Consider the following 114,868-nt stretch of genomic DNA (forward strand, 5'->3'; position numbering starts at 1 on the left):
TCTCCTTTCAACCGCAATGAATCACGAACTCAAACCAAGGGGAATCCTGAATCCTTTAAAAGGCGACAGGCTTTAGGTAGCACATGAGTTGTCCGGTTTTATGAGCAGTCCGATGGAGGCGGCGGCGCTGACCAGCGCCAATCCGGCGACGGCGCTAGGCCTTAACGATCGCGGCGCCATCGAACTCGGACTTTTGGCGGATCTGGTGGTAGCCGATCGCCAGCCGGTGGCGCGGGTGCGGGCGACATTCCGCGCCGGCCGCATTATCTACAGCGACGGCACGCTGGGCCGGCGCCGGGATGACAGGGCATAAAGTCCAGCCCTGTCAAGCCAGCCCGAACGTCTCCACGGCGCGCATGATACCGCGCAGTTCGGCGAGGCCTTTCAGGCGGCCGATCAGCGAGTAGCCGGGATTGATCCTTGTCTTGCCGATATCGTCGGCGAGCAGATGGCCATGGTCCGGCCGCATCGGGATTTGCCAGTCGGCGCGGCCTTCTCTGTGGCGGCGCGCCTCTTCCTGCATCAGCGCTAGGATGACATGCGCCATGTCGGTGCCACCCTCGAGATGCTCGGCCTCGTAGAACGAGCCGTCCTTCTCGATGGTGATGTTGCGCAGATGGGCGAAATGGATGCGGTCGGCGAATTCCTTGACCATGGCGACAATGTCGTTGTCGGCGCGCGTGCCGTAGGAGCCGGTGCAGAACGTCAGCCCATTGGCCTGGCTGTCGACAGCACTCAAGATGAAGCGCGCATCCTCGGCGGTCGAAACGACGCGCGGCAGGCCGTAGAGCGAGAAGGGCGGGTCGTCAGGATGGATGCACATGCGCACCCCCTCCTCTTCCGCCACAGGAATGATCTCGCGCAGGAACCAGGCGAGGTTGTCGCGCAGTTCCTTCGGCCCGATCCCGTCATAGTCGGCAAGCGCCTCGCGAAAACTATCGCGGTCATACTTGCGCTCTGTCGCCGGCAGGCCGGCGATGAGGTTGCGCTCGATCTGGTCGATCTTCTCGGGCGCCAATTCCTTGAGCCGCTTCTCCGCCTGCGCAATGCGCGCCGGCGTGTAGCTGTCAGCGCCGTTTTTTCGCTTCAGCACGAACAGATCATAGGCGGCGAAATCGATCGCATCGAAACGCAGGGCATAGCCCGTCGTCGGCAGCCGGTAGGCGAGATCGGTGCGGGTCCAGTCGACCACAGGCATGAAATTATAGCAGATCGTGGCGATGCCGGCCTTGGCCAGCGCGCGGATGCTATCGCGATAGTAGCCGGCATAGCGCTCGCGTTCCGGCGCGCCGATCTTGAAGGAATTGTGGACCGGGATGCTCTCGACGACCGACCAGGTCAGTCCGGCCGCCTCGATGATGCGCTTGCGCTCCAGCACTTCGGCTTCAGGCCACGCCCTGCCGTCGTAGATATGGTGAAGCGCCGAGACCACGCCGGTGGCGCCAGCCTGCTTGACATGATCGAGTGTCACCGGATCGTCAGGTCCATACCAGCGCCAGCATTGTTCCATTTTCGGCTTTCCTTCTGCGAGAGGTTGGCAACTTATTGTTGGACCGCGACGGGAGTCGATAGAAAAGGAAGGAGTTTTTAGAAATGACGGATTTCGAGGGCAAGGTGGCCCTGGTGACCGGGACGACCGGCATTGGCCTGGCGACCGCCAGGCGCCTTGCGGCCGGCGGCGCCGCAATCATCGCCTGCGGCATCGACCGCATCGCCAACGCGGCGATGAAAGCCCAGCTGGAAAGCGCTGGAGCAGCAGTGCTGGTCGTCGACACCGACGTCTCCGTCCCCGACCAGGTGCGCGACGCGGTGGCGGCCGGCGTCACAAGATTCGGCGGCCTCGACGTCATCGTCAATTCGGCCGCGGTGCATCCGTACGGAACCGCGACGACGACCGATTGGGAAACCTGGAACCGGGCAATGACCGTCAATGTCGGCTCGATCTATCTGACGGCGCATTTCGGCATTCCGGAAATGATCAAACGGGGCAGCGGCGCCATCGTCAATGTCGCCTCGGTGCAGGGTTTTGCCTGCCAGCAGAACGTCGCCGCCTACGCCACGACCAAGGGCGCCATCCACACGCTGACGCGCTCGCTGGCGCTCGACTATGCGGCGGCGGGCATTCGCGTCAATTCGGTCAGCCCCGGCTCGATCCGCACGCCGATCCTGGAGAAGGCCGCTCGCGGCGAGAGTGGCAGCGATGCCGATGTCGAAGAGGCCTACAAGCGCTTCGGCGCGGCGCATCCGCTCGGCCGCATCGGCGAACCGGAGGAGGTGGCCGAGCTCATCGCCTTCCTGTGCTCGTCGAAAGCCGGTTTCTGCACCGGCGCCGACTACAGGATTGATGGCGGCCTGACGGCAGGCATTGGCGTGAAGTAAGGCTGTGATGGCGTTCTGCACGCTTGCCGGCAATCGCGAACCTTGTCCGATCGCCCTATAGCTTCCACATCCGCCTGGCATTGCCCGACAGCAATTTCATCCTCTCCTCGGGGCTGGCGCCCGCGATCAGCGCGTGCGTCGCCGCCACCCAGGTCGCGAGCCCTCCGCCAAGCGTGCACACCGGCCAGTCGCTGCCCCAGACGACGCGATCCCACCCGAAAGACTCGATCGTGTGTTCGACATAGGGACGCAAGTTCTCGACACTCCACGAGCTGGGGTCCGCATAGGCCACGACGCCCGAAATCTTGCCAGTGACATTGGGGCGCCGCGCGATCTCGGCCATGTGCTCGCGCCATGGGTGCTCGGCGCGGCCTTTGATATCGGGCACGCCGCAATGGTCGAGAACGAACTGGACGTCCGGCGCGAGATCGGCGAGTGCAATCGCGCGTGGAATCTGATGCGGCATGACCACGAGATCGAAGGTCAGCCCGCTGCCGGAAAGCCGCCTGATGTTATCGCGAAACAGCGCACTGTCCGAAAGCTCGTCCGGCATGACATGCAGCACGCGGCGAAACCCCTTGATGAAGGGATCGGCCTGTTGGCGTTCGAGATAGGCGGCAAAGCCGCCCTCTTCTGGACGACACGCGGCAATCGCGCCGCGCAAAAGACTGCCCGCCTGCTGCGACTGCGCCTTGACATGGCTGGTCTCGGCCTCGATGTCGGCTTGATCGACATCGACCTCCATATGCAATGCCGCCTCGATGCCGGCGCGGCGGGCTTGGGTCGCATACTCCTCATGTGGGAAATCGCGATTGAGCGCCGGTGCGCCGGCAAGCCAGGGATAGCGCAGCGCCGACAGATCGATCAGGTGCAGATGGGTGTCAATGATCATGCTTTCCTCGCGAGTCGATTTCGTATCGTCGCCAGATATTCGAGGCCTGGTTCAATGCCGCTTCGGGATCTCTTTGTCCTCGAGCAGCAACGTCAGCCCCATGGCGACGAAGTAGAGCGCCACCACCCAGATGAACATCACGTTGAACCCGCTGGAGTAATGGTCGAGCACCACTTCGCGGATCGCGCCCGGCAGGCTCGACGCGAGATGCGGGGTCAGCCCGTTCAGGCCCTGCGGCAGCAGGGCGGCGGCATCGGCGGGGAGTTCGGCAGTCTGCCGGTTCAGGGCCCAGATCATCACCGCGCCGTTCAGCGCCAGTCCAAGCGATGCTCCGAGCGTCCGTGCCTGGGTGATCAGCGAGGTCACCGCGCCGATGTCCCGCAGGGGTGCCGCCGCCTGGATCGCCACGATCAGCACCTGGAACTGCAGGCCCATGCTGATGCCGAACACAGCCATCATTGTCGCCAGCACCCAGATCGGCGTGTGCTGGTTGGTGACGACGAAGCCCAGCATCAGGAACCCGCCAATAGCCATTGCGACCACCGGCATCCATTTGTAGCGTCCGGTTGCGGCAATCACGCGACCGGCGACGATTGAGATGACCATCGACGTCAGCGACGCCGGCAGGAACAGGAAGCCGACTTCGGCCGGGCTTAGACCCGTCAGCGTCTGCATGTAGAGCGCGAAATAGAAGAACATGCCCAGCGTCACCGTTCCGGCGACCAGCGACACGCCGGAGACGATGCTGACCGTCGAGTTGCCGAACAGCCGCAACGGCACGATCGGTTCTTCCGCCCGGCGCTCGACCATGATGAACAGGACGATGGCGACCAGTGCGACCAGCGGCAGCACGAAGGTGATGAGGTCCGGCCCGGTGGGGTCGAGCACATGATAGCCCCAATAGACGATGGCCGTCGTGCCGATGGCGAGCAGCGCGCCGCCGAGATAGTCGATGTGGTGCTTTCTCTCGTTGAACCGGCTGCGCATGGCGAAGGCCAGCACCGCCATCACGATGATGCCGATCGGCAGGTTGACCAGGAACACCCAGCGCCAGCCGAACAGACTGGTGATGTAGCCGCCGGCCAAGGGACCGAGCACCGACGACAGCGCGAACACCGCCGAACTGTAGCCCTGGTATTTGGCGCGGTCGCGCGGCCCGAACAACTCGCCGATCATGGCGAAGGCCGAGACCATCAGCCCGCCGCCGCCAATGCCCTGCAGCACGCGCGCGGCGATCAGGCTCTCCATCGACCAAGCCATGCCGCAGACCAGGGACCCTACGAGAAACAGGCCGATTGCCGTCAACACGACATTCTTGCGACCATACATATCGCCGAGCTTGCCGTAGAAAGGCGAGACTGCGGCGGTCGACAGCAGATAGGCGGCACCCACCCAGCCGAACAGATGCAGATTGCCGAGTTCACCGGCAATGGTAGGCAAGGCGGTGACGACGATCTGCATGTCGATTGTGGCCATGAACATGGCGATCAACGCACCGAAATAGACGACCAGTGTCGTCAGATCGGGCCTGGCTTCGGCCTCCACGGGCGCCGCATCTGGCAGCGTCTGGTCGACAGTCATCGGGATCTCCGTAGCTCGGGGCGCGATTTATGTGCCCACGACCGAGAGGTGTCAAATAGGCGATAACGCCATGCCTGGACGCAGTCCGTCCGGTTAACAGGGAGAGCCCCAGTGCCGGAGGCGCCCCTCCTTCTCCCGCGCCCCGGCTCCTGCGGGAGGATGTCGACGTGCGGAAGCCTGACCGGAGGCATTGTACACAGAGAGGTTGAGGTCAGCTCGACGCCGTCTTGCCCACCTTTACCGCCGCTGCCTGCTTCGCGCCCATTCCGAGCAGCAGATTGTCGTCGGAGAGTTCGTCTCCGCGCGCCTGCCGGAACAGGTTGAGCATATCGGGAACGTCAAGGCTCTTGCGCTGGTCGCCGGCAATGTCGAAGACGATGGTCCCTTCATGCAGCATGACCGTGCGCGTGCCATGGTCGAGCGCATCACGCATCGAGTGCGTCACCATCAGCGCCGTCAGTCTCTGCTCCTCGACAATCCTGCGTGTGAGTTCCAGAACGAAGGCCGCGGTGCGCGGGTCGAGTGCGGCGGTGTGTTCGTCCAGCAGCAATATCTTCATGCCCGTCAGCGTCGACATCAGCAAACTGACCGCCTGGCGCTGGCCACCCGACAACAATCCCATCGAATCACCAAGCCGGTTCTCCAAGCCTAGGCCCAGCATCGACAATTTTTCGCGAAACAATGAGCGGCGGGAGGCATCGAGCGCGCGGCCGAAGCTCCGCACGCTGCCGCGCGAAAAAGCGAGCGCCATGTTTTCTTCAATCGACAGCCGCTCGCAGGTGCCGGCCATCGGATCCTGGAACACCCGTGCGATCAGCTTCGCCCGCTTCGGTGCCGACCAGCGGGTGACGTCCGTGCCGTCGACGATGATCGAGCCTCGCTCCGGCCTTGCCGTGCCGCTCAGTACATTGAGCAGCGTCGACTTGCCGGCGCCGTTCGAGCCGATGACGGTGACGAACTCGCCTTCGGGGATGGTGAGGTCCAGGCCGCGCAGCGCGCGATGCTCGAGCGGCGTGCCGCGGCCGAAGGTGACGTGAACGTCGCTGAGGCTGATCATGTCGCGCTCCTTTTCAGGAGACTGCGCATCGGATTGACGACCTTGGGCAGGATGAGCGCCATCGCCACCAGAACCGCGGTGACCAGATTGAGGTCGGAGGACTGCAGGCCGAGCCAGCCGGTGTTCAGCGCAAGCGCAATGGCGATGCGATAGCCGATGGCGCCGAAGACGCAGGAGAAGATCGCAATCACGATCGACTTCGTCCGGAATATCGTTTCGCCCAGGATCACGGCGGCAAGGCCGGCGATCGCCGTGCCGGTGCCGACGGTGACATCGGCAAAGCCGGCGGTCTGCGCAAACAGCGCGCCCGCCAGCGCCACCAGCCCATTGGCCATTGCGACGCCGATATAGGTGTGCATCTCGGAGGGAATGCCTTGCGCCTGCGCCATGCGCGGATTGGCGCCGGTGGCGCGCATTGCCAGGCCGAATTCCGAGGTCAGGAAGCGGGCAAGTAACGCGCCGACAACACTGACGATGATCAGCAGCGCCAGCACCTTGAGCGTCGGCCGTCCTGGCAGTCCGGAAGCCTCGACCAGCGGCCGCAACCACGCAAACAGGTCGATCAGCGTCGGCTGGTTCATCAGTGGAATGTTGGGCCTACCCATGATGCGCAGATTGACCGAAAACAGCGCGGTCATGGTGAGAATGCCGGCGAGCAAGTGCAAGATGCCGAAGCGGATGTTCAGCCAGGCGGTGACGACGCCCGCAAGGCAGCCGGCGACGATCGCCGCAAGCGTGCCGGTGATGGGATTGATGCCGCCCGAGATCATCGCCGCGGCGACGGCAGCACCCAGCGGAAACGAGCCGTCAACCGTCAGGTCGGGAAAGTCGAGGACGCGGAACGAAATGTAGACGCCTAGCGCCACGAGCGCGAAGACAAGCCCGATCTCGACAGCGCCGATCAGGGAAATCAGGTTCATGAACCGCTCCGTTGGTCCTAACAGATCAGGCGAGGCGCTTGCGCGCCACGCCTGATCCTTCTGTGCTGCAGGGCGCTTTGGCGCCCGTGCGGTTGTCCTATTCGATGACCTGCTTGGCGCGGTCGCGCACGCTTTTCGGGATCGTCACGCCCATGGCCTCGGCTGCCTTGGCGTTGACCATCAGGTCGGTGCCGGTGGCGTTGCGCACCGCAATGTCGCCCGGCTTTTCGCCCTTGAGCACGCGCACCACGATCGCGCCCGTCTCGAGGCCGACCTGGTAGTAGTCGAAGCCGACGGACGCGATCGCCCCGCGCTTGACGGTGTCGTTCTCGGCCGAGAACACCGGCAGTTTGTTCTCGGCGCCGACGGCCAGGATCGTCTCCAGCGCCGAGATGATGGTGTTGTCGGTCGGCAGATAGATGACATCGACCTTGCCGACCAGGTTCTGCGCCGCACCCGCGACATCGGCCGACTTGGACGCCGGCGCCTCGACGATCTCAAAACCCTTGGCCTTGCCCAGTTCCTTCAGCGCCGCAAGCAAAGCGATGCTGTTCGATTCCGCCGGATTGAAGGGCACGCCGATCTTGGCGGCGGAAGGCAGGAATTCCCGGATCAGGTCGAGCTGCTGCTCAAGCGGCGAGAAGTCGGAAATGCCGGTGACGTTGCCGCCCGGATGGTCGCGGTCGGTGACGATCTGCGCCGAGACAGGATCGGTGACCGCGGTGAAGACCACGGGGATATCCTGCGTCGCCGACACCACAGCCTGCGCCGATGGAGTAGCGATCGCGACGATGACGTTGGGCTTTTCGCCGGCGAATTTCTGCGCGATCTGCGCGGCGGTCGCCGGCTGTCCCTGCGCCGACTCGAACTCGAAGGTCAGATTGTCGCCTTCCTTGTAGCCGGCATCCTCCAGGGCCTTCTTGACGCCGGCGCGCGCCGCGTCCAGCGACGGATGCTCGACGATCGCGGTAACCGCAACGGTGACCTTGTCGGCCGCGAACGCGCTCGCGCAGCCCAAAATCGCCAGCGCCATGACGCCTCCGGCGAGACTTGAGATGAAACCCTTCAATTCTTCCTCCCACTGCTTCTGCTGGACGTCGCCTGACGTTCAGTTGCCAATCGCGAATCTATCGCTTTCCCGGCCGCAAAGCGACCGGAAGCCTTTCGAAATCCTGCTGTCGATGCCCGGCAGCAGCGCCGCCAGGATCGAACGGCGCCCCCGCCCGTCTGATAGCAGGCAGACCGGCTTGCTTGCTAGTTTGATGCTTTATGCCACTCACTTGGGCAGCCAATTGACCGGCGACCTTCGGATCGCCTCAGGAGAACTGAAGACTGACGGAGGGCCGCCACATTGTGGCGGCCCGGTTGGTCAGCTGTTGCCGGCGGCCCGGCGCCTTCGATACTCAGGCACCGGCAATCCGCCCCAGCCCCAATTTTCCAGCTCGACCTCCTCGATGACAACAAAGGTCGCTTCGAGCGGCTTGTGGAGGACGTCGAGCAGCAATTGGCTGACTCCGGCGATCAGCGCGGCCTTCTCCTCAACGGATCGGCCGGCGTGAGTGGGTTTCCTGCTCCTTGCCGCGACATGTTTCGGCAGAGCGCAAAAAAATGGGCCGGTACAACCGGCCCATTTTCAATCAATCCTCCTCAACGGGTGCCGGGGTCGCATCCGGCAGGTTCCGCTGTCCAACCCGGTCGGCAACGAGCATCGAAAGCATCATCTCGACAAGGCCATTGGCAGCCCCCTTCTCGCCACCGCTAGCGCCGATCTGGATCTGCGGCACGAGCGGTAGCCTGCCATTCTCGATCGCCTCGGCGAAGCGCATGAGAACCTGCGAGTTGAGCTGATAGTCCGGGCCGCCGAAGGCCGCGACCTTCTTCTCGGTGGCCTCGGCCTCCGCCAGACCGATGGCGCGCACCTTCTCGGCATCCGCAAAACCGGTCACCTTGATGCGTTCGGCATCTGCAAGCGCGATAGCCTTGATCATGTCGGCCTCGCCCTGGCCGCCGAGGCGCACCTTCTCGGCCTCTGCCTTGGCAGTGACCTGAATGGTTTCCGCCTCCTGGCGGGTGCGGGCGAGTTGCGCCTTACCCTCGTTCTCACTGATCTCGATGGTAAGTGCCGACGTCGTGATCTTGGCTTGCTGTTCGGCGAGCGCCTCCTTCTCACGCAACGTGCGTTCCTGAATGGCTGCCTTCTCCTGCAATTTATAAGTCTCGACCTTTTCGACTGCGATCTGGCGATCGCGCAGCTGGATCAGGATCTGCTCTATGCTGTTCTGGCCATTGGCAGCACGTGGCGTACCAATCAGCACTTCCTGCAGCTCGAGGCTGTAGGTATTGAATTTTTCGCGCATCTCCTCGCCCGATTTGCGCTGGATGTCGCTACGCTCCTGCAAAAGCTGGATCAGCGTCTTTGTCTGGGCGATATTCTTGAAGTAGGCAGAGACCATCGGATCGAGCGTTTGTTCGACCAGGCGCTTGATGTCACCGAACCGCTGCACCACAAGCGGCGCCTTCATATAGTCGATATGCACGACGACGGAGAGCGGCAGCACAGGCTCGAACGCATCCTTGGTGATCAACGACACTTCAGACAGGTTCTCGTCCAGCCTATGTTCGCCAAACTGCTCCTTCGTCCATTTGAGCACGAAGTTGGTAGTCGGCACCGTGATGATTTTGCCGGCATAGGTATTGAACGCATACTTGCCTGGCAGTAGCGGCGTTGACCAGACGCCGCGTGCGCCGATTTCGACCAACTCTCCGTGACGGTATGCCTGCCCGGATATATCCGTGCCGTGGCGGCCGTTATAGGAGACGACGACACCCACCGTGCCAACGTCGATGATCGTCTTCTCGACCAGTTCGACGGTCGCGAAAATGCGATTGAGGAAGTAGCTGCCGTCGGCCAGCACCTGCAACTGCCGGCCACGGTAGCCACCGGCATTGAGAAACTTCTCCGGGTCCTGAAAATTGTTGTGGAAGTTCGGGTCGTTCGGATCGTTGGCGACGGTCGGTGCGATGATCTCGCCGTCCGGTAGGGCCGGACCGTCATGGATGGTGACGATGCCGATCATGTCATCGGCATTATGGATGACGACCGGCTCAAAGCCGCCCCGCTCCGAGATCATGCTGGACATATTGGAAAAAAGGCTTTGTTCCGAGGCACTCAGATTAACGGAATAGATCGACTGGGTGGTCAGCACGATGAATTGTGCGAGATTTATGGCATACGTGCCTTCACGCAAGATCTTGCGTTGCGGTCCTTTCTGTCCGCCTTTTTCGAGAAAGCCGCGCACATCCTGGAAATCATCGGCGTCGGTGTTGGAAGCAAGTGTCTGCGTCGGAGGCAGCGGCTTGCCGTCACGGGCAAAGACGTAGCCGATCTGACCCTGCGGGATAGTGACAAGATTGGCGCGATGCATCGAATATTGGAACGGCATGAAGAAATGCAGGCCACCGCGCACGACTTCCGGCTGGTAGCCCGCCTCACGGTTGAGCGCGATGAACCCATTGCTGATGGAACCGCGAAAACTCCATAGTTTTTCCAGGATTCCGAGCCTGTCGTTTGGGATGTAGCGGACGACGCCGCTCCACCAGAGCAGGATTGCCAGCACGATGACCAGCACGGCGACCTCGATCGCCGTCCATTCGATCGGGCCGAGATATTGTAGGGCTTCCATCTCTTCTCTCCTGTGGGGCGCGCGGGTTCGTTCACCCGACGGCCAGCCGGTTGGTGTTGCTTGACGAAGCGTGGAGATTGCGCACCGACGCGCTCGACCAACTCAAGGGCGTGTCGAACGTTTGGGCTGCTCATTGTATGGGAAAATGACCGCGCGTCCCGAGTCCCCACCGAGGGGAAGCGTAGCCGTGAAATATCTCACATTGGTGTTGCCTTGATAGACACTACGACAAATGACGTAGATATCGCGCCAACAGTTTTAAAGATAGTCCGCACGAAAATTGTAGGAGTATTTCCGACGCTATTTCGAATAGCGTGGTGGTTGGTTTAATAAATTGGCAAGAGCGCGAAATGGCGCCCCCGACGGGCTGGAACCGTCGGCGACCGATCCGGCGGGCTGCCTTGCGCTAGTCGAAGAAACCGGCGTCCTCTTCCTTGAGATACTTCTTCGCTGCCGCGGCATCCATGTCGAGGCCCAATCCCGGAGCTTCGAGCAGGTCGACCATCGAATCCTTCACGATCTGCTTTGGCAGGCCGATGACGATATCCTCCCACCAGGGGTCGGAGGCGCTGGGATATTCGAAGGCGATGTAGTTGGCCGGTAGCGTGGCGCAGACATTGATCAGTGCGCCGAGGCCCAGCAGGCCGTTCGCCGTGCCGTGCGGCGCCATCATGATCGAGTGCATGTAGGCGTGCTCGGCCACCCATTTGAGCTCGGCGATGCCGCCAATGTCGGCGGGGTCGGGGCCGATGACGCGAACCGCCTGGGTCTCGATCAGTTCCTTGAAGTTGTGACGCAGGTAGATCTGCTCGCCCGTATGGATCGGGGTGGACGTCGATGTCGTGAGTTCGCGGTAGGCCTGCGGATTGACCCATGGAACGTAGTCGCCGGTGAGCATATCCTCCAGCCACATCAGATTGTATTTCTCGACGGCCTGCGCAAAGCGGATCGCATCCGGCAGGAACCAGCCGGGGCCGCAATCCAGCGCCAGCGAAACCTTGTCGCCCAGCACCTCCTTCATGGCGATGACGCAGTCTATCATATGCGCCATGCCGCGCTCGCTGATCTGCCCCTGGTCCATCGCGCCATGGTAGATGGGCGGCTGGCGCACGCCGTAATGGAAGTCGGGCACGCTGGTCTTCATATTGGAGTGGAAGCTGATGCCTTGCTTGACCATGAAGAAGTTTTCCGGCCGCTCCATCATCCATTTGACGTCGGCCGCGTAGTCCTCCGGCCTGTCGCCGGTGCGCTTCTTGCGGATCGAGCCGTTATAGACCCGCACCTGGTCGCGGACCTTGCCGCCGAGCAGCTTGTAGACCGGAACGCCTGCCGCCTTGCCGGCAATATCCCACAGCGCGTGCTCGATGGCGCTGACGGCGGCGCCGTAGGGCTTGAACGAGCCGCGCTGGCGGATCTTCAGCATCACGCGCTCGACATCGGTCGGGTCCTCGCCGATCAGCGCGTCGCGGAAATGCAGCACCCAAGGCTTGAGATAGGGTTTGGTGTACTCGACCTCGCCGAGGCCATAGAGGCCCTCGTCGGTGAGGATGCGCACGATGGGGTGCTTGCCGATGACGGCGCACCGGAGATCGGTAATCTTCATGATGTCCTCTATTTCACCGACGAGAAGGCGGTTGGCGCGAGAAACTGGCTGGAAATATTGGCCAGGATCGGGCCATCGCGCTCGGACTCGTCGCGGACCTTGAGCCATGCCGGATCGGTGGTGAAGGCCTTCCATTTCACTTCGCGCTCGGCAAGGGATTCCCAGGCGACGAAATAGGTCAGTCGATTGCTGCTTTCGCCGATCACCGTGGTGAAGAACCCCGCCTGGCGGATGCCGTGCTTATCCCACAGCGCCAAGGTATGGTCGTTGAAACGCTTGAGCAAAGCCGGCAGCCTGCCCGGCAGGCAGTCATAGATACGCAGTTCGTAGGTCATGGTTTCGTCCGTTTCTCTCTTCGCCTCTCCCTTGGGAGAGGTCGACACGAATGGTCGGTCGTTGGCCCCGCGAGCCTGGGGGAATGAGGCCAGGGGGTCCGGGCTAACTCCAGGTCCGGTCCCAGCTATACTCATTGTCCCAATGCTCGGTGGATTGCCATATCCCCGTGACGCCCTCCTGCAGGTGTTGGCTGATGACCTCATCGACGACGTCGTCGATGCCGAGGCCTGGCTTGTCCGGCACCGTGATGAACCCGTCCTTGACCAGCGGCTTGGGCAGACCGGTGACGATGTCGTCCCACCACTCCACTTCGACGCTGTGATATTCGAGCGCCATGAAGTTTTCCGTGGCCACCGCGACATGCGCCGCGGCCATCGCCGCGATCGGGCTTTCCGCCATGTGAATGGCCATGGCAACGCCATGCTCCTGCGCCGCGTCGCCGATCTTCTTGGTCTCGAGGATGCCGCCTGACGTCAGCAGGTCTGGGTGGATGACCGAGATGCCCGCGTTGAGCAGCGGCTCGAACGCTTGCCTGAGGTAGATGTCCTCGCCTGTGCAGATCGGCACCGACGTAGCCTGCTGCAGCTGCCGATACTGTTCGGTGTACTGCCAAGGGATCACGTCTTCGAGCCAGGCCGGTGCGTATTTCTCGATCCGCCGGGCGAGACGGATGCCATCCTGCAGCGAGATGTGGCCGACATGGTCGATGGCGAGCGGAACCTCGTAGCCGATCACCTCGCGGACTTCGTGGATATATTGATCGAGCAGGTCGATGCCCTTTTCGGTGAAGTGGAGACCGGTGAAGGGATGCGGCACGTTCTGCGCATCATAGGCGGCATTGCGCGCCCGCCGCTCGTCGAGCGTGCGCGCCGGACCACGGGCGGCATGGCTGCGGAAACCGTCGAGCACGCCGGCCGGCGCCACCACCGCGCCCGGTATGTGCGAGATCTGCGCCAGCCCGAGGTCCATCTTGAGGAAGGTGAAACCGAGATCCATCCGCGCCTTGAGCCGCTTGCCGGTCTCGGTGCCGCTGGGCTTGTCCGCATCGGTGTCGCAATAGACCCGCACCTTGTCGCGGAACCGTCCGCCGAGCATCTGGTAGATCGGCACGCCATAGGCCTTGCCGGCGAGGTCCCACAGCGCGATCTCGATTGCCGAGACACCGCCACCTTGCCGCCCATGGCCGCCAAATTGCTTGATGCGCCGGAACAGCCTGTCGACGTCACAGGGATTCTCGCCCAGCAACCGGCTCTTCAGCATCAGCGCATAGGTCGCGCTGGCGCCGTCGCGCACCTCGCCCAGGCCGACAATGCCCTGGTTGGTGTAGATCTTGAGCAAAGCCGAGGTGAACGGCGCGCCGACGATCTCGGCGACGCGCAGGTCGGTGATGCGCAGTTCGCTCGGCCTCGAGTTCGTGTTCACCCGATTGAGCGTCTCGCCGGCTGCGTCCGTCTTTAGCATGATCTATCCTCGTTCTGGTTGGCTGCGCTTGGCGGGCCCGCACGCTGCGCCGGGCGAGAGCATTGCTAGCCCAGCTCAATCTCGTGGGCCTGCAGGTACTCGCGGTTCATCTCAACACCCAGACCGGGTTCCGACGTCAGCTTGAGGTTGCCGTTTGACACGTCGAGGGGTCTGTCGATGAGGTGATCGTATTTGCCAAGGTTCCACTCCGACGTCTCGAGCTTGTAGAAGTTGGGAACGGTCATCATCACCTGGGCTCCCGCGACCACATTGATCGGCCCGGCAGCGTCATGCGGCGACACCGGGATGTAGTAGGCTTCGCACAGAGCGGAAATCTTCTTGAGTTCGGTGATGCCGCCGGTCCAGGTCACGTCCGGCATGATGTAATCGGCGAGCTTGTTCTCGAGCACCGGCACGAAATCCCACTTCGTGTGGCCGCGCTCGCCCCACGAGATAGCGGCACTGACTTTCTCGCGCACCTGTTTGAGGGCGTTAAGGCTCTCGGGCGGACAGGGTTCCTCGAACCAGTCGATCTGGCCGGCTTCCTCGAGGCTCCGGCAGAGGCGAATGGCGGTAGGGACGTCGAAGCGACCATGCGCATCGATGAGGACGTCGATGTCGGGGCCTGCCGTTTGGCGGATCAAAGCTGTGAGTTCGGCCGCTTCGCGCTCGTCCTTGCGGGTCATGCTGCCATCGAGGTAGCCGTCCCGCTGCTCGCGCGATTGCCCATCGGCGGTGCGGCCCTGATGCGGGAAAGGATCGAACTTCAGCCCAGTGTGTCCGGACTCGACGATGTCTCGAATTTCGCGAACCACAGCCTCCTTGCTGGTAAACTTGCGTTGGTCAGGATGGGTATAGAGTGCGACCTCATCGCGTACCGGCCCGCCCAGCAGTTCGTAGATCGGCTTGCCAAGGACTTTGCCGCGGATGTCCCACAGAGCTATGTCGATGGCGCTCACGCATTCGACGGCGGCGCCGCGGCTGCCCATATAGGTGAAGCTGCGGAATATCTTGTGCCACAGATACTCGATACGCGCCGGGTCCTCACCGGTCACGGCGGCACCGATCTGCCGCAGGATCGTGCAGAGAGCGCGGTTGGCGAGCCTTGTGGTGGTGGTGATCTCTCCCCAGCCGCTTACCCCCTCGTTGGTCGTCACTTCGACGAACAGGAACTCTCCCCAGTAAGAAGCACCGGACTTGATCAGCCACGGCCGAACGCTCGTGATTTTCATCTCAACTGCCTTTATGTGAACTGGATCGGGATAGCGGCGTTCCGGACCGGATATTCTATCCCGCCCGAGCGGCGCTGCGCGCGCGCATGTGTTCAAGGACATGCCGGCCGGAGCCTTCGACATGGCGCGCAATGAGTTCGGCTGCCTCGTCGGCATTTCCCGCTTTTACATGGGCGATGAGCTCGCGGTGCTCCCGAAGGATCGCGGCACGCCGGGCGAGCGTGAAATTGAAACGCCGGCTCACAGCCCGCAGCACTTCGCGATGCTTCCACCAAAGCTCGGCGGCATGGCGGTTGTAGTGCCTTTGGTACATCACGGTGTGAAAGGCGGTATCCAACTCGCTGTGCCTGAACGTGTCGGCAAAATTGTTCTCTTCAATCAGGCCTTGGATACGTTCGAGTTCGGCAATGTCCTCGACGGTAGCCATATTCACAAACCATCGCGTCAGTGCTGGCTCGATCAGGACTCCGATCTCGTAGATATCCCGGACAAAATCCTGGTCTATAGGCCGCACGCGCGCCCCACGGTTGGCAACAAAGGTGACAAAGCCCTCGCCCCGCAGCAGCTGCAGAGCCTCGCGCACGGGGTTGGTCGAGGTACCGTGACGCCGGGCGAGATCGGTGACCACAAGCCGTTCGTTGGCGGCGAGCCGCCCCTCGATGATGTCTTCCCTGATCAGTTGATAAAGCGAAGCGCCCTCGCTGGAGGCCCCGATAGGGTCGATCCCTTCGGGTGGCTCTGCTTTGAAATCGCTTGCTTCGGCCAAGGTTGCCCCCAAATCAATACACGCTTTGATCGATATCACGCACGGTTTCCATAAACAATGTACGATTTGGCGCGTTGACAGACAATCCACGATCTGAAAACGTATGAAGCGCTCGAAGGGATACATCGAACGGCACGTTCGGCCACCGACGAGCAGGACCGCTCGCCTCGACGCAGAGCGGCGTGGGAGAGAAACCTGGAGGATACCCTATGACGAGGATTTCACTCGGCGGTGCCGTCCTGCGCGGCACTGTCTCCACTGCTTTGATGGTATCGTTGATGTCCGCATCGGCGCTGGGTGCGGCGCCGGTCGACTTGAGCAAGTGGTCGCCGGAATATGTGCGCTCCATTGCGGGCACGCAGGATTTCGACACGGCCGCCGATTGCGGCAAGGTCACCCCTCTAGACTACAAAGGGCGACTGACTTTCTGGTATCAGGGCGTGTTCGAGGGTGACCCCGACCTCCTACGCCAGTACTACAAGGATTTCTTCGAAACCTTCCGCAAGACCTATCCGAACATCCAGCTGGAAGAACAAGCCCTCACCTACAACGATCTCCTCGACAAGTTCCGCACGGCGCTCCTTGGCAATGCCGCGCCGATGGCGGTTCGCCTTCAGATTCTGGGCGGCACCGAGTTCGCCTCAAAAGGCTATCTGCAGCCGCTCAAGCCCGAGGATGTCGGATATTCGACCGAGGATTTCTGGCCCGGCGCCATGAAGGCCGTTACTTGGGACGGCGTGACTTACGGCATTCCAACCAACAACGAGACAATGGCGTTCATCTGGAACGCCGACATATTCAAGCGTGCCGGCCTCGATCCGGACAAGGCCCCGGCAACCTGGGATGACGTCGTCAAGTATTCCAAGCAGATCCATGACAAGCTCGGCATTGCCGGTTACGGCCTCGTCGCCCGCAAGAATGCCGGCAACACGCCGTACCGCTTCATGCCGCAGCTGTGGGCCTATGGCGGCGGCGTCTTCGACGAAGCCTCGGCAAACCCGACCTACAAGGAGATCGAACTCAACAGCCCGCAAAGCAAGGCGGCGCTGCAGGCATCCTACGACATGTATGTTCGCGACAAATCGGTTCCGGTTTCGGCACTCACCAACCAGCAGGCCGACAACCAGCCCCTGTTCCTGGCCGGCCAGCTTGGCATGATGATCTCGCACCCGTCCGACTATAACGTCATGCTCGATCTGCAGAAGAAGGCGACCGGCACCGACAAGGACAAGGCGCAGACCGTCATCGACAACATGCGCTACGGACTGATTCCGACCGGCCCGGACGGCAAGCGCGCAGTCGTGTTCGGCGGCTCGAACATTCACATCCTCAAGCCCGAATATGTCGAGGGCGGCAAGGTCGACGAGCCGGCCGCGAAGGCAATCATCTGCATGTGGACCAGCCCGGAATGGTCGCTGAAGATGGCCTACGCCGGCTCAAACCCGGGCAACCTCAACGGCTTCAAGACCAAATGGATGAAGGAACGTCTGGACAACATCAAGTTCCTTGATGTCACGACCTCGATGCTGCCATACGGCATCCCGTTCCCGGCGCTGCCGCAGTCCCCCGAGATCATGAACATCATCGTCCCGGACATGCTGCAGAATGCCCTGACCGGGGCGATGACCGTCGATCAAGCAGCGGACGACGCGGCCAAGAGGGTGAAAGAGCTGATGGGCGGCGGACTCTAGGCGAAGCCTGACCTGCGATCCACCGGCTGCACCGAGAGTGCAGCCGGTTCGTTCCGAAGAACAAGGGCACGCCAAAGTGACGATCGTGACCGGCAAGACCGGGGCTCGGCAAGAGTTGCGGCCCGCTCGTTGGAGCCTGCTGCTGCAAAAGATCTGGGAGCATCGCGCAGACTACGCGTATGTGCTGCCTGCGATCGTCGTGATGCTCATCGTCATCGCTTACCCAATCTACTACACGGTCGAGCTGTCGTTCTTTAATACGCCGCCCGGTCTGCAGCTTCGCGACAAGATCTTCATCGGCTTCGACAACTACACGGCCATCCTCACAAGTCAGGTGTTCTGGAAGGTCACGTGGAACACTCTTGTCTGGACATTGGCATCCACTTTCATCTCCTTCGCCCTCGGCTTTGCCGCCGCGCTGGCGCTCCACCGCGACTTTGTCGGCCGTGGTGTGTTGCGCGCTATCCTGATCATTCCCTGGGTGATCAGCGCGGTCGCCGCGTCCTATATCTGGAAGTGGATCTACCATTCGGATTTCGGCATCATCGGCGCAGTGCTGGTCGGCCTCGGATTGACCGACCGGCCGCCGAACTTCATCGACAGCGTCAGCACGGTGTTGCCCTCCCTGATCGTCGTCAATATCTGGCGCGAGTTTCCGTTTGCCATGATCATGATGATGGCCGGCCTGCAGACAGTCCCGGACCAGTTGCTGCGCGCCGCCAAAGTCGACGGGGCCAATGCGTGGCAGCGCTTCTGGCACGTCACCTTCCCGCACCTGAGAGACGTCTCGACGGTGACGATCTTGCTACTCGCAGTGGCCAACTTCAATTCCTTCATCATCCCGTGGATCATGACCGGCGGCGGGCCGTCCAACGCATCACATATCTGGATCACCCATATTTATGAGCTCGCCTTCGGCCGGCAGCGCTGGGGGGTGGCTTCGGCCTATTCGGTGCTCCTGTTCCTGTTCATGATGACACTGGGTTACTTCTACGTCCGCGCGCTGAGCGGCAACGAGCGCAAAGAGGCGAACTCATGAGCACGATTGCCGAGACTGCTTCTCGAAGCCGGTCCTGTCGCCGTGGGGGCGTCGACGGATGGCGGTGGGCCGGACGCATCTTCCTCGTGTTCATGCTGCTCTACACAGCGTTGCCGATGGTCTGGATGCTGATCACTTCCATCAAATCCGGGTTCGCGGCGATGCAATTCCCGCCGCAATGGTGGCCCGACGAACCCACCCTCGCCAGCTACCAGAAGCTGCTCGATCCGCAGAACAGTGTCGGCCAGGACTTCCTCCGCTTCTTCTGGAACAGCCTTTTCGTGTCGACCGCCACGACAATCCTTTCGGTGATCGTGGCTGTCCCTGCAGCCTACGCGTTTTCGCGCTTCCGTTTCCCCGGCCGGAACTTCCTGTTCTTCACCGTGCTGCTGCGCAACATGTTCCCGGCGGTGATCTTTCTGGTGCCGCTCTTCATCCTGATGCGCATGCTCGGGCTGGTGAACACGCATGGATCGCTCATCCTCACCTACCTCACATTCGGTTTGCCGCTGGCGATCTGGCTGCTCAAGGGCTTCTACGACAACATTCCGGTGCAGCTCGAACAGGCAGCGCGCATCGATGGGGCAACCCGGTTCCAGGCCTTTATCCTGATCGTGATGCCGCTCTCGACACCGGGGATCATCGCAACGGCGATCTATTCCTTTATCGGCGCGTGGAACGAGTACATCTACGCCTATACCTTCCTGTCGAAGAACGAGCAGTTGACGCTGCCGGTCGGTATCCAGCGCTTCTTCTCGGAAAACACGACGGACTTTCCCGGCCTGATGGCCGCCAGCTTCATGATGAGCGTGCCCGTCGTGGTGCTGTTCCTCGTCCTGCAACGATACTTCGTACGCGCCCTTACAGAAGGCGCGGTCAAGCACTAGGGAGCTGCCGATGGCCCACGTGGTCCTCAAAGATCTGATCAAGACCTATGGCAGCTTCAAAGCCGTCAACAATGTCTCGCTGACGGTCAATGACGGCGAATTCGTTGCGCTCGTCGGCCCCTCAGGCTGCGGCAAAACGACGACGCTCAATCTCATCGCCGGGCTGATCCCGATAACGTCGGGCGATATCTTCATCGGCGACCGGGTGGTCAACGGCCTCGACCCCAAGGACCGGGACATCGCAATGGTGTTCCAGAACTACGCGCTCTATCCGCAAAAGTCGGTCTATATGAACCTCGCCTTCCCGCTGCAAATGCGCAAGCTGCCCAGGGACGAGATCGACAAGAAGGTCAGGGAAGCGGCGAAGGTGCTCGACATGACGCAGTTGCTCGAGCGCAAGCCACGCGAACTCTCGGGCGGGCAACAACAGCGCGTGGCCCTGGGTCGCGCCCTGGTTCGAGATCCGGCGGTATTCCTGATGGACGAACCGCTCTCCAATCTCGACGCAAAGCTGCGCGTGCAGATGCGGTCCGAAATCAAGCGGTTCCACCAGGACCTCAAGGCAACGATTGTCTATGTGACGCACGACCAGCTCGAGGCCGTGACGATGGCCGACAGGATGGCTGTGATGAACGGCGGCTTCCTGCAGCAATACGATTCGCCGGCGCAAGTTTTCGCCCATCCCGCCAACATGTTCGTCGCGAGCTTCGTCGGCAGCCCGGCGATGAGTCTTATCCCGCTAGAGGTATCGACCGCAAACGGCGGCACCGTTCTGACGAGCGCCGAAGGCTGGAGCCTCCCGCTGTCGCAACTCAACGCGCGCAAGGTTCTGGGAGCAACCACGAGGAAGATCGTGCTCGGCGCGCGACATTCGACGATCAAGCTGCACAAGAGCGCTGCCCCCGGCGCCATTCCGGCCAAGGCCTATACGGTGGAACCAACCGGAGACGTCACCTTCGTGCAGGCGTTCCTCTCCGGCGCGATCGTCAACATCAGCGTGTCTCCCAACATCGCCGTCACACCCGACGAGCACATCTGGCTCGAGTTCGATCAGGAACGCATCCATCTGTTCGACGGCGAAACGGAGATGGCCCTCCAGGCCGATTGAGACAGGGGGATGCGTGGGGGAATGCGTGTGAATGACCACGAAGCTTAAGATCACGGCGATCAAGCCTTATCCGGTGTGGGTGGGAACGCGCAACCAGATGCTCGTCAAGGTCGAGACCGACCAGGGCATATGCGGCTGGGGCGAGAGCGGCTTGAGCGGTCGCGAAAAGGCCGTGGCCGGCGCGCTCGAGCACTATCGCGAATTTCTCATCGGCCGCGACCCGATGCAGATCGGGCGGATCTGGCAGGAGGTCTATCGCAGCCAGTACTTCGAAGGCGGACGCGTTCTGCAGGCGGCAATTTCCGCCATCGACATTGCCCTTCACGACATCAAGGGCAAGGCGCTGGGGGTGCCGGTCTACCAGCTGCTCGGCGGCAAACAGCGCGACCGCATCCCCACCTTCGCCTCGACCGGAGATGAGGCCGAGGGCGATGTTGCCGTCGAGCGAGCCCGGGAACTGTGCTCACAGGGGTGGCAGGCGATCCGCTTCTTCCCCGCCGGGCAAAGCAGCAAGGACATCTTCGAGCCACGCGAGTCGATCGGCGCTACCGCGAGGATGCTGAACAAGGCACGCGAGGCGCTGGGCGACGAGGTGGTCCTTGGTATCGACTATCATCATCGGCTGTCGGTGGCCGAGGCGGCGAGCTTCTGCAACAAGCTCGGCCGTGGCGTGCTCGATTTTCTTGAGGAGCCGATACGCGACGAGACACCGGAGGCTTACGAATCGCTGCGCACGATGACCGACATCCCGTTCGCCATCGGCGAGGAATTTGCCAGCAAATGGCAGTTCCTGCCCTACATCGAGCGCGGCATCCACCAGTTCAACCGGCTCGATGTCTGCAATGTCGGCGGGCTCACCGAGGCGATGAAGGTGGCTGGCTGGAGCGAGGCGCACTATGTCGACCTGATGCCGCACAATCCCCTTGGCCCGGTGTGCACGGCCGCGACCATCCATCTCGCCGCGGCGGTGCCGAATTTCGCCTGGCTCGAGACCAGGGCGCCGGAAAGGAAGCTGGGCTTCGACAATTCCGAGTTCTTTCCCGTGCAACCACGGCTGGACGGCCCCGATTATCCGGTCAGCGATTTGCCGGGACTGGGCGTCGAGATCAACGAGGCGGCGATCCAGGCGCAGAGCTTCCGCTTCTGGGAAGCGCCGCACCTCAGGCGTCGCGACGGGTCTGTCACGAACTGGTAGTTTCCTTTCAACCGGAGTCCACAATGACGCATACCCCCGACATCACGCGGCCGCCAAAAGACCTGATCGACGCGCTAAGGGAGATCGGCGCCGCGACGGTTGCCGGCACGCTTGGCCACATGGGCTTCCGCAATCCGCACATGGTCGGTCCGGTGGCGCAGAACCACGGCAAGTCGATCGTCGGGCCGGCGCTGACGCTGCAATTCCTGCCGCAGCGGCCCGACCTCTTCAATGAGGGAGAATATGCCGATCCGGAGACGCAGTTGCACCGCCACGTGCTCTATCATGCCCAGGAGGGCGACGTGGTCGTGGTCGACGCGCGCGGCGACATGAGCTCCGGCGTCTTCGGCGATATGATGTCGACTTATTTCAAGGGCAGAGGCGGCGCGGGCATCGTCATCGACGGGTGCATGCGCGACCGGCCCAATGTCGAGAAGCTCGATCTGCCTTTGTGGCTGCGCGGCTGGACGCCCAACTACCATGTGCAAACCAGCATCTACCCCAATGCCGTCAACGTGCCGATTGCCTGTGGCGGTGTCACGGTGATCCCCGGCGACATCATCGTCGCCGACGATGATGGCGCCGTGGTTGTTCCCGTCTCGATGGCGTCCAAGGTGATCGAAGAGGCAAAGAAGCATCACGACTGGGAAGAGTTCTCGCGTGAGAAGCTGATGCAGGGCGCCCCGCTGCAGCGTTACTATCCGCTGCATGACGACGCCCGTGGCGAATATGAGGAATGGCGCAAAGCCAATCGATAAGAATTGCAGGCGACCCTGTTAGCCCAGGAGTGCACTATCTGTGAACAGACGATTCAAGAAGAGCGCTATCCCCAGGCGAGGCAGGAGGTCCGACACGGAAGTCGAAGGACAGGACCCGTGTCACAGCGGTGTCGACCTCGCACCGGTAACTCAGATGGTACCATGTGGTCGCAGTGCGGAACGCGACATCCGGGGCGTCGACAACATTGCCGGCCTTCAGCGGAAGACTTGGTATCAATTCCGGAAAATAGGAGGCGCCCAACAGATGCTGGTCCAATGCGCTGGCGCAAAGTTTCGCGCCCCTTTGATCGCGAGGCACGCCGGACATCGCGGTGGTCGCGAGCGCATCGCCAGTAGCACCTTGTGAATAAAGCTTGCGGACACCCGGAAGGCCTGCGTAAGCCCGGGCAGCGGCAGCGTCCGTGGAGCCTGGCCTCTCGGCCCCTCCGCTTTCAAGTTTTGCGACCTTTGCGGGGCTGGGCTTCGGCGCGTTTTCAGGCCTGGCCTTCGGCGCCTGGGCCGAAGCGGGGAGCTCGATCTCACCGTCGTCGCCAGGGGCACCCAGCGGCGTTGCTGCCGCTGCAGCCTGTTTGTCGGCGTCAGGTGCCGCGGCCTCCTGCTTGTCTGCTGCCGGCTTCTCGTCAATCTTGGTCTGCTCCGTCGGCCCTCCGGCGTCGGGCGCTAAGACGGGTTTACTCTCTGCATCCTTTGGCGCGGCAGTTGGCCTTGGCTCGCCGTCCTTGGCTGGCGACGCCGCGTTGTCTTGAGCGCTGCTCCCATCCAGGGATTTCCTGGGGCCGGTATCCTTGTCTCCGAACTGGAAAACCGGCTTCAGGACATCGACCGGCGGCATCTTCCTTGGCGCAGGCTTTTCAACCTTCTGCTCGGGCGGCTTTTTCGCCTCGGATTGCGGCGGAGGCGGCGTGGGAGCAGGTTTCGGTTTTGGCGGATCGGGCGGCACGAGCGCGACATTGACCGGCTGCTCCTCCTGCGGCTGCTCGGCAGGAATGGGCAGGCCGTAGACCAGGAGCACAGTGATGAGCGCGTGCAGGATCAGCGATGCGGGCAAGGCCCACAGGAAAGTCCGACGCCGCTCGGATGTCTCCGTCTTCATTCCTCACGATGTGGAGCGAAACTGCGGTGGCATCAAGCGTGGTTGCTGGATTGACGCATTTTAGCCGCAGCCCGGTGGTGAGGACGGAACGATCAACGCCTGCGGCCAACGCAGCGAAGTGCTTGCGCGTTTTTCGATCTGTTACAGTCACATCGTGCGAAATCGGCGAGCATCCGCTGAACTTTCGCTCGCAGAACGGAACGCCGCGACGGCTTTGCGTTCGAAGAGTTCGAATTCGTTACCTCGGACGGCGAACGGGTGCGCGGCTTCTTCACCCGCCCTGCTTGCGCCTGACGTCGTCGACTTCGCCATGGACGGTCGCCGTGTCATGTCGGGGCCCGGCGTCACCGGCCGCCCAGGTACCGACCCCGATGCGCGGCACCGAGCGCCCATCCGAAAGCTCCATCACCCGCCTCTATTGTGCTAGCGACGCAGGGTGGCGTGGCGGGCATGCTCGCGGATGTCTTCGCGGGAAATGCCGGCATCTTCCAGCGTGCGCTCCGGAACCCGCCTCAAGCTTGCAAGCGTCTGGCGATAGGCAAGCCAACGAGCGAAACGGCGTCGAAGGTCATAAAGCATGATCGTCTCCCTTGGTGCGCGGAACGCTCCGCGTCTGGGTTACTCGAATGCGCAAAGCGTACCCTCCTAGGCTCATTCGCCGTCGAAAGGATTGTGCTGGCTTTGGGCCGATTGAAGCGATTGTCATTGTATTCCACGCAGGAATTGTTCAACGCTTCCAATGGCTACATACTTGCGCGTGATGCCTCTTCGCGCTACAGCCAAGGTCGCAAGGAGTTTTTCATTTCTGAAAAATGGATATCGACTGGGACGATCTGAGGTTGTTTCTGGACGTTGCGCGGCTGGGTGGCTTGAGCGCGGCGACGACAACCACGCGCCTCAGCGCGGCCACCCTTGGACGGCGCGTCACCGCGCTCGAAAAGCAGATCGGCGAGCCGCTCTTCGTTCGTCAGCAGACCGGCTACCGGCTGACAGCGGTCGGCGAGGACCTGCTGCGGCGCGCCGAAGACGTCGAGGCGGCAATGCGATCGCTGACCCGCTGGCGCGAAGGAAACCTGCCCGACCGCATTGTCCGCGTCTCGGCCGGGCCATGGACCTCAGCCTTCATATCCGCCCATATCGGCGATCTCTGGACGGTCGATGACGGCATAAGGCTGGAACTCGTCACCACCACCGACCGTGTCGACATCGGTCGCCGTGCCGCCGACATCGGCATCCGCAGCGAGCGCCCGACCGAGCGTTGGCTGGCGGGCCGTCAGAGCGGCAAGGTCACCCACGCCATTTACTCTGGACGTCACCTGATCAACGGCGTCGCCGCCGGCTTGTTCGTCGGCGTCACCGGTGAAGGCGCAAACATAGCCTCGGCGCGCTGGCTGCAAGCCCATCACGGCGACCGCATCGCCGTACGTGGTAACGACAGCCATTCGGTACGCGAACTGGTGGCCGCCGGCGCCGGCCTTTCGATCTTCCCGTGCTTCGTCGGTGACAGCGATCCGCGACTGGTTCGCGTCGCCCAGCCGCTGCCCGAACTCGAAACCGACCAATGGGTCGTCACCCATCATGATGAACGTCACTCCCCGCCGGTACGAAAGGTCGCCGAGCGAATCGCCACCTTGATGCGGGCGCACCAGCCGCTGTTTCGCGGCGAGACGCCTATACGGTAGGCCTCATCGTGTCCCCAACGCGCAGTCGACCGCGGCCAGCGCGGCTTCGAATGCCGGCGCGAAGGTGTCGAATCGCACTCCGGGTAAGCGCATATGGTACGTGCGCCACATCTTGTCTTGCCGCAAAGTTCACCCTCTGATTCCCTGCGCCAAGGCTGTAGAAGCTGATTCTTGCTCCTGGCGTGTTCAAACGGCGCGTTCCGGGATGAATCTTTTGTCGATCAATTCCAAGGAGACAAGACGATGAGCACAGCGGCAAGGCCCGTCATCTCTGAAATGCGGCCGAAGATAACCGTTGTCGGCGTCGGCGGTGGTGGCGGCAACGCGGTCAACAACATGATTGCGGAAAATCTGCAGGGGGCGGAATTCATCGTCGCCAACACCGATGCCCAAGCTCTCACCATGTCGAAGGCATCGCGGCTGATCCAGTTGGGATCCCATGTCACGGAAGGCCTGGGCGCCGGGTCCCTGCCCGCGGTCGGCCGTGCGGCCGCCGAGGAATCGATCGACGAGATCAGGGACCACCTTGCGGGAACCCATATGTGCTTCGTGACCGCCGGCATGGGAGGCGGAACTGGAACCGGTGCCGCGCCCGTCATAGCGCACGCTGCGCGCACAGCCGGTATCCTGACCGTGGCGGTCGTCACCAAGCCATTCACCTTCGAAGGAAAACGCCGCATGCAGGCGGCCGAAGAGGGCATCGACCGGCTTCGCGAATGCGCCGATACCGTGATCGTTATTCCCAACCAGAACCTGTTCAGGATCGCCGACGCCAAGACGACTTTCGCGGACGCCTTCGCCATGGCCGATCGCGTCCTTTATTCCGGCGTGGGCTGCATCACCGACCTCATCGTCAAGGAGGGGCTGATCAATCTCGACTTCGCCGATGTGAAATCGGTGATGCGCGACATGGGCCGCGCGATGATGGGTACCGGGGAAGCCACGGGTGAAGACCGCGCCAAGAAGGCCGCCGAAGCGGCTATCGCGAACCCGCTTCTCGACGAAGCCTCGATGATCGGCGCCAAGGGCGTCCTGGTCTCGATCTCGGGTGGCATGGACATGACGCTGTTCGAAGTCGATGAGGCCGCCACCCGCATCCGCGAGGAGGTCGATGCCGACGCCGACATCATCGTCGGCGCGATATTCGACCGGGCACTTGCCGGAAAATTCAGGGTCTCAGTCGTCGCGACAGGATTGCGGCCGGGACTTGAGATGCCACAGTAAGCAAGGTCCGGTTCCTGACCCAACGGCGTTACCGAGGCAAAAGCCGCTGCGCCGAGGCCTATCAGGGGCGAAGGCTGCTGCTCGGACGCGCAAGATGACGTCCTTCATTCCACGCTTCGCTGGTCGGAAAACCCGAACGGGCACGAGGCGTGCTATTCGCTCCGGCGGTGAGCCTGACAACGTCGCTGTCGGCCACCCGGATCAGGTTCCCTCGGTGGATCTCGAACATAAGCTGTCCATCAAAGGAATCCTGAATCCTCTAAATCACGACTGGCCTAGCCAGGTGGCGGGGCAGCCACAGGGTGGACATTTCAGCCCACATGGAAAATGATCATGTTGCCATGCACAACAGGGCTCTGATTTCGACGAGAAGCCTGAGCGTGCAAGCGGATCAACCGACCTCCGGGTCCAGCGAGCGGGGACGCAAATGGACAATGGGCAATTGCATCGCGACGGGGGCGAGCGACCCCGTCGATCGGCCGGCTGGCTTGCCCGCGCCGCCGTGTCGGCGGCATTCCTGCTCGCTATGGCTTTCAGCAGCATTGCGTTTGCGCAGGACCAGCAGCTTCCCGTCGTGACGGCCGCCAAGCCGGTGGTTCGTGAAATCGTCGAAGACGACGAGTTCGTCGGGCGCTTCGAAGCCGTCGACCAGGTCGCCATCCGTTCGCGCGTCAGCGGCTATCTGGACAAGGTCAGCTTCCAGGACGGCGCACTGGTCAACAAGGGTGACCTGCTCTTCACCATCGACCAGCGTCCGTACCAGGCGGCTTATGATGCCGCCAAATCGCAAGTGGACGTCGCCAAGTCACTGCTCGAATTCTCCAAGATGCAGCTGGATCGCGCCGACGAACTCGCCAAGACCGGCAATATCTCAACCGCGACGGTCGACGACCGCCGGCGGGAATACCTTTCGGCGCAGGCGCAGATGCAGGGCGCGACGGCTGCGCTGACGACGGCCAGCCTGAACATGGAATTCACCGAGATCAAGGCGCCCTTGTCCGGCCGCATCGACCGCCGGCTGGTGTCGGTCGGCAACCTGGTGCAGCCGGATTCCACCTTGCTGACGACCATCGTTACGCGCGATCCGATCGACTTCTATTTCGACGTCGATGAGCGCCTGTATTTCAGCTACGCCCGCGACGCGAAGGAGCGCGGCGGCAGCATGCAGGAAGGCGCCGGCGGGCTCGAGGTGGTGGTTCGCGTCGCCGACCGCGCGGAGGCGGTATTCAAAGGCAAGCTCGATTTTGCCGAGAACCGGATCGACAACGCGACCGGTACCATGCGGGTGCGTGCAACGTTTCCCAACGCCGACGGCGTTCTCCAGCCAGGCATGTTCGGGCGCATCAACGTGCCGGGGTCGCTGCCGCATAGCGGCGTGCTGGTGCCCGACGAGGCGATCGGCGCCGATCAGGATCGCCGCATCGTGTTCCTGGTGGATGAGGCCGGGATGGTGTCGGCGAAGCCCGTGCGCACCGGCCCGCTTCTCGACGGCTACCGGGTGATCCGCCAGGGCCTGACCGGCGACGAGACGATCATCGTCAACGGGCTCATGCACGCCAGGCCCGGCACCAAGGTGAAGGTCGAAATGGTGACGTTGCCGCCCAAGGTCGAGACCGCCGGGTTGCAGCAATGAGGTTCGCACATTTCTTCGTCGACCGTCCGATCTTCGCATCGGTCGTTTCGATCGTCCTGCTGATCCTCGGCGGGATTGCTTATACCCAGCTGCCGGTCGCGCAATATCCCGAGATCGCGCCGCCGACCATCGTCGTTCGCGCGCAGTATCCGGGCGCCGACGCCGAGACGGTCGCAGCGACGGTGGCAACGCCGATCGAGCAGGAGATCAACGGCGTCGAGGGCATGCTCTACATGTCGTCCTATTCGTCGGGCGACGGTGCGATGGCGCTGACCATCACCTTCAAGCTGGGCACCGATCTCGACCAGGCGCAGGTGCTGGTGCAGAACCGCGTATCGGTCGCCGAGCCGCGCCTGCCCGAAGAAGTCCGCCGCCTCGGCATCACCACTACCAAGAGCTCGCCCGACCTGATGATGGTCGTGCACATGCTGTCGCCCGACAATACCTACGACCAGCTCTACGTTTCGAACTACGCCCGCTCGCGGGTGCGCGACATACTGCTCAGGTTGGACGGCGTCGGCGACCTCATCATCTTCGGCGAACGCGAATATTCGCTGCGCATCTGGCTCGATCCGGAAAAACTGTCTGCCCTGGGGATGACCTCTGGCGATGTGGTGCAGGCGCTGCGCGACCAGAACGTCCAGGTGTCGGGCGGCTCGATCGGCGCGCCGCCGACCAACACCGGCGCGGCGTTCCAGTACACGGTCACCACGCAGGGCCGCTTCAAAGACGCGCGCGACTTCCGATACGTGATCGTCAAATCGACCGAGGACGGCCGCCTGATCCAGCTGCAGGACGTGGCGCGCATCGAGCTCGGCGCCAAGGATTACGTCACCAACTCCTATCTCAACGGCAAACCGGCGGTGGCGCTCGCCATCTTCCAGCGGCCGGGCACCAACGCGCTCGCCGCGGCCGCGGAGATCCAGGACAAGATGAAGGAGCTTTCCCGCGACTTCCCGAAGGGGTTGAGCTACGACATCGTCTACAATCCGACTGAGTTCGTCGCCGAGTCGATCCAGGAGGTCTACAAGACGATCCTCGAGGCGATGGTGCTGGTCATCATCGTCATCATCGTCTTCCTGCAATCGTGGCGCATGGCGATCGTGCCGATCGTGGCGATCCCCGTGTCGCTGATCGGCACGCTGGCAGTGCTTTACGCCGCCGGCTTCTCGCTCAACATGCTGACGCTGTTCGGCCTCGTTCTGGCGATCGGCATCGTCGTCGACGATGCGATCGTCGTGGTCGAAAACGTCGAGCGCAATATCGCCAGAGGGCTGGCGCCCAATCCGGCGTCGCACCTGACCATGGACGAAGTCGGAACGGCCGTCATCGCGATCTCGCTGGTGCTGATAGCCGTATTCGTACCGACAGCCTTCATCCCCGGCATTTCCGGGCAGTTCTACCTGCAGTTTGCGATCACCATCGCGGTGTCGACAGCGATCTCGGCTTTCAATTCGCTGACGCTTTCGCCCGCGCTGGCCGCACTGCTGTTCAAGCCGCACCACACTGCTGCGGCGCCGCCGCGCTTTTTCCTGGCGCGGTTCGGACAGGCGCTCGCCGACGGCTTCAATCGCGGCTTCGACAGGCTCGCCCATTGGTATTCGAGCATCGTCCGCGTGCTGGTCGGCTCACGAATAGCGATCGCCGCCATGCTGGCCGTTTTCGCGGCCCTCATCTACGCCACGGTCTACATGGTGCAGACGGTGCCGCGCGGTTTCATTCCGTCGCTCGACCAGGGCTATGCGATCGTCGTCGTCCAGTTGCCGGACGGCGCCTCGCTGTCGAGGACCGATGCGGTCATCCAGCAGGCGTCGCAGATCATCCAGAAAACGCCAGGCGTCGACTACGCGGTCGCCTTCGCCGGCTTCTCCGGCGCGACCTTCACCAACGCCAGCAACGCGGGCGTGATCTTCGCCAGATTCAAGCCGTTTGACGAGCGACTGAAAGAAGGCCAGTCGGCGACCCAGGTCATCGGCAATCTGTTCGGCAGCCTGCAAAGCATCAAGGAAGCCTTCATTATCGCACTGCCGCCGCCGCCGATCCGCGGTGTCGGCAATGCCGGCGGCTTCAAGCTGCAGATCCAGGAGCGCAACAGCGCCGACATGCGGCAGATCCTGGCGCTTGCCTACGAAATCGCCGGCAAGGCCAACAAGACGCCGGGGCTGACGGGCGTGTTCACCACCTTCTCCGCGTCGAGCCCGCAATTCTTCCTGGCGATCGATCGCGACAAGGCGCGCATCCTGAACGTGCCGATCCCCAACATCTTCGAGACGCTGTCGATCAATTTGGGCACCGCCTACGTCAACGACTTCAACGCCTTCGGGCGCGTCTACCAGGTGCGGGCGCAGGCCGATCAGACGTTCCGGCTCGATCGGGCCGACATCTTGAAACTGAAGGTGCGCTCGGCGACCGGCGCGCTGGTTCCGCTCGGCACGTTGATCGAGATCCGCGACGTCACCGGCCCGGCACTGGTCCAGCGCTACAACATGTACGTCTCGGTGCCGCTGCAGGGCAACGCCGCGCCCGGCGTTTCCACGGGCGACGCGCTGGCATTGATGGAAAGGATCACGGCAAAGACGCTGCCGGCCGGTACCTCCTATGAATGGACCGAGCTCGCCTATCAGGAGCGCAACACCGGCAATGCCGCTGTCTATATCTTCGCACTGTCGGTGCTGTTCGTGTTCCTGGCACTGGCGGCGCAATATGAAAGCTGGGTGCTGCCATTCGCCATTGTGCTGGTGGTGCCGCTGGGCGTGCTCGCGGCGTTGCTCGGCGTGTCGTTCCGAGGGCTGGACAACAACATCCTCGTGCAGATCGGCCTCATCGTGCTGATCGGACTTGCCGCCAAGAACGCCATCCTGATCGTTGAATTCGCGCGGCAGGCGCAGGAACGCGGCCTGTCGGTCGCCGAGGCTGCCGTCGAAGCCTGCCGGCTCAGGCTGCGACCGATCCTGATGACCGCCTTCGCGTTCATCCTCGGCGTCGTGCCGCTGATGATCGCAACGGGCCCGGGCGCAGAAATGCGCCAGTCGCTCGGCACTGCGGTGTTCTCCGGCATGCTCGGCGTCACCTTCGTCGGCCTGTTCCTGACGCCGGTGTTCTATGTCACGCTCAGATCGCTGTTTTCACGGCGCAAGCCGCGTGCCGAGGCCGAGCCTTCCGGTCTGGCAGAGGCGCCATCGGAGACGGCCGCCGAATAGGGTTACGAATTCGCTGCGTCGGGCGCGGCGCGGCAACGGCTACGATCTGTGCGACCTCGGCGTCGGGGTGCGGCGGAGACCTTGCTCGCCTGCCCTGGTCTGCCTGCTGTGAGCCGCCAATGTCGCTGCCCCGTTGCGGGCTGTCCATAGGCGACGCGAGCGGTGGCGTCTCTGCCGTGTCGGCTCGGATAGGCGATCTGGAAGAGCGCCACATCCAAGAGCCGGCCGCATCTACTCCGCGGCCTGAAACCGATTGACCTGGATGATCGCCCTGATCTCGGCCCGACAGGAGCCGCAATTGGTGCCGGCCTTCAGGGCGCCGCCGATGGCATCGACGGTCGCGCAGCCGGCCGTCACTGCCGCCACGATCTGGTTGGCCCCGACGCCGAAACAGGAACAGACGATCGCACCGGCATCTGGCCGTTCGGCTCCAGCGCGGCCGGCGACGATGCGGAAGCGTTCGCGCTGGCTGGCGTGCACCTCCTCAAGCTGTTGCGCTGCCCAGCCGCGTGATACCGCGACCGGGCCGGGCGCAACGAACAGGGCCCCGGCGAGGTGCTTGTCATCGAAGGCGGCGATACGGTGCTGGCCCGCGTCGCGGTCGTGATAGGCGAGCATTTCGGTTTCCGGCGGCGCGCCGAACAGGGACTGGGCAAAGCCTGTCCAGTTTATCTCCGCCTCGGCGAAAGCGAGTTCGATGCGCCAGCCACCCCTGCAGCGGGCTGCTGCCCAGTAGTCGGCGTCGATCATCTCGGGACGTCGCCGCGTCACGGCGAAGCCAAAAGCTTTTGCGGTGAATTTCTCAAGCCGAACCGCGACGTGTTTCAAGGCGGGCTGACCGGAAACAGGGTCGGTGAGCGACGCGGTCAACGAGTCGAGCCGGCCCTTGGCGGCGAACTGGTCGGTCCAATGCATCGGTGCAAACAGACTGCCACGGCGCTGGCGGGACGTGATCATTGCGCGCACGAGCACCTCGCCGCGCGGGCTGGAGATACGCACGATGTCGGCGTCGCCGATGCCGTAGCGCTGCGCATCCGCCGGGTGAATCTCGACGAAGGGCTCCGCGATGTGCTGGGACAGACGCGGGCTTTTGCCGGTCCGCGTCATGGTGTGCCAGTGGTCGCGGACCCGGCCGGTGTTGAGGATGAGCGGATAGTCCGGATTGGTGCGGCTTTCCGTGGCGGCCCGAATGGCGACGAACCGCGCCTTGCGGTCGGCTGTGTAGAAATTGCCGTCGGCGAAGAAACGGGTGATGGACGGACCAGGTGCGGTCTTCTGGGAGCTCGACGCTGGCCACTGGAAAGGCGCCAGCGCGTGATAGTCTTCTTCATCGACACCTGAATAGGCACCGATATCGAAATCGCGCTCGCCGTTATTCTCGAAGCCCGACAGCGCGGCGTGTTCGGCGAAGATTTTCGCCAGCGACGAATAGGAAAATGCTTCGCCAAAACCGATCCGCTTGCCAACCTCGGCGACAATCCACCAGTCGGGTCGCGCCTCGCCGGGTGCTGGCAGAAAGGAGCGCTGGCGCGAGATCCGGCGCTCTGAATTGGTGACGGTGCCGTCCTTCTCGCCCCAAGCTGTCGCCGGCAGCCGGACATGGGCGTGGCGGATCGTGTCCGTCTTTGCCAGCACGTCCGACACCACGACGAACGGGCAGGCTTTGATCGCGGCTTCGACGGCATCGGCATCCGGCATCGAATCGACCGGGTTGGTGGCCATGATCCACAGCGCCTTGATGCGGCCGTCAGCCACCGCCTTGAACATATCGACCGCCTTCAGGCCGGGCTTTTCGGCGATGTCAGGCGAATTCCAGAAACGCTGCACGCGCTCACGATGCTCGGGGTTCTCGATCTCCATGTGAGCGGCGAGCATGTTGGCCAAGCCGCCGACTTCACGACCGCCCATGGCGTTGGGCTGGCCGGTCACCGAAAACGGCCCTGCCCCGGGTTTGCCGATCCGGCCAGTGGCGAGATGGCAGTTGATGATGGCATTGACCTTGTCGGTGCCCGACGAAGACTGATTGACGCCCTGGCTGTAGACGGTGACGGTCCTCGCGGTTGCGGTGAACAGGCTGTAGAAACGGACGATCTCATCCTCGCTGAGGTCGGTTGCGGCTGCGACACCGGCAAGGTCGAGTTTCGAGGCGGCAAAAAGGGCCTGGCCGAAACCCGCGGTGTGCGCAGAGATGTAGCCGCGGTCGACCGCGTTGTGCTGGCCGAGATAAGCGAGCAGCCCCGTGAACAAAGCAACGTCGCCATCCGGCGCGATCGCCAGATGCATGTCGGCGATGTCAGCGGTCATGGTACGCCGCGGGTCGACCAGCACGACCTTCATGTCGGGCCGCTTTTCCCGCACTGCTGCGATGCGCTGGTAGAGAACGGGATGGCACCAGGCGAGGTTGGAGCCGACCAGCACGATCAAGTCGGCGAGCTCGAGATCCTCATAGGTGCCTGGCACGGTGTCGGAGCCGAAGGCGCGTCGGTGGCCGGCCACCGACGAGGCCATGCAGAGGCGGGAATTAGTGTCAATGTTGGCCGAACCGACAAACCCTTTCATCAGCTTGTTGGCGACATAGTAATCTTCGGTCAGCAATTGTCCGGAAACATAGAAGGCGACCGAGTCCGGACCGTGCTCGGCGATGGTCCGCGAAAAGGTCGCGGCGACGCGGTCGAGCGCTTCGTCCCAGCCGGCGCGGCGCCCGTCGATTTCGGGGTGGAGCAGCCTGCCGTCGAGGTCGATGGTTTCGGCCAGGGCCGAGCCCTTGGAGCAAAGCCGGCCGAAATTGGCAGGATGGTCGGGATCGCCGCGGACCGACACTTGCCCGTCCGCGGCGACCTTCGCCAGCACGCCGCAACCCACCCCGCAATAGGGGCAGGTGGTCCTCACCTCGCGCGCTGCGTCGATTTCCATGTTTCAGGCCGCGCGGCTGGCCAGCGCTTCCAGCGCGATGAACAGACGCTCGCCGTCGATTTTCACCGGGATGGTGCGCACCGCGCCTTCGTCGGCGCCGAGCGCCTTGCCGGTTTCGAGCGAAATCACCCAATTGTGCAAGGGACAGGTCACCGCCGTGCCATGGACAATGCCTTGGCTCAGCGGTCCGCCTCTGTGCGGGCAGTGGTCGTCGATTGCATAGACCTGATCGTCCTGGGTGCGGAACACGGCAACCTTGCCTTCCGGCGTGGCGACGCAGCGCGCCCCACGGCGCGGAATGTCCGAGAGCGAGCCAATCGATATCCAGTTCATCTCCATCACTCCGCCGCCTGCGCAAACCCGACCGAAGCCATCGGCCTGAACTCGTGCTTGTCCTTGCCGGAGACGCGCTCCGACCACGGGTCGACCTGGGCGAATTTCTGGCTGAAGATGAAGCGGTCGTAGTAGGCCTTGCGCTTGTCGCCGTCGTCCATGATCTGGCGCTTGATCTCCGGGATGCCGATTCGCTTGGCCCATTTGTAGATGCGTTCGAGATAGCGGCCCTGCTCGCGATACATCTGCGTCAGCGCCACGATATGTTCGAGCGCTTCGTCTTCTGTCTTCACAAGGCCGAGCACCTCGGTGCCCTTGATGTCGAGGCCGGCGGCACCGGCGAAATGGATCTCATAGCCACTATCGACGCAGATCACGCCAACATCCTTGCAGGTTGCCTCGGCGCAATTCCGGGGACAGCCCGATACCGCCATCTTGACCTTGGCCGGCGTCCACGAGCCCCACATGAACTTTTCGATGCGGATGCCGAGGCCCGTCGAATCCTGCGTGCCGAAACGGCACCAGTCCGAACCGACGCACGTCTTCACTGTGCGCAGGCCCTTGGCGTAGGCATGACCTGAAACGAAGCCGGCCTGGCCGAGATCGGCCCACACCGCCGGCAGGTCTTCCTTGCGGATACCGAGCATATCGATGCGCTGGCCGCCGGTGACCTTGACCATCGGTATCTCGAACTTGTCGACGACGTCGGCGATGGCGCGGAGTTCCGCGGCGTTTGTCACGCCGCCCCACATGCGCGGCACCACCGAATAGGTGCCGTCCTTCTGGATGTTGGCGTGAACGCGCTCGTTGATGAAACGCGACTGATAGTCGTCGGCGTAGTCATCCGGCCAGTCGCAGACGAGGTAGTAATTGAGCGCCGGCCGGCATTTGGCGCAGCCGCAGGAGGTCTGCCACTCCAGCTCCTGCATGACGGCCGGAATGGTCTTGAGGTGCTTTGCCTTGATCAGCCTGCGCACCTCGTCATGGCCAAGCGTGGTGCAGGAGCACATGGGCTGCACGGCTGCTGGGTTGTAAGTGTCGCCGATGGTCAGCACCATCAGCTTCTCGACCAGGCCGGTGCAGGAGCCGCAAGAGGCGGACGCCTTGGTGTGGGCACGCACATCGTCGAGCGAGGTCAGGCCCTTGGCCGTAATCGCTGTGGTGATCTTGCTTTTACAAACGCCGTTGCAGCCGCAGATTTCCGCATCATCCGGCAAGGCTGCAACGGCCGCCATAGGGTCCAGGGGGGCGCCCCCCTGGTATGACTGGCCGAAGATAAGCGTGTCGCGCATCTCCGAAATGTCGGTCTGCTTCTTCTTGAGGTCGTTGAACCACGCGCCGTCGGCGGTCTCGCCATAGAGCACGGTGCCGATGATGCGGTCGTCCTTCAGCACCAGCCGCTTGTAGACGCCGGCCGAAGCATCACGCAGCACGATCTCCTGGCGGTCGTCACCATCGGCGAAGTCACCGAGCGAGAACAACTCGATGCCGGTGACCTTGAGCTTGGTCGGCGTGTCCGAATGGACGAAGGCAGCCGCCCCGTCGCCGGCAAGCTGGGAGGCGGCGACGCGCGCCATCTCATAGAGCGGAGCCACCAGCCCGTAGACCATGCCGTTGACCTCGGCGCATTCGCCGATGGCGTAGATGTCGGGGTCGTTGCTGCGCATGCCGGCATCGACGACGATGCCGCGGTTGATGGCAATGCCCGCCTCCTTGGCGATCGCCGCATTCGGCCGGATGCCGACAGCCATCACCACCAGCGTTGCCGGGATGATGGTGCCGTCGGCGAGCTCGACCTGTTCGACCTTGCCGTTGCCTGTGATCGCTTGCGTGTTGGCCTTGGTGATGACCTTGATGCCACGCTCTTCGACCGCGCGCTGCAGGAGATAGCCGGCGGCGGGATCGAGCTGGCGCTCCATCAGCGTCGGCATGACATGCAGCACGGTGACGTCCATGCCCTGCGCGTTGAGGCCGGCCGCGGCCTCCAGCCCGAGCAGGCCGCCGCCGATGACCACGGCCTTCGCCCGCGACTGGGCGGCAAGCATCATGGCGCGGACGTCGTCCAGATCGCGATAGGTCAGCACGCCGGGCAGATTGTGGCCCGGCACGGGGATGATGAACGGCACCGAGCCGGTGGCGATGACCAGCTTGTCGTAAGGCTCGGTCACGCCATGATCGGAGGTGACGGTCTTTGCCTGCCGGTCGATGGCGACAATCTTGTGGCCCTTGTAGAGGGTGATGCCGTGCTTGATGTACCAGCCGTCACCATGGATGATGATCTCCTCATAGGCCTTTTCGCCCGACAGAACCGGCGACAGCATGATGCGGTCATAGTTCACGCGCGGCTCGGCGTTGAAGATGGTGACCTGGTAGCGGTCCGGTGCCTTTTCCAGCAGATGCTCCAGCATGCGCCCGGGGGCCATGCCGTTGCCGATGATGACGAGTTTCTCGGTCATATTGTTGATCCGCTCCGGTCTCACTCAGCCGCGTAGGAAAGGCTTGAAGCTTCGGCAGATGCCGCGCGCTCCATCCGCCGGACGGACACATGCATCCAGGCAAAGCCTGTGACGACGATGACGAAGAGCAGCATGAAGCAGCTCGACCACACGCCGGTGAAGTCGTTGAGGGCGCCGAAGGCGATCGGCAGGATGAAGCCGCCGAGCCCGCCGATCATGCCGACAACGCCGCCGACCGCGCCGACACTCTGCGGATAGTAGGCCGGGATGTGCTTGTAGACGGCGGCCTTGCCGAGGCTCATGAAAAAGCCGAGGACGCAGGCGACGGCGATGAAGGCGAGCGGGCCGATCTCGAAATGGAAGGCGATCGGCCCGCTAATGCCGCGCACGACATAGTCTGCCGAGGGGAGAGACAGAACGAAAGTCGCGACGGCACTGACCGCGAAGGTCCAGTAGAGCACGGTGCGGGCGCCGATCCGGTCGGACAGCACGCCGCCATAGGCGCGGAATATGCTCGCGGGAATTGAATAGGCCGCGCCGATCATGCCGGCGGTCGCAAGCCCGAAGCCGTAGACGCCGATCAGATAGCGCGGCAGCCACAGCGACAGCGCCACGAACGCACCGAAGGCGAAGAAATAGTAGAAGGCGAAGCGCCAGACCTGCAGGTTCTTGAGCGGCGCGAATTCCTGCCAGAAGCTCCTAGCGGGTGCTGCCTTGCCTGCGCGGCGCTCGCGGATGACCGGATCGTCACCGGTGGTGAACCAGAAGATGGCGGCCATGACGACGAGTGCCGCCGCCCAGATCAGCGCCACCGACTGCCAGCCCCAGGAGAGAAGCACGAACGGCGCCAGGAACTTGGTGACCGCGGCGCCGACATTGCCGACACCGAAAATGCCGAGCGCCGTTCCCTGCTTGCCGGCGGGGAAGAAGCGCGAGACATAGGCGACGCCGACGGCGAAGGAACCACCGGCAAGCCCGACGCCGAGCGCGGCGACCAGCATCTGCCCGTAGGTGTGCGCAAAAGCCAGCAGGAAGGTCGCGACCGCGGCCGCAAGCATGGTGGCGGTATAGACCAGCCGTCCGCCGAAGCGGTCGGTCCAGACGCCGAGCACCATGCGCACGAGCGAGCCGGTGAGGATGGGCGTGCCGACGAGCAGGCCGAACTCGGTCTCGTTCAGCCCAAGCTCCTGCTTTATGCGCACGCCGATGATTGAAAAGATCGTCCACACCGCGAAGCAGACGGTGAAGGCGATCGTGGACATCACAAGCGCCTGCCGGGGAGCACTGTCCTGGCTGGGCGCGGCTGGGAGATTTGCGGTCATCTTGGGCTCCGGTTTGCGGCGTGGGAGGCGCCGCCTTGTCTGTTCGTTCGCGATTGTCAGCGGCGCGGCATCGGTGAGCTGGTTGAAACCGAGCTCTGCACGGTCACTTCGGGACCGTTGCCGTCAGTCTTGGCGCCGACGGGAAAGAGAAGGAGCGCGGCGGTGAACAGCGCCGCGGTCAACGCGCTGCTGGCAAGAAAATCGCGGCGGGTGAAATCCTTGAGGGTCGTGGCCGTCCCGATCCGTATTGTCATCGTCGTCTCCGCTTGGCACCGCTTGGGATCGATGCCGTCGATTGCGTGAAAACAAAAAAGCCGCCGGCCAGGCCTCTCGCGTCCGTCCATCCGGGAGCGCGTGTTGACCTGAGCGGCAGCTTTGCCTGTGGCGCCCGTCATTGGACGCCGTATCTCGTGGCCCTTGCGGACCTATATTTTGATAAGCAGGAAGCGTGCCAATTCGACAAAGCTCCAGATTATCAAATGAAATCAACGTGAAGCCGCTGCCGGTCTGCTTTGACCAAGCCTGGCAGCGGGTCAAAGACTAGTCAGAATGACTTGCAGAGCAGCATAAAATTTGTGCAATGCGGAAGATCGCCCGTCGTCGATGCAGGTTGCCCATTGATGGTGATGACGAGTTTTCAGTCATGGTCCTACGCCGCGGTTTCGACGAAGCGGTGGCGTTCGTAGAGGAACTTCAGCACCGCCTCGCGGCAGCGCAGAAAGGTGCGGTCCGAAGAGAGTTCGATGCGCCGGCGCGGCCGGGCCAGCGGCACGTGAAGCACTTCGCCGATGGTCGCGGCCGGACCGTTGGTCATCATGACGATGCGGTCGGAGAGCAGCACCGCCTCATCGACATCATGGGTGATCATGATGGTCGTCGACCCCAATCTGGAATGGATGTCCATCACGGCGTCCTGCAGATGGGCGCGCGTCAGTGCGTCGAGCGCGCCGAAGGGCTCGTCGAGCAGCAGAATCTTCGGCTCCATGGCCAGCGCCCGGGCAATGCCGACGCGTTGCTTCATGCCACCCGATATTTCCGCCGGCCGCTTGTCCCTGGCATGCGCCATCTGGACGAGATCGAGATTGCGCATGATCCAGTCATGCCTTTCGGCCCTGTTCTTCGAACGTCCGAGGACTTTCGATACCGCCAGGTTGATGTTTTCGTACACGGTGAGCCACGGCAACAGGCTGTGGTTCTGGAACACCACGGCGCGTTCGGGTCCGGGGCTGTCGACTTCCTTGTCTTCGAGCAGCACGGCGCCGGCGGAAACCTTGGTCAGTCCGGCGATCAGGTTGAGCAAGGTCGACTTGCCGCAGCCGGAATGACCGATGATCGAGACGAACTCGCCTTTGTCGATGGTCAGCCTGATGTCCTTCAGCACCTCGCTGACCTGGCCGCCACGGGCAAAGGATTTGTCGATATGGTCGAGCTTCAGATAGGCTTTCATCGCCCTCTCCTCACTTTGCCGGTGTGCCGCGGGTGACGAAGGCGCCGACTGCCGCGACCAGACGGTCGAGGCAGAAGCCGGTGACGCCGATATAGGCGAGCGCGACGATGATGTCGGGCAGCCGCGACGAGTTCCAGGCATCCCAGATGAAGAAGCCGATGCCGACGCCGCCGGTCAGCATTTCGGCGGCGACGATGGCGAGCCAGGACAGGCCGATGCCGATCCTCAAGCCGGTGAAGATGTAAGGTGCAGCAGCCGGCACCATGATCTTGACGAAGAATTCGAGCTGGTTGAGCCGCAGGATGCGCGAGACGTTGCGGTAGTCCTCGGGAATGTTGCGCACGCCGACGGCGGTGTTGATGATGATCGGCCAGATCGAGGTGATGAAGATGACGAAGATCGCCGACGGGCTGGAATCGCGGAACGCGGCCAGTGACAGCGGCAGCCAGGCGAGCGGCGGCACGGTACGCAGGATCTGGAACACCGGATCGAGACCGCGCATCGCCCAGATCGACTGGCCGACCAATGCTCCAAGCGCGACGCCGACGACCGCCGCCAGGCCAAAGCCGATGGCGACGCGCTGCAGCGAGATCAGCACCCGCCACGCCAGCCCGATATCTTGCGGACCGTTGTTGAAGAACGGATGGGCGATCAGGTCATAGGCCTCGTTCCAGACCTGGCTCGGCGGCGGCAGGCTGGCGGTGGGCGACGAGCAGGCGATCTGCCAGACGACCAACATCAGGGCGATGACGATCGCTGGCGGCACCAGCGCACGGGCCAGTTTGCCGGCGATCACGATCGGATCAATGCGGCGCCGCGCCTTGGCGGTGAAGGCGATGACCTCCGCCGGCTTCGCGGGGAACGCCTTCACCGTTGTGTCCTCGATAGTCTGAATCGACATCTCTGGGAAAAACTCCTTGGGGCACTGGCGCCGACGATTAGGCGGATGCCTTGATCTTCAGGCTGTCGAGATAGGCCGACGGGTTGGCCGGATCGAAAATCTTGCCGTCGAAGAAGGTCTCGACGCCGCGTGATGGAGACGCCGGAATATCGGCCGCCGCAACGCCGAGATCCTTCGCCGCCTCGCGCCAAATATCCTCGCGGTTGACCTGATCGACCAGCGCCTTGATGTCGGTCGTCGCAGCGAATTTTCCCCAGCGGATGTTCTCGGCGAGGAACCAGCTGTCGTGGCTCTTGAAGGGATAGGAGACGCCGCCGTTCCAGAACTTCATGTAGAGATCGGTGCCGGTGGCGACACGGCCGTTGCCGTAGTTGATGTCGCCCTTGAGGCGGCCGATGATGTCGGCGACAGGCACATTCATCCATTGCCGCTTGCCGATGATGGCGGCCATCTCGTCCTTGTTCTCCATGGCCTCGCACCATTGCTGCGCTTCCATGACGGCCATCAGGATCGCCTTGGTGGCGTTCGGGTGCTTGTCGATGAATTCGGCGCGCAGGCCGAGCGCCTTTTCGGGATGGCCCTTCCACAGTTCGCCGGTGGTGGCGGCAGTGAAACCGACACCCTGATGGACGAGCTGTTCGTTCCACGGCTCGCCGACGCAGAACACGTCCATATTGCCGACCTTCATGTTGGCGACCATCTGCGGCGGCGGCACGACGATGGTCGAAACATCCTTGTCGGGATCGATGCCGCCGGCGGCCAGCCAGTAGCGCAGCCAGAGATCATGGGTGCCGCCGGGGAAAGTCATGGCGGCCTTGACCTCCTTGCCGGCTGCCTTCTTGGCGGCGAAGGCGTCCTTCAGCTTCGAAGCATCGAGGCCGACGCCGGTGGCGGCGTATTCCTGCGCCACCGAAATGCCCTGGCAGTCGTAATTGAGCCGCGCCACGATCGCCATGGGCATCGGCTGGTTGTTCTGCGTCACCTTGCCGGTGTGCATCAGGTAAGGCAGCGGCGTCAGGATGTGGGCGCCGTCGATGCCGTTGGCTTCACCGCCGAGCATCAGATTGTCACGCGTCGCGCCCCAGGAGGCCTGCTTCAGCACCTCGACATCGGGCATGCCGTATTTGGCGAACAGCCCCTTCTCCTTGGCGATCATCAGCGGTGCCGCATCGGTCAGCGCGATGAAGCCGAGCTTGGCGCCGGTGACTTCCGGCGTAGTGGTGGCGGCATAGGCGCCGGACGGGAAGAGCTTGCGGGCTGCCACGACCAGACCGGCCGTCATCGCACTGCTGACGAGAAAATCTCGACGCGTCACATCCGTGAGCGATGTGCCGGTTCCGATCCATTTCTTCACCATTTTCTTCATCGTCTTCTCCCGGTTGGACGCGACCTGCGCCGTCGATTGCTGGCCAAAACAAAAAAGCTGCCGACCAGGCCTCGCGCGTCCGTACATCCGGGATCGCGTCGTGACCTGAGCGGCAGCTTTGCCTGTGGCGCCCGCCATTGGACGCCTGTTCCGTTGCCCGCGAGGGCCTGATTATTTCAAAGCAGGAACCGTGCCAGTTCTGAACAAGCGACAAAACGTCAATAAAATCAGCAATCCAGGGCGATTCCCATCATGCCTGCTCATAGGGCTGGGAGGCCACAGATTGTTCATTAGAGCAATCGCACGCACAATTTTTGTGCAATGCACAAGAATGGCGTGAAAATGATCAGGTCCGGAGCAGGCCCGATTTCTGGCTCGCAATGTAGGCGTCGATCTTATCGGGATCGAAGATCTGGCCGTCGAAGAAGCCGTCCGGGCCGAGCACAAGGCTGGCACCCGCTGAACCGACAGGGGTCGCCGCCTTCAGCGCGCCCTCGACCTTGGCGTTGGCGCCGGGCAGCGCCACGCCGAGCGGCTTCAGCGCCGCGCGGTAAAGGTCGGGGCGATAGCAATCCCTGGCGATGGCGAGGTTTCGCGGCGTGTGCGCGATGTCGCCCCAGCGCACCATCTGCGTGTAGAACCACAGTGCATGGCTCTTCCAGGGAAAGTTCGCCGCCTTGTCGAAAGGCACGAAGAAATCCTCGACCGTCCGCTCCGCGCCGCCGCCAAGGTGGAGATGTCCGGTGAGGACAGGCATCTGGATCGCGGGCGGCTGGCCGAGGAAGCGGGGTTCCGCCATCAACGCGGCCAGATCGCTCCGGTTTCCCGCGTCCTGACACCATCGGGCGGAATGATGCAGCGCTCTCAGAAGCGCCGCCAGCGCCTGCGGATTTTCCTCGGCCCAGGCCTTGCGGGCACCGATCACCTTCTCCGGGCTGTTCTTCCACAGCAGCGGCTTGACGGTGACTATATGGCCGGTGCCGGCAGCCACTGCGGCGCTGTTCCAGGGTTCGCCGACGCAGTAGCCGTCGATGCGCCCGGCGGCCAGCGCGTCGGCCATGAAGGGCGGCGGCACGATGACGATCTCGATCTCGCGCTCTGGATCGATACCGCAGGCAGCAAGCCAGTAGCGCAGTTCGTAATTGTGGCCGGAGTGCGGGTGGACGACGGCGAAACGCAGCAGCTCTCGGCCCGTTGCCGCCCGATCGCGGATAAATGCGCCAAGTGCTGCCCCGGCTCGCGCCGGGTCGAGATCCGCCTCGGCGCCATGTGCTGCCATGCCGCCCCAGACGGCGTTGGAGACGGTGACGCAGTTTCCGCCCAGGCCCAATGAGAACGGCACGACGGTGTCGGATGCGAGCGGCGTCAGGCCAAGACTGCAGGCGAGCGGCATTGGCCCAAGCATATGGGCAACGTCGAAATGGCCAATGGCGATGCGGTCGCGGATGTTGGCCCAGGATGTCTCGCGCTGCAGCTTGAGTTCAACCCCTTCGCGGGCGGCAAAACCCAACTCGCGGGCAGCGACCAACACGGCGCTGTCGAAAAGCGGCATGAACCCGGCGGTGATCTGGTGCACAGCAGTCATGCTCATTCGTCCCCCATCGGCCCCAGCAGCCCGGCGGCAGTCACCAGGCTCTGGGCGATGTCGCTGATCTTGCGGTTCTGGTTCATCGCCGTCTTGCGCAGCAGCGTGTAAGCGGCCTCTTCGCTCAGGCCGCGCGACTTCATCAATATGCCCTTGGCGCGGTCGATCACCTTGCGGTTCTCGAGCTCACCGCGAACCTCTTCCAGTTCGCGCGCCATGCGCGAGAAGGCGTTGAAGCGGCTGACTGCCATGTCGAGGATCGGCTTGACGCGCTCCTGCCTGAGACCGTCGACGACATAGGCCGACACGCCGGCGTCGACCGCTGCCTCGATCGAGGCCTTGTCGGAGCGGTCGACGAACATGGCGATCGGCCGCCTCACCGCGCGCGACAGCTGGAACATGCTTTCCAGCATGTCGCGATTCGGATTTTCGAGATCGATGACGATGACGTCCGGCTCGATCTCGGCGATGCGACGTGCGATGCCGATCACGTCATGAATGATAGTGACCCGCTCATGCCCGGCCTCACGCAAGCCTGCCTCGATGATCGAGGCACGGATGCGATTTTCGTCGATCACCAGGACGGCGAGTGGGGAACGGACCATGGCTTCAATATCTCGAAGCGATGGGATTGTGCAATGCGGGATCATCGACCGGTCAAAGGCGGATCCCCTGGTGCGTCGAGCTTGCCGCTATACGATCGATCCGATTTATCTGAGGAAGGGCACCGACAAGTTTGAACTTTTCAAAAATGGCAGAGAAAATTGCGGGCCAGATGCTTTCCGGCTTCGCAACGAAGATAATCAGAAGTTCAACCTACCTCGGTCGGGGCCCCCGGCCCCTCTTGCCTTCGCAAAGTGTGTTGACGAAGTTCAAACGGGAACGCGATCTGACAAAAAGCGGCGCCAGCCGCCGAATGACGAGATGTCAGAAGCGCCTAGCAAGCCCACGGATTCCACCAGAAAGCCTTTGGCGGTGCTGCCGTCGTCAAGCTCTATACTGCCAATGCCCAGCGGCGGCGGGATGGCGGCCACAAAGTGGCCGAAAGCGTCGGCAGGGAGCCGCCAGACCTCCACCTCGATCGCAGTGCCGCCGTTGCCGACACGGACCAGCCCCGGCTTGGGCGTGGCTTGGCCCGCGAGCTCATAAAGCTTGTATGAAGAGGCCGTCCTCATCGCCCGGCAGAACCGGGCACCAGCCTCCCTGAGCTGGCCATTGAGCGGCATTCCCGAGAGGTGAGCGCCGACCACCACCAATTCGATCGTGCCGTCTTCGGCCGATGCGCCGGCAGCCTGCGCGCTCGGCTGCCGCCAGCCAGTCGCGCCGAGGGTGAGGCCGCTCGCGGCATGGAGATCGCGCGCGACGGACGCCACAAGGCCGTCCAGTCCTGCGGCCGCAAGCAGCGTCACGCTCATCGGCAGGCCGTCATCGCGCGTGGCGGTCGGTACGGCAATGCCGCACATATCGAGCAGGTTGACGAAATTGGTGTAGGTGCCGAGCCGGCTGTTGGTCTCGACCGGATCGGCGAGCACGCCGGCAGTGGTGTAATGCGTCGGCGCGGTCGGCACGCAGAACAGGTCGACCGAGGCGATGACCGGGGCGAGCTTCGTCTTGTAGGCCTGCAAGGCATAGAGGCCGCGAAAGGCGTCCGCCGCCGACAGACTTCTGGCGCCGCCAATGATCTTGCGCGTCACCGGATGCATGGCGGCTTCGTTGGCTTCCATGAAATCGCGGATCGCCGCATAACGTTCGGCCACCCAGGCGCCCTCATAGAGGAGGTTGGCGGTGGCGTAGAAATCGCCGAACGGGATTTCGACCAGCCGGCAGCCGAGCCGCGACAGCATGGCAAGCGAGGCCTCGAAGCCATCCTGCATCGCCGCATCGCCGAAGAATTTCAGGTCGGCTTTTGCCGGGATGCCGACGTTCAGCACCGGCGGGCGGGCGGCGAGCGGCTGGACGGCGATGTCGCGCGAATAGGCATCGGCCGCATCGCGCGCGGCTGCGACAGAGAACACCCGATAGGCGTCGTCGACGGTCAGCGCGAACACCGAGACGCAGTCGAGCGTGCGGCAGGCCGGCACGACGCCGGCCGTCGACAGCGCGCCGACGGTCGGCTTCAGCCCGACGATGTTGTTGAGGCCGGCCGGGATGCGGCCGGAGCCGGCCGTGTCGGTGCCGAGCGCGAAGGAGACGATGCCGCGCGCCGTCGCCACCGCCGACCCCGAGGAGGAGCCGCCCGGCACCAGCTCCGCGTCGATGGCGTTGCGCGGGATCGGCCAGGGCGTGCGGACGCCGACAAGGCCGGTGGCGAACTGGTCGAGATTGGTCTTGCCGACGACCAGCGCGCCGGCTGCCCTCAGCCGCGCCACGACAGTGGCATCCTTGTCAGGTGTATAGGCATATTCGGCGCAAGCGGCCGTCGTCGGCATGCCGGCGACGTCGATGTTGTCCTTGACGGCGAAAGGGATGCCCCACAGCGGTTTTCCCAGCGGGTCGAACGGGCCGAGCGCTTCGGCCGCCGCAAGCAGATCCGCCCTCGCGGCGAGATGGATGAAGATGCCCGGATCGTCAGCCGTCTCTATGCGGGCATGGATCGTCGCGATCACATCGCCAACGCTGACGCCGTCCCGATAGGCCGCGTGCAGGCTCGCTATGTCGAAGTGGACATCACTCATTTCGTTTCCCCCAGAATGATCACCGGCAGGTCCCACTGGATCAGCACGACGCAGCCGTCCTTCGTCCAAACCGAATGCTCGGTCCCGACCGGGTTGAGGATCACGCTGCTGGCCGGATAGTCACCGTTCTCATCGCTCTGGGTGCCTTCCAGCACGACGATGGTCTCCAGCCCGACATGGCGGTGGCGCGGCACGCCGGCGCCAGGCCGGTATTTGAGGATCGCGACCGACGGCTCGACCGGTCCGCCCTTGAGCAGCCAGTGCACCCCGATGCCGTCGCGGAAGGGCTCGAACGCCAGATCGCGCCAGCCGCAGTCGAGCAGGCCGGCAAACGCGAGATTAGGCATTCGCGATTCCCTCCAGCACCTGGTCTGTCGTTGCCGTCCAGCCGACGATGGCGCCTTGCGCCCTGATCATGGCCAAGGCCGCTGCCTTGAATTCGGGAAAGTAGCTTTCCGTCGCGTCTTCGGCGACCAGGCATTCATAGCCACGGTCGTTGGCCTCGCGCATCGTCGTCTGCACGCAAACTTCGGTCGTCACGCCGGCAAAGACGAGTTGGCGGGCGCCGATCCACTTGAGTTCGTTGCCGAGGCTGGTCGCATAGAAGGCGCCCTTCCCGGGCTTCTTGATGACGATCTCGCCGGGCAAGGGCGCAAGCTCGTCGAGGATCGCGGTGCCGGGTTCGCCCGCGATCAGTAGACGTCCCATCGGGCCCATATCGCCGATGCGGATCGACGGATTGCCGCGGTCGCGCTTGGCCGGCGGCAGGTCCGAAAGGTCGGGCCTATGGCACTCCATGGTGTGGATCACCGGCAGGCCGGCGGCGCGAAAGCCTTCCATCAGCCGCTTCACTGTCGGCACGATCGCGGTCACGCGACCGACATCGTTGCCGAGACTGGCGCCGAAGCCGCCGGGCTCGGCGAAGTCTCGCTGCATGTCGATGACCATCAGCGCTATGGTCTGCGGCTTGAAGGTGAAGGAAAACGGCAGCGCATCGATTTCCGCCATCAGTGATGTCCCGCCATGTGTTCGCCGATGGTCTGCACGCTGGCCTGCGCAATCGGAGTCTCGTAGACCAGTGCGCCGTCCGACATGACGAAGATGCGGTCGGACAGTTCGAGCAGTTCGTCGAGGTCTTCCGACATCAGGAGCACGGCGGCACCCGCATTGCGCGCCTTCATGATGCGGGCGCGGATTTCGGCCACCGCCGAGAAGTCGAGGCCGAAGCACGGGTTGGAGACGATCAGCAGATCGACTTCGCCGGTCAGTTCCCTCGCGAGCACGGCACGCTGCACATTGCCGCCCGACAGCGAAGCGATGGGCGAGGCAAGCGAGGCGGTCTTGACCTTGAACTGCTCGACCAGCCTGGCGCTGAATGCCCTGATGGCGCCGGCGCTGATCCAGCTCACCGGTTTGCCGTTGCTGTCGATGTCGAAGGTGCGGAAAGAAATGTTCTCAGCCACCGTCATCTTCGGCGCGCAGGCATTTTTCAGCGGCTCTTCCGGGATGAGGCGGACGTTGAGCGCACGCGCCTCGGCGCGCGTCGCCGCATAGGCGGTACCGCGCACCATGACTTCGCCGGCATCGCGGGGGCGCTGCCCGGCCAGCACTTCGAGGAATTCCTTCTGGCCGTTGCCGGAAATGCCGGCGATGCCGACGATCTCGCCGGAGCGCACGCCGAGATCATCGATCCGGATCGACTTCAGCCCGGTGCGGTCCGGCGCCTTCAGCGCCTTGACCTTGAGCACGATCTCGGCGTCCGGCTTCGGCTCGGCGCGGCTGTCGAGCGCGGCGATCGGCTGGTCGCCGATCATCATTGCCGCCATGGCTTTGCGGTCGAGGTCGACGACGCGGCCGGTACCGGTCAGCCTGCCCTTGCGCAGCACGCTGACGTCGTCGGCGAACGCCGTCACCTCGTGGAACTTGTGCGAGATCATCAGCACGGTCAGGTCGCCGGCTTTTGTCATGTCGCGCACCAGGCCAAGGACCTCCTGCGCCTCGCCGGGGGTGAGCACCGAGGTCGGCTCGTCCAGCACCAGGAAGGAGCGGCCGAGATAGAGCTGCTTGATGATCTCGAGCTTCTGCTTCTCGCCGGCAGCGAGCTCGGCCACCTTGACGTCGAGCGGCAGCTTGAACGGCATGCGATCCATGAAAACGGCAAGGTCGCCGCGCTCCTTGCGCCAGTCGATCACGCCGGGAACCTTCTCACGCGAAATGACCAGGTTTTCGGCGCCGGTCAGCGACGGGACAAGCGTAAAATGCTGGTAGACCATGCCGAGGCCGAGCGCCGAGGCGTCCCTGGGGCTGGCGATCGCCACCTCTCGGCCGTCGACCAGAATGTCGCCGGCGGTCGGGTGATAGAAACCCATCATGCATTTGACCAGCGTCGACTTGCCGGCGCCGTTTTCGCCGAGCAGTGCGTGGAACGATCCGGCCGGCACCTTGATCGAGACGTCGCCCAGCGCCGTGAAGGCGCCGAAACGCATGGTCATGCCGATGGTCTCGACGCCGACGGCCTTGCCGGTGATCGCGCTCATCCTGGTTTCCTCACGGCAGCTGGGCGACGAGGGACGCCGCGTTCGACACCGCGCCGAACACGCCGCCCTGCATCTTGATCATCTTGATCGCGGCGAGATGATTGCCGTAGTCGGTCGCGCCGCAGCAATCCTCCAGCATGACGCATTCGAAGCCGCGGTCGTTGGCCTCGCGCATGGTGGTGTGGACGCAGACATCGGTGGTGATGCCGGTGAGCACGATGTTTTCGATGCCGCGCTGGTTGAGGATCAGCTCCAGGTCGGTGGCGCAGAACGAGCCCTTGCCCGGCTTGTCGATGATCGGCTCGCCATCGATCGGGTTGAGGTCGGGAATGATGTCCCAGCCCGGCTCGCCGCGCACCAGGATGCGCCCGCAAGGGCCGGGGTCGCCAATGCCGGCATTGATGCGGCGCGAGCGCCAGCGCTTGTTGGCGGGCAGGTCGGCGAGATCGGGCCGGTGGCCCTCACGGGTGTGGATGATGGTGTAGCCTTTCGCGCGCATGGCCGACAGCACCGACTTGATCGGCTCGATCGGCGCGCGCACCAGCGACAGGTCGTAGCCCATATGGTCGACATAGCCGCCCGGTCCGCAGAAATCGGTCTGCATGTCGATGATGATCAACGCCGTGTTGTCGGGGCGAAGTTCGCCATTGTAGGGCCATGGATACGGGTCGGCGTCGATATAGCGCTGGGTGATTTCGGCTCTGGCGTTCATGGCAAAAACTCCAGTTATTTGGTGCCAGTTATTTGGTGATCGACAATTCGCCCGGCGCGCCGGCAAGCGAACGGGTCGGCGACGAGGTGGCGATCATGATGATCAAGGTGAGGATGTAGGGGGCGGCGTAGAACAGGTAGTAGCCTTGCGTGACGCCGACCGACTGCAGCGCCGGTCCGAGCGCTCCGGCGCCGCCGAACAGAAGGGCGGCGGCAAAGCAGCCGAGCGGGTTCCAGCGCGCGAAAATGACCAGTGCCACCGCCATCAGCCCCTGGCCAGACGAGATGCGCTCAGTCCAGCTGCCGGGATAGTAGAGCGACAGATAGGCGCCGCCGATACCGGCCAGCGCGCCGCCGACACCGGTGGCGACGAGGCGCACCGTGTTCGGGTTGAGGCCCATGGCGCGTGCGGCGTCGGAACTGTCGCCGACGACGCGCACGATGAGGCCGGCGCGAGTGTTGCGGAAGGCCCACCACAGGACGAGCGAAAGTGCCGCCCCGATCAGGAACAGGACGTTGACGTCGAGCGCCGCCTGCACCTGCGGAACGTCGGACCATGCGCCGAACGGAATGGCCGGAAGGTTGGGCGCCTTCGGCTTGATGAACGGCTTGCCGAAGAAGAAGGCGAGCCCCGAGCCGAACAGCATCAGCGCGATGCCGATTGCGATGTCATTGACCTTCGGGAATTTGCAGATCCAGCCATGGAACAGGCCGAAGCAAAGGCCGGCGACCGCGGCGGCCAGCAGGCCGAGCCACGGCGAGTCGGTCATCACCGCGACCGCATAGGCGGTCATGGCGCCGAAGACGAGCGTGCCTTCGAGGCCAAGGTTGATGCGACCGGAGCGCTCGGTGATGGCCTCGCCCAGCGAGACGAAAATGAAGGGCGTCGACACGCGGATGGCACCGCCGAGGATGGCGAGCGGTACGCCCCAGAGACCGATCTCGGTTGCGTCCATCAGGAGGCCCTCTGCCACAGGTCGGGATTGAAGGCCTTGAAGCGGCCGTACAAGGTCTCGCTGAACAGGATGACGATAAACAGCATGCCTTGCAGCACCAGCACGGTGGCGTCGGGCAGGTCCATGCGGCGCTGGATCAGCCCTCCGGACGCGTCGATGCCGCCAAGCAGGATGGCGACCGGGATGATGGCCAGCGGGTTGTGGCGAGCGAGGAAGGCGACGAGGATGCCGGTGTAGCCATAGCCGGCGGCGAGCGAGCCGTTGGCGCTGCCTTGCACGGCCGCGACTTCCAGCATGCCGGCAAGGCCGGCAAAGCCGCCGGCAAGCGCGGTAAAGCCGACGATGAGCGGTCCGACGGCCAGCCCCTGCACCTGCGCTGCCCTGACATTGCCGCCGGCGATGCGGGCGGCAAAGCCCCAGCGGGTCTTTTCGATCAGCACCCAGGAGAGCACGCAGGCGACAATGCCGACGGCAAGCCCCCAATGCACCTCCATGCCCGGAATGTTGCCGATGCGGTAGATGTCGGCAAGCGGCTGGGTCGAGGGCTTGTTGAGCGAGGCCGGGTCGCGCAGCGGCCCTTCCACGAGCTGGTTCATCAGCGCGATGGCGATGTAGGCCATCAGCAGGCTGGAGATGGTTTCGTTGACGGCCCGGTAGTGGCGGAGCGCGCCGACGGCACCTATCCAGATGCCGCCGGCGGCCATGCCCGCCACGCCCATGGCAAGAATGACGATTGATGATGGCGCGCCGCCCAGCGCCACGCCGATGGCAGCGGCGGCGACGCCGCCGAGAACGATGGCGCCCTCGCCGCCGATGACGACCAGGCCGAGCCGCGCCGGCAGCGCCACGCAGAGCGCCGCAAGCAGCAGGGGCGCCCCCCGCGACAGTGAGTTCTGGATCGAGAACCACGAGCCGAAGCCGCCGCGCCACATGGTTTCATAGAGCTGGACCGGCGATTTGCCGACCAGCGCAATGAACAGGCTGAACAGGACCATCCCGACGACCAGCGCCGCGAGCGGGATGACGAAAGCTTCCGCCCGCCTGGCGACCCATTCGAGCGCCGCCGGATACCCCCTGGCGCCGAGCATCGCCGGCGCTTCCGCACTGTTGGTCGTATCCGTCATGGTGCCCGTCTCCGCCAGCTTCAGGCGGTCGAGCCGACGACGCCCTCGACGAGATAGTCCATGCTTTCGAGCTCGATGGCGGTCTCCGCGAAGGCCTGGCCTTCCGTCGCCACGACGGCGCCCTTGTTGCTCTTCAGCGGACCCTTGATGACGGCGAAGCCGCCCTTCATCATTTCGGCCAACGTCGCGTCGAACTGCTTGCGGGCCGGCTCGCTGACGGCCGGGCCGAGCGGGCTCATCTTGACGAAGCCGTCGGCCAAGCCGCCGCGGGTGAAGTTGGGCAGCGGCGTGCCGGCGACGAGGTCGTCGACAAACATCTTGTAGACCTTGGCCCAGTTCCATTCGGCACCGGTCAGGTACTTTTCCGGCGCCAGCGGGCTCTGGTTGGCGTGATAGCCGCAGACGAAGGCGCCGCGGCCGGCCGCCGTCTCGACCACCACTTTCGGGCTGTCGACATGGCAAGTGATGACGTCGGCGCCCTGGTCGACCAGCGCATTGGTGGCTTCCGCCTCCTTGACCGCCAGCGACCACTCGCCGGTGAAGATCACCTGGCAAGTGATGGTCGGATCGACCGAGCGCGCGCCAAGCAGGAAGGAGTTGATGTTGAGCAGCACCTGCGGGATCGGCTTGGCGGCGACGAAGCCGAGCTTTTTGCTCTTCGAGGTGTGGCCGGCGACGACGCCGTTGAGATACTGGCCCATGCCGATATAGCCGAAATAGGAACCGGCATTCATCGGGTGCTTGGCCTTGTCCCACATGCCGCCGCAATGGCGGAACTGCACGTCGGGGAATTTCGCGCACATGGCCAGCATGTGCGGATCGAAATAGCCGAAGGAGGTCGGGAAGATCAGCGAGGCGCCATCGAGATTGATCATCGATTCCATCGTCTTCTGGACGTCGACCGTCTCGGGAACGTTTTCCTCCTCGACGACGGAGATGCCTTCGATGCCCTTCAGCGACGCCGCCCCCTCGGCATGCGCCTGGTTGTAGCCATAGTCGTCCTTCGGGCCGACATAGATGAAGCCGACGGTGGCGGCGGCGGCGAAGGCACGGCTGATGGGAAAGGATGCCGAGGCCAGGCCGAGTGCGGCTCCCGCGGCGGAGGTCTTGAGCAGTTGGCGGCGGTTAAGGATGAATCTGTCGGTCATAGTGAATGCTCCCCTTTAGGACCCTTTTCCGGGTCGGTTAACATGCCGTCAAGAAAGTGCATGCAATCACCGTGCCAGTTTTCGAATAGAAATTTATCCAATAAAATCAGTTGTCGTATCGAAGGTCCGTGCTCACAGCAGAGGCAATTGCATGCACTTTTTGCCTTGAAAATAGCCAGTTTGACATGCAGATTAAAATAGAGGCATAGAGGGCATATCGAGTCGAAGGACCAGCGAGTCGGCCGGCTCCGCGAGAAGACGGGACGGAGGAAACTTGTCGGGGAAGCGCAGCTTGATCAGGTCGGGCACGACCGTGGATCAGATGGTGCGGGCGATCGGCGACCGGATCGTCACCGGCTACCTGCGCCCCGGCGAAAAGCTGGACGAGACCTCGCTCGCCGCCCGCTTCGACGTATCACGCACGCCGGTCAGGGAGGCGCTCGGCCAGCTCAGCGCCATGGGCCTGGTCGAGAGGCGGCCCAACAGGGGCGCCATCGTCGCCGTCGTGACGCAAGAGCATCTCGCCTCGATGTTCGAGAGCATGGCCGAACTGGAAGCGATCTGCGCGCGCTTCTCGGCCGAGCGCATGACCAGCAGCGAGCGCCGCGGGCTCGAGATCGAGCACCAGGCTTCGGCGCGGATGGTGCAGCTGGGTGCCGAGGAGGACTACGAATATTTCAACACCGAGTTTCACACCCGGCTCTATCGCGGCGCCCACAATACGCATATTCACGATCTCACCGTGATGACCCGCAGCCGGTTGGCACCCTTCCGCCGCGCGCAGTTCATGCTGCCCGGACGGCTGGCCAAATCCTGGCAGGAACACGACCTAATTGTCACCGCAATCATGCGCGGAGACAGCGTGGCTGCGGGCAAAGCCGCCAGGGACCATGTCTCTATCGTCAGCGAGGCGAGCGCGGTGTTCGCGACTGATGATCGCAAGCCAATTCGGCGGGACGTGGCCTGAAAATTTCCGGACAGCCCGAAGCCCGCAGACGATGTCGCTTCCAGGCAGTGCACGTATTAAAATTATTGATTTTATCGGCTTTTTCGTGGGCCACAATCAGAAGTCCTCCCATCTCGTTCCGTCTGGCTTCCGCGACCGAGTTCGTCCAGTCGAATTTCACTGGCATATGAGCGCCCAAGAGAAGTCAGGGACTGCGCCCAGAAACGGACAGCTTTTGATCAGCGCCGGCCAGTGGCGAAAAATCGGATATGGCCAGCACCCCAGCTATCCTGGCAAAGCCGACAAATGCCTGTCGCGCCTGTTCGGTTGTCATTTGCTTGGCGATTGCGGCGTTGCAACTCCTCACCGCGCAGCTGTATATCGGTCCTCGACGGCCCTTCGGCCAATGATTCAAGAATACCAGCGCCTCCCGGACCGAGTTGATGTCGTGTATCGCGTCACTGGTCTTAACCTGCACCGGGGCACGGAAAGCCAGACTGGTCATTTGTTACCTCCTGAATTGCAAGGGTTGATTCAGCATCACATGAAGCGGCTCTTTCGTTTGGTGTCAGACGCGATTTGATAATCCTCGCTGCCTGCAAGGCCAGGGCTCGACGAACCCTGGCCTCATTCGCGAACGTCATTTGCTGCCGTTGATTGCAATGCGTTTGGCGTTTGCCTGCGCCTTTTTGGTCTTCGGCAGTATCACCGTGAGCACACCGTTCTTGAACGTGGCCGCCACCTTGTCGTCTTCAACCTCACGGCCGAGACTGAAGCGCCGCTCAAAGCGCCCATAATAGCGCTCGCTGAATTGGCGGTCCTTGTCCTCGGTCTCTGCTTTCTTCTCGCCGCGAAGCGTCAGAACACCATCATCCAGCATGACCTCGACGTCGTTTTCATCGAGGCCCGGGATTTCGGCCGTCACCCGGATTTCCGTATCGGTTTCCGAGAACTCCACGCTTGGCCAAGTGCCGTTGAGAGGGGCCATGCGGCCCAGGACCGAAGGCGTGTCAAAACCGCGGAACACCTCGTCGAAAAGCCGGTTGACATTGCGATGCAACGACAGGAACGGATCTATATCGTCACTGCGATAAATGTTCGGTGCCTGGCTGCCGCCACGACTCCAGGGAATCAAGTCACGTACGCTCATTTGTCTTTCTCCTTTCCGTTGTATGGGCCGCACCCGACCCCACCCACGACAGGACGGGGTGTCTGCTGCAGGCCGACCGCCAAAGATCAGGCCGCCGCGCTTTCAATGCGCTTGGAGGCCGCCTTCTTGTCCGTCTCGATGTTGATCGCTATGCGGCGCGGCTTCATCTCCTCGGGAATTTCCTTCTTGAGGTCGATGATCAGCAGACCGTTTTCGAGCTTTGCCCCGACTATGGTCACATGATCGGCGAGCTCGAAGCGGCGCGCGAACGACCTCAGCGCCAGGCCATGATGGAGGTACTGAACTCCGTCGTTCTCTGTCTTGGCGCCCTCGATCACGAGCATATTTGGCTCATGCGTGATCGTAAGCTCGTCTTCACCGAAACCGGCGACCGCGAGGACAATGCGATAGGTGTCTTCGCCGAGCTTGGCGATATCGTATGGCGGCCAGCTATCCACGTTCTGCGGGGGGCTGGCGTTTTCGAGCAGGTTGAAGATGCGGTCAAAGCCGATGCTCGACCGATAGAAGGGGGAAAAGTCCAGGTTCGTTCTCATAGCTACATCCTCCTTGGAGCAACATAGATACGAGGGAACGCCAAGAAGCCCGGCGCTCCCTGACACATCGGCCCCTTGCGCGGCGACCGACAAAGATGAGTTGGGAATCGATTTCGGCCGTGTCAAGAGCGACCGCTAAAGCAGTTTCGCGACCGCCTTCGGATGGCAGGGTGGCAAGCTCTCCAGCGAATGCCCCATCTACTTCGCAGGTATTTCGAACGGAGGAAAAGGATGACTATGACACGCCAAGACGTCGTCTCGGTCCTCGGTTTCATAGACGACGTGACGATTGCGGAGATCACGCGTCCGGTGCCTCGCTCGAGGAATTGAGAAGGCTGGGCCTAGGCCTTCGGTGATGAGGCGCTAATGAGCCAGGGACGACCATTGCCGGGGACACGGGTTGCAGCGCAAGGGAACCGGGACGAAGCGTGAAGATGCCGGCAGGTCCTGCCATTCAGGCAGACGAGTCGTGCGATCCGGTTGGAAAGTTGTCCGTGCTGGAGGCATCTATGTGAACACACAACGACAAGAGGCTCGGCTTCCCGCTCCCCTTGCCCCGGTGACGTGCCGCTTTGATGCTGCGGCGGTAGATTGCCGCCGCAGTACTAGCCCTGACTATCTAAAGATGGTCTATTTTGCTGATCTTCGGCCCTGTCATCCACTGCGGCGCCGCGGGCAGATCCTCGATGACGGCGACCCTGCGTGCCCAGGTCATAAAGGCCCTGTTCGCCGCCTCGACAGACTTCCGGCCATCGTACGCGGAGTAGCATGCATCCGACGCCGCAGCGTGGAGGAGGCCGCGCCTTTCAACCGGCCATTCTTCCAGAAACTCTATCGCATCCATGACACAGCCGATCTTTTGGACAACACGGCCCTCATCTCTTACGAAAACCGGTTGTTTGAACGTCGCGCTTTCCATAGTGACCTCCCTTCAAACCTTGGGGCAACTGCATCTTGCCTCCCCGTGCGCTGCTCCCGGCAAACGATGTCGGCTACTTGGCGAACGCCACGGAAAACGGCGGAAACCGGATTTTCAAAGAGCATCGTTTCCATGCGATCGTTCGGCTCCTGCTAACCCGACATCCGGCAAGCCGCGCTGGACACATAAAAAGATTGGAAACGCCACTTTCCAGTTCAAGGGGAGCGGATCCGGCTATTGAATTGTGAAGATGCCGTCTACGGCCTGCCATTCGGAAGGCCGGATAAGGCTGTGATGGGCGACTCGCACGGAATGCAGCGCGCCTTCAAGTTCGCGCTCCCAGTAATCCAGAAACCCCTTGAGGGTCGGGAATTCCGGTGCCAGGTCGTATTCCTGCCAAACGTAGAGCTGCAAAAGGCTCGGATGATCGGGAAGGTGGTAGTGAATTTCCGCAGTTGTGAGACCGTAGCCCTCCATCTGCAGCCGGAATTCCCTGCTGACCATGCGTCTCTCCTATCGCGCGCGTTCAGGCATCAATTCTTTGCGGGCGTTCTCGGCCCGCCGTTCCTCGACGTCACAGCCTGCCTCGGCGCGACTATCATCCAGTCGGCGAAGTGCATCCATGACGGCGTCAAATGTCACCGGGTTCGCAGCACCCGGTGGCTTTCGCAGCGCAGGCATGGAGTCGACGGCGCAAGCATCAGAAGCCCATGAGGCAAGAATGGCGCGCTTCTCCTGAGTGTCGAGCGTGCGGTCGCCCACCACCTCATCGGGGTGGCTAAAGTGCCGCGCCGGAAACAGCAGGCGGTCAAGCGAAGGATCAGTAGTTTCAGGGGCGATCGAGGGTATGTTTTTTGGGAAGGTTCGTTCCATCGACAGTCTCCGCTTCCTGACAATCTCCTTGGCATTATTGGTGTTGCAGTGACCCTTTTCGGGGTCTCCAACCGCAAAAAAATTTCGTGGAGTTCGGGTCGAATTTCAAGACCTGAAAATCGCGCGCCCCGCAAAAATAGCTGCATGAATTCATGTGGCTAGCACTCCGGAATGCCGAGTGCCAAAATTTTTTCAGCGACCTCTTGAAACGCAGAAAATGCAAAACTAGTTCGATATGCGCGCGATGCCTGAAAAAGGGTCGCGGCGCCCCGCACTGGCCCGATATTGCCGGTCCGGTGTGGAGGACTCAAAAATCTGTTTGTCCTGAAGGAGAACGATATGACGTTCCGTCCATTGCATGACCGTATCCTGGTCCGCCGCATCGAAGCCGAGGAGAAGACGGCCGGCGGCATCATCATCCCCGACACCGCCAAGGAGAAACCGCAGGAGGGCGAGGTGATTGCCGTCGGCCCAGGCGCCCGCGACGAGAGTGGCAAGCTCACGCCGCTCGACGTCAAGATCGGCGACCGCATCCTGTTCGGCAAGTGGTCCGGCACGGAGATCAAGCTCAACGGCGAAGATCTGCTCATCATGAAGGAAAGCGATGTGATGGGCGTGGTCGAGCAGACCGCGACGGTCAAGAAAGCCGCCTGAGCGAGGCTCTGGTCCAATCGCAATCCAGTCAATGAAGCTACCTACTGAAGGAGTGATCCAATGGCTGCCAAGGAAGTGAAATTCCATTCCGACGCTCGTGAGCGCATGCTGCGCGGCGTCAACATCCTCGCCGACGCGGTGAAGGTGACGCTCGGCCCCAAGGGTCGCAACGTCGTCATCGACAAGTCGTTCGGCGCCCCGCGCATCACCAAGGACGGCGTGACCGTCGCCAAGGAGATCGAGCTCGAGGACAAGTTCGAGAACATGGGCGCGCAGATGGTGCGCGAGGTCGCCTCGAAGACCAGCGACATCGCGGGTGATGGCACTACCACCGCTACGGTGCTCGCCCAGGCGATCGTCCGCGAAGGCGCCAAGGCGGTCGCGTCGGGGATGAACCCGATGGACCTGAAGCGCGGCATCGACAAGGCCGTAGAAGCCGTCGTGGCTGAGCTGAAGACCAATGCCCGCAAGGTGACCAAAAATGACGAGATCGCCCAGGTTGGCACCATCTCGGCCAATGGCGACGCCGAGATCGGCCGCTTCCTGGCCGAAGCGATGCAGAAGGTCGGCAACGAAGGCGTCATCACGGTCGAAGAAGCCAAGACCGCCGACACCGAGCTGGAAGTCGTCGAAGGCATGCAGTTCGACCGCGGCTACCTCAGTCCCTACTTCATCACCAACCAGGACAAGATGCGCGTCGAGCTTGAAGAGCCCTATGTGCTGATCCACGAGAAGAAGCTGTCCAATCTGCAGGCGCTGCTTCCGGTGCTGGAAGCTGTCATGCAGTCGTCCAAACCGCTGCTGATCATCGCCGAGGATGTAGAGGGCGAAGCGTTGGCGACGCTGGTCGTCAACAAGCTGCGCGGTGGCCTTAAGGTCGCCGCGGTCAAGGCGCCCGGCTTCGGCGACCGCCGCAAGGCAATGCTGGAGGATATTGCCATCCTCACCGGCGGCACCGCAATCTCGGAAGATCTCGGTATCAAGCTCGAAAACGTCACGCTCAACATGCTCGGCCGCGCCAAGAAAGTGGTGATCGAGAAGGAGAATACCACCATCGTCGACGGTGCCGGCTCGAAGAGCGAGATCCAGGGCCGCGTCAGTCAGATCAAGGCGCAAATCGAGGAGACTACGTCCGACTACGACAAGGAAAAGCTGCAGGAGCGGCTGGCCAAGCTCGCAGGCGGTGTCGCCGTCATCCGCGTCGGCGGCTCGACCGAGGTCGAAGTCAAGGAGCGCAAGGACCGTGTCGACGATGCCATGCATGCGACGCGGGCTGCGGTCGAGGAAGGCGTGTTGCCAGGTGGCGGCGTGGCGCTTCTGCGTGCGGCCCAAGCACTGGACAGCGTGCAGGCCGAAAATGAAGACCAGAAGCACGGTATCGAGATCGTGCGCCGCGCGATCGAAGCGCCTGTGCGCCAGATCGCCGAGAACGCCGGCGCGGAAGGCTCGATCATCGTCGGCAAGCTACGCGAGAAGCCGGAATTCGGCTGGGGCTGGAACGCACAGACCAACGCGTTCGGCGACCTCTACAACGAGGGCGTCATCGATCCGGTAAAGGTGGTGCGGACCGCGCTCCAGGATGCGGCATCGGTTGCCGGCCTGCTGGTAACGACGGAAGCGATGGTTGCCGAGAAGCCGCGCCGTGGGAAAAGCTTCCGATCGATTGAGCTAACCACGTGAACGGAGGAAAACATGGAACACAATCAATTTCAGCATCCCGTGAGGGTGCTCGTCGGTCTTGGGTTTCCGACCGACATTCAAAGCGTAAAGAAGCCTTCGTCCTGCTGGATGAATGGCCGCCATCGAAGCGAAACCCTGCTCATGGCGTCGCGCTGAATGCCTGTCGGGCAGCCCCTCGCCGGCGAGGTGGATGCCGAAACCGCTCGCAGCACTTTTGTTGCCTTCGCCCGCCGCATGGATTTGCTTGTGCCGACCGCAGCGGACATCGTCGCGGCCAAGGCAGTCGGCACCTTCGGATTAGCTGCGGGAGGCCATTTCAACAAATCGATGTAATCGATCTGTCGGAACGGAGGAAACCATGAGGGATATTCGATTTCCCGAACCAGTGAGACTGCGCGTGAGACCCTCAAGGGAGCGGGTGGTTGCCAGCAGTTGGGAAGCACTTGAGTGCCTTCATGACCAATGGTCAGAATGGGCGAGAGGACCAAGCTATCGAGCTGCCTGCCGCACTTGCCGCGACTCCCTGGACGGATGGCGGGCTCCACAACAAGCAAGAAGGGCATTCTTGAAAGCGGCCCGTCGTGCAGGTTTGGTCCAGTCCTCATAGTTGCGGGTCCAGTCGGGCACATAGGCCGATGGCGTCACCAGCGTCACCTTCGCCCCCTGGCGCGCCAGCCGAGCGCGCGGGCGGCTTCCAGCCCGGCGGGGCCGGCACCGACGATCAGCACGCTGTCGCCCTTGGCGTGCATCCGCTCGGAATGCCACCCCTTGCGCCTCTCCGCCATGAATGTCGGGTTCTGCGCAGCGCGAGATCGACATGGTCATGTCGCCGGTGATGCAGATGTTGCAGCCGATGCGTTCGCGAATGTCCTCGATCCGCCCCTCCTGCACTTTCTTCGGCAGGAAGGGATCAGCAATCGACGGCCGCGCGCAGCCGATGAAATCCAGCGTACCGGACTTGATCATCTTCACCATCACGTCTGGCGAGGTAAAAATCATCAGCAAGCGGACGTTCCGCTGGCAAGAAGAATTTCGCCTTGGTGGCGGACAAAAAAATAGCGACGGCGTGCAGATCCTGGCCGTGCCAGAGAGAGCCGACATGTGAAAACATCAATTGCCGGGGTGAAAATCTCGATCGCGCCCGGTATCATCTATGAAAATACCCAAATCGGGAGGACGCCGGTGCAAACCAAGAAGATCATCAATGACGGCAACCGCGCCGTCGACGAGATGCTGGAAGGCATCCTGGCAGCGCATCCCCGCCATCTCAAAAGCGTGGACGGCAGCCCACGTTCGATCATCGCCCGCGACGGACCGCGCCAAGGTAAGATAGGCCTCGTCATTGGTGGCGGCTCGGGCCACGAGCCGAGTTTTCTCGGCTTTGTCGGCAAGGGGCTGGCAGACGCGGCGGCCATCGGCAACGTCTTCGCCTCGCCGCCGCCCGACCCGATCCTTGAATGCGCAAAGGCAGCAGATGGCGGCGCCGGTGTGCTGTTCATGTACGGCAACTATGCCGGCGACGTAATGAATTTCGACATGGCGGCCGAGATGGCTGGTATGGACGATATTGAGGTGCGCACGGTGCTGAGCACCGACGACGTCGCGTCCGCGCCCGTTGGCGACAGGCACAAGAGGCGGGGTGTCGCCGGCAATTTCTTCATCTTCAAGGCGGCAGGTGCCGCCTGCGACCGCATGTTGTCCTTCGATGAATGCGAGCGCATCGCTCGGAAAGCCAACGACCAAACATTCACCATGGGTGTGGCGTTGGCGCCTTGTTCGTTGCCGCAAACCCGCCGGCCGAATTTTGAGATCGGACCCGACGAGATGGAGATCGGCATGGGCATCCATGGCGAACCCGGCATCGCACGCGGAAAACTTAAAACGGCCGACGAGATCACCGACGAGATGCTGGACAGGATTCTCGCCGAGATGGCGCCGACACTCGGCGAGAAGGTCGCCGTGCTGGTCAATTCGCTTGGTTCGACGCCGCTGATGGAACTCTACATCATGAACCGGCGCGTGAAGCAGAGGCTTGACGATATCGGTGTCTCCATTCACGCAAGCTGGGTCGGCAATTACTGCACCTCGCTCGAAATGGCTGGCGCTTCGATCACGCTGCACCACCTCGACAGCGAGTTGCAGACGATGCTCGACCACCCTTGCGACTGCGCCATGTTTCGCGCCGGCTAAAACCTGTCAGAGCAGCAAGGGGACAAAGACATGACAACGGTCGACACTGCCCACCTTGCCGCAATGTTCGCTGCCATTGCGGACGCCATGTCAGCAGACAGGGACCGGCTGTGCGCGCTTGACGGCGTGATTGGCGACGCCGACCACGGCATTGCGATGGAGCTTGGATTTTCCGCGGCACGCGACGCGGTTGCCGCATTGGACGCCGGGACCACCGAACCGACCACTTTGCTGAACACGGCGGCGAGGTCGTTCCTGAATGCCGTCGGCGCATCGTCCGGTCCGCTCTATGCCACCGCGTTCATGCGCGGCGCGGCAGCCGTGAAAGGCAAGACGACGCTCGCTGAGGCGGACATGGTCGCCATGTTTCAGGCCATGGCCAAAGGCATCCAGGATCGCGGCAAGGCCGAACCTGGCGAGAAGACGATGATGGATGCATGGGCGCCGGCTGCGACGGCGGCGGGCGAGGCGCTGGCCGCCGGCACGGGCCTGGCCGGCAGCCTGGCAGCCGCGGCCGAGGCGGCAAAGGCGGGCGCGGAGGCGACCAAGGCGATGATCGCCACCAAGGGACGGGCCGCCCGCCTCGGCGAACGCTCGCTTGGCCACATGGATCCGGGAGCGGCGTCTGCCGTAACCGTGATCGAGGCGATGCGGATCGCCTTGACCGGCTAGACCATCTCCATTTCGGAAAGATCATATTCAAGCAATAGGATAGAGGCTTGACTTGACTCTATCCGGCAAGGCCCTTCCTCAGCGCTTCGCGTCGAGCTTGTCGATGGCATCCACGTTTCCAGCAGAGGGACCGTTTGGATCGAATTCGGAGGCCAGCCACGCATCGGCGATAGATTTTGCCAGTTCGGGACCGATAACGCGCGCACCCATGGTGATGATCTGGGCGTTGTTGGATTTCGCAGCGCGCTCCGCCGAATAGGTGTCGTGGGTTAGCGCGGCGCGGATTCCGGGCACCTTGTTGGCCGAGATGCTGACCCCGATGCCGGTGCCGCAAAACAGTATGGCGCGGTCGTAATTGCCGTCGACAATTTCGTGGCCAACTGCGGCAGCGATATCGGCGTAGTAGCCGGCCCGGCTGAGATCAACGATCTGCAGCTCGGGCTTGGTAGCGAGATGCTTGGCGATGACGTCGAGCAGCGGCTTGCCAGCGCTGTCGGCTCCAAGTGCGATCTTCATGACGATGAGCTCCTTTGCTTCGTGGTCAGCGCTCGATGGCGGCCGACGCGTTTTTCAGAATGTCGATATAGCCTTCCGCTTGCCATGCCGAGCGGCCGATGAAAAGGCCATCGACATGCGGCTGGCCGATCAGTTCGGCGGCATTGCCGGGATTGACGCTGCCGCCGTAGAGCACAAGCGGGGCGTCCGGCAAACGGCTTGCCGCCACCTGTTTGATCAGCGCTTGCTGCTTGTCGGCATAGTCGGCGCTGGCTGGAATGCCTTTCTCGCCGATCGCCCAGACCGGCTCATAGGCAAAGAGGATCTCCGCCGACAGTTCATTGTGCGCGAGGCCTTGCAGCGCGCCAAGCACCTGCGCGGTCAGGATTTCATCGGCGCGGCCGCCCTCGCGCTCGGCCAACGTCTCGCCGACACAAATCAACGGCACCAAGCCGTGCCTGACTGCCGCCGCTGTTTTCAATCCCACCGTCGCATCGGTTTCGCCGAAATGCTCGCGGCGCTCGCTATGGCCGAGTTCGATCAGGTCGAGCCCGCAATCCCTGAGCATCACTGGCGAAATCTCGCCGGTCCACGCCCCGGCATCGTCCCAATGCATGTTCTGCGCGCCGACCTTGATGCGGGTGTCGGCAAGCGCTGCCTTCACCTGCCGCACGGCGGTGAACGGCGGAATGACGAAAGGCTGTATCGCCGGATCAAAGTCCGGCACGAAGGCCGCCAGCGCCTCGGCGAATTGCAGCGCCTCTGCCAGCGTCTTGTTCATCTTCCAGCTCGTGCCGACCCAATATGGGGTCATTCTTTTCTCCTTCGATCCGAAATTCGGATGATGCGTGTCTCCGGGCCCGCGTGCCGCCTCCGACCCAGCGCTGTCCACTCAGGCGCGAGGCTTGAGACTGTCGCGACCGCTTTCGATATAGGGCGCCCAGAAATCCACCGACTCGCGGATCATTGCAATAACCTGATGATCGACTGGTTCCCTCTCCCGGAACGAAAGTTCAAGGCAAATCTCATTGTCGGTCCCGCCACCAGCCCGCACCGTGTCGAGCAGCTTCTGTGGGAGGATTCGGCCATCCTTGTTGTAGGCCGCCGTAAACGGCCAGTGGCCGCCCTTGTTCATGGAGGATTGCTTGATGTGGATGATCGGCGACTGCAATGGAAAGGCTTTCGCCCACGCATAGGGATCGGTGTCGTCAGGGTTGGATGAGGTCACGTCACCATGGTCGATGTCGACCATCATCTGCATCGGTATCGGCAGCTTGGCCGCATCGATGGCGCTCTGCAATTCGACGCTGCTTTCGATCGTGTGGCCAAACTCCCGCCCGACCGACATCGGTTCCCAGAACAAATAGGTGAGGCCCGCTGCTTTGGCGTGCTCGGCCACCTCTCGCCAGCATTCGAGCGCGATGTCAACAAGTGCCGCGCGCCGCTGCGAATCGTCAAAATCCTTGTAGGTGAATATGGCGAACTGCGTGCCCATGCCCGAAGCGCCGAGTTCGGCGGAGATGTCGGCAAAGGTCTTGAACCAGTCGACATAGTAGCGGCGCACATCTGCGTCCGGATGGCCGAAATGGTTGAGCCTGCCATAAGGCCCGGTCATCCCTGAGGTGACGCGCACGCCGGTCCGCGCCAGTGCGCTGTTGAACAGGCGCAGGAATTTGGCGATCGTTGCCGCCGGCCAGCCCGGATTGACGAATTCATGCGTCAGCTGCACGTCGCGGATGCCGATGCCATAGGCAATGGCGTCGATCAAATCGTCGGGATCAGCGAAACGATTGACCAGCGGGTTGGTGTTGAGGGAAAGCGTGAAGGCCATCAGTTTGCCGCCGCCATGATGTTAGCGCACCAGTCTTCAAATGTTTTCCGCTCGGCCGCATTGATGTGCAACCCGTGCTTGGTGCGGCGTTCGAGAACATCGGCAGCAGTCATCGCCCATTCGGTCTCGAACAGGAAGGCAGCTTCGCGCTCAAAGAAATCCGGGCCGAAACGACGGCCGAGATCGGCTTCGTTTTTCACCCCTTTCAGCAAAGCGCGCGTGCGCGTGCCGTAGCTTCGCGCATAGTGCTTCACCAGCGACGGGCTAAGCGAGGAAAACTCGGCGTGCAGATCGCTCAAAAACTGCTCGAAATCCGCGTTGGGCAGGTCGCCCCCCGGCAAGGGAATTTTGGCGGTCCAGGCTTTCTTCATCGTCGGGAAGAATGGCTGGATTTTTTCCAGCGCATGTTCGGACAACTTGCGGAAGGTGGTGATCTTGCCGCCGAACACCGAAAGCAGCGGCGCGCTGCCATTCGGGGCGTCGAGTTCGAAGATGTAGTCGCGTGTCACCGCGCTTGGGTTGTCGGCATTGTCGTCATAGAGCGGTCGCACACCTGAGAAACTGTAGACCACGTCCTGCGCAGTCAGCTGGCGCTTGAAGTAGCGATTGACCACCTTGATCAGATAATCGACTTCGCTGGCCTCGGCGGCCACTTCCTCGGGCTTGCCTTCATAGGGAATGTCGGTGGTGCCGATCAGCGCCAGATCGTTCTCATACGGGTTGACGAAAATCACCCGCTTGTCGCTGTTCTGGATGAGGTAGGCCTGCCGTCCTTCCCAGAATTTGGGCACGACGATATGGCTGCCTTTTACCAGGCGAACGTTGCGGGTGGAATTCTGCCCGGCGACGCGGCTCACAATGTCGTTGACCCACGGTCCGGCGGCGTTGACCAGCCCCTTTGCGCGGACCTTCGTCACAGCACCGGTGCGACCGTCCTGCATGTCGATCGACCACAGCCCGGCTTCGCGCCTGGCAGCAATACAGGCCGTGCGGGTGAACACTTTTGCGCCGCGCTGACTGGCGTCAAGCGCATTGAGCAGCACCAGCCTGGCGTCATCGACCCAGCAGTCGGAATATTCGAAGCCGAGCTTGAATTCGTCCTTGATCGGCGCCCCTTCCGGTGCCGTTCTTAGGTTCAGCGTCCTCGTTCCCGGCAGCCGCTTGCGGCCGCCAAGATGGTCGTAGAGAAACAGCCCGAGCCGGACAAGCCATGCCGGCCTGTCCTCGGGGCTGTGCGGCAGCACGAAGCGCATCGGCCATATGATGTGCGGCGCCGCCTCAAGCAGCACCTCGCGTTCGATCAGCGCTTCGCGCACCAACCGGAACTCGTAATATTCGAGATAGCGCAGGCCGCCATGCACCAGCTTGCCGGAACGCGAACTGGTGCCTTGCGCCAGATCATCCTTCTCGCACAGGATGACCGACAGCCCTCGACCGGCCGCATCGCGCGCTATCCCGGCGCCGTTGACGCCGCCGCCAATTACAAAGAGATCGACAACATCTGACGTATCACTCAAGACTTTGCTCCTGTGCGGTGCGCCATGCCTTTCCACACCGGCCGCAGCGCCTGGCGCGCCGCGACGAAGGATGGAAACAGCGCATCGTAGGTTTGGGAAAGCGCCTCGTCATAGGTGTCGCATTCGCCCAGAAGTGGTGTCACCCATTCGGCGCAGCAATCATCCATGGAGCGATAAACGCCAAGCCCGACCGCGGCCATCATCGCCGCACCCGCAGCACCGGCTTCCTGGCGGCTGCTCGTCCTGACTTGCGCGCGGGTCACTGCGGCGATGATGCGGCGCAGCGAAGGGCTGCGCGCCGCGCCGCCCGACAGGCGGATTTCGCCCGGCACCGCGCCCATTGCCTGGTAGCAATCGCGCGCCGCGAAGGCCAATCCCTCAAGAACCGCGCGCGCCAGATCGCCAAAACCGTGCTTGACCGAAAGGCCGATGAAGCCTGCCCGCGCATCGGGATCGACAAACGGTCCGCGTTCACCGGCGAGGGAGATATAGGGCTGATAGACCAGCGATCCCGGCTCCGATCCTTCGACCCAGGCATCGAGTGCTTTCAGCAATTCGTCGCGCGAAGGCTTGGCGCCGCTGGCAGTCAGCACGTCGCGCGCCAGGCCAAGCAGCCAGTCTATGTTGAGCGTCGCCGCCATGTTGGATTGCAGTTGCGCATAGGCGCCGGGAACCGGCATGGCGATCGTATAGCCGGACGCATTGTCGTTGAGCACGACATCGTCGGCGGTGCGCGCCAGGCGCGTGTGAATGCCGGTAGAGCCGATGACCGTGCAGCCGACATTGCCGCTTGGATCGTAGAGGCCGGCTCCGAGCGCGGTGCTGACCATATCCACGTAACCCAGCACCACCGGCGTGCCTTCGAGCAGGCCGGTCTCTTCGGCTGCCGACGCAGAAAGTGGATGATGGTCGGTCGTGCCTTCGAGCATTGGCGGCAACAGGCGGCGATGTGTCGTCAGATCGAGAATGTCGAGCACCGCGTCGGAATAGCTGCGCGAGCGGAAATCGCCGAAAGTGAATGTGCCTTCCGACGGATCGGTGGCGCGCTCGCCGGTCATTTTGAAATAGAGCCAGTCCTTGCAATGTAAGGCGGTGGCGGCCCGCTCCAGGATTTCCGGGCTGTTCCTTTTCAGCCAGCTGAGCTGAGCGCCCTGCTGGCAGGCGTTGAGCCCGGTGCCGGTGATCTCGAACCGCGTGCGATCTCGGGCATCGCAGCGCATCTCGTCCACCAGATGGCCGGCGCGGGCATCGAGCCAGAGCCAGGCGCGCCCGACCGGCATGCCGTCGCCATCGATCAGCCAGGTACCGTCGCCCTGCCCGGTGATCGCCACCGCCGCGGTTCGCCGCGCGAGATCGGGAAGCTTCGGCGCCAGTTCGCGAACCGTCTCAACCATGTCGCGCCAGGTTTGATCGAGATCCTGCTCGGCGCCGCCGCCTTCCAGCGTGACGAAGCTGTTGGTTACCGACGCCATGGCAAGCTGCCGCCCCGAAAGATCGAAAGCGACCGATTTGATCACGGAGGTTCCCGCGTCGATCCCGATCAGCAGGTCTTTCATGCGGCAAGTTCCGGATTGTTATGAAGGCAATTCAAAGGAGCAGTCTTTGTTGTCTGGAAGCCGTAGAAGAGGCAGGGAGTGTCCGCAAGGACACCCCCTGTGCACGATTTATTCCGAAAGCACGAAGGGTGCGGTGTACTTGTCCACATTGTCCTTGGTGATGAGAAGGCAATCGAACAGCTGCTTCTCGCTGGTGGCGCCGGTGGCGCCCGTCTTGATGAACGAGTCGGCCTGCTGCACGGCCTTCGCCGAGAAGATGGCCACCGGCTGAAGCACGGTGTACTGCAGTTCGCCGGACTTGATGGCCGCAACCGCATCCGGGGAGCCATCAAAGCCGCCGACCTTGATGCCGGCGAGCTTGCCGGCCTCCTTCAGCGCCGCAACCGCACCAAGCGCCATTTCGTCATTGCCGCTGATCACGGCGATGATGTCGGGATTGGCCTGCAGCATGCTCTGCATCTTGTCGTGGCCCTGGGTGCGATCCCAGTTGGCGACCTGCGAAGCAGCCTTTTCGAGATCCGGATACTGGCTCAGCACGGTCGCGTAGCCGTTCGAGCGCGTGGCAGCGTTGTTGTCCGACGGGGCGCCGAGCAGTTCGACATACTTGCCCTTTTCACCGACCGCCTGCACCCACTGCTGGGCACCAAGAGCCGCACCCTGCGCGTTGTTGGAGACGAGCTGTCCCTTGGCGAGGCCTTCCTGGTTGATCTCGGCATTGACGAGGAAAACCGGGATGTTGGCGGCAATCGCCTTCTTCACCGCGCCGACCGAACCATCGGCATTGGCCGGGTCGAGGATGATCGCCACCGACTTGTTGGTGATGGCGGTGTCGATCAGATTGCTTTCCGTGTTGGTGTCACCCTTGTGGGCAGCGACATTGGCCGTATAGCCGAGCTTTTCGGCCTCAGCCTTGGCGACATTGCCCTCGGTCAGCCAGTAGGGGTTGGCCGGATCGTTGACGATGATCGAGATCAGGCCCGCGGCCGATGCGGCTGCGCTAAACCCAACCACCATTGCGGCAGCAAGCAAACTTCTAAGCACGATTTTCATGTACATTCCTCCAATGATTTACGCGGTGTTGCTGCCGGTCACCCGGCAGTCTTCCCTTGGGCAGGATTGGCCGGTTCGGCCTTCCCCCGTTTCTGAGAAGTCGGTTGGCCGCCCGTGGAAGCTGAGAGCTTGCTACGGCGGCGATACTGAACGGCATTGAGGAGCACGGCGAGCACGATGACGGCGCCGGTGAACACTGTCTGCCAGTAGGATGAGATGCCGATGATCACCAGACCGTCGGACAGGAAGCCGATGACGAAGGCCCCGAGCAAGGTGCCGCGGATGTTGCCGCGCCCGCCGGTCAGCGCCGCGCCGCCGATGACGACGGCAGCGATGGCCGTCAATTCGTAGGTGGTGCCCGCGGTCGGCCCGGCCGAGGTCAGCTGCGAGGACAGGATCAGGCCGGCAATGGCGGCGCAGATGCCTGAAAGCACATAGACCGAAATCTGCACCGTCTTGACCGGAACGCCGGAGAGTTCGGCGGCGCGCTCATTGCCGCCCGAGGCGTAGAGCCAGCGGCCGAAAGCGGTGCGGTTCAAGACGATGCTGCCGATCAGCGCGATGACCACCAGCACCACCACGCCGGTCGGCACGCCGAACAGGCGGTTAAAGCCGAGCGCGTCGAAGCCGGTGTTGCCCAGCTCCGGCTTGCCGCCGAGATTGTTGTAGGTCAGGCCACTGGTCATCAGCAGCGCCAGGCCGCGCGCCATGTACATGACGCCGAGCGTGGCGACGAAGGCCGGAACCTTGAACCGCGCGATCAGCACGCCGTTGACCAGACCGACAACGGCGCCCAGCATGCAGGCCAGCACCGCCACCACCCAGACCGGAGGGTAGAGAACGACGCCCAGCCAGGTCAGCGTCACGCCCTGCATCAAAAATCCGGCAACGACGCCGGCAAGCCCAAGCGTCGAGCCCACCGACAGGTCGATGCCGCCATTGAGGATGACCAGCAGCATGCCGACGGCGAGAATCCCGAAGATGGCGACATGCGAGGCCATGGTCAGGAAGTTCGCCACCGAGAGGTAGTAGGGCGACAGGATCGAGAAGACGACGATGATGACGATCAGGGCAAAGAAAGCCCGACCCTCGAGCAGCAGCTTGGCCACGTCGAAGCCCTCGCCGCCCGTGCTGGGGCTGGACTGTTTGCTGGCCTGGCTGACATCGGTCATGGTCGGGGCTCCGAAATTCTGGGATCAGGCGACCACGGCTTCGCCGGAGGCGGCCATGATCTGCTCTTTGGTGGCGTTCGCGCCGAACTTGGCTGAAATCTTGCCGCGCCGCATGACGACGATGCGGTGGGCGATGCTGAGGCACTCATTGACCTCCGAGGTTGAGAAGACGACCGCCAGGCCTTGCGCAGCGCGCTCGCTGAGCAGACGGAAGACTTCGGCCTTGGCGCCGACATCGATGCCGCGGCTCGGCTCGTCGAGAAGGATGACCTTGGGGTTGGTCGTCAGCATCTTGCCGATGACGACCTTCTGCTGATTGCCGCCCGACAGCGATCCGATCATGGCGTTGCCGCCGGCGGTCTTGATGGTCACCTTGCGAATCGAGTCGTCGATCAGTGCGCGTTCCCTGGGCCGGGAGAGGAACAAGCCTTTGGCGAACGCCTCGATGCTGGCAAGCGACAGATTGCGGCCGACGGTCATGGTCTGGACCAGGCCGTCGCGCTGGCGGTCCTCGGGCACCAGCACCAGGCCTCTGGCGATGCGCTGGGCAATGGTCAGCCCCGTGACGTCCTCGCCTTCCAGCAGCGCCCGCCCGCCCGCCATCGGCACGCGTCCGGCAACAGCTTCCAGCAATTCCGTGCGCCCGGCACCCATCAGCCCATAGATGCAGACGATCTCGCCTGCCCTGACGTCCAGCGACAGGTGATCGACGACCGAGTAGCCTGAACCCGAAGTGTCGGTGACGCTGACATCCTCGATCGAAAGCGCGACCTCGCCAAACGCATGGCCGGTCGGCGGCGAGCCGAGGTCAAAATTCTCGCCCACCATGTTGCGGACGATCCATTCGAGGTCGATGTCCTTGGCTTCGGCCGTTGCGGTGATCGCTCCGTCGCGCAGCACGACGGCGTAGTCGGTGATCTGCAGCGCCTCTTCGAGGTGATGCGATATGTAGACGATCGAGACGCCGCGGCTGGTCAGGTCGCGGATCACCTTGAACAGCACCTCCACCTCTGTCGCACTGAGTGCGGAGGTCGGCTCGTCCATGATCAGGATGCGGGAATCGACCGACAATGCGCGTGCGATCTCGACGATCTGCTGCTGCCCAAGCCGCAGATCCTCGACCAGGGTCATCGGATCGATGTCTTCTTCAAGGTCGGCCATCAGCGCCCGCGCCTGGCGCGACTCCTCGGCGAAGTCGAGGCCGGTTCTGGTGCGCAGTTCGCGGCCCATGAAGATGTTGTCGCGAACGCTCAGATTCGGTGCCAGGCTGAGCTCCTGGTGGATGATCGAAATGCCGCGATCGCGTGCATCGGAGGACGAGGAAAAGCTGACGAGATTGCCGTCGAGCACGATGTCGCCGGATGTCGGCGTCACCACGCCGGACAGGATCTTCATCAGCGTCGACTTGCCGGCGCCATTCTCTCCAAACAGGGTGGTGACCTTGCCGCGATGGATGTCGAAGTTGACGCCTTTGAGCGCGTGAACGCCTCCATACGACATGACGACATTGCGCGCCGAAAGCACGGCGTCGCCAGTCGCGGGTTCTGTGCCGGAAGCCGTTGTCATTTGACGTCCAGCCTCACCGGCGTGACCAGCCAGCTCTTCGGATTGACCAGCTTGAAAGCGCCGACCACCGCTATGGTCTTGCCGGTCAAGGCGCTGGTATCGACTTTCGCCAGCACCTCTTTCTTCATCTCGTTGTTCAGCGCCGAGCCGGCATCCTGATATTCAATCTGGTTGGTGAACTGGCCGAAGGTGATCTTGCCGGTCGCGTCGCGAAGCTCGGTTCCGTTGATCGCCGGCCCTGTCTGCACGCGGACCGTCAGCGTGTCCGGCAAACCGTCGACGGCGACCTTGTAGATGCCCGACTTTCCCTCGCCGACGACGCCGGTGAACTTGACCGAGATGACCGGCCCGACACCCGCGGGCACGCCGTATTCTTTCTCGGCCGTCGCCCTGTCCTTGGCGATTGCCGTCGCCACCGTCACCGCATCGGCGGCACGGGTCTCGACATCGGCCTGCACCTTGGGAAATTCCGACTTGCCGTAGTCGGCTGCGGAGAACACGGCGTTGCGAACATCGCCGGCGGAGCCGATCTTGACGATTTTGGTATCGAGCGCCATAGCGCCGAGCAGAACCAGGACTGCGGCGCCGGCAAGTGCGCGGCGCAGGCCGGGCGAAGTCTGCCGGGGCGATGCGGTGGCAGCCTTGGCGCTCATGATACAACCACCAGCGAAGCGGATTTTCCGTTGTTACGCATTCGACGATCCTCCGTTCACGCGGCGTTTCGTTGCACCGGACGCACTCTCAAGCCGGCTCTGTTCGATCAGTGCCCTGGCGGTGCATTCGTCGGTGATCAGGCCGCTCAGATAACGGCTTTCGAGCACCGCCTTGATGGCCCGTACTTTCACCTTGCCGCCGGCCACCGCGACGATCCTGCGGCCCTTCAGCTGGTCGCGGGGCAGCGCCAGGATTCTTTCCGACAACGCTGTTTCGACCGGGCGGCCCTTGTCGTCGAAGAAATGCGCAAGCAATTCGCCGACGCCGCCGTCACGTTTGACATCGTCGATTTCGGACGGCTCGATCATGCCTGTGGCGACCAGCGACGCTTCCCGCTCGGCCGTGCCTATTCCGACGAACATGAGGTCGGACCGGCCGGCGAGAGCGAAGACATCGCTGATGCCGCGCTGGCCAAGCAGCACCTCACGGTCCTCGGCGGTGTTGGCGACGAAAGGCACTGGCATCACATAGGCCTGCGCGCCGGTCCGCTCGGCCAACCGATGCATGACGTCGTGCGGATTGGCTGCGAATTTTCGCGTCACCCCGCCAAGCAGCGAGACGAAACGGATATGGGCGGCGGCGGTGCGCGTCAGATATTCGACGCTTGCGGCAAGGGTGCGGCCATGGCCGACGCCGATCAGCATGTCCTCGCCACGATCCATCTCGCGCTTCAGGAATTGCGCCCCGGCGATGCCCAGCCCCCTGAGCGGCAGGTCTTCCTGATCCAGATCCGGAACCACCTCGCAATAATCGAGCCCGTATGCGGCGGTCAGGCGATGCTCCAACTCCACACATTCGGCAACGTCGCCGTCGATGAAGACCCTGACCAGGCCTTCCTGGTTGGCCTTGGTGATGAGCCGGTGCGCCTTGAGGCTGGTCAGGCCAAGCCGCTTGGCCACCTGAGCCTGGGTGAGACCTCCGGCATAGTGAAGCCAGGCCGCGCGCGTGGCGAGGCTGGACTCATGATCGCGGTTAGCGGTTCCGCCGGATTTCAAGCCATCTCCTCCCCAGGGTGATAATATTATCTTTGTATGCAAAAATTTTCACACCTTTGCATCGCTGTCAATCCTCCGCAGATGGTTGCCCCAGCCGACGGATCGGGAGCCGAGGCAGCATATTAGGAGGTCAACATATCAGGCGATCATACGGCGGCGTTAAGTTAACGTCAATTTGCGTTATATCGTGTTCAACCACAACATGGACCCTTGAGCGCCGGCAGCCGAAACAACGAATAAGCGTTTGTTTTTGTTTCAATGTTCGGTGACGATGAAAATCCCAATCTGGATGTAAGACAGGAATTTTGGTGCACAAGGCGCAACAAGGGCAAACCGATCGGATTGCCCTAGAATACTACCGGCGTCGGCGACGGCGCGATCAGTCCAGCCGCATCAGGTTCCTGCCCTCGAGCTCGACAACAGCGGCTTCGACTTCCCGCGCGAGGCGCTCAGTGCTCCACGCCAACGCCCGCCCGGCGATCGCGGCAATCTCCTCCAGGTCGCGGCGCGTCAGCGAACCGCCTATCGCCAAAGTGCTGCGGCGCATGACGACATCGGCCAAATGTTCGACGAATTCGTTGCGCGCGATGTAGTCGATTTCAGCCTTGCCATAGCCGACCGAGTCCGGCAGGCGACCCTCATCATTCGACCTGTGCCTGGCGATCTGCGCGGCTCTGGTCCCGTAGCGCGACAGCAATTGATCAAGGCGCTCTTGCTCGACGCCCGTTGCCTGCTGCGCCTCAGCCAGCCAGTCCGCGCGCGCCGCGGCATTGACCGGAAAATCCCTCCCACCCCCGATCGGCATCGACTGAGTGGACACCTTGCGGCTGCGCTGCAAGCGCCCGAGCACGGTGTCAGCGACTTCCTCGGCAAAGCCGCGGAACGTCGTCCATTTGCCGCCGACCAGCGAAATGACTGCAAAGGGCCTGTTGCCGTCCGGCTCGGCGACCGGCGCCGAATGATCGCGGCTGATCAGTCCGGGCGTCGCGGCTTCAGACGTCGGCAGGGGTCGGATGCCGCTATAGGCATAGACGATCTGGTCGCGCTCGAACGCCATGCCCGGCAGCAGCGTTCGCACGCTGTCGAGCAGATACTCGACTTCTTCGGGTTCGCAGCGCACCGCGTCCGGATTGTCGGCCTTGATGTCGGTCGAGCCGACCAGCGCCAGGCCGAGATAGTCGTAGACCAGGCAGATGCGGCCGTCATCGGCCTCGAAATAGAGCATGCGCCCTGCGAGGCTTTTGACCAGTTCGTCATGCTTTAACAGGATATGCGAGCCCTTGGTGCCGCCGATCATCTTCGACGACGCGCCAAGCAACGCATTGACGTCATCGATCCACGGACCGGCGGCGTTCACCACCAGCTTCGGCCGCACCGAAAAAGCGATGCCGTTTTCCGGCTGGAAGGTGAGCACGCCATTGGCTGAGGCCGCCAGTGTCGTGTAGTTGGCACTGGCAGACGCCGCGTGGGCCTGCAAGCCGTCGAGGATCAGTTCCAGCACCAGCCGTTCCGGGTGGCTTACCTTGGCGTCGTAGTAGGTTCCGGTGGCGACGATCGCCGGATTGAGCGCCGGCAGCTCGCGAAGTGTCTGCCGCCGTCCGACCATGCGGTGGCGCGGCATGACCTGGTTTCGCGAACCGTAGAAATCGTAGATCATCAAGCCGATCTTGATCAGTATGGCGCCGCGGCTGCGCGGCGCGCTGGTCGAGCCGAACAGCGTTCGCAACGCCGCCAGCATGCCCTTGCTCCACGAGAAGATCGGGATGACGGTCGGCAGCGGGCTGACATAGTGCGGCGCGTTTTGCAAAAGCAGATTGCGTTCGAGCGTCGACTGCGCCACCAGCCCGAACTCGCCGGTCTCGAGATATTTCAGGCCACCGTGGATGAGCCTCGACGGCGCGGCACTGGTGCCCGAGCCGAAATCCGCCTTGTCGACGATCAGGCAGCTGACACCTTGCGCGCACAGATCGCGAAACAGCCCTGCTCCGTTGACGCCGGCGCCAAGAATGACGACGTCGACCTCGCCGATCCCGGCCATCGCGACGAGGCGTCCGGCGCGATTTTTCGCCCCTGCTCCTTCGGCTGGGCTCATGGCGCTTTCGTCTTGACGATGCGCAGCTTCACCCCGGCCCGTTCGAGGCTCTGCATCTGCGCGTCGCCCAGGCCCTCGGTCACCAGCACGGCGTCGAAACTGGTCAGATCGTCGAAGACATGCAACGCGATCCGGTCGAATTTTGCGTGGTCGACCAAAAGGATGCGCTTGACCGATGCAGCCATCATCGCCTGCTTGACCCGCACGACATTCGGATCCTGGATGAAAGCAGTGGTTCCGGTGACGGCCGAAGCCGAACAGATCAGCACATTGGCGCGCAACTGCGCCACGGCGTTCTCGCAGACGATGCCGATATAGGCATTGTAGGTGCCGTGATACTGGCCGCCGAGACAGATGAAGTCGAGGTCGTCGACATTGATCAGCAGCGCAGCCGTCGACACGCTGTTGGTGACAACCGTTAGCGGCTTGACGTCGAGCAGCAGCGTCGCGACCGCGTTTGCCGTCGATGAATCGTCGAGCATCACCACCTGGCCGGCCTCGACATAATCCAGTGCTGCCCGCGCAAGCGCATCCTTCTCGGCTCGATTGACGGTCACCCGGTAGCGGAAGGCGCTCTCATAGAGACCCGAGGGCTGGACCGTCACCGCGCCATGCAGCTTGCGCAGCACGCCCTGCTGCGCCAGCCGGTCGATATGCCGGTGGATGGTCATGCGCGACACGCCGAAATGCTCGACCAGATCGTCGATGCGCACCTGGCCGAGCTTGATCACATAATCGGCGATCTCTTCGCGTCGTTCGTCAGCCTTGATCATGCATTTCCCCCCGGCCGCGCCAGCCTTTCGATTTCCGGCCAATGCGACTTCAGCTGCTCGGCTATGCGGCAGTAGAGCGAAAACCGCTCATTGAACACAGCACTGGAGGCCGGCGCTGGCTGATATTTGCGCTCTGTCATCCCGACCTGCCTGGCGCCCTGTTGCGGCGTCGCGAAGATCCCGATCGCGGCCCCCGCGCAAAGGGCGGCGCCCAGGGCCGCGGCCTCGTCGGTCGAGGTGATGGTGACCGGAGCGTTCAGCACGTCGGCAAACATCTGGACGAAAGCGGGATTGCGCGAACCGCCACCGGTCAGGCGGATCTCGCGAACGGCAAAGCCCTCGCGCAAGGCCTCGACATGGGTGCGGTGATTAAAGACAATGCCTTCCAGAACCGCCTTCAGCATGTCGCCGCGATTGTGCCAGCCATGCAGGCCGATAAAGCTGCCGCTGGCCACGTCGCCATAAGGAGAGCCGAACAGATAGGGATGAAACAGGATGGTCGAGGGCTTCTTCAACGCCGCGTCGATCTCTTCCGCCAGCAATTCGTGGAGGGAGCCGCCATCCGCGTTTGTCCTGTCTTGCTCCAAGCGGCAGAAAGTGTCGAGAAACCAGTCGTAGTTCGCAGTCGAGGCCGGCGAGATCGCCATGTTGTTCCAGCGGCCCGCGTCGATGGCGTTGCGGCAGAACCAACGCTGATCGACGCGCGGTTGCGAAGATACGACTTCGTTGATGGAATAGGTACCGGCGACGATGGCGAGCACGCCGTCCTCATGGCCACCCATGCCAAGCGCCGAGGCGGCCACGTCGTGCAGGCCGCAGGCGACGGGCGTACCCTTGGACAGGCCGGTCATATCGGCGGCCTCGGCGGTCACCTGTCCAACGATGTCGGCCGAATGCGCCACCGGCGGTAGCGCATCGAAAAGGCCATCCAGTCCGAAGATGCGCATCGCTTCCGGCGCGAAGGCTTGCGTGCGGAAATCCGTGAAGGAGGTGCTGGCCTCCGTCCGGTCGGTGCCGATGGTGCCGGTCAGGCAAAAGCGCAGCCAGTCCTTGCAGGCCAGCACATGACCAATACGACGGTAGCGTTCCGGATCGTTCTGCCTGATCCACGCCAGCAGTGCGGACGGTGCCGAAACATGCGGCGCCTGACCAGTTAGCGCCAGCGCTTCGTCGAAAACCGAACCTCCAGCCCATCTGTCGACAATCTCGCCCGCACGACTGTCAAGCGACAGGATTCCGGGTCCCAGCGGCCGGCGGTCCTTGCCGAGCAGATAAAGCCCGTCGCCATGCGCGGTCGCCGCCACCGCCTTGATGTCTTCCGCCGGCCTGCCGGAGAGCGCGATCGCCTCCTTGATGGCGTCGGCGGTCGCTTGCCACAGGCCTGCCATGTCGCGTTCCACCGAACGCGCAAGGGGCATCGATTGCGGCACCCGCCGACGCGCCACCGACAACTGCGTGCCATCGGCATCGAAGATCACCGCCTTTGTGACCGTGAGGCCGTTATCGATTCCGAGCAGGCTGGGCATGATCACCGCCTCTTTCAGCAACTGGCGATTGCCACAGCGCGATCCTGCAGTCTGATGCAAGGGCGAAAACACATAGCGACAACCCCGATAGAGCAAAGCGGACGAACGATAAAAGCACCTTGCCGCGAGAAAGAACCCATATCTTTATGTGATTTTAACGTCAACACGCGCGACAATTTCGACGCTATTCAAGCCATTGCGTTTCAGGTTGTCGACTAGGCTTTCACTAAGGCTTCGGCGCCAGTCGAGGCACGGATGGATCTCGCGGTTGCTGGCGCGGACGCGTTGTCAACTGCGAAGGCCGTCGCGGATGGCGCTGAAATAGCGATCGGTTCCGACCTGCCCGCCCTTGAGCGCCACCTCCAGCCCATCGATCGCCTTGATGCGCGAGTGAGCGACGCAAAGCGGCGAGCCCGGCGATGCCGGGAGCGGCATCCGCACCGTCAGCGCATCGACGCTCATCTGGCCGAGTGCGTGGCTCGACGTATCGCCGCCGGCAATGACGACGCGTTGCAAATTCTGTTCGATCGTCAGCGCGCGAAGCAGTTCGCCAAGGCCGCGACCAAGCTTGTGGCGGGCACCTTCCTGCCGGTCGATTTCGGCGCCGCGGTCCGCCGCGGGACCAAGGGCCGTGTAGAGAACCACACTACGGCCGGCTTCCAGACTGGAGCGGCCGGCAGAAACTGCGCGCGCGATTGCATCTCCGGACGCTTCGGAGATCAGTTCGACAGGATCGACCTCGATGCCGTCGAAGCCATCGGTCAAAGCGTGCCGGATCTGTCGTTCGGTCGTCGGCGAACAACTGCCCGAGACCACTGCGATCCGGTCGGCCGCACCTGGCGGCGAAAATTTTGGTTCAGCTCTGACCGTCCCGTTCGACACCCATTCGGCCAGCAGCGCATATTCGATCCCGGACGAGCCGACGACGAAAGAGCCGCCCGGCTTGCGGACACGCCAAATCTCCTTGCCGGCAAGCGCCTGCGTCTCCCGGCTGTCAACATCGACAAGCACGATGTCGGTGCCCTCGGCGAACAAGCGATCGAACGCTTCAGACCGGCCCGCCGACTGCAGCGTCGCGAGATCGACCAGCCCCGACGTCAGCTCCGTCTGCCGCGACAGATGGATCAGCAGGTCGGCTTCATCCATCGGCGTCGTCGGGTGGCGGCTCATCACCGGATGGCGGTCGATGCGGAAATACTTTTCGCGATAGGCTGCGAACAGATGGCCAAAGGCGGTGCAGCGCTTGAGCTGCGGCGCCCCGACCAGCAGCGGCACGCTGTCCTGCCCGAAGACCGAGCGGCCGATCTCGATGGCGCGGCCGATGCTGCCGATCGTCGGGCTGGAGTCGAAGGTCGAGCAGACCTTGTAGTGGCAGAGCGCGGCGTTCAGCGTCTTCAGCCAGGCGAAGGCTTCGCGCAGGTTCGTGTCCATCCAGAGCGGAGCCTCGCTGCGGCTGGTGCCGGCCAGTCCGACGGCTCGGCAATGGCTGAACTGCGCAAGCATGGCCGCGTTCGGCTGGCGCATGAACAGCACGGTCGGCACGCCGCCGAGCTCGAGCGCCTCCATCACATCGGTCGAGCCAGTGAGGTCGTCGCCATAATAGCTGAGCAGAAGGTTTTGCATCGCTTCAGGCTGCCTTGCCGTCGCCGAATTTTTCGATCGACCGCGCCAGCTCAGGATGGCTCAAGGCGAAATCCGCCAGCGGAATGCCGTCGACCGCCGCCTGCCAGGCCTGCTGCACGGCGCGCACGCCGGCGCCCGGCCCGTCGGGATGGCTGACGATGCCCCCGCCGCACAGATAGAGCAGGTCGACCGTGCGGCCGGTTCGCGCATAGGTCTCCGGCGCCTGCCCGCCCCACTGGCCGGAGCCGGCAACCGGCAAGGCGCAATCATCAGGCGAAAAGATCGGCGTCGTCACCGCCTTGAAGGATTCGACGAAGGACGCGTCCGGTTCCCAGTACTTCGATTGGATGCCGTTGATCTGGAACTGGTCGACGCCGAGCAGCCGCCAGAATTGTTGCCAGACCTTGAAGTCCATGCCGAGACCGGGGTGACGGGTGAGGATGTCCCAGCCGTTGCGGTGGGCGTGCAGCACCAGGCTGGAGCGCTTCCTGAGAAAGGCCATGCCGCCGAAGCCGATGGAATTGATGTTGACCACCGCGCAATTGCCACCGGCCTTGGCGACAAAGTCGTGGTTGCGCATCATCTCGTCCGGATCGGCATGCGAAATGCCGAAGGCATACATCACCTTCTTGCCGGTCTTCTGCTCATGGTCGAGGATCAGCGGCATGATTGCCTTCACCCGTTCCGCCAAGGGCGAATAGGCCGGGCTCATCAGCTTCTCGTCATCCTTGATGAAATCGACGCCGGCGGCGATCAGCTCGCCCACCATTGCGGCGGTCTCATGCGGCCGCAGCCCCAGCGCCGGCTTGACGATGGTGCCGATGATCGGCCGATCCGTGACGCCGGTCAGCCGGCGGCTGCCGGCGACGCCGAACTGCGGCCCTGGATGCGCACCGCGGAATTGCTCCGGCAGCTTCATGTCGACGACGCGAATGCCGGACGGGCCCTTGATCGAATAGGCGCCGCCGATGGCAATCGTCATCAGCGCCGACAGGTCGGTGCCGATGGCATCGAACGGAAAGGCGATGTCGACATCCGCGCGCTTGAACGGCCCCTCACCGGCCTCGGGAATGGAGGGCCGAAGGGCGTCAGGCAAATTCCGTATCGCCAGCACGCGCGCCGCCACCCGGGCCTTCAGCTCCTCGGTCTCACCGGGCAACGCAACGAAGGTTCCGGTCGACTGGTCGCTGGCGATCTTGGCCGCCAGCGCCTCGATGTTGCTCGATGTTTCGATGCGGTAGGTTAGCGTGATCATGGTTCGTTGTCTGAGGCCGAAGGAGGTTCGAAAAGAGTTCCTTGATCGTCGAAATCTGGTATAATGAGTACATAAGCTTTGCAAGCAATATCCTGCTCGCAAGGTATGGGCTGATTGGCTGGCAAACATTCTGGAAATCGTGGCGGCAGTGCTAGATAGACACCGGTCAAGGGAGTGATTCGCGACGATGAACCGTTCGGAGCCGATCGTCCGGCGCAAACTTTCCGACGAAGTGTTTCTGCGGCTGAAGCGCCTGATCACCAGCGGCGAATTGACGCCGGGCGACGACATGCCGTCGGAGCGCGAGCTGATGGAGCGCTTCGAGGTCGGTCGGCCGGCGATCCGCGAGGCGATGCAGGCGCTGAGCAATATGGGCCTGGTCGCGATCTCGCATGGCGAGCGCGCCAAGGTGCTGCAGCTGACCGCCAAGTCGATCATCAAACAGGTCGATGGCGCGGCCAAGATTATCCTGTCGTCGTCGAAGGACACGCTGGAACACCTGAAAACCGCGCGCATCTTCTTCGAGCGCGGCATGGTCAGGGAAGCCGCCGAAAACGCCACCGCCGAGGACGTTGAGCGACTGCGGGCCACAATTGCCGAACAGCGCGGCTTTCGCGGCGATTCCGAAGCCTTCATCTCCGCCGACATGAAGTTTCACACCCAGATCGCGGCGATTTCAGGCAACCCGATCTATGTCGCCGTCAGCGAGGCGATGCTCGGTTGGCTGAAGGAATATCATACGGAAATGCTGATCTGGACCGGCAAGGAAAAGTTCACGCTGACCGAGCACGAAGAGATCATCGACCGCATCGAGAAGAAGGATGCCGACGGCGCCGAGAAGGCGATGATCAAGCATCTCGAGCGCTCCCGCGCGCTCTATGTGATGAATTCCGAAAAATAGCTTAGCCGATCCGCTCGATCGCGTAAGGCGCCATCAAGAATTGCTCCCGACCAAGCGCTGAGATGTCGACCGACACGTCGCCCGCTGTCAGGTTCACCAGCCACAAGATGATCTTGCCCGAGGCGGCGCGGCCAGCCAGCGCCAGCACCTTGGTCTCATCGCTCGTCGTTGCCGCCACATGCGCAAGGCCGGCCATTTCGCAAAGCCCCTTGATAGCATCGAAGATCGGCCGGGGTGATCCTTCCGCGACGGATTCTCCGGACGCCGCCAGCACGCCGAATGGTCCGATGAAGCCGGAGAGCGTGAGCACCTCCAGCCCAGCCGGGGCGACGCGCGCGGCATAGCCGATCGTCCACGCGGCGGCGAACAGCCCTGCATGGCGCGGGTCGCGGTCGGCCATGGCGATGCGCTGTCCCCCAGGATTGGCCTTGGTCACGCCGCCATACGGGTTCTGGCGCATGGCAATCGTCGACGGACCGATGCGGTACGGTTTTTCCCCAAAGATCGCCCGCGTCGATGCGGTGATGAAGGGCAGCGCCTCTAGCGACTGCATGACGCTGAGATCGTCGGCGGCGTGCACGATCGGGCACGTGCAGTGGGTGACGAAATCCAGCAAGCCGGCCGGCACGCGCTTGCGGTTGAGTTCGGTGAAATAGCTGAACATGCCGCCGCCAAGCCGGATATCGGGAAAGGCGCGCCGGGCAGCGGCATAGACGTCTTCGAGTGGCGGACAGTCCGGCCACGCGCTGCCCGGTGGCGTCGACTGTCGGTCGACCGAAGGCGAGACGGCGATCGCCGAGAGTTTTAGCCCCGCCTGCCGCACCAGGTTCGCGACGGCTGAAAGTTCAGCGTCGAGATCGCTCGCGCCGGCAACGACGCATTCCAGTGTCGTCTGCACTGGATAAGCGGCGGCAAGTTTTGCAAAGGAGCGCAACGCGTCAAGCCCATGGCCACGTGTCGGGTCGTAGTGGAAGATCAGCTGTTGTGGGCCGAGCTCGACCAATGTCGGAAGGTTTGCGAGCGCTGTCTCGACATCGGCGGGATAGATGATCACGCCGATATCCGGCAACCTCGACCCGGTCTCGCCCAGTTCGATGCGCACAGGTCCGGTGCTTGCTGCAGCAGCCGGCAGCTTCCCGCCGCCGATGATGCGCAGGCTGACCGTCTGCCTGACGGCTTGACCGGCAGGCAGCACATACGGCCATGGCAGCGCCAGCGGACGGACATAGGTCTTGTAGGACGCGTCCGACCAGTTGCGCTGGTCTTCCATCTCGAAAGTATCGCCCTCCATCCGGCATTCGGCACTGACGCCGGGCCGCACCTGATGTGTGATGGCGCGCATGTCCTTGAAGGGCTGCCAGGGATCGATCAGCAGCGGCAGGCTCGTTTCCACCACGCTGCCGTCGGTGTGCTTGACCGTCACCGGGCTGCCGGCCAGCCCAGCGATCGGATGCAGGATGCAGAAGCCGCAGCGATTGGTCTCGAAATCGCTCTCAGGCAGAGCGCTGACGTCGAACACCAGTTCGCCCCTGGCGGAGCCCTTGATGGTGGCACGAAAGCCGAGCCGGCTTCCGGCCGGTCCAACGCAACTCGCCGAGTAGCTGACAGCGAAAGTGTTGGCGCTTTGTTCGATGACAAGGTCGGTCAGCTCAGGTTCGTAAGTGCCCCAGTCGCGGTCGCGCACGATGTAGGCGATGGCGCGCAGCACTTCGGTGCCGCCATAGCGGATCGTCCGCAGATTGCCGTTGACGAAGTCGGCGCTGAGCAGGCCCGCGCTCAGCCTGACTGGCTCGGCCTCGACCACGTGTGTGCCGTAGAGGAGGAAGGCGTCGGCCGTCATTTCAGCAAGGCGTCGATCTGCACCGGTTCCCGGCTTGCCGCACCCAGATAGGCAGCCTCGACCAGCGCAAAGGTTTGGAGATTGTCCGCGCCCGAGGTCGCCGGCGCGGTTCCCTTTGCCAGGCAGTCGACCCAGTGCTGCTGGATGGCGACGACGCTCTCCTGGATGTTGTGCCAGGGCCGCGATGCCCAGGGCAGCAGCGGCGGCGAGACATCGCTGACCACTGTTCCGCTCGTGCCGGTGACCGTGAGCCGATATCCCTGCGCCAGCCGGATCGTGCCGTCGCTGCCGTCGATCTCGATCAGCGTTTCGGGAAACGGCTCCACGGCAAGCTTGGTCGCGTAGCTGCAGTCGACCACAGACGTCGCGCCGCCCTTGTGATCCATCAGCATCGTCGCGACGTCCTCGCCGGCGATATCCGGGTTGATGCGCGCCGTTCGCGTCGTGATCGTCGACACATCGCCCAGCAGGAACCGGGCGATGTCAAGGCTGTGGATGCCGAGGTCCTCGATGATGAAGCGCTTTCCAGTCGCCAGATAGGGCTGGCCGGAAAACACGTCATAGGCGGAGCGGAACGAGATGCGGCCGAAGAACGGCGTGCCGATCTCGCCGCTGTCGAGCACCGCGCGCACCGCCTGGATCGGCGACTGCCATCGGAAGTTCTCATGCACCATCAGCGGTACGCCGGCATCGGCACAGGCCTTCACCATGGCCTTGGCGTCGGCCAACGTCGGCGCGAACGGCTTTTGGCAGATCACCGGTACACGGTAACGCGCCGCCATCTCGACCAGCGCTCGATGGCTGGGCGCGGTGGTGGCGATGTCTACAAAATCCAGCGTCTCGCCTTCGAACAAAGCGGCCGCGTCGGTGTAGCGCTTCGCAATGCCGAACTGGTCGCCGACGATCCTCAGCCGTTCCTGATCGCGGTCGCATATGGCGACGATCGAGGCGCCGTCGATGTCGCGCCAGCCATGCATCTGGTTGACGGCAAAGAAGCCGCAGCCGATCAGCGCTCCCCGCAACGTCGCCATGCTCACCCCACCTTCGCCATCTGCATCAGTGTAACGCGGCTTTGCAGGCGGCGCTGCGCCTGGTCGACGACGACGGCGACGATGATGACGAGGCCCTTGATCACCATCTGCCAGAACGAGCTCACCCCCATCATCACCAGCCCGTCGGACAGGATGCCGATGACGAAGGCGCCGACGATGGTGCCGCCGATCGTGCCGCGCCCGCCCGACATCGAGGTACCGCCGAGCACCGCCGCGGCGATGGCGTTGAGCTCAAAACTCTCGCCGGTCGCCGGATGCGAGGCCATCAGTTCGGACGAGATGATCAGCCCGACGATCGCCGCGCAGAAGCCGGAGAACATGTAGACGAACATCTTCACCATGTTGACCCGCACGCCCGAGATCCGCGCCGCCCGCTCATTACCGCCGACGGCGAAGATGTGGCGGCCGAGCGGTGTGTATTTGGCGAGATAGGCGGCGCCCAGCGCCACAACGATCAGGATCCAGATCGAGACCGGCAGGCCGAGCAGCTTGCCGGCGCCGAGATAGCCGAAGCCGGTGGTGCCGAGCTCCGGCTTGCCGACGAGGTTGGGGAAGGTGCGGCCGTCGGACGACAAGAGCGCCAGGCCGCGCGAGACATAGAGCACGCCGAGCGTGGCGATGAACGGCGCGACGTTGAGCCTGGTGATCAGCAGTCCGTTGACGGCGCCGATCAGTATGCCGACGGCCAGCGTGATCAGCGCGATCTCGACGACGTTGAAATAGATGGTGTAGCCGAATTGCAGGTCGATGCCGTTGAGCACCAGATAGCCGGCGACCATGCCGCACAGGCCGACGATCGAGCCGACCGACAGGTCGATGCCGCCGGTGATGATGACGAAGGTCATGCCCATCGCCAGGAAGGCGTTCAGCGCCACGTGCTTGGCCATCAGGATCAGGTTTGCGGCCGACAGGAAGTTGGGAGCGGCGATCGAGAAGAACACCAGCACCGCGATCAGCGCGATGAAGGTCCTCAGCTTCATCAATGTCAGAAGCATCGAGCCGCTGGATGCGGAAGGGGCAGCCGCCTTGGCTGGGATGTCAGTCATGGGTGGTGGTCTCCCTATGCCCGGCCGGTCCGTGGCCGAGCGCCGATGCGGCGACGATCGCCGCTTCCGTCGCCTTGGCGCGGTCGAACATGCCGGTCAGTTTTCCATTGCTCATCACCGCGATGCGGTCGGACAGCGCCATCACCTCGTCGAGATCCGAAGTGGCGAACAGGATGCCCAGCCCGTCGCGCGAAAGCTTGCGCATCGTGCGGAAGACGTCGGCCTTGGCACCGACATCGATGCCGCGGCTGGGCTCGTCCATCAACAGCACCTTAGGCCCGGTGAGCAGCGCCTTGCCGATCACCACCTTCTGCTGGTTGCCGCCAGAGAGCGAGGAGACCTCCTGCGCCGGGTCGGCGACCTTGATCGCCAATTCGCGCACCATGCCGGTCACCGCCTGCCGCTCCTCGGCGCCACGGATATGGAACAGGCGGGCAAAGCGCGACAGGCTGGCCAGCGTCAGATTGCTGGCGACGGACAGGATCGACACCAGGCCCTCGCGTTGGCGGTCTTCCGGGATCAGCGCCAAGCCGCGCCGGATGCGCCGCGTCGTATCGCGTTCCCGCACCTGCTTGCCGGCGATGAAGATCGCGCCGGTGGCATGGCCGTGGCGGCCCATGATGCAGTCGAACAATTCGCTGCGCCCGGCGCCCATCAGGCCATAAATGCCCAGAATCTCGCCGGCGCGCAGCGACAGCGAGACATGGTCGACGGCGAGACCACCAGTCGCACGCGGCAGGCAGATGTCCTCGGCGCGGAAGATCTCTTCGCCCGGAAGGTGGCCGTCGGCCTTGGCGAAATCCTTGGCGTCGGAGCCGATCATCTGCCGCACGATCCACTGCGTGTCGACGTTTTTCATCTGCTCCTGGCCGGTGATGCGGCCGTCGCGCAGCACGGTGATGTAGTCGCCGATGCGGATCAGCTCTTCCAGCCGATGCGAGATGTAGACGATGGCGACACCGCGCGCCTTGAGGTCGGCTATGACCTTGAACAGGATCTCGACCTCCGCCGCGCTCAGCGCCGAGGTCGGCTCATCCATGATCAGTATGCGCGCGTCGAGCGAAACCGCCTTGGCGATCTCGACCAGTTGCTGCTGGCCGATGCGCAGATCCTCGACCAGCATGTCCGGGCGGATGCCGGCCTGGAGCCTTTCGAGGAATTCCGCCGCGCGGCGCTCCTGCTCCCTGCGGTCGATCTTGCGGAAGCGGTTGGTGATCTCGCGGGTGGCGAAGATGTTTTCGGCGACCGTCATGTTGCCGAACAGGTTGAGTTCCTGGAACACCATGCCGATGCCGCGGTTCACCGCATCGCCGGATGAGGAGAACGACACCTCTTCGCCCTCGAGCAAGATGCGCCCGGCGGTCGGCTGCTCGACGCCGGCGATGATCTTCATCAGCGTCGACTTGCCGGCGCCGTTCTCGCCGACCAGCACGTTGACCGCGCCCCTGCGCACCTCGAAATTCGCGCGCTTGACCGCGACGGTGCCGGAATAGACCTTGGAGACGTCTTCCAGCTTCAGGATGACATCGCGAGCAACCACAGCGCTCATGGCTTCGGCCCGATTTCTGCCTCCGCCGGCGTCACCAGCGGCAGGTCCCGGCCGCTGCCCAGCGTATAGGCGCCGAGCACCTTGGCGCTGCGGCCTTCGAGCGCCTCGCGCGGCAGCTTGGACAGCACCATCTTGTCGGCATAGATGTTGAACGCCTTGCCGAACTGGGCGAAGTCGATCTGGTTGGTGAAGTCGTTGAACTGGATGAAGTCGAGGCTGTCGCGCAACGCCGTGCCGCGCACAGCCGGTCCGATCTGCACCCGCGCATCGGCCTTGCCGTCGCCGTCGACATCGACGTCGACGGTCGCCGCGCGCGACTGGGTGTTGGCGGCGACGATCTTGCCCTCCAGCCGCACCGCGAAGGTCCAGGGCGAGTTCGCCTGCTTCTTCGGATTGCCGTATTTGGCGCCGGCGGCGGCCGGATCGGTGGTGGCCAAGGCGTGCACTTCGAGGAACGGCCCGCCCTTCTGCTGCAGGTAAGGGATAACCTTTGGCGCCCAGATGTCCTCGACCATCTTGTCGGGATTGAAGGCCGGCGCGTTGCCGCCGCCTTGCGCCGACGGTGTCGGCAGGATCTTGCAGGCGGTCAGGGCGATGCCGGCGGTCGCGGCGAGGGCTAGCCAGTTCAGCTTGTTGGGCATGGCGGTCAGAAGCACCCACGGAAATTGGGCAAGGGACGGACCTCAGGCCCGTCCCTTGTGGTTGATGTGATGCTGCGGCTCAGTTGGTGAGCGCGAAGGTCTCCAGCTTCTTGGCATTGTCGCCATTGACCAGCACGCAGTCCATCAGCTGCTTTTCCTGGGCGGGAGATTTCTTGTTCTTGATGTAGTCGTCGGCCTGCACGACGGCCATCTGCGCCTGCGCGAAGGCCGGCTGCAGGACGGTCGCCTTGATGCCGCCGGAGCTGATGGAGTCGCGCACGTCGTTCGATCCGTCGAAGCCGACGACGATGACGTCCTTGCGGCCGGCCGCGGCGAGTGCTGCATAGGCGCCCATCGCCATCGTGTCGTTGCCGGAGATCACGCCCTTGATATCAGGGTTGGCCTGCAGGATCGATTCCATCTTGGAATAGGCTTCGGTCTGGCTCCAGTTGGCCGACTGCTGGGCGACCATTTTCAGGTCCGGATAGTCGTCGATGACGTCGTGATAGCCTTTCGAGCGGATGCCGGCATTGGTATCGGATTCCTTGCCGACCAGCTCGACGAAATTGCCCTTCTCGCCCATCAGCTTGACGAACTCCTGCGCGCCGAGCTGCGCGCCCTGGTAGTTGTTGGAGACGATCTGCGCCACCGCGACGCCGGTGGCGTTGATCTCGCGGTCGATGAGGAAGGAGGGCACGCCGGCGTCCTTGGCCTTCTGCACGGCGGCGACGGTGGCGTCGGCGCCGGCATTGTCGAGGATGATCGCCTTGGCGCCGCGACCGATCGCGGTGTCGATCAATTCGGACTGCTTGTTGGCGTCGTCGTCATGGACGAGCACCAGCGCTTCGTAACCGAGTTCCTTGGCCTTGGCTTCGGCGCCGACAGCTTCCGCCTTGAAGAACGGATTGTCATGCGAAGGCGTTATGATCGCGATGAGATCGGCTGCATAGGCAGGCACTGCCGTGCCAAGCGCCAGCATGCCGGCAAATGCCGCGAGTGTCATTCTGCGTGTGAGTTTCATGATGTCCTCCCGTTTGAAAAATTGCCCTTGATCAACCAAGGCCTCTGCCTGCATTCAAATTCGTCACCCAGCGCGGGCCGCTGACCAGTTCGGGCTGAAATGCCTTTGCCGGCTTCCCCCTGACGGATCGTTGCTCCCCCGCTGCCCTCCGCTCTTCCAAGCTTCGAACTCCCCTCGGAACCCTTATCGATCCGAGACATGAACAGCTAAGCCAACTGGTATGATGAGTCAATCACTAATTCAGATGACATGTACCTGATGAGCCGTAGGCCGTTGAGCGCCGGCGGCGGTGCGCCGACGCATCCAGACGCTCCGGCGAGCGCCTGACTCAGCCTTTCTCAGGTAATGCGCTGTATGCTCGCGGCGATCTCTTCCGGCTCGAACACCCGCTTCCAGTCGTCGCGCATCAAGACCGGCTTGCCAAATTCGATAGCCTTGTTGCAGGCGTCCGAGAAAACGCCCTTGGTTTCGCCGAAGATGACCGCGCCAAGCACATTCATATGGCCGAGCAGGAAATCGAGCGCGGCTTGCTTGTCGACACCGCGCGCCACGACCTCGTCGACGGCTTCCTTCATGACGACGAGCAGTGACGCGCACACCGTCTCCGAAAGCCCGGGCTCCAGCAACGCCATCTGATCGACAGTGACACGGTGCGAGCGCATCACCGGCGCCCAGATGATCTTGGCGATCGCCTCGCCCTTGGCGTAATCCGCTTCCGGGCCCTGCATCAGCGCGCTGACCATATGCTGTTTGGCCTTGACGCCGCCAAAATAGTCTTTTTTGGCCGCCATGTCGGTCTCGTCGTTGAAGATCGGCGGATGGCAGGGATGGGTGACGAAATAGGTCAGGTCCGGCCGCTGCGGCAAATGGCCGGCGAACGGTGCGGCGGCATCGAGCACGATGACCATCGTGCCCGATGCAAGCTTGCTCTCGATGCTGGCCGCCACCTTGCCGATATGCGTATCGGGCACGGCCAGGATCACCACATCGGCGCCTTTGAGCGCTTCATCGGCGCTGACGGCATCGAAGCCCAGCCCCGACTTCAGCCGCTCGCGGCCGGCATCGCTGACCTCGACATGGCGTATCGTATAGGGCGAACCGCGAAAATTGGTCGACAGGCGGTACCCCATCTTCCCGCCGGCACCGAACAGCGCAATCGTCGTCATGTATCCCTACTCCCGATCTTTAAACGACGGCCACGCCGATCGTCATGTTATTAACTGGTATAATCACATTACCACGCTTTAGCAAGTTGAATAGGCCGAGAATTTGCCCAAACTAGAGCCCCGTTGCCACGCTTTGCCAGACGTTCGATGCCCACGCTCTGGACGTCTGCGAGGTCATTTTCTCGGGTGCTCGCGGCGATCCGGACGTTGCATTTTCTCTACGTGTACGGCAGCCTGAGGTGTCGGTAGCTAATTAGCCGACCCATATCCTTCGTGCGATCTCGTATGGTCTGGCGAACCCGAAAACAACGAACGGGATTGATTGCTGGCTCGACATACCAATTTAGCCCGAGTTGCCCCAGGACTCACTTTGTGAATGGCCGAAATGTGGCCGGAAACGGACGGTCCGCTTTCGGAGCAGCCCAAAGAGAAAGCGGTATTTTGGGCCCGAAATCGCTCTTGGCCGAGGATTGCATTCTTCAGAAGACGGTGGACGAATGAGATAGGGGCAACCTTTGGGGCCTGAAACCCTAAGATCAACGCGGTCCCGGGGCAAAGCAATCGATGATGATGGGTTGCACGGAGCGGGCAGATCAAACAGCCAATCTTAGCGAGGATGCGACGAATTCACGGTAGATCGACTTGGGTGAGCGCTACCGGTTTCCGACGAGAAGACGTCTCGTGCCGCATGAGAACGCGTTCAATGACGCGGACAATCGCGATCAGTAGCAGGTTGATCACCAGGTAGAGTACCCCGGCAATGGCGAATATCTCGAAGATCGCGAAGGTCTGGCTCATGAGCCGCTTGGCGTAACCGGTGATTTCGAGCACCGTGATCGTCGAGGCGAGGCTGGTGCCTTTGACGACAAGGATCAGCTCGTTGCCATAGGCCGGCAGTGCCTGGCGGATGGCGAGCGGGAACTCGATGCGGCGGAACCGCAGCATGCGCGACATGCCGCACGCCTGGGCTGCTTCGACGAGACCGACCGGAACCGACATCAATCCGCCGCGCAGGATTTCTGACGTGTAGGCGGCCGTATTCACTGCAAGCGCCAGCACGGCACAGCGCGCGCCGTCGCTGATCACCCACCACAAAGCCGCATTGTCCTTGATCAGCGAAAGCTGGCCAAGCCCGTAGTAGAACAGGAATATCTGCACCAGCAGCGGAGTCCCGCGAAAGACATTGCTGTAGTATTTGGCGAAACCTGACAACAGCCGGTTCGACGATAGCCGCATCAGAGCCAGACCGAGGCCCAGATTGAAGCCGATCAGCACCGAAACGAAGGTCAGCGCCGCCGTGACCCCTAGGCCCTTCAGCAGACCGGGAACCGCAAGCTGGATGAGGTCTATCATACTGCTTTTCTCGTCCGCAGCCTTAGCAGGCGTTCGATCCCGTCGAAGCCGGCCTGGCTTACAAGGGTGATGAGGAGATAAACCGCCGCTGCGATCAGGTAGAAAATAAACGGATGGCGCGTGGAATTCGCGCCGATGAAGGAAATGCGCATCAACTCCTGAAGACCGACCACGGAAACCAGGGCAGTGTCCTTGATCGTCGTCTGCCAGACATTGTTGATGCCGGGAACCGCGATGCGCAGCATCTGCGGTGCGATGATGCGGCGAAAGATCCGCCCACCCGACAGTCCCAGCGCGCGAGCAGCCTCGATATGCCCATCGGGGATCGCGCTAAGTGCCCCGCGCACGACCTCGGTCGAATAGGCGCCGGAGATCGCGCCGATGGCGATGACCGCGATGACGAACGCATAGCCGCTCTCCGCGACACCGGCATAGCCGAACGCTGTCACGACCTTGGTCACGAATTCAACCGAACTGAAGAACAAGAGATAGATAATGAGCAATTCGGGCACGCCACGCACCAGCGAGGTATAGGCATCGACCAACAGCGAAAGCGGAAATATCCGGGCCCATTTAATGAGACCGCAGACGATGCCGATCACCAGACCGGCCGCCATGCTGACGAAACCGACGAGGATCGTTATTGACGCGCCGCGCAGGATGGCGGTGACCCAACCCGCTTCCCAAACCTGCCAGAGACCGAATTCCATATGAGTTGCCCTAAATGTGCCGCGTGAATGAGACGCATGCGCCCGGCAGCCCGGACGCATGCGAGAGCTTTTCAGCGTTTATTTGCAAGGCCGGGAGATGTCGGTCTTGAACCATTTCTGGCTGGCCTTGCCGACGGAGCCGTCGGCGATCAACTCGCAAAGCGCCTCGTCGATCTTGGCCTTGAGCTCCGTGTTGTCCTGCGCAATGCCGACGCCGATTCCTTCCCCAAGCGTCGGATCGAACGTGCTCTTGATATCGACGCCGACCAGTTGGAAATTCTTTCCGTCCGGCTTGTCCAGAAAGTCCTGCAATGCGGATTTATCTGCGAAAGCAGTGTCGATACGGCCGCTCGCGAGGTCGATCTGCATTTGATCCAGCGTATCGTAGGTCTTCAGGTCGGCATTCGGCGCACGCTTCTCGAGGAAATGCGCGTGAGTGGTGCCGGCCTGCACGCCGGCCTTCTTGCCGTCAAGCGCTTTCAGCAACGTGTCGACATCGGTGATCGCGGCGAGATCAGAACCTTTGGCTGCAACGAAGGTGTTGGCCAGTTCGGCGTATCCAACGCTGAAATTGATCTCCTTCTTGCGGTCGGCGGTGATCGACATGCCCGAGATGATGACATCGAAACGCTTGGCCTTCAGTGCCGGGATCAACCCGTCGAACGCCTGCACGACGAAATGGCACTTCACTTCAAGCTTGGTGCAGAGCAAGGCGCCGACATCGGCGTCGAAGCCGGTGACATTGCCGTTGGCGTCGGACATGCTCCAAGGCGGGTAGGCGCCTTCCGTGCCGATGGACAGCTCGCCTTCGGCCGCCAACGCGCTGCCCATGGTTCCCGTGAGGAAGGCGAGCAGCGTCAAGACTTTCAGTTTCATATCAGTTCCCCTTGTTGTTGGTCTTCATCGCAATTGTCCGGTCCGAACCGGACGCTTCGAGGATGCGGCTTCCTCACAGTGTCCGGGCCAGGAATTGGCGCAGACGCTCCGAGCGCGGACTGCCGAACAGCTCCGCTGGCGCACCCTCTTCCTCCACCTTTCCCTGGTGGAGAAACAGAACCTTGTGGGAGACCTCGCGCGCGAACTGCATCTCATGCGTCACGAGGATCATGGTGTTGCCTTCCTCCGCCAGCTGGCGGATCACGCGCAGCACCTCGCCGACCAGTTCAGGATCGAGCGCCGAAGTCGGCTCGTCGAAGAGGATTACCTTGGGCCGCATCGCCAGCGTGCGGGCGATCGCCGCCCGCTGCTGCTGGCCGCCGGACAACTGGCCGGGATAGTGGGCATGCTTGTCGGCGAGCCCGACCTTCTTCAGCAAGGCGTGCGCGTGTTCGATGGCCTTCTCGCGCGGCTCCTTCAGCACATGCCGGGGCGCCTCGATGATGTTTTCCACCACCGTCATGTGCGGCCATAGATTGAAGTTCTGGAACACCATGCCGACGCGGGCGCGGATCCGCTCGACCTGCGCCATGTCGGCCGGCCCAAGACGGCCGTTCGACACCGGCTTCATCTTGATTACCTCGCCGTCGATGGCGACCTTTCCGCCGTCCGGCTGTTCCAGAAGATTGATGCAGCGCAGGAATGTGCTCTTGCCCGAGCCTGACGAGCCGATCATGGAAATCACTTCGCCGGCGTGAGCGGTAAGATTGACGCCCTTCAACACCAGAAGCGAGCCGAAGCTCTTGTGAAGCTCGTCGATCTGTACGGCCGGCGTCGTGATCTTCGCTTCGACGGCGGGCGCCGGATCGGCAACCTCAGCGCGAACGGTGGGCGGCGACGGTTCGCCTTTGATGGCTTCGTCCTGATCCAGCTCGACAGCCTTCAGGTCCGCCAGCGCACGGTCGAAATGGCGCAGGCTGCTGGACAGGCAGGCGCGCTGCCAATCCGGATCATCCGGAATGAAGGCCGAGCCCAGCGTTTCCCGGATCCGCTTGCCGAGCGGTGAATCGAGCTTGCCGAACAGATGCAGCCAGTTGTCGGCCTGCACCGCTTCCATGACGGCCGGCCCTTCCAGGGTGCCGCATTCGACGACAAGCGGCAGCACGCGCGCGTTCGGCATTGCCTTGCGCACGGCGTCCGAGACATAGCCGGTCGCCGTCGCCGCGATGCCGGTACCTGTCTTGGCGCCCGGGCCTGTCAGCACGGTCGTCAGCGCTGGCCCGAAGATGGATTTGCCCCAGGCAAGACCGGCATGCTCGGAACTCGCCACCGAAAGCAGTGCCGGATAACCGTAGGGCCCTGCTCCCGTATGCAGGTCGAAGACGATGGCCCGCCGCGCTTCCGCGGCAAAGGTCTTCAGGATTTCGTTCAACGTCCGGTTCGACCAGACAGGGCCGCCGCCGCCATAGAACATCCCGTCGGCGAACTCATATTGGCCTGCCTCGATAATCGCCGCCAGCCCGGCGTGCCCAAGCCTCTTGCGCGCCGCGGCGAGCTTCTCGTCAGCCGCTATTCGATCCGGCCCTTCCCACTCGCGGTATGCCAAGGCGTCGTGGAGACCGGCATAGCCGTTGTTGACCGGAGCACTCGCCGACCAGTCGATGAAGTTGCGGTTGAGGTCGACATTGTCTTCGTTGACGCGCCGCGACCACGCGGTGCCCCAGGGATTGATGAGATGGATGGCAAGGATCGCGGTGTCGTCAGGCAAGCGCCGCAGATTTTTCTGGCCAAGCCAGGCGGTTTGGCAGGTCGAGCCGAACGGCCCCTCGACACCATGCGTGCCCGAGATGATCACGATCAACTTGCGCGCATCGCGTCGGCCCAGCAGCGCCACATCTGTCGCCAGCGCCTCGCCATCCGGTCCGTTCAGCGGGTGAACATACTCAGACAGTTCCGCGCCCGCCCGCTCCGCCGCTTCGCGAAAGCCCTGGCGCAAGGCGGCGAAATCACAGGCATAGGCTGGTGCCGGCTCATCATGGCGCATCGATCCCACGGGACGTCGGGTGGTTGCGGTCAATCCATTCATTCCCTGCGGTTGCGGCATAGGGCTACTCATCGTTGAGGTCGCTCGCGTTGGTGAGGGGCAATCGGTGCTCATTGCCGGAAAGGGACGGCCTGTAGGACCGGACAAACCAGGCATCGCGGGGAAGCACCTTGTCGGGGTTCATGATCGACTGCTCGTCCAGCGCTCGTTTCACCCGCTCCATCGCGTCGAGCTTTGTCGGGTCAGCTGTCGCCAGCAAGGAATGGATACGCTTTGACCCAACACCGTGCTCGGCGGAAAAGGAACCGCCAATCTCCCGGAGCTGTTGATAAAGAACGCACTCGACAGCCTCCGCGACGTTAGGCGCCAGCGGGCCCTTCCGGTTGAGGATGATGTGCAGGTTCCCATCGGCGAGATGTCCGAAGACATAGGGTGCAAGACCCGGTTCGACGGCGGCGAGCCCGGGCAGGATTCTGTCGAGATAGGCCGGAATTTCCGACAATGGCACAGACACGTCGAACGAAGGCGCCTGGGGATGAGCGCGGTAGAGCACGCTGGTGTCCTCGCGCAGCCGCCACAGCTCGCCTTCCTGCCGCCGCGAGTCGGCGATGATGCCGGTCGCTTCGGGATGCTGCTGCACCGTCTCCAAATAGATCCGCTCGATGTCCTCGCGCAGTGCATTTTCGTGCGCCCCGCCAAGCGACAGCAGCAGGAACAGCGGCTGATCGAGTGGCACGCTGGGTTCAGACCATTCATGCGCGGCGGCGGCCAGGCCGAAGTACGAGGTCCACATCGCCTCGGCCGCGCGCAGATGCCCGGCGTCGGATTCAAGCGCCAGCCGAATTGTCCGCAGGGCCGCCTCGACCGACGGCAGTCCGAACAGCGCGGTCGCTGTGGCGCGCGGGGAAGGATCGAGCTTGACGGCCACTCGGGTGACGATGCCGAGCGTGCCCTCGGCGCCGATAAACAGATGCTTCAGGTCATACCCGGCTGAATTCTTCACCACCCGGGTCAGGTCGGAATAGACCGATCCGTCGGCCAGCACGGCCTCGAGGCCAAGCACGCGGTGGCGCATGACGCCGTTGCGAAAGGCCATCACCCCACCGGCGTTGGTCGACACCATGCCGCCGATCGTCGCCGAGCCGCGCGCGGCTAGGTCGATGCCCGGCTCCAGCCGGTGTTCGAGCGCGACCGTCTGCAAGGCTTCGAGGGTGACCCCGGCCCCGACCACCGCCACGCGTTCAAGCGGTTCGAGCCGCTCGATGCGGTTCATGCGCGCCATCGAAAGAACGATCTCGCCTGGCCACGAAACGTCGCCGCCGACCAGGCCCGTCTTCCCGCCTTGCGGCACCACCGAAACCTCGTTCTGGCGGCAGATGCGCACCACCGCCGCGATCTCGGCGGTCGATGAAGGCGTGACGACGATGCCGGCGCCACAATCCGCGTCACTGGTGCGTACGTTCGCGGCGCCAACGACGTCGCGGATCGCGTCGACGACCGAAAGCGGCACCGCTTGTTCGTCCCGGTTCGTTTTCCTTGGAGACACGAGGCCGCTCATTGCGCCATCAACCCCTGAAGCGCTGCGATCAGCCGGTTATTGTCAGCCGGCAGCCCGATAGTGGCGCGCAGATAGTGCTCATAGCCGGCTTCGCGCCACGCCTTGACAATGATCCCCTGCTCAATGAGGGCAGCGGCAAGGCTCGAACTGTCGCCTTTGCAGTCAAAGAACAGGAAGTTTGTCTGCGACTGCGCGACCCGCAGGCCAAGGTCGGCAAGCCGGGCGGCGGTGCGCACGCGCTCGGCCCTGACGCGGTCGGCCGACGCCTTCATCCAGCTTTCGTCGGCGAGTGCCGCGATGGCCGCGGTCTGCGCCGCCGCATTGACGTTGAATGGCGTCTTGGCCGCGGCAATCACTCTTGCCAGCTCGAGGCCGGAGCAGATGGCATAGCCGACGCGCAAACCCGCCAGACCGTAGGCTTTCGAGAATGTCCGCAGCACCACGTGGTCGATGCCGCTGTCGCGCAGGACCTCGATGCCGTCGGGTGCGCCGGAATCGGCGAATTCGAAATAGGCTTCGTCGAGCACAAGAAGGGTGCCTGGCCGTACCGCGCCGATCAGCCGTTGCAGGCTGGAATGGTCGAGCCCCGGCCCAACCGGGTTCCAGGGCGAGGATATGAAAACGACACGTGGCCTGGCGGCGATCGCCGTTTCGAGCGCGGCAATGTGGAACCCCATGTCGGGTGTCATCGCGATCTTGATGACATCGGCCCCTGCCGCAAGGGGTTCTATCTCATGCAAGCCGAAGCTCGGCACCGTGGTGACGACGGAGGCGCCCGGCACCAGGACGGCGCGCGATATAGCGGCAATCATCTCCTCGGAGCCGTTGCCGGCAACGATCAGCCCGGGATCGACACTGAGTCTTTCGCCAAGTGCTGCTCGCAACGCCGTGCAGGCCGGATCGGCATAGCGCCATGGTTCGAAGGATGAGGAGGACAATGCGGCCATGACGGCTGGAGAGCAGCCATCCGGGTTCTCGTTGCTGGCCAGCCGGGCAATGTCGTGACGGCCACTCAGCTTGCGTGCCATCGCGATGTTCATGCCGGCATTGTAAGGCGGCAAGGCCGCGATATGCGGATTGAGCGGCAGGCTCGACGCTGGTTTGACCGACTGTTCCAAATCCCGACTTCCGTTTCCCCGCGCCCATGCGCGGCATCACGATCTTGTCAAATATCCAGGACGACTGATTCGCTCGGCCTGGAGCAGCACAGCAGCACTTCGCCTGCTCCCAGCTCGTCCAGCGGTTCTTCGAAATAGGCGACTTCACCCGAAACCAACCGCGACTTGCATGTGCCGCAGATGCCGGACCGGCAGCTAAATTCCGGCGCCAGACCCTGATCCTCGGCAAAGTCGAGGAGCGATGCCGCCTTGCCATCCCAGACCGCCGTCAGGCCCGATTTTCGGAACTCCACAGTGGCCACCTCGCCCGCCGGCTCGATCCGTGCCTGCTGCGCCAGCGCAGCAGGGGCTCGGGCGGCATCAGGCTCCAGCACTGTTGCCGGGCCGAAAAATTCGTAGGCGATGCGATGCTTCGGCACGCCAAGCTCGCGCAGCATGCCGTAGATCGCCTGCATGAACGGAGGCGGGCCGCAAAGGTAGAAATCATAGTCGTCGATCGGCAGCAGGCGCTGCAGCACATCCTTCGAAATCATGCCTTCGCTGTGGAAGTGCCCGTCGGCCCTGTCGCGCTCCGACGGGGACCGGTAACAGTAGTGAGCGCGCAGGCCAGGCCGTGTCGCGACAAGGCCCGCGACCTCATCGCGCAAGGCATGCACGTCGCCGTTCTCGCAGGCGTGAATGAAGACGACACGGCGATCCGGGATGGGAGCCAGCGCATGCAGCATCGATACCATCGGCGTCAGCCCAACGCCGCCGCTGAGCAACACCACCGGACGGCTGCTGGCCTTGTCGAGCACGAAATCGCCGCGTGGCCCTTCGGCCTGGAGTACATCGCCGACGTCGATCCGGTCATGCAGGAAGCACGAGCTTGCTCCGTCGGGCAGACCCGGCGCGGGTGCTGCTTCACGCTTCACGCTGATCCGGTAGCGCCCCTTGGCGGCCGGGGAACAGGAGACGCTGTAGTTGCGCAGCACATATGCCTTTTCGCTGGCTCCCCGCGGCATGGGTATCTTGAACACCAGGAACTGCCCTGGCTCGAAGTCGCGCCAGTCCTCTGGATTCACCGGCTCGATATGGAACGACGTGATGATGGCGCTTTCGCGCACCTTCGCGACCACCTTCAGGTCGCGAAATCCGCTTCTTGCGATAGTGTCGCGAGCGGTGAATGCGTTCATTCGGCGGCCGCCAATTGCTGGCTCTCGCTGGCGATCAGCTTAGCGAGGTTGCGGCGAAAGCGCAGTGGCCCGACATCGATCTTGAGATCGAGATTGGGTGTGCGCTTGTTGGCCATGCCCTTGTGCACCGCATTGAGCACTGTGCGGTCCTCATCGAAGGCGCCGCGCACGGAGGTGGCGAACTGGCGCGAAACCTCCAGGTCATCCGGGGCGAAATTGCGCATCTGGAACCAGTAGTATTTGGTCTGGTTCTCATCGACCGGCGTCATGAAATTGTAGCTGTCCATGAGGAACACATCCTCGTGCAGCGGCTTGCCTTCGCCGCCGGTGCGGGCCGGCACGAAGATCGCCTTGATGATCGCGTTAGAGGGGTAGCGCACCTCGTAGTGCTGCTTGCGGTCGCAATTGCCGGAGAACTTGAGGAAAGGCGCATAGAAGGGCGCCGGCGCGGCATCGACCACCCAGCGCCATACGGTCACGCCGTCGGCGCCCACCGTGGTTTCGAGCGGTGCGTCCTCCATGGCCTGGACGCCGCCGAAGGACGACTGGTGGACCCAGGAGACATGCGAGGGGTCGAGCAGATTGTCGGTCATGTAGAGGTAGTTGCAATCGAGCGCCATGGACTCGCCGCGATTGACGCCCCATGCCGGATCGCCCCAATGGTCGACGGCGAAAATCAGCGCGGGGTCGGCCTTTGCCGCCTCGCCCATCCAGACCCAGAGCAAGCCGTAGCGCTCGGCAATCGGATAGGAACGAACGCAGGCGACATGCGGTATCTTTTCGGCCCCCGGCACCCGCGTGCAGGTCCCCGTGCTGTCGAAGGTCAGGCCGTGGTAGCCGCATTCGACCGTATCGCCCTTGATGCGGCCCATCGACAGCGGCAGCTTGCGGTGCGGACAAGCGTCTTCGAGTGCAGCCACCACGCCGTCGGTGCGGCGGTAGAGGACAATGTCCTCGCCAAGAATCCGCGTCGGCACTAGCCGGTCGGCAACCTCATGGTCCCATGCGGCAACGTACCAGCAGTTTCGAAGAAACATGGCGTCCTCCCGGGCTTGTGAACGCCCAAACGAATATCTTGCGGACCGGGGACGACATAGGGCTTGCATCTGCGTTCTATTTTAGAAAAACTAAATCAAGCTGACCCCAGGATCGTTGCCCAGGTGAACAAGACGCCCCCGCTGCGTGCGATACAGGCCTTCGAGGCGTTTGGCAGGCGTGGCAGCGTGACGGCCGCGGCAAACGAGCTCGGTGTATCCGTCGGCGCTGTCAGCCAGCAGATACGCAAGGCCGAGGATGCCTTGGACGCACGGCTTCTGGAACGTCGCGGCAGGAGCGTCGCCCTTACAGCGCTGGGCCGCGTCTACCACGCGGCGGTTTCCATCGGCTTCGAAAAGATACGCGAGGCCCAGGATGTCATCGAACGGGCCCGTTTCGCCGACACTTTGACCATCTCTTGCCTGCCGTCGCTCGCCAGCAAATGGATCGGTCCGCAGCTTCTGGATTGGCAGATCGGCCATCCCGGCGCCACCGTGCGACTGGTCGGCGCCGAGACAGAGCCAAGGCTGAGCGCCGAACAGGTCGACTTCCGCATTTCCTACGGCACCAAATATCGTGATTTCGACCACTACACCGAGTTGTTCACCGACTGGGTGGTGCCAGCCTGCTCGCCCGCGCTGCTGGCGAAACATCCGATCCGCAAGCCCGCCGATATCCTCGATCTGCCGCTTCTCAGTATCGAATGGGCGCGCGACCATCGCTCGCCGCCCACATGGGCGGAATGGGCGGCAAGCATCGGCGCGGTGCACCGCAAGACATCGGGTGAAGTCGCCTTTTCCCTGTCGAGCGCCGCCATCGATGCCGCGGCCAACGGCAGGGGCTTCGTGCTGGCACAACTGTCGATGGCCGCCGACGACATAGCGTCGGGCAGGCTGGTGGCGCCGTTCGACAAGCGCATCCGGCTGCCGGAGCCCTATTTCCTGGCCTGGGACCGGGCGATGCTGGAAAAACCTTTTGGGCCGGAGCTGCGAACCTGGATTGTTTCAATTTCCAAGCGGCTTGGCGCAACCTTGGCAGGTTAGCCGAGCGCTGATCTCGGGACGCACATTCCATTCTGTTCTAAGGTCGGATAGTCAGCTGACTGGATGTCAGCTTGGCTAAATTCGTTGTTGGTTCGGCATTAGCGATGTCAGATTACTCGTCCGGCGCCAAATTCCTCCGAATCCACCTTTTCCGCTACGCCAGACCCCTGGCAAACCATCTCGACTGCTTAGTAGGTGATCTTCGGGTACCAGTCGGTCCCGCGACCTCCTGGCGTCCAGTCCAGGACGTTCCACAGCATCATCAGGTCCGGCTCGGTTGTCGGGTCTTTGCCCGGATCGGCTGACTCGAAACCCAGTTCCGCGCCCCAGAAGTGCCGGATGGTCCCGTCGCGCAGGGTGAAAACGTTTTCGGCGGCGGTGTCGGTCCCGTCGTCCATGATGGCGTGGTAATCCCGGCTGAAATTTCCGTTGACGTCGGCATAGAGCGGCAGGTTCTTCCAACCACGCTCGACCTTGAAGGCAATCTGCCGCTCGATGGCCGAAAGGCCGACGACTGCGAGGGCGATCCGCTGGCGAAGGTGATCGGCGTTGCCGTCCAGGCAGCTCAGGAGCGCGGTGCACATGGGGCAAGGGCGCTGGCGCTTGGGGCCATACATCCAGTTATAGACGAACAGAGTGTCCTTATCGCCGAAGAGCTCCTTGAAGCCGACGGGATTGGCGCCGGCCACGCTACTGGCTTCGCCGATGAACTGATAGTCGCCCTTCACCTCGCCGCCAGGCGGCAAGGCGCGACGCTGGGCGGCAACGCGCGCGATGTGGCGGTTGAGTTCGATCTCCTCGACCAGCAGAGCCTCGCGCGCCTTGCGGTACTCGGCGCTTTCGTTCGGCTGGCGGGCGCGGTTCTTGTGAGCGATCGCAGCAGCGGGTTGCAGGGCGGAACCGTCGGCCATGACCTTGTCTCCTTTCCAATCCCTTTCAACCGGTCACCCGCCTTAGGGTTCCCACTGGATCGCTCAGTGCGATACGCAGACTGTCGTATTTAACGTCACTATTGGGATTCGTAGAATTCCAACGGCAATCCATCCGGGTCGCTAAAGAAGGTGAAGCGCCGATCGGTATATGGGTCGATCCGGATAGGCTCTACGGCAACGCCGGCGGCTTCCAGGCGCACAACTACGGGGTCGAGGTTCACCACGGCAAATGCCAAGTGCCGCAGTCCTGTCGCCTCTGGATAAGACGGCCGCGGCACCGAGGCAGGGAAGGAGAATAATTCCAGCTGGGCGGATCCGATCCGCAGGTCGGCCTTCCAAGACTGCCGCTCCTCCCGATAGACCTCGCGGATCAGGTCCAGGCCGAGGAGCTCGACATAGAACCGTCGCGACCGATCGTAGTCGGTGCAGATAAGCGCGACGTGGTGAATGGCGTCCAGCATCTTTCGAACTCTAGCCAAGCTGGGCTTTGGAGCCAAGGTCACCACTTTGTTGCTGTCGTCGCAGAGAGGCTCGCCTTATCCCTGCGGATATTCATCCACGCCGGGTCGGCTTGATTTCGGCGTAGATAGCAAGCAATCATCATGTCGGCGAGCTTCGCGATAGGCCAACGCCGATCTTGTCAGAGCTGTAGCGCGGGAAAGTCCTATGTCAGCTTGTCGAGCGCAACATCTGCCCAAGGCATGTACGGCGACAGTGAGGCGCAAAGCCGCCATGCCGTTGAGGACAAATGCGGTTACACTAGTGGCGGGACGCGTTCCTTGAATCAGCTTTAGCGAACCACCTTCGTAAGCTATTGATTTATAACGATTATATTAGTATCTGAGGGCCCAAAGTCGAATAACAACCTACCCGAGAGTTTGGCTTGCCAGGGCATAGGTCTTCGGTCTGGTCGCACCGCCGACGGCAAAATCGGTTAGGCGTTTGCCCAGCGACATGGTCAGCACCGTGTCGAAGACTGGCATTCCAGCGTGCGACAGAAGGGTGGCGAACTCGCCAGTGTCCATGTGGGTGTCGATCCGCAGGAATGACCCTGAATGGTCATAGACGTGCGGCCGGACGATCGCCACGGCATCGGCGTCGCTTTCCGCCACGACCGGCCCCACGACGTGGCCCCTCCCGAATGGCCGGCAGAGCGCGAATGCGCTCAGCCTGCCATCCTTGAAAAGACCATAGCCGGCCGAGTTTGCGAAAAGCCTTTCGATGAGCGCCGCCCGCCTCACGCCAAATCCTGCCGCGTCGAGCGCGATCGCTGCGGGAATATCACCTGGGTCCAAGGTCCTGACATGGCGCATGTCCGTCGGGCCACCTGTCGTCTCCAGGCGGGCGATGCCCTGGCATTGATAGACGGTCTTCTCAGGCTGAAAGTCGAGCGAGAGATAGAGCCGCCTTGCCGCGCGCGTTGCGTTGAGGCGCAGATCGCAGCCGACGACGTTGTCGAAAACCCGCTTCATCAGCCATTGCCCCGCTCCCAGCGTCTGAAGTCGCGGCGAGGTGATGACCATGCCCACGGTCGCGAAATCGGTACCATGCGCGAACCACATGGCCGAACCAAGAACCCGGCCGATCTCATCGAGCGCCACGAACCCGTGTCCCGACTCACACAGGAATTGCCAGTCCTCAGCGCGATGCGGCCATCCCACGGAGAGCGAGAGTGCGTGCAAGCGGTCCAGCTCAACGCCTCCGATGTCGCCAATCCGCATCGAGAAGGTATCGATTTTCAAGCTTCCGGACGGCTTCAATGCAATGCCCCTGAAGGATTATCGTACTAGAAGGCGACGCGTCGCTGGCCACCTTCCGGCTGCCAACGCTAAACAAGCAGACCGGTACGATTTGCTCGAAAGCCGCGCAGCAACGCTAGATTCAACTGAAACATTTCCGCTTTCGGCATGCAATCGCGAAAGAACGCGCACATCCTCTGCCGAAATCGAGCAGCCGACGGCATCGATCCCGGCAAACCCGGAATGCCAAACCTGAAATGCTTTGAGGGCTGGAATGGACGTCTTCGATATCCTCGACCGTCTTGTCGCCTTTCCATCTGTCGCCCGCAAGCCGAACGGCGATATCGCCGGCTGGATCGAGGCCTATCTGGCAAAGTACGGAACGCAGGTTACCCTGCTTCGAGGGCCGGAAGGCGACCGGTCCAATCTGTTCGCGACGATCGGCCCCGCCGACGTCCCCGGATACATTCTGTCCGGTCACATGGACGTCGTCCCCGCCAGTGAACCGCAATGGAGTTCGAGCCCTTTCGCGCTGCGCAAGGAGGGCGAAAGGCTCTATGGACGCGGCACGACGGACATGAAGGGGTTTCTTGCCGCGGTGCTCGCGGCGGTGCCTGACTTGGCGAAAATGCACCTTGCCAGGCCGATCCATCTCGCCTTCTCCTATGACGAGGAGGTGGGATGCCGCGGCGTGCCGCATTTGATCGCCCGCCTTCCCGAACTTTGCGCGAAGCCGCTCGGCGTCATCGTCGGCGAGCCGAGCGGCATGCGCGCGGTACGCGGCCACAAGGGCAAGGCGGCCGCCCGCGTGATCATCAACGGGCGCTCCGGCCATTCCTCCCGACCCGATCTTGGGCTCAACGCGATCCATGCCATGACCGATGCGCTGAGCGCGGCCGTGGCCGAGGCCGAACGGCTGACGCACGGTCCGTTCGACCCTGCCTTCGAGCCGCCCTACTCTTCGCTGCAAGCGGGCGTGGTGACCGGCGGACATCAGGTCAACATCATCCCCGACACCTGCACGCTGGACCTGGAGGCACGCGCCATACCTGGCGTCGACCCGGCGAGTCTGCTGGCGCCTGTAAGGGTGCGAGCAGAGGCCCTTGCTGCCCATGGCTTTCGCATCGAGTGGACACCGATGAGCGCCTATCCTGCGATGTCGCTGCCGCCAGACGCGCCACTTGCGGGACTACTGCACGCCTTGACCGGCGAGGTGCCGCTTGCCGCCGTCAGCTACGGTACGGAGGCCGGGCTTTACCAGGCCGCAGGTTTTGATGCGATCATCTGTGGCCCCGGCGACATCGACCGCGCCCACAAGCCGGATGAGTACATTTTCACCAGCGAGCTCGCCGCCTGCCAGCGATTGATCGAGGCGCTGGGCGCCCGTTGCGCGACGTGAAGAGGAGCAGGAATGACATTCCTGTTCAATTCCGATGCGCGCCGCGGGGCGATCTTCGCTGAGGCATTCGCGAGAGAACTGCCGGACGTCCCCTTCACGATGGATGCCGCAACGGTCGACCCCGACGCCGTGCGTTACCTGATCAGCTGGACCGTGCCGGATAATCTCGGCCGCTACAGGAACCTGGAAATCCTGTTTTCGATCGGCGCCGGCGTTGACCAGTTTCACCTCGATGCTGTGTCTGCGAACGTGAAGATCGTGCGCATGGTCGAGGAAGGCATCGTGCGCATGATGCAGGAATATGTGACGCTTGCCGTCCTCGCGCTCCACCGCAACCTGCCTGGATATCTGGCGCAGCAGCGCGCCGGCGAATGGGCCGATATCGCCCAGCCGCAGGCCGGATCGCGCCGGCTCGGCGTGCTCGGCCTCGGGCAACTCGGACAGGCCGTCCTCGACCGCCTGAAGCCCTTCGGCTTCCCGCTCGCCGGCTGGAGCCGCTCGCCGCGGCAGATCGAGGGCATATCCTGTCATCATGGCGAGCTTGGACTGAAGGAGATGCTCGCGGCCAGCGACATACTGGTCTGCCTGCTGCCGCTGACCGAAGACACGCGCGGTTTTCTCGAAGCCGAGCTGTTTGCGAAGCTGCCCAAGGGCGCGGCGCTGGTCCACACCGGCCGGGGGGCACAGCTCGATCATGAAGCACTTGTCGCCGCGCTCGACAGTGGCCACCTTTCGGCGGCGATGATCGATGTGACCGATCCCGAACCGCTGCCCGCGGGTCATCGTTTCTGGTCGCATCCAAAGATCATCCTGACGCCGCATGTCGCCAGCGTCACCCAGCCCGCGACCGCTGCGCGCGCCGTCATTGAAAACATCAGGCGTTACCGCGCCGGTCTTGACCCCATCGGGCTGGTCGACCGGTCGCGCGGCTATTGAAATTCAACATGAAAGGCCATCCGTTGTCCCTGCTCAAGACCGTCGATACCAGCCCTGCCTTCCAGCCGCGCGAATCCGGGGCGCTGTCTGAACGGCTGATTGCCGGCAACCCCGCCTTCAAGACCTGGGCGCAGGACGTCGCCAAGGACGACCTCGTCCATACCGGCGTATGGGAGGCGACGCCTGGGGAAACGCGCTCAATCAAGGGCGACACTTTCGAGTTCTGCCACATCCTCTCGGGCGCGATTGAAATCACGCCAGATGGCGGCGAGGCGGTGACCTACCGCGCCGGCGATAGCTTCGTGATGAAGCCTGGTTTCACCGGTGTCTGGAAGACCATTGAAACGGTGCGCAAGATCTACGTGACGGTAGGGTAAATGGCGTGCGAGCGAGGCTGCTGGCCCCGCAACAGATTTTGCCGTCTGTCATTGCCGGCACACAACAATCATCCGCGACCGGTCGCCGAACGGTGCATGCTGCGCTGCTGCCCGCGCTAGGCTCCCGCAGATTATTCCAGAGTGGGTGCCATGGGCTTGAGCTTCGACCCGGATACCGTCCCCCTGCCCGTCGGCCATTTCATCGGCGGCAAACTGGTCGCGGCCGAGGGAGCGATCGAGATGAACCGACCGTCGGACGGCAAGGCATACGCCGCTTGCCCGGTGGCCGGCGTCGATATGGTCGGCCGCGCCGTGGAAAGCGCCAAGGCGGCACTAAAGGCCAGCAACTGGGGCGGCGTCCGGCCGCGCGAGCGCACCCGGGCACTCCAGGCCTGGGCCGACCTGATCGAGGCGGAAGCCGAAACGCTGGCCAGGATCGAGGCGCTGAGCTCCACCCGGCCCGTCGGCCAGCTCGTCGCCGGCGACATCGCCGTGACCGCAGAGCAGATCCGCTTCTTCGCCGAGTTCGCCGACAAGGAAGGCAGCGAGCTGGTGCCGACCGACGATGCCAGCCTCGGCATGATCATGAGCGAGCCCTATGGTGTGGTCGGTGCGATCACGCCCTGGAATTTTCCGATCTCGATGGCCGGATGGAAGGTTGGTCCGGCATTGGCCGCGGGCAATGCGGTCGTGCTGAAGCCGTCGGAAATGACGCCCTTTTCGGCAGTCTATATGGCGCAACTCGCCGTTAGGGCGGGCCTGCCCGCAGGGCTCATAAACGTGGTGCTGGGAGACGGTCCGACGACCGGCACGGCACTGACCGGCCATCTCGAGATCGCCAAGGTCTCCTTCACCGGCTCGACCCGCGCCGGCTCGGCCATCATGGAGAACGTCGCCCGCACCGGCGTCAAGCCGATGACGCTGGAACTCGGCGGCAAGAGCCCACAGATCGTCTTTGCGGATGCCGATATCGACAAGGCGGCGACAGCGATCGCCGGCAGCGTCACTTTCAATGCCGGACAGGCCTGCGTGGCCGGCACGCGCCTGATCGCCGAAAGGGGCGTCGCCGACAGGCTGACGGCCGCTATCCTGCAACGGGTGAAGATGGTGCGGCCAAGCCCTACCTGGGACGACGCGACCCAATATTCGCCAATCATCTCGGAACGGCAGCGGGCGCGTATCGACGGCATCGTGCGGGCCGCGATCGGGGCCGGCGGCGAATGCCTGACCGGCGGCGGCATCATGGACAGCCCCGGCTATTTCTACCAGCCGACGCTTATCGCCGATGTCGATCAGGCCAATCTGGCGATCGTCGAGGAAATCTTCGGCCCGGTCCTGACGGTCCAGACCTTCGAGACCGAGGAAGAAGCGCTGGCGCTGTCCACCCATCCAACCTACGGGCTGGCTTCCGGCCTGTTCACCTCCGACCTGTCTCGTACCATCCGCTTCGCGCGCAAGCTCGAGGCGGGCACCGTCTGGGTCAACCGCTACAGCCGCTCGCGTGACCATATCCTGCCGACTGGCGGCTACAAGCGCTCCGGCATCGGCAAGGATCTCGGCCGCGAGGCCTATCTCGCCAACCGCAGGACCAAGAGCGTCCTGATCAGCCTCTAGAGAGATGCCGATGAAATCCTATTCGATCGCCCTGATCCCCGGTGACGGCATCGGAAGCGATGTGACCGCCGCCGCCTGGTCCGTGCTGGAGACCGCGGCCAGACACGCGGGCTTTGCCTTGACCGCAACCGAATTCCCCTGGTCCTGCAAATTCTACAAGGATGCCGGCCGCATGATGCCGGAGGACGGCATCGAGACCTTGCGCGGCTTTGACGCCATCCTTCTCGGCGCCGTCGGCTGGCCGTCGGAGGTGCCTGATTCGGTTTCCCTGCACGGCCTGCTGCTGCCGATCCGCAAGGCATTCGTGCAATATGCCAACATCCGGCCGCACCGCCTGCTGCCGGGCGTGTCAGGCCCGCTGCGGGCGGAAGGTTTCGACATATTGTGCATCCGTGAGAATACCGAAGGCGAATATTCGGGCGCCGGCGGGCGCCTGCATCAAGGCACGCTGGACGAGGTCGCCGTGGAGACCTCGATCTTCACCCGCGCCGGCGTTGAACGCATCCTGCGCTTCGGCTTCGAGCAGGCGCGGACCCGGCGCGGCAAACTTGCATCCGTCACCAAGTCCAACGCGCAGAAATACTCGATGGTGTTCTGGGACGAGATCACGCGAAAGCTGGCCGCGGAGTACCCTGACGTCGCCGTGACCAGCTATCATGTCGATGCGCTCGCCGCGCGCATGATCATGGCGCCGGAGAGCCTCGACGTGGTCGTCGCTTCCAACCTGTTCGGCGACATCCTCACCGACATCGGCGCGGCGATCCAGGGCGGGCTTGGCTACGCCGCCTCCGCCAACATCAATCCCGACCGCTCGGCGCCGTCGATGTTCGAGCCGGTGCACGGCTCGGCGCCCGACATCGCACATCTCGGCATCGCCAATCCGATCGCCACCATCTGGTCCGGCGCCATGATGCTCGATCATCTCGGCGAAAAAGCTGCCGCCGGCCGCGTCATGCAAGCGGTCGAAGCGACAACTGCGCGAGGCATTGGAACCACTCCGGGCAAAGACAGAACGGAAGCCATCACGGCCGCCGTCGTCGCAGCGCTCTCCTGATTGCAAGGTCGTTTTCGATGAAAAACCTGAAAGACAAAACTCTGTTCCGCGAAGCCGGCCTGATCGGCGGCGAATGGATCACAGCTGGTTCCGGCAGGACGGTCGACGTCGTCGATCCGGCGACCCAAGTTGCGATTGGCTCAGTGCCCGACATGGCCGGTCCGGAGACCCACGCGGCCATAAAGGCCGCGGCTTCCGCCTATGGTGACTGGAAGAAGAAGACCAACGCCGAGCGGGCCGGCCTCCTGGAAGCCTGGCATGGCCTGATGCTTGCGCATCTGGACGATCTCGCGCTGATCCTGACGACGGAACAGGGCAAGCCGCTGGACGAGGCCAAAGCCGAGATCCGCTACGGCGCATCCTTCGTCAAATGGTTCGCCGAGGAGGCGCGCCGCATCAACGGCCACACCATCCCCTCGCCGACGCCGGACCGGCGCATCATTGTGCTAAAGGAGCCGGTCGGGGTGTGCGGCATCATCACGCCGTGGAATTTTCCCAACGCGATGATCACCCGCAAGGTCGCGCCGGCGCTGGCCGCCGGCTGCACTGTGGTGATCAAGCCGTCCGAGTTTACGCCCTATTCGGCGCTGGCGCTCGGCGTGCTGGCCGAACGGGCGGGCATCCCCGCCGGCGTCATCAACGTCGTCACCGGCATGCCGGCCGAGATCGGCAACGAGATCATGGCGAGCGAGACCGTTCGCAAGATCTCCTTCACCGGCTCGACGCGGGTCGGCTCGCTGCTGATGCGCGGCGCGGCGGACAGCGTGAAGCGGCTCAGTCTCGAACTCGGCGGCAACGCGCCGCTCATAGTCTTCGACGACGCCGATCTCGATCTCGCCGTAGAGGGCGCGCTTGTCTCGAAGTTCCGCAATGGCGGCCAGACCTGCGTCTGCGCCAACCGTATTCTTGTCCAGGCTGGCGTCTATGACGCGTTCGCTGCGAAGCTCACTGCTCGAGTCAACGCCATGACGGTGGGGCCAGGCACGCAGCCCGGCGTCGCCATCGGGCCGATGATCAACATGGCGGCGGTCGAGAAGATCAACCGCCATGTCAAGGACGCGCTCGCCAAAGGAGCTGCGATCATCACAACGAGGCCGGCGTTGCCGGAAGGTCCTCAGTATGTCGCGCCGCTGGTGCTGACCGGCGCCACAAAGGACATGCAGCTCGCTGGAGAGGAAACGTTCGGCCCGGTCGCGCCGCTGTTCCGGTTCGAGACGGAAGAGGAAGCGATCACGCTCGCCAACGGCACGCCCTACGGGCTTGCTTCCTATTTCTACACCGAGAACCTGAAACGCGCCTGGCGCGTCGGCGAGGCATTGGAGTTCGGCATGGTGGGGCTCAACACCGGCTCGGTCTCGATGGAAGTCGCCCCCTTCGGCGGCGTCAAGCAGTCCGGCCTCGGCCGTGAGGGTGCGCAGGCCGGCATCGAGGAATATCTCGAGATGAAGAGTTTCCACATGGGAATAGGCAGTAGGTGATAGGCAGTAGGGAGTTGGGAGACACTGCCTACTGCCTACTGCCTACTGCCTACTGCCTACTGCCTACTGCCTACTGCCTACTGCCTACTGCCTACTGCCTACCTCACCTGGTCGAGCGCCTTGTAGTAGAGGCCGACCATCGGCAGGAACCATGGCTTGCCGGAATAGCCGGGGATGGAGGGCCACTCGAGCCCCTTCATCGGATTGCGGTCTTCGCGGCCGAGCATGGCATCGGCCAGGATCATGCCGAGATGGGTGGAAAGCTGCGCGCCGTGGCCGGAATAGCCCATCGCGTACCATACACCATCATGGTAGCCGGCCCGCGGGAAGCGGTCCTTGGTCATGTCAACCAGCCCGCCCCAGCAATAGTCGATCTCGACCTTGGCGAGTTGCGGGAAGATCGCCGCGAGGCCTGCCTGCAGTATCTGTCCGCTCCTGGCATCGGAGCGCTGGTCCGATGTCGCCGAAAAGCGCGCGCGGCCGCCGAAGATCAGGCGCCTGTCGGGCGAAAGCCGGAAGTAGTTGCCGATGTTCATCGAGGTCACGCATGTCCGGTTGCCCGGCATGGTCGCGGCAATCTCGACGTCGCTCAACGGCCGCGTGGCGATGATGAAGCTGCCGACGGAAATGATCCTGCGGCGGAAGTAGTCGAAATTCGGAGTCGTGTAGGCGCCGGTCGCCACCAGCACATTGTCGGCGCTGATGCGGCCACGCGAGGTGGTCAGTTCGTGCCTGCCGCCGGCCTGCTTGCGATCGGTGACCGCCGCATTCTCGTGGATCACGGCGCCGTGGCGGGCGGCTGAAGTAGCGAGACCCGCCACATAGCGGCCCATATGCATCATGGCGCTCTTCTTCGACAGCATCGCGCCATGGAAGGGTGAGCCGATCTCGGACTTGAGATCCGCCGCCGACAGCAGCGCCGTATCCGGATCCACCTCGGCATGCAGGGCCTCGAAGTTGCGGGCGATTGATACAAAATGCTGCGGCTTGGAGGCGAGCTTCAGCTTGCCGGCGCGGCGGAAACTGCAGTCGATGCCTTCCTCCGCGACCAGCGCCTCTATGGTGTCGACGGAGTCGTCCAGCGCCCGGTAGAGGGCGATTGCGCGGTCCTTGCCGAGCTCCGTCTTGGCGGAGAGGTAGCTGTGGGCGAGGCCGTTGTTGAGGTGTCCGCCATTGCGCCCGGATGCGCCCCAGCCCACACGCTCCGCCTCCAGCACGGCCACCTTGGCGCCGGCCTTCGCCAATTGGCGCGCGGCGGCGAGACCAGTGAAGCCGCCGCCGATGACGGCGGCATCGTAGTGCCCCTCGACCGGGCCTTGCGCCCCGCCGGAAAAGACAGGGGCCGTGTCGTGCCAGTAGGAGACGAACTTCATTGGCAATCCGCCTGTTTCAGAGACCGACTACGCCTGCAAGACCAGAAATGTCCGATATCTCGACATAGCCGTAATACGGGTTGGCCGGTTCGTGGCCGCGATTGACCCAGACCTTGTTCTTGATGCCGAGATCGTGTGCCGACATCAGGTCGTAGCGGAAAGAGGACGAGCAGTGAAGAACGTCATCCGGGCCGCAGCCCAGCATGTCGAACATGTATTCGAAGGCCTGGAAGCGCGGCTTGTAGGCCTGCGCCTGCTCGGCCGTGTAGACGGCATGGAACGGCGCGCCGAGCTTTTCGACATTGGACATGATCTGCGCGTTCATGGCGTTGGACAGGATGACCAGCGGAATTTCCTTGGCGACCTTCGCCAGGCCCGCCGGGACGTCGGCGTGAGGTCCCCAGGTCGGCACGCGCTCATAGACCATCCTGGCGTCGTCCGGGCTGAAGGCGACACCGTTGCGCTTGCAAGCGCGCTCGAGCGCATTGTGGACAATGTCGGCATAAGGCTTCCAGTCGCCCAGGATCTCGTCGAGCCGGTACGCCGCAAAATTCTTGATGAACTCCTGCATGCGCGGCTCGTCGAGCCGGCTGCCGTAGAGATCGCGCGCCGCTTCCGCCATCTGGAAAAAGGTCAACGTGCCGTAGCAGTCGAAGGTGATGTATTTGGGCCTGAAGGAAGCCATGTCCGTCGATCTCCGGTGGAAGCACATCCGCGCTGGGATGTATTTCATCATAGAGCGGCAGGCGGCGACCACCTGACCGAAATAGGCCTTCTGGAAGCAGAAAGTTCCGTATCCGCCATCCGGTTTGGCACGCTGTAGCATCTGGCGTGCCGATTGCGGCGCCGCGCGCGGCGTGAGGCGCACCCGCAGCGGACGGTGCCAGCACAAGATGCGGCGCACCGCTCGCGCTACGGCGAAAGATACTGTCGAAGCCAATGCCTTCAGATGATCTGCGGCGCGCCGATGGTCGAAACTTGGCATCAGACGGAAGGGAAGCCTATGCAGCAGGGCGAGATCCAAATCCAGGCGTTCGGGCCAGACCATATCGAGGGCGCTGTGGCGCTTTCTCGCCAGGAGAACTGGCCGCATCGCCCGCAGGACTGGCAGATGGCGCTGCAGCTCTCGAGCGGGGCGGTCGCGCTCGATGACCAGGGCCGCGTCACCGGAACCATCCTGGTAACGCCCTACGGCGCGGATTGCGCCATGATCAACATGGTGATCGTCGACAGGAACGTGCGCGGCAAAGGGCTCGGGCGCCGACTCATGAAACAGGCCTTTGACTTGGCAGGAGACCGCCCATTGCGGCTCGTCGCGACGACCGACGGCATGCCTCTCTATCAGAAACTGGGCTTTGTGCCCTCCGGCACGATCCTGCAGCACCAGGGCAAGGTTGCAGAGCTTGCTGCGCCCGAAGGTGTGGAAGCAGCAGGTGCCGACGATCTGCCGGAGATCAAGGCGCTGGACCGCGACGCCTATGGCGCCGACCGTGAAGCTCTAATCGATGCGCTGGCCGAGCGCGGCCAATTCGCCGTCATCCGCCGCGACGGCGCCATCGAGGCCTATGCCGCGATCCGCCCGTTCGGACGCGGCGAGGTGATTGGTCCGGTCATCGCGGGAAGTATCGACGAGGCGAAGGCCCTGATCGGCTTCTTCGCCGCCCCGCGCGCCGGCGCCTTTCTGCGGGTGGATACCGGCAGCGGGACCGGCATCGCCGGCTGGCTCGAGGAAATCGGCCTCACCCATGTCGGCGGCGGCGTAGCCATGGATCGTCCGCCCAAGACGATCGCGGAACAGGCCAGGCCAAAAGTCTACGCCCTCGCCAACCAGGCGCTAGGATAGTCGGAGAACAACAATGCTCGCCAATTCCCTGATCGAACTCGATCGCGCCCATCTCATCCACCCGGTCTCTTCATACCGTGGTCATGAGGCACAGGGCGTGCGCGTGTTGAAATCGGCGAAGGGCGCGACCGTGACCGATGCGTCCGGCCGGCAACTTCTCGACGGTTTCGCGGGGCTGTGGTGTGTCAATGCTGGCTACGGCCATGACAGCATCGTCGAGGCAGCGGCCAAGCAGATGCGAGAGCTTCCCTACGCCACCGCCTATTTCGACCTCGGCTCGGAGCCGGCCATCCGCCTCGCCTCGGAGCTGGCCGAGCGCGCGCCAGGCGACCTCAACCACGTCTTTTTTACGCTTGGGGGGTCGGACGCGGTCGACAGCACGATCCGTTTCGTCCGCTACTACTGGAATGCAAGGGGTGAGCCGAAACGCGATCAGTTCATTTCCATAGAACAGGGTTATCACGGCTCGTCGGTGGTCGGCGCGGGCCTGACCGCCCTGCCCGCCTTTCACGCCGGCTTCGGCATTCCCTTCGAATGGCAGCACAAGATCCCCTCCCCCTATCCCTACCGCAACCCGGTCGGCCAGGACGGCAACGCGATCATCGCGGCATCGCTCGCCGCGCTGAAGGCCAAGATCGAGGAGATCGGGCCGGAGCGGGTCGCCGCCTTCTATGCCGAGCCGATCCAGGGCTCGGGTGGCGTCATCGTTCCACCGAAAGGCTGGATCAAGGCGATACGCGAGCTCTGCCGGGAGTACGGCATCCTGTTCATCGCCGACGAGGTGATCACCGGTTTCGGCCGCACGGGGCCCTTGTTCGCCTGCACCGATGAGGACATCGTTCCCGATTTCATGACGACGGCGAAGGGTCTGACCTCGGGCTATGTTCCCATGGGCGCCGTGTTCATGGCCGATCATGTCTACGACGTCATCGCCGATGGCGCGGGCGCCTCGGCCGTCGGTCACGGCTACACCTATTCCGCCCATCCCGTCAGCGCCGCCGTCGCGCTCGAGGTGCTGAAGCTCTACGAAGACGGCCTTCTGGAGAATGGTATCAAGGCCGGCGCCCGCCTTATGGCAGGACTGGCAAGCCTGACCGACCACCCCCTCATCGGCGACGTGCGCGGCCGCGGCATGCTTGCCGCGATCGAACTGGTGGTCGACAAACAGAAGAAGACGCCGTTTCCGGCGTCGGCCATGCCGGCGCGGCGGGTCTTCGACAGGGCGTGGGACAATGGCCTCATCATCCGTGCCTTTGCGCATGGGGTTATCGGCTATG

At 63.0% G+C, this 114,868-nt stretch carries 102 protein-coding genes and 2 pseudogenes (1 of these 104 cut by a window edge); 29 read left to right on the forward strand and 75 right to left on the reverse strand.

Annotated features, from left to right (window positions below; genetic code table 11):
- Positions 1-100 precede the first annotated feature (100 nt).
- Complete coding sequence (locus tag FJV77_RS10735) at positions 101-313, forward strand: amidohydrolase family protein (protein ID WP_348643820.1); 213 nt, start codon at positions 101-103, stop codon at positions 311-313.
- Positions 314-325: 12 nt separating this feature from the next.
- On the opposite strand, the gene uxuA is transcribed toward FJV77_RS10735, so the two are convergent.
- A complete protein-coding gene (gene uxuA / locus FJV77_RS10740) occupies positions 326-1,510 on the reverse strand; it encodes a mannonate dehydratase (protein ID WP_142866787.1) in 1,185 nt (394 codons plus the stop codon).
- Positions 1,511-1,593: 83 nt separating this feature from the next.
- On the opposite strand from uxuA, the gene FJV77_RS10745 reads away from it, so the two are divergent.
- Positions 1,594-2,379, forward strand: a complete 786-nt coding sequence (locus tag FJV77_RS10745) for an SDR family oxidoreductase (protein ID WP_142866788.1) — start codon at positions 1,594-1,596, stop codon at positions 2,377-2,379.
- Positions 2,380-2,434: 55 nt separating this feature from the next.
- On the opposite strand, the gene FJV77_RS10750 is transcribed toward FJV77_RS10745, so the two are convergent.
- The 12 genes from FJV77_RS10750 to FJV77_RS10805 form a co-directional block, all read right to left on the reverse strand.
- A complete protein-coding gene (locus FJV77_RS10750) occupies positions 2,435-3,271 on the reverse strand; it encodes an amidohydrolase (RefSeq protein ID WP_142866789.1) in 837 nt (278 codons plus the stop codon).
- Between the two features lie 51 nt (positions 3,272-3,322).
- Positions 3,323-4,852 (reverse strand): MDR family MFS transporter, encoded by a 1,530-nt coding sequence (locus FJV77_RS10755; protein ID WP_142866790.1) that lies wholly within the window; start codon positions 4,850-4,852, stop codon positions 3,323-3,325.
- 211 nt (positions 4,853-5,063) lie between these two features.
- Positions 5,064-5,909 carry an ABC transporter ATP-binding protein gene (locus tag FJV77_RS10760; protein ID WP_142866791.1) on the reverse strand — a complete coding sequence of 282 codons (846 nt, stop codon included), beginning with the start codon at positions 5,907-5,909 and terminating at the stop codon, positions 5,064-5,066.
- Entirely contained in the window at positions 5,906-6,829 is a 924-nt protein-coding gene (locus tag FJV77_RS10765; RefSeq protein WP_142866792.1) for an ABC transporter permease, read from the reverse strand. The genes FJV77_RS10760 and FJV77_RS10765 overlap by 4 nt, the downstream gene beginning before the upstream one ends.
- 97 nt (positions 6,830-6,926) lie before the next feature.
- Positions 6,927-7,862 carry an ABC transporter substrate-binding protein gene (locus tag FJV77_RS10770; RefSeq protein ID WP_142866957.1) on the reverse strand — a complete coding sequence of 312 codons (936 nt, stop codon included), beginning with the start codon at positions 7,860-7,862 and terminating at the stop codon, positions 6,927-6,929.
- Between the two features lie 336 nt (positions 7,863-8,198).
- Entirely contained in the window at positions 8,199-8,426 is a 228-nt protein-coding gene (locus FJV77_RS10775; protein WP_142866793.1) for a 4-oxalocrotonate tautomerase family protein, read from the reverse strand.
- A gap of 40 nt (positions 8,427-8,466) precedes the next feature.
- Complete coding sequence (locus FJV77_RS10780) at positions 8,467-10,512, reverse strand: flotillin family protein (protein WP_142866794.1); 2,046 nt, start codon at positions 10,510-10,512, stop codon at positions 8,467-8,469.
- Between the two features lie 406 nt (positions 10,513-10,918).
- A complete protein-coding gene (locus tag FJV77_RS10785; RefSeq protein WP_142866795.1) occupies positions 10,919-12,115 on the reverse strand; it encodes a mandelate racemase/muconate lactonizing enzyme family protein in 1,197 nt (398 codons plus the stop codon).
- Positions 12,116-12,123: 8 nt separating this feature from the next.
- On the reverse strand, positions 12,124-12,450 hold the full coding sequence (locus FJV77_RS10790) for an NIPSNAP family protein (protein ID WP_142866796.1): 327 nt from the start codon (positions 12,448-12,450) through the stop codon (positions 12,124-12,126).
- A gap of 103 nt (positions 12,451-12,553) precedes the next feature.
- The gene (locus tag FJV77_RS10795) at positions 12,554-13,912 is read right to left on the reverse strand and encodes a mandelate racemase/muconate lactonizing enzyme family protein (protein WP_142866797.1); all 1,359 of its coding nucleotides are present in this window, start codon (positions 13,910-13,912) and stop codon (positions 12,554-12,556) included.
- Positions 13,913-13,977: 65 nt separating this feature from the next.
- On the reverse strand, positions 13,978-15,144 hold the full coding sequence (locus FJV77_RS10800) for a mandelate racemase/muconate lactonizing enzyme family protein (RefSeq protein WP_142866798.1): 1,167 nt from the start codon (positions 15,142-15,144) through the stop codon (positions 13,978-13,980).
- A gap of 55 nt (positions 15,145-15,199) precedes the next feature.
- Positions 15,200-15,910 carry a GntR family transcriptional regulator gene (locus FJV77_RS10805; RefSeq protein WP_112562095.1) on the reverse strand — a complete coding sequence of 237 codons (711 nt, stop codon included), beginning with the start codon at positions 15,908-15,910 and terminating at the stop codon, positions 15,200-15,202.
- 209 nt (positions 15,911-16,119) lie between these two features.
- On the opposite strand from FJV77_RS10805, the gene FJV77_RS10810 reads away from it, so the two are divergent.
- The 6 genes from FJV77_RS10810 (at position 16,120) to FJV77_RS10835 (ending at position 22,588) form a co-directional block, all read left to right on the forward strand.
- Positions 16,120-17,601 carry a sugar ABC transporter substrate-binding protein gene (locus tag FJV77_RS10810; RefSeq protein ID WP_142866799.1) on the forward strand — a complete coding sequence of 494 codons (1,482 nt, stop codon included), beginning with the start codon at positions 16,120-16,122 and terminating at the stop codon, positions 17,599-17,601.
- Between the two features lie 76 nt (positions 17,602-17,677).
- Entirely contained in the window at positions 17,678-18,640 is a 963-nt protein-coding gene (locus tag FJV77_RS10815) for a sugar ABC transporter permease (protein ID WP_142866800.1), read from the forward strand.
- The gene (locus FJV77_RS10820) at positions 18,637-19,527 is read left to right on the forward strand and encodes a carbohydrate ABC transporter permease (RefSeq protein WP_142866801.1); all 891 of its coding nucleotides are present in this window, start codon (positions 18,637-18,639) and stop codon (positions 19,525-19,527) included. Before FJV77_RS10815 ends, FJV77_RS10820 begins: the two co-directional genes overlap by 4 nt.
- A gap of 10 nt (positions 19,528-19,537) precedes the next feature.
- Positions 19,538-20,635, forward strand: a complete 1,098-nt coding sequence (locus tag FJV77_RS10825; protein WP_142866802.1) for an ABC transporter ATP-binding protein — start codon at positions 19,538-19,540, stop codon at positions 20,633-20,635.
- A 31-nt stretch (positions 20,636-20,666) separates the two neighbouring features.
- A complete protein-coding gene (locus FJV77_RS10830) occupies positions 20,667-21,830 on the forward strand; it encodes a mandelate racemase/muconate lactonizing enzyme family protein (RefSeq protein WP_142866803.1) in 1,164 nt (387 codons plus the stop codon).
- A gap of 23 nt (positions 21,831-21,853) precedes the next feature.
- Positions 21,854-22,588 carry a ribonuclease activity regulator RraA gene (locus FJV77_RS10835; protein WP_142866804.1) on the forward strand — a complete coding sequence of 245 codons (735 nt, stop codon included), beginning with the start codon at positions 21,854-21,856 and terminating at the stop codon, positions 22,586-22,588.
- A gap of 34 nt (positions 22,589-22,622) precedes the next feature.
- Here FJV77_RS10835 and FJV77_RS10840 read toward each other — a convergent pair whose 3' ends face one another.
- Entirely contained in the window at positions 22,623-23,702 is a 1,080-nt protein-coding gene (locus FJV77_RS10840) for a DUF930 domain-containing protein (RefSeq protein WP_142866805.1), read from the reverse strand.
- Positions 23,703-24,125: 423 nt separating this feature from the next.
- On the reverse strand, positions 24,126-24,281 hold the full coding sequence (locus tag FJV77_RS10845) for a DUF1127 domain-containing protein (protein WP_142866806.1): 156 nt from the start codon (positions 24,279-24,281) through the stop codon (positions 24,126-24,128).
- Between the two features lie 233 nt (positions 24,282-24,514).
- Between FJV77_RS10845 and FJV77_RS10850 the strand changes: the two genes are divergently transcribed.
- The 4 genes from FJV77_RS10850 (at position 24,515) to FJV77_RS10865 (ending at position 31,441) form a co-directional block, all read left to right on the forward strand.
- On the forward strand, positions 24,515-25,384 hold the full coding sequence (locus FJV77_RS10850; protein WP_142866807.1) for a LysR family transcriptional regulator: 870 nt from the start codon (positions 24,515-24,517) through the stop codon (positions 25,382-25,384).
- Between the two features lie 243 nt (positions 25,385-25,627).
- Entirely contained in the window at positions 25,628-26,608 is a 981-nt protein-coding gene (gene ftsZ, locus FJV77_RS10855) for a cell division protein FtsZ (RefSeq protein WP_142866808.1), read from the forward strand.
- A 526-nt stretch (positions 26,609-27,134) separates the two neighbouring features.
- On the forward strand, positions 27,135-28,241 hold the full coding sequence (locus tag FJV77_RS10860) for an efflux RND transporter periplasmic adaptor subunit (RefSeq protein ID WP_185970279.1): 1,107 nt from the start codon (positions 27,135-27,137) through the stop codon (positions 28,239-28,241).
- On the forward strand, positions 28,238-31,441 hold the full coding sequence (locus FJV77_RS10865) for a multidrug efflux RND transporter permease subunit (protein ID WP_142866810.1): 3,204 nt from the start codon (positions 28,238-28,240) through the stop codon (positions 31,439-31,441). The genes FJV77_RS10860 and FJV77_RS10865 overlap by 4 nt, the downstream gene beginning before the upstream one ends.
- A 231-nt stretch (positions 31,442-31,672) precedes the next feature.
- Here FJV77_RS10865 and FJV77_RS10870 read toward each other — a convergent pair whose 3' ends face one another.
- The 18 genes from FJV77_RS10870 to FJV77_RS10955 all read right to left on the reverse strand — a co-directional run bounded on the left by FJV77_RS10870 (position 31,673) and on the right by FJV77_RS10955 (position 52,915).
- Entirely contained in the window at positions 31,673-34,354 is a 2,682-nt protein-coding gene (locus FJV77_RS10870) for a nitrate reductase (RefSeq protein ID WP_142866811.1), read from the reverse strand.
- A 3-nt stretch (positions 34,355-34,357) separates the two neighbouring features.
- Positions 34,358-34,687 carry a nitrite reductase small subunit NirD gene (gene nirD / locus FJV77_RS10875; RefSeq protein WP_142866812.1) on the reverse strand — a complete coding sequence of 110 codons (330 nt, stop codon included), beginning with the start codon at positions 34,685-34,687 and terminating at the stop codon, positions 34,358-34,360.
- A gap of 5 nt (positions 34,688-34,692) precedes the next feature.
- Entirely contained in the window at positions 34,693-37,143 is a 2,451-nt protein-coding gene (gene nirB / locus FJV77_RS10880) for a nitrite reductase large subunit NirB (protein WP_142866813.1), read from the reverse strand.
- Between the two features lie 20 nt (positions 37,144-37,163).
- Positions 37,164-38,465 carry a nitrate/nitrite transporter gene (locus FJV77_RS10885; protein ID WP_142866814.1) on the reverse strand — a complete coding sequence of 434 codons (1,302 nt, stop codon included), beginning with the start codon at positions 38,463-38,465 and terminating at the stop codon, positions 37,164-37,166.
- A 56-nt stretch (positions 38,466-38,521) separates the two neighbouring features.
- Complete coding sequence (locus FJV77_RS32875) at positions 38,522-38,860, reverse strand: hypothetical protein (RefSeq protein ID WP_246691217.1); 339 nt, start codon at positions 38,858-38,860, stop codon at positions 38,522-38,524.
- A 254-nt stretch (positions 38,861-39,114) separates the two neighbouring features.
- Positions 39,115-39,912, reverse strand: a complete 798-nt coding sequence (locus FJV77_RS10895; RefSeq protein WP_142866815.1) for an ABC transporter ATP-binding protein — start codon at positions 39,910-39,912, stop codon at positions 39,115-39,117.
- 10 nt (positions 39,913-39,922) lie between these two features.
- Complete coding sequence (ntrB, locus tag FJV77_RS10900; RefSeq protein WP_142866816.1) at positions 39,923-40,813, reverse strand: nitrate ABC transporter permease; 891 nt, start codon at positions 40,811-40,813, stop codon at positions 39,923-39,925.
- Positions 40,814-40,850: 37 nt separating this feature from the next.
- Positions 40,851-42,179, reverse strand: coding sequence for a CmpA/NrtA family ABC transporter substrate-binding protein (locus FJV77_RS10905; RefSeq protein WP_185970273.1), 1,329 nt, complete (start codon positions 42,177-42,179; stop codon positions 40,851-40,853).
- A 346-nt stretch (positions 42,180-42,525) separates the two neighbouring features.
- Positions 42,526-43,764 (reverse strand): CmpA/NrtA family ABC transporter substrate-binding protein, encoded by a 1,239-nt coding sequence (locus FJV77_RS10910; RefSeq protein ID WP_185970280.1) that lies wholly within the window; start codon positions 43,762-43,764, stop codon positions 42,526-42,528.
- A gap of 2 nt (positions 43,765-43,766) precedes the next feature.
- Positions 43,767-44,369 carry an ANTAR domain-containing response regulator gene (locus FJV77_RS10915; RefSeq protein ID WP_142866818.1) on the reverse strand — a complete coding sequence of 201 codons (603 nt, stop codon included), beginning with the start codon at positions 44,367-44,369 and terminating at the stop codon, positions 43,767-43,769.
- Positions 44,370-44,636: 267 nt separating this feature from the next.
- Positions 44,637-46,439 carry an allophanate hydrolase gene (gene atzF / locus FJV77_RS10920; RefSeq protein ID WP_142866819.1) on the reverse strand — a complete coding sequence of 601 codons (1,803 nt, stop codon included), beginning with the start codon at positions 46,437-46,439 and terminating at the stop codon, positions 44,637-44,639.
- On the reverse strand, positions 46,436-46,786 hold the full coding sequence (locus FJV77_RS10925; RefSeq protein WP_142866820.1) for a cupin domain-containing protein: 351 nt from the start codon (positions 46,784-46,786) through the stop codon (positions 46,436-46,438). Before FJV77_RS10925 ends, atzF begins: the two co-directional genes overlap by 4 nt.
- Positions 46,779-47,447 carry an isochorismatase family cysteine hydrolase gene (locus tag FJV77_RS10930; RefSeq protein ID WP_142866821.1) on the reverse strand — a complete coding sequence of 223 codons (669 nt, stop codon included), beginning with the start codon at positions 47,445-47,447 and terminating at the stop codon, positions 46,779-46,781. The genes FJV77_RS10925 and FJV77_RS10930 overlap by 8 nt, the downstream gene beginning before the upstream one ends.
- Positions 47,447-48,976, reverse strand: coding sequence for an ABC transporter ATP-binding protein (locus FJV77_RS10935; RefSeq protein WP_142866822.1), 1,530 nt, complete (start codon positions 48,974-48,976; stop codon positions 47,447-47,449). Before FJV77_RS10935 ends, FJV77_RS10930 begins: the two co-directional genes overlap by 1 nt.
- A 10-nt stretch (positions 48,977-48,986) precedes the next feature.
- Positions 48,987-49,688: an isochorismatase family cysteine hydrolase gene (locus FJV77_RS10940; RefSeq protein WP_142866823.1), complete on the reverse strand. Its 702-nt coding sequence runs from the start codon at positions 49,686-49,688 to the stop codon at positions 48,987-48,989.
- 28 nt (positions 49,689-49,716) lie between these two features.
- Positions 49,717-50,643: an ABC transporter permease gene (locus FJV77_RS10945; protein ID WP_142866824.1), complete on the reverse strand. Its 927-nt coding sequence runs from the start codon at positions 50,641-50,643 to the stop codon at positions 49,717-49,719.
- A complete protein-coding gene (locus FJV77_RS10950) occupies positions 50,643-51,731 on the reverse strand; it encodes an ABC transporter permease (protein ID WP_246691226.1) in 1,089 nt (362 codons plus the stop codon). The genes FJV77_RS10945 and FJV77_RS10950 overlap by 1 nt, the downstream gene beginning before the upstream one ends.
- A gap of 56 nt (positions 51,732-51,787) precedes the next feature.
- Positions 51,788-52,915, reverse strand: a complete 1,128-nt coding sequence (locus FJV77_RS10955; protein WP_142866826.1) for a BMP family ABC transporter substrate-binding protein — start codon at positions 52,913-52,915, stop codon at positions 51,788-51,790.
- A gap of 322 nt (positions 52,916-53,237) precedes the next feature.
- Here FJV77_RS10955 and FJV77_RS10960 point away from each other — a divergent pair, with 322 nt between their 5' ends.
- Positions 53,238-53,882 (forward strand): GntR family transcriptional regulator, encoded by a 645-nt coding sequence (locus tag FJV77_RS10960; protein ID WP_246691218.1) that lies wholly within the window; start codon positions 53,238-53,240, stop codon positions 53,880-53,882.
- Positions 53,883-54,066: 184 nt separating this feature from the next.
- Here the strand turns inward: FJV77_RS10960 and FJV77_RS10965 are convergent, their stop codons facing one another.
- The 6 genes from FJV77_RS10965 to FJV77_RS10995 all read right to left on the reverse strand — a co-directional run bounded on the left by FJV77_RS10965 (position 54,067) and on the right by FJV77_RS10995 (position 57,357).
- Positions 54,067-54,366, reverse strand: coding sequence for a DUF982 domain-containing protein (locus tag FJV77_RS10965; protein WP_142866828.1), 300 nt, complete (start codon positions 54,364-54,366; stop codon positions 54,067-54,069).
- A 135-nt stretch (positions 54,367-54,501) separates the two neighbouring features.
- Complete coding sequence (locus tag FJV77_RS10970; RefSeq protein WP_142866829.1) at positions 54,502-55,011, reverse strand: Hsp20/alpha crystallin family protein; 510 nt, start codon at positions 55,009-55,011, stop codon at positions 54,502-54,504.
- A gap of 86 nt (positions 55,012-55,097) precedes the next feature.
- On the reverse strand, positions 55,098-55,565 hold the full coding sequence (locus FJV77_RS10975; protein WP_142866830.1) for an Hsp20 family protein: 468 nt from the start codon (positions 55,563-55,565) through the stop codon (positions 55,098-55,100).
- Positions 55,566-56,184: 619 nt separating this feature from the next.
- A complete protein-coding gene (locus FJV77_RS10985) occupies positions 56,185-56,484 on the reverse strand; it encodes a DUF982 domain-containing protein (RefSeq protein WP_142866831.1) in 300 nt (99 codons plus the stop codon).
- 234 nt (positions 56,485-56,718) lie between these two features.
- A complete protein-coding gene (locus FJV77_RS10990; RefSeq protein ID WP_142866832.1) occupies positions 56,719-56,988 on the reverse strand; it encodes an usg protein in 270 nt (89 codons plus the stop codon).
- Between the two features lie 9 nt (positions 56,989-56,997).
- On the reverse strand, positions 56,998-57,357 hold the full coding sequence (locus FJV77_RS10995) for a hypothetical protein (protein WP_142866833.1): 360 nt from the start codon (positions 57,355-57,357) through the stop codon (positions 56,998-57,000).
- Between the two features lie 339 nt (positions 57,358-57,696).
- Here FJV77_RS10995 and groES point away from each other — a divergent pair, with 339 nt between their 5' ends.
- The 4 genes and pseudogenes from groES to FJV77_RS11015 all read left to right on the forward strand — a co-directional run bounded on the left by groES (position 57,697) and on the right by FJV77_RS11015 (position 60,298).
- Positions 57,697-58,011, forward strand: a complete 315-nt coding sequence (gene groES, locus FJV77_RS11000) for a co-chaperone GroES (protein WP_142866834.1) — start codon at positions 57,697-57,699, stop codon at positions 58,009-58,011.
- 60 nt (positions 58,012-58,071) lie between these two features.
- The gene (gene groL / locus FJV77_RS11005; RefSeq protein WP_142866835.1) at positions 58,072-59,691 is read left to right on the forward strand and encodes a chaperonin GroEL; all 1,620 of its coding nucleotides are present in this window, start codon (positions 58,072-58,074) and stop codon (positions 59,689-59,691) included.
- Between the two features lie 12 nt (positions 59,692-59,703).
- A pseudogene (locus tag FJV77_RS11010) lies at positions 59,704-60,024 on the forward strand (DUF982 domain-containing protein).
- A gap of 25 nt (positions 60,025-60,049) precedes the next feature.
- A complete protein-coding gene (locus FJV77_RS11015) occupies positions 60,050-60,298 on the forward strand; it encodes a DUF982 domain-containing protein (RefSeq protein ID WP_142866836.1) in 249 nt (82 codons plus the stop codon).
- A gap of 61 nt (positions 60,299-60,359) precedes the next feature.
- Here the strand turns inward: FJV77_RS11015 and FJV77_RS11020 are convergent.
- Positions 60,360-60,684, reverse strand: a pseudogene (locus tag FJV77_RS11020) (NADH:flavin oxidoreductase); the annotation flags it as partial.
- 189 nt (positions 60,685-60,873) lie between these two features.
- Between FJV77_RS11020 and FJV77_RS11025 the strand changes: the two are divergent.
- A complete protein-coding gene (locus FJV77_RS11025; RefSeq protein WP_142866837.1) occupies positions 60,874-61,881 on the forward strand; it encodes a dihydroxyacetone kinase subunit DhaK in 1,008 nt (335 codons plus the stop codon).
- A gap of 30 nt (positions 61,882-61,911) precedes the next feature.
- Positions 61,912-62,553 carry a dihydroxyacetone kinase subunit DhaL gene (dhaL, locus tag FJV77_RS11030; RefSeq protein ID WP_142866838.1) on the forward strand — a complete coding sequence of 214 codons (642 nt, stop codon included), beginning with the start codon at positions 61,912-61,914 and terminating at the stop codon, positions 62,551-62,553.
- A gap of 78 nt (positions 62,554-62,631) precedes the next feature.
- On the opposite strand, the gene FJV77_RS11035 is transcribed toward dhaL, so the two are convergent.
- The 15 genes from FJV77_RS11035 to oiaX all read right to left on the reverse strand — a co-directional run bounded on the left by FJV77_RS11035 (position 62,632) and on the right by oiaX (position 80,718).
- Positions 62,632-63,069, reverse strand: a complete 438-nt coding sequence (locus tag FJV77_RS11035; RefSeq protein ID WP_142866839.1) for an RpiB/LacA/LacB family sugar-phosphate isomerase — start codon at positions 63,067-63,069, stop codon at positions 62,632-62,634.
- 25 nt (positions 63,070-63,094) lie between these two features.
- Positions 63,095-63,862 carry a triose-phosphate isomerase gene (locus FJV77_RS11040; protein ID WP_142866840.1) on the reverse strand — a complete coding sequence of 256 codons (768 nt, stop codon included), beginning with the start codon at positions 63,860-63,862 and terminating at the stop codon, positions 63,095-63,097.
- A gap of 78 nt (positions 63,863-63,940) precedes the next feature.
- The gene (locus FJV77_RS11045; RefSeq protein ID WP_142866841.1) at positions 63,941-64,879 is read right to left on the reverse strand and encodes a TIM barrel protein; all 939 of its coding nucleotides are present in this window, start codon (positions 64,877-64,879) and stop codon (positions 63,941-63,943) included.
- Complete coding sequence (locus FJV77_RS11050) at positions 64,879-66,396, reverse strand: glycerol-3-phosphate dehydrogenase (protein ID WP_142866842.1); 1,518 nt, start codon at positions 66,394-66,396, stop codon at positions 64,879-64,881. Before FJV77_RS11050 ends, FJV77_RS11045 begins: the two co-directional genes overlap by 1 nt.
- Positions 66,393-67,952 (reverse strand): FGGY-family carbohydrate kinase, encoded by a 1,560-nt coding sequence (locus FJV77_RS11055; protein ID WP_142866843.1) that lies wholly within the window; start codon positions 67,950-67,952, stop codon positions 66,393-66,395. The genes FJV77_RS11050 and FJV77_RS11055 overlap by 4 nt, the downstream gene beginning before the upstream one ends.
- A 108-nt stretch (positions 67,953-68,060) precedes the next feature.
- Entirely contained in the window at positions 68,061-69,008 is a 948-nt protein-coding gene (locus FJV77_RS11060) for a D-ribose ABC transporter substrate-binding protein (RefSeq protein ID WP_023672597.1), read from the reverse strand.
- Positions 69,009-69,040: 32 nt separating this feature from the next.
- Complete coding sequence (locus FJV77_RS11065) at positions 69,041-70,174, reverse strand: ABC transporter permease (protein ID WP_142866844.1); 1,134 nt, start codon at positions 70,172-70,174, stop codon at positions 69,041-69,043.
- 24 nt (positions 70,175-70,198) lie between these two features.
- Positions 70,199-71,740 carry a sugar ABC transporter ATP-binding protein gene (locus FJV77_RS11070; RefSeq protein WP_142866845.1) on the reverse strand — a complete coding sequence of 514 codons (1,542 nt, stop codon included), beginning with the start codon at positions 71,738-71,740 and terminating at the stop codon, positions 70,199-70,201.
- Positions 71,737-72,393, reverse strand: a complete 657-nt coding sequence (locus FJV77_RS11075) for a DUF2291 domain-containing protein (RefSeq protein WP_142866846.1) — start codon at positions 72,391-72,393, stop codon at positions 71,737-71,739. The genes FJV77_RS11070 and FJV77_RS11075 overlap by 4 nt, the downstream gene beginning before the upstream one ends.
- Before the next feature lie 33 nt (positions 72,394-72,426).
- Positions 72,427-73,449, reverse strand: a complete 1,023-nt coding sequence (locus FJV77_RS11080) for a sugar-binding transcriptional regulator (RefSeq protein WP_142866847.1) — start codon at positions 73,447-73,449, stop codon at positions 72,427-72,429.
- A gap of 379 nt (positions 73,450-73,828) precedes the next feature.
- Positions 73,829-75,487 (reverse strand): glycerol-3-phosphate dehydrogenase/oxidase, encoded by a 1,659-nt coding sequence (locus FJV77_RS11085; protein ID WP_246691227.1) that lies wholly within the window; start codon positions 75,485-75,487, stop codon positions 73,829-73,831.
- A gap of 50 nt (positions 75,488-75,537) precedes the next feature.
- Positions 75,538-76,314, reverse strand: a complete 777-nt coding sequence (locus tag FJV77_RS11090; protein ID WP_142866849.1) for a DeoR/GlpR family DNA-binding transcription regulator — start codon at positions 76,312-76,314, stop codon at positions 75,538-75,540.
- A complete protein-coding gene (locus FJV77_RS11095) occupies positions 76,311-77,840 on the reverse strand; it encodes an FGGY-family carbohydrate kinase (protein ID WP_142866850.1) in 1,530 nt (509 codons plus the stop codon). The genes FJV77_RS11090 and FJV77_RS11095 overlap by 4 nt, the downstream gene beginning before the upstream one ends.
- Positions 77,841-78,128: 288 nt before the next feature.
- Positions 78,129-79,463 carry a four-carbon acid sugar kinase family protein gene (locus FJV77_RS11100; RefSeq protein WP_142866851.1) on the reverse strand — a complete coding sequence of 445 codons (1,335 nt, stop codon included), beginning with the start codon at positions 79,461-79,463 and terminating at the stop codon, positions 78,129-78,131.
- A gap of 4 nt (positions 79,464-79,467) precedes the next feature.
- Positions 79,468-80,718 carry a 3-oxo-isoapionate-4-phosphate decarboxylase OiaX gene (oiaX, locus tag FJV77_RS11105; RefSeq protein WP_142866852.1) on the reverse strand — a complete coding sequence of 417 codons (1,251 nt, stop codon included), beginning with the start codon at positions 80,716-80,718 and terminating at the stop codon, positions 79,468-79,470.
- A 187-nt stretch (positions 80,719-80,905) separates the two neighbouring features.
- On the opposite strand from oiaX, the gene FJV77_RS11110 reads away from it, so the two are divergent.
- Complete coding sequence (locus FJV77_RS11110; protein ID WP_142866853.1) at positions 80,906-81,619, forward strand: transcriptional regulator NanR; 714 nt, start codon at positions 80,906-80,908, stop codon at positions 81,617-81,619.
- Between the two features lies 1 nt (position 81,620).
- On the opposite strand, the gene FJV77_RS11115 is transcribed toward FJV77_RS11110, so the two are convergent.
- From FJV77_RS11115 to FJV77_RS11185, 15 genes are all read right to left on the reverse strand, one after another.
- Positions 81,621-83,459: a hypothetical protein gene (locus FJV77_RS11115; protein WP_142866854.1), complete on the reverse strand. Its 1,839-nt coding sequence runs from the start codon at positions 83,457-83,459 to the stop codon at positions 81,621-81,623.
- Positions 83,456-84,490 carry a Gfo/Idh/MocA family oxidoreductase gene (locus FJV77_RS11120; RefSeq protein WP_142866855.1) on the reverse strand — a complete coding sequence of 345 codons (1,035 nt, stop codon included), beginning with the start codon at positions 84,488-84,490 and terminating at the stop codon, positions 83,456-83,458. The genes FJV77_RS11115 and FJV77_RS11120 overlap by 4 nt, the downstream gene beginning before the upstream one ends.
- A gap of 2 nt (positions 84,491-84,492) precedes the next feature.
- Entirely contained in the window at positions 84,493-85,557 is a 1,065-nt protein-coding gene (locus tag FJV77_RS11125) for an ABC transporter permease (protein WP_142866856.1), read from the reverse strand.
- Positions 85,550-87,106: a sugar ABC transporter ATP-binding protein gene (locus FJV77_RS11130; RefSeq protein WP_142866857.1), complete on the reverse strand. Its 1,557-nt coding sequence runs from the start codon at positions 87,104-87,106 to the stop codon at positions 85,550-85,552. The genes FJV77_RS11125 and FJV77_RS11130 overlap by 8 nt, the downstream gene beginning before the upstream one ends.
- The gene (locus FJV77_RS11135; protein WP_142866858.1) at positions 87,103-87,747 is read right to left on the reverse strand and encodes a DUF2291 family protein; all 645 of its coding nucleotides are present in this window, start codon (positions 87,745-87,747) and stop codon (positions 87,103-87,105) included. The genes FJV77_RS11130 and FJV77_RS11135 overlap by 4 nt, the downstream gene beginning before the upstream one ends.
- 79 nt (positions 87,748-87,826) lie before the next feature.
- Positions 87,827-88,768: a D-ribose ABC transporter substrate-binding protein gene (locus FJV77_RS11140; protein WP_142866859.1), complete on the reverse strand. Its 942-nt coding sequence runs from the start codon at positions 88,766-88,768 to the stop codon at positions 87,827-87,829.
- Positions 88,769-89,106: 338 nt separating this feature from the next.
- The gene (locus FJV77_RS11145; protein ID WP_142866860.1) at positions 89,107-89,934 is read right to left on the reverse strand and encodes a phosphogluconate dehydrogenase C-terminal domain-containing protein; all 828 of its coding nucleotides are present in this window, start codon (positions 89,932-89,934) and stop codon (positions 89,107-89,109) included.
- A gap of 627 nt (positions 89,935-90,561) precedes the next feature.
- Positions 90,562-91,287 (reverse strand): ABC transporter permease, encoded by a 726-nt coding sequence (locus FJV77_RS11150; RefSeq protein WP_142866861.1) that lies wholly within the window; start codon positions 91,285-91,287, stop codon positions 90,562-90,564.
- Positions 91,284-91,997 carry an ABC transporter permease subunit gene (locus tag FJV77_RS11155; protein WP_185970281.1) on the reverse strand — a complete coding sequence of 238 codons (714 nt, stop codon included), beginning with the start codon at positions 91,995-91,997 and terminating at the stop codon, positions 91,284-91,286. The genes FJV77_RS11150 and FJV77_RS11155 overlap by 4 nt, the downstream gene beginning before the upstream one ends.
- Before the next feature lie 78 nt (positions 91,998-92,075).
- On the reverse strand, positions 92,076-92,873 hold the full coding sequence (locus FJV77_RS11160; protein ID WP_142866863.1) for a transporter substrate-binding domain-containing protein: 798 nt from the start codon (positions 92,871-92,873) through the stop codon (positions 92,076-92,078).
- Positions 92,874-92,946: 73 nt separating this feature from the next.
- Positions 92,947-94,959, reverse strand: coding sequence for a DUF2817 domain-containing protein (locus FJV77_RS33260; RefSeq protein WP_142866960.1), 2,013 nt, complete (start codon positions 94,957-94,959; stop codon positions 92,947-92,949).
- A 22-nt stretch (positions 94,960-94,981) separates the two neighbouring features.
- A complete protein-coding gene (locus FJV77_RS11170; protein ID WP_142866864.1) occupies positions 94,982-96,475 on the reverse strand; it encodes an FAD-binding oxidoreductase in 1,494 nt (497 codons plus the stop codon).
- Positions 96,472-97,593 (reverse strand): histidinol-phosphate transaminase, encoded by a 1,122-nt coding sequence (gene hisC / locus FJV77_RS11175; RefSeq protein WP_142866865.1) that lies wholly within the window; start codon positions 97,591-97,593, stop codon positions 96,472-96,474. Before hisC ends, FJV77_RS11170 begins: the two co-directional genes overlap by 4 nt.
- Before the next feature lie 47 nt (positions 97,594-97,640).
- On the reverse strand, positions 97,641-98,768 hold the full coding sequence (locus tag FJV77_RS11180) for a 2Fe-2S iron-sulfur cluster-binding protein (RefSeq protein ID WP_142866866.1): 1,128 nt from the start codon (positions 98,766-98,768) through the stop codon (positions 97,641-97,643).
- The gene (locus FJV77_RS11185; protein WP_142866867.1) at positions 98,765-99,805 is read right to left on the reverse strand and encodes an aromatic ring-hydroxylating dioxygenase subunit alpha; all 1,041 of its coding nucleotides are present in this window, start codon (positions 99,803-99,805) and stop codon (positions 98,765-98,767) included. Before FJV77_RS11185 ends, FJV77_RS11180 begins: the two co-directional genes overlap by 4 nt.
- A gap of 123 nt (positions 99,806-99,928) precedes the next feature.
- On the opposite strand from FJV77_RS11185, the gene FJV77_RS11190 reads away from it, so the two are divergent.
- On the forward strand, positions 99,929-100,846 hold the full coding sequence (locus tag FJV77_RS11190) for a LysR substrate-binding domain-containing protein (RefSeq protein ID WP_142866868.1): 918 nt from the start codon (positions 99,929-99,931) through the stop codon (positions 100,844-100,846).
- A 188-nt stretch (positions 100,847-101,034) separates the two neighbouring features.
- Here FJV77_RS11190 and FJV77_RS11195 read toward each other — a convergent pair whose 3' ends face one another.
- From FJV77_RS11195 to FJV77_RS11205, 3 genes are all read right to left on the reverse strand, one after another.
- Complete coding sequence (locus tag FJV77_RS11195; protein WP_142866869.1) at positions 101,035-101,757, reverse strand: DUF899 family protein; 723 nt, start codon at positions 101,755-101,757, stop codon at positions 101,035-101,037.
- Between the two features lie 98 nt (positions 101,758-101,855).
- Positions 101,856-102,239 carry a VOC family protein gene (locus tag FJV77_RS11200; protein ID WP_142866870.1) on the reverse strand — a complete coding sequence of 128 codons (384 nt, stop codon included), beginning with the start codon at positions 102,237-102,239 and terminating at the stop codon, positions 101,856-101,858.
- Between the two features lie 405 nt (positions 102,240-102,644).
- On the reverse strand, positions 102,645-103,499 hold the full coding sequence (locus tag FJV77_RS11205) for a GNAT family N-acetyltransferase (RefSeq protein ID WP_185970283.1): 855 nt from the start codon (positions 103,497-103,499) through the stop codon (positions 102,645-102,647).
- A 292-nt stretch (positions 103,500-103,791) separates the two neighbouring features.
- Here FJV77_RS11205 and argE point away from each other — a divergent pair, with 292 nt between their 5' ends.
- From argE to FJV77_RS11235, 6 genes are all read left to right on the forward strand, one after another.
- On the forward strand, positions 103,792-104,916 hold the full coding sequence (gene argE / locus FJV77_RS11210) for an acetylornithine deacetylase (RefSeq protein WP_142866872.1): 1,125 nt from the start codon (positions 103,792-103,794) through the stop codon (positions 104,914-104,916).
- 12 nt (positions 104,917-104,928) lie between these two features.
- Positions 104,929-105,852: a glyoxylate/hydroxypyruvate reductase A gene (locus FJV77_RS11215; protein WP_142866873.1), complete on the forward strand. Its 924-nt coding sequence runs from the start codon at positions 104,929-104,931 to the stop codon at positions 105,850-105,852.
- A 23-nt stretch (positions 105,853-105,875) separates the two neighbouring features.
- Positions 105,876-106,229: a cupin domain-containing protein gene (locus FJV77_RS11220; RefSeq protein WP_142866961.1), complete on the forward strand. Its 354-nt coding sequence runs from the start codon at positions 105,876-105,878 to the stop codon at positions 106,227-106,229.
- Between the two features lie 150 nt (positions 106,230-106,379).
- Positions 106,380-107,843, forward strand: a complete 1,464-nt coding sequence (locus tag FJV77_RS11225; RefSeq protein ID WP_142866874.1) for an aldehyde dehydrogenase family protein — start codon at positions 106,380-106,382, stop codon at positions 107,841-107,843.
- 10 nt (positions 107,844-107,853) lie between these two features.
- Positions 107,854-108,897, forward strand: a complete 1,044-nt coding sequence (locus FJV77_RS11230) for a tartrate dehydrogenase (protein ID WP_142866875.1) — start codon at positions 107,854-107,856, stop codon at positions 108,895-108,897.
- Between the two features lie 17 nt (positions 108,898-108,914).
- The gene (locus FJV77_RS11235) at positions 108,915-110,375 is read left to right on the forward strand and encodes an NAD-dependent succinate-semialdehyde dehydrogenase (protein ID WP_142866876.1); all 1,461 of its coding nucleotides are present in this window, start codon (positions 108,915-108,917) and stop codon (positions 110,373-110,375) included.
- A gap of 98 nt (positions 110,376-110,473) precedes the next feature.
- Here the strand turns inward: FJV77_RS11235 and FJV77_RS11240 are convergent, their stop codons facing one another.
- Both FJV77_RS11240 and FJV77_RS11245 read right to left on the reverse strand, forming a co-directional pair.
- Positions 110,474-111,748, reverse strand: coding sequence for an FAD-binding oxidoreductase (locus tag FJV77_RS11240; protein WP_142866877.1), 1,275 nt, complete (start codon positions 111,746-111,748; stop codon positions 110,474-110,476).
- 16 nt (positions 111,749-111,764) lie between these two features.
- Entirely contained in the window at positions 111,765-112,433 is a 669-nt protein-coding gene (locus tag FJV77_RS11245; protein WP_142866878.1) for a haloacid dehalogenase type II, read from the reverse strand.
- Positions 112,434-112,751: 318 nt separating this feature from the next.
- Between FJV77_RS11245 and FJV77_RS11250 the strand changes: the two genes are divergently transcribed.
- Positions 112,752-113,591, forward strand: a complete 840-nt coding sequence (locus FJV77_RS11250) for a GNAT family N-acetyltransferase (protein ID WP_142866879.1) — start codon at positions 112,752-112,754, stop codon at positions 113,589-113,591.
- A gap of 13 nt (positions 113,592-113,604) precedes the next feature.
- Positions 113,605-114,868: the 5' portion of an aspartate aminotransferase family protein gene (locus FJV77_RS11255; RefSeq protein WP_142866880.1), read on the forward strand. 110 nt of this gene lie beyond the right edge of the window; only the first 1,264 of its 1,374 coding nucleotides appear in the window; it begins with the start codon at positions 113,605-113,607; the stop codon falls past the right edge of the window.

Origin of the sequence: Mesorhizobium sp. WSM4306, assembly GCF_007003975.1 — a bacterium.
Taxonomy (GTDB): Bacteria; Pseudomonadota; Alphaproteobacteria; order Rhizobiales; family Rhizobiaceae; genus Mesorhizobium.

What these genes read in the sequence shown, in the direction of transcription:
- FJV77_RS11035 (WP_142866839.1), bottom strand. Translation starts at nt 63,069, where the DNA reads ATGAAGATCGCACTTGGAGCCGACAGCGCTGGCAAGCCGCTGCTCGAC.
- FJV77_RS10760 (WP_142866791.1), bottom strand. Translation starts at nt 5,909, where the DNA reads ATGATCAGCCTCAGCGACGTTCACGTCACCTTCGGCCGCGGCACGCCG.
- FJV77_RS11095 (WP_142866850.1), bottom strand. Translation starts at nt 77,840, where the DNA reads ATGCCCAGCCTGCTCGGAATCGATAACGGCCTCACGGTCACAAAGGCG.
- FJV77_RS10930 (WP_142866821.1), bottom strand. Translation starts at nt 47,447, where the DNA reads ATGGCGGAAATCGATGCGCTGCCGTTTTCCTTCACCTTCAAGCCGCAG.
- FJV77_RS10845 (WP_142866806.1), bottom strand. Translation starts at nt 24,281, where the DNA reads ATGCTTTATGACCTTCGACGCCGTTTCGCTCGTTGGCTTGCCTATCGC.
- FJV77_RS10915 (WP_142866818.1), bottom strand. Translation starts at nt 44,369, where the DNA reads ATGGTCCGTTCCCCACTCGCCGTCCTGGTGATCGACGAAAATCGCATC.
- FJV77_RS10795 (WP_142866797.1), bottom strand. Translation starts at nt 13,912, where the DNA reads ATGCTAAAGACGGACGCAGCCGGCGAGACGCTCAATCGGGTGAACACG.
- FJV77_RS10925 (WP_142866820.1), bottom strand. Translation starts at nt 46,786, where the DNA reads ATGCCTAATCTCGCGTTTGCCGGCCTGCTCGACTGCGGCTGGCGCGAT.
- FJV77_RS10940 (WP_142866823.1), bottom strand. Translation starts at nt 49,688, where the DNA reads ATGAACGCCAGAGCCGAAATCACCCAGCGCTATATCGACGCCGACCCG.
- FJV77_RS10990 (WP_142866832.1), bottom strand. Translation starts at nt 56,988, where the DNA reads ATGGTCAGCAGGGAATTCCGGCTGCAGATGGAGGGCTACGGTCTCACA.
- FJV77_RS11215 (WP_142866873.1), top strand. Translation starts at nt 104,929, where the DNA reads ATGACATTCCTGTTCAATTCCGATGCGCGCCGCGGGGCGATCTTCGCT.
- FJV77_RS10905 (WP_185970273.1), bottom strand. Translation starts at nt 42,179, where the DNA reads ATGAAGAAAATGGTGAAGAAATGGATCGGAACCGGCACATCGCTCACG.
- FJV77_RS10750 (WP_142866789.1), bottom strand. Translation starts at nt 3,271, where the DNA reads ATGATCATTGACACCCATCTGCACCTGATCGATCTGTCGGCGCTGCGC.
- FJV77_RS10975 (WP_142866830.1), bottom strand. Translation starts at nt 55,565, where the DNA reads ATGAGAACGAACCTGGACTTTTCCCCCTTCTATCGGTCGAGCATCGGC.
- FJV77_RS11125 (WP_142866856.1), bottom strand. Translation starts at nt 85,557, where the DNA reads ATGACTGACATCCCAGCCAAGGCGGCTGCCCCTTCCGCATCCAGCGGC.
- FJV77_RS11055 (WP_142866843.1), bottom strand. Translation starts at nt 67,952, where the DNA reads ATGAAAGACCTGCTGATCGGGATCGACGCGGGAACCTCCGTGATCAAA.
- FJV77_RS10780 (WP_142866794.1), bottom strand. Translation starts at nt 10,512, where the DNA reads ATGGAAGCCCTACAATATCTCGGCCCGATCGAATGGACGGCGATCGAG.
- FJV77_RS11240 (WP_142866877.1), bottom strand. Translation starts at nt 111,748, where the DNA reads ATGAAGTTCGTCTCCTACTGGCACGACACGGCCCCTGTCTTTTCCGGC.
- FJV77_RS10755 (WP_142866790.1), bottom strand. Translation starts at nt 4,852, where the DNA reads ATGACTGTCGACCAGACGCTGCCAGATGCGGCGCCCGTGGAGGCCGAA.
- FJV77_RS10850 (WP_142866807.1), top strand. Translation starts at nt 24,515, where the DNA reads ATGGATATCGACTGGGACGATCTGAGGTTGTTTCTGGACGTTGCGCGG.
- FJV77_RS11085 (WP_246691227.1), bottom strand. Translation starts at nt 75,487, where the DNA reads ATGGCCGGGATCGGCGAGGTCGACGTCGTCATTCTTGGCGCCGGCGTC.
- FJV77_RS10840 (WP_142866805.1), bottom strand. Translation starts at nt 23,702, where the DNA reads ATGAAGACGGAGACATCCGAGCGGCGTCGGACTTTCCTGTGGGCCTTG.
- FJV77_RS10735 (WP_348643820.1), top strand. Translation starts at nt 101, where the DNA reads ATGAGCAGTCCGATGGAGGCGGCGGCGCTGACCAGCGCCAATCCGGCG.
- FJV77_RS11130 (WP_142866857.1), bottom strand. Translation starts at nt 87,106, where the DNA reads ATGAGCGCTGTGGTTGCTCGCGATGTCATCCTGAAGCTGGAAGACGTC.
- FJV77_RS11180 (WP_142866866.1), bottom strand. Translation starts at nt 98,768, where the DNA reads ATGAACGCATTCACCGCTCGCGACACTATCGCAAGAAGCGGATTTCGC.
- nirB (WP_142866813.1), bottom strand. Translation starts at nt 37,143, where the DNA reads ATGACCGAGAAACTCGTCATCATCGGCAACGGCATGGCCCCCGGGCGC.
- FJV77_RS10895 (WP_142866815.1), bottom strand. Translation starts at nt 39,912, where the DNA reads ATGAAAGCCTATCTGAAGCTCGACCATATCGACAAATCCTTTGCCCGT.
- FJV77_RS10870 (WP_142866811.1), bottom strand. Translation starts at nt 34,354, where the DNA reads ATGGAAATCGACGCAGCGCGCGAGGTGAGGACCACCTGCCCCTATTGC.
- FJV77_RS10945 (WP_142866824.1), bottom strand. Translation starts at nt 50,643, where the DNA reads ATGGACGCAACCGAGATCGGTCTCTGGGGCGTACCGCTCGCCATCCTC.
- FJV77_RS10935 (WP_142866822.1), bottom strand. Translation starts at nt 48,976, where the DNA reads ATGAGCGCGATCACCGGCAAGGCCGTCGGCGTCGAGACCATCGGCATG.
- FJV77_RS10960 (WP_246691218.1), top strand. Translation starts at nt 53,238, where the DNA reads ATGGTGCGGGCGATCGGCGACCGGATCGTCACCGGCTACCTGCGCCCC.
- FJV77_RS10830 (WP_142866803.1), top strand. Translation starts at nt 20,667, where the DNA reads ATGACCACGAAGCTTAAGATCACGGCGATCAAGCCTTATCCGGTGTGG.
- FJV77_RS11070 (WP_142866845.1), bottom strand. Translation starts at nt 71,740, where the DNA reads ATGACAACGGCTTCCGGCACAGAACCCGCGACTGGCGACGCCGTGCTT.
- nirD (WP_142866812.1), bottom strand. Translation starts at nt 34,687, where the DNA reads ATGAACTGGATATCGATTGGCTCGCTCTCGGACATTCCGCGCCGTGGG.
- FJV77_RS11185 (WP_142866867.1), bottom strand. Translation starts at nt 99,805, where the DNA reads ATGTTTCTTCGAAACTGCTGGTACGTTGCCGCATGGGACCATGAGGTT.
- ntrB (WP_142866816.1), bottom strand. Translation starts at nt 40,813, where the DNA reads ATGTCGATTCAGACTATCGAGGACACAACGGTGAAGGCGTTCCCCGCG.
- FJV77_RS11110 (WP_142866853.1), top strand. Translation starts at nt 80,906, where the DNA reads ATGAACCGTTCGGAGCCGATCGTCCGGCGCAAACTTTCCGACGAAGTG.
- FJV77_RS32875 (WP_246691217.1), bottom strand. Translation starts at nt 38,860, where the DNA reads ATGACGGGCGCCACAGGCAAAGCTGCCGCTCAGGTCAACACGCGCTCC.
- argE (WP_142866872.1), top strand. Translation starts at nt 103,792, where the DNA reads ATGGACGTCTTCGATATCCTCGACCGTCTTGTCGCCTTTCCATCTGTC.
- FJV77_RS10810 (WP_142866799.1), top strand. Translation starts at nt 16,120, where the DNA reads ATGACGAGGATTTCACTCGGCGGTGCCGTCCTGCGCGGCACTGTCTCC.
- FJV77_RS11230 (WP_142866875.1), top strand. Translation starts at nt 107,854, where the DNA reads ATGAAATCCTATTCGATCGCCCTGATCCCCGGTGACGGCATCGGAAGC.
- uxuA (WP_142866787.1), bottom strand. Translation starts at nt 1,510, where the DNA reads ATGGAACAATGCTGGCGCTGGTATGGACCTGACGATCCGGTGACACTC.
- dhaL (WP_142866838.1), top strand. Translation starts at nt 61,912, where the DNA reads ATGACAACGGTCGACACTGCCCACCTTGCCGCAATGTTCGCTGCCATT.
- FJV77_RS10820 (WP_142866801.1), top strand. Translation starts at nt 18,637, where the DNA reads ATGAGCACGATTGCCGAGACTGCTTCTCGAAGCCGGTCCTGTCGCCGT.
- FJV77_RS11250 (WP_142866879.1), top strand. Translation starts at nt 112,752, where the DNA reads ATGCAGCAGGGCGAGATCCAAATCCAGGCGTTCGGGCCAGACCATATC.
- FJV77_RS10970 (WP_142866829.1), bottom strand. Translation starts at nt 55,011, where the DNA reads ATGAGCGTACGTGACTTGATTCCCTGGAGTCGTGGCGGCAGCCAGGCA.
- FJV77_RS10885 (WP_142866814.1), bottom strand. Translation starts at nt 38,465, where the DNA reads ATGACCGCAAATCTCCCAGCCGCGCCCAGCCAGGACAGTGCTCCCCGG.
- FJV77_RS10790 (WP_142866796.1), bottom strand. Translation starts at nt 12,450, where the DNA reads ATGACCTACGAACTGCGTATCTATGACTGCCTGCCGGGCAGGCTGCCG.
- FJV77_RS10835 (WP_142866804.1), top strand. Translation starts at nt 21,854, where the DNA reads ATGACGCATACCCCCGACATCACGCGGCCGCCAAAAGACCTGATCGAC.
- FJV77_RS10785 (WP_142866795.1), bottom strand. Translation starts at nt 12,115, where the DNA reads ATGAAGATTACCGATCTCCGGTGCGCCGTCATCGGCAAGCACCCCATC.
- groL (WP_142866835.1), top strand. Translation starts at nt 58,072, where the DNA reads ATGGCTGCCAAGGAAGTGAAATTCCATTCCGACGCTCGTGAGCGCATG.
- FJV77_RS10910 (WP_185970280.1), bottom strand. Translation starts at nt 43,764, where the DNA reads ATGACTGCTGTGCACCAGATCACCGCCGGGTTCATGCCGCTTTTCGAC.
- FJV77_RS11065 (WP_142866844.1), bottom strand. Translation starts at nt 70,174, where the DNA reads ATGACCGATGTCAGCCAGGCCAGCAAACAGTCCAGCCCCAGCACGGGC.
- FJV77_RS11200 (WP_142866870.1), bottom strand. Translation starts at nt 102,239, where the DNA reads ATGCTGGACGCCATTCACCACGTCGCGCTTATCTGCACCGACTACGAT.
- FJV77_RS11245 (WP_142866878.1), bottom strand. Translation starts at nt 112,433, where the DNA reads ATGGCTTCCTTCAGGCCCAAATACATCACCTTCGACTGCTACGGCACG.
- FJV77_RS11045 (WP_142866841.1), bottom strand. Translation starts at nt 64,879, where the DNA reads ATGGCCTTCACGCTTTCCCTCAACACCAACCCGCTGGTCAATCGTTTC.
- groES (WP_142866834.1), top strand. Translation starts at nt 57,697, where the DNA reads ATGACGTTCCGTCCATTGCATGACCGTATCCTGGTCCGCCGCATCGAA.
- FJV77_RS11195 (WP_142866869.1), bottom strand. Translation starts at nt 101,757, where the DNA reads ATGGCCGACGGTTCCGCCCTGCAACCCGCTGCTGCGATCGCTCACAAG.
- FJV77_RS10745 (WP_142866788.1), top strand. Translation starts at nt 1,594, where the DNA reads ATGACGGATTTCGAGGGCAAGGTGGCCCTGGTGACCGGGACGACCGGC.
- ftsZ (WP_142866808.1), top strand. Translation starts at nt 25,628, where the DNA reads ATGAGCACAGCGGCAAGGCCCGTCATCTCTGAAATGCGGCCGAAGATA.
- FJV77_RS10860 (WP_185970279.1), top strand. Translation starts at nt 27,135, where the DNA reads ATGGCTTTCAGCAGCATTGCGTTTGCGCAGGACCAGCAGCTTCCCGTC.
- FJV77_RS11140 (WP_142866859.1), bottom strand. Translation starts at nt 88,768, where the DNA reads ATGAAACTCACACGCAGAATGACACTCGCGGCATTTGCCGGCATGCTG.
- FJV77_RS11160 (WP_142866863.1), bottom strand. Translation starts at nt 92,873, where the DNA reads ATGAAACTGAAAGTCTTGACGCTGCTCGCCTTCCTCACGGGAACCATG.
- FJV77_RS10995 (WP_142866833.1), bottom strand. Translation starts at nt 57,357, where the DNA reads ATGGAACGAACCTTCCCAAAAAACATACCCTCGATCGCCCCTGAAACT.
- FJV77_RS11100 (WP_142866851.1), bottom strand. Translation starts at nt 79,463, where the DNA reads ATGCAAAACCTTCTGCTCAGCTATTATGGCGACGACCTCACTGGCTCG.
- FJV77_RS10770 (WP_142866957.1), bottom strand. Translation starts at nt 7,862, where the DNA reads ATGGCGCTGGCGATTTTGGGCTGCGCGAGCGCGTTCGCGGCCGACAAG.
- FJV77_RS11170 (WP_142866864.1), bottom strand. Translation starts at nt 96,475, where the DNA reads ATGAGCGGCCTCGTGTCTCCAAGGAAAACGAACCGGGACGAACAAGCG.
- FJV77_RS10955 (WP_142866826.1), bottom strand. Translation starts at nt 52,915, where the DNA reads ATGACCGACAGATTCATCCTTAACCGCCGCCAACTGCTCAAGACCTCC.
- FJV77_RS10965 (WP_142866828.1), bottom strand. Translation starts at nt 54,366, where the DNA reads ATGACCAGTCTGGCTTTCCGTGCCCCGGTGCAGGTTAAGACCAGTGAC.
- oiaX (WP_142866852.1), bottom strand. Translation starts at nt 80,718, where the DNA reads ATGATCACGCTAACCTACCGCATCGAAACATCGAGCAACATCGAGGCG.
- FJV77_RS10825 (WP_142866802.1), top strand. Translation starts at nt 19,538, where the DNA reads ATGGCCCACGTGGTCCTCAAAGATCTGATCAAGACCTATGGCAGCTTC.
- FJV77_RS10985 (WP_142866831.1), bottom strand. Translation starts at nt 56,484, where the DNA reads ATGGAAAGCGCGACGTTCAAACAACCGGTTTTCGTAAGAGATGAGGGC.
- FJV77_RS11150 (WP_142866861.1), bottom strand. Translation starts at nt 91,287, where the DNA reads ATGATAGACCTCATCCAGCTTGCGGTTCCCGGTCTGCTGAAGGGCCTA.
- FJV77_RS11015 (WP_142866836.1), top strand. Translation starts at nt 60,050, where the DNA reads ATGAGGGATATTCGATTTCCCGAACCAGTGAGACTGCGCGTGAGACCC.
- FJV77_RS10765 (WP_142866792.1), bottom strand. Translation starts at nt 6,829, where the DNA reads ATGAACCTGATTTCCCTGATCGGCGCTGTCGAGATCGGGCTTGTCTTC.
- FJV77_RS11235 (WP_142866876.1), top strand. Translation starts at nt 108,915, where the DNA reads ATGAAAAACCTGAAAGACAAAACTCTGTTCCGCGAAGCCGGCCTGATC.
- FJV77_RS11060 (WP_023672597.1), bottom strand. Translation starts at nt 69,008, where the DNA reads ATGTACATGAAAATCGTGCTTAGAAGTTTGCTTGCTGCCGCAATGGTG.
- FJV77_RS10950 (WP_246691226.1), bottom strand. Translation starts at nt 51,731, where the DNA reads ATGCTCGGCGCCAGGGGGTATCCGGCGGCGCTCGAATGGGTCGCCAGG.
- atzF (WP_142866819.1), bottom strand. Translation starts at nt 46,439, where the DNA reads ATGAGTGATGTCCACTTCGACATAGCGAGCCTGCACGCGGCCTATCGG.
- FJV77_RS33260 (WP_142866960.1), bottom strand. Translation starts at nt 94,959, where the DNA reads ATGAATGGATTGACCGCAACCACCCGACGTCCCGTGGGATCGATGCGC.
- FJV77_RS11225 (WP_142866874.1), top strand. Translation starts at nt 106,380, where the DNA reads ATGGGCTTGAGCTTCGACCCGGATACCGTCCCCCTGCCCGTCGGCCAT.
- FJV77_RS11075 (WP_142866846.1), bottom strand. Translation starts at nt 72,393, where the DNA reads ATGAGCGCCAAGGCTGCCACCGCATCGCCCCGGCAGACTTCGCCCGGC.
- FJV77_RS11040 (WP_142866840.1), bottom strand. Translation starts at nt 63,862, where the DNA reads ATGACCCCATATTGGGTCGGCACGAGCTGGAAGATGAACAAGACGCTG.
- FJV77_RS11135 (WP_142866858.1), bottom strand. Translation starts at nt 87,747, where the DNA reads ATGCCCAACAAGCTGAACTGGCTAGCCCTCGCCGCGACCGCCGGCATC.
- FJV77_RS11205 (WP_185970283.1), bottom strand. Translation starts at nt 103,499, where the DNA reads ATGCGGATTGGCGACATCGGAGGCGTTGAGCTGGACCGCTTGCACGCA.
- FJV77_RS10865 (WP_142866810.1), top strand. Translation starts at nt 28,238, where the DNA reads ATGAGGTTCGCACATTTCTTCGTCGACCGTCCGATCTTCGCATCGGTC.
- FJV77_RS10800 (WP_142866798.1), bottom strand. Translation starts at nt 15,144, where the DNA reads ATGAAAATCACGAGCGTTCGGCCGTGGCTGATCAAGTCCGGTGCTTCT.
- FJV77_RS11090 (WP_142866849.1), bottom strand. Translation starts at nt 76,314, where the DNA reads ATGATCAAGGCTGACGAACGACGCGAAGAGATCGCCGATTATGTGATC.
- FJV77_RS11115 (WP_142866854.1), bottom strand. Translation starts at nt 83,459, where the DNA reads ATGACGGCCGACGCCTTCCTCCTCTACGGCACACACGTGGTCGAGGCC.
- FJV77_RS11120 (WP_142866855.1), bottom strand. Translation starts at nt 84,490, where the DNA reads ATGGCGACGTTGCGGGGAGCGCTGATCGGCTGCGGCTTCTTTGCCGTC.
- FJV77_RS11145 (WP_142866860.1), bottom strand. Translation starts at nt 89,934, where the DNA reads ATGACGACGATTGCGCTGTTCGGTGCCGGCGGGAAGATGGGGTACCGC.
- FJV77_RS11155 (WP_185970281.1), bottom strand. Translation starts at nt 91,997, where the DNA reads ATGGAATTCGGTCTCTGGCAGGTTTGGGAAGCGGGTTGGGTCACCGCC.